This window comes from Streptomyces lunalinharesii, assembly GCF_039532155.1.
Taxonomy (GTDB): Bacteria; Actinomycetota; Actinomycetes; order Streptomycetales; family Streptomycetaceae; genus Streptomyces; species Streptomyces lunalinharesii.
Map to the genome: position 1 here is coordinate 344109 of NZ_BAAARK010000003.1, position 99122 is coordinate 443230.

Here is a 99122-nt window from a genome sequence, read left to right on the forward strand (position 1 = left end):
GGCGAGGCCGGCTGGACGGACTACTGGAAGAAGCTCAAGGCCAACGGCGTCGAGGTCGTCGACAGCTGGGAGCAGGCGTACAACGAGCGGTTCTCGGGCTCCGCGGCCGGCAAGGGGAAGGGGGACAAGCCGCTGGTCGTCTCCTACGCCTCCAGCCCGCCCGCCGAAGTGATGGGCAAGAACCCCGCCCCGAAGGAGGCGCCGACCGGCGTCGCGACCGGCACCTGCTTCCAGCAGGTCGAATTCGGTGGTCTGCTCAAGGGCGCCAAGAACGAGAAGGGCGGCAAGGCGCTGCTCGACTTCCTCCTGTCGAAGACGTTCCAGGAGGACATGCCGCTGCAGATGTTCGTCAACCCGGCACGCAAGGACGCCAAGGAGCCGGAGCTGTTCACCCGCTACGGCGCCAGGATCGACAAGCCGGCGACCCTCGCACCCGAGACGATCGCCAAGAACCGTGACCAGTGGGTCAAGCAGTGGTCCTCGCTCGTTCTGAAGTAGCCCGCACCCGGCGCCGGGGGACCGCGCGGGCCACGGCGGTGCGGCTCGGCCTGATGGCCGTGCCGTTCGTCTTCTTCGCGGTGTTCTTCGCCTACCCGGTCGCCGTGATCGTCGGCCGGGGGCTGAAGGACGGCGGGCAGTGGCAACTCGGTCGCTTCGGTGCCGTGCTCGGTGATCCGGACGTCCTCCACGTGCTGTGGTTCACGGTGTGGCAGGCCGCTGCTTCGACCGCCTTGACGCTGCTGATCGCGCTGCCCGGTGCCTACGTCTTCGCGCGATTCGCCTTCCCCGGCAAGCAACTGCTGCGGGCGGTGGTGGCGGTGCCGTTCGTGCTGCCCACCGTCGTCGTCGGCTCCGCCTTCCTGGCACTGGTCGGCAGGGGCGGGCTGCTGGACGACCTGTGGGGCGTCCGGCTGGACACCTCGGTGTGGGCGATCCTGCTGGCGCACGTCTTCTTCAACTACGCGGTCGTCGTCCGCACCGTCGGCGGCCTCTGGGCCCAGCTCGACCCGCGTCAGGAGGAGGCGGCCCGGGTCCTGGGCGCCGGACGGTTCGCGGCCTGGCGGAAGGTGACGCTGCCCGCGCTGGGGCCGGCGGTGGCCGCCGCGGCCCTGATGGTGTTCCTCTTCACCTTCACTTCCTTCGGAGTGGTGCAGATCCTGGGCGGACCCACCTTCTCCACGTTGGAGGTGGAGATCTACCGGCAGACCGCCGACTTCCTGGACCTGCCGACGGCCGCCGTGCTCACCCTGATCCAGTTCGCGGCCGTACTGGGACTGTTGGCGCTGCACGCCTGGACCGTGCGGCGCCGCGAATCCACCCTGCGGCTCGTCGACGCCTCCCGGACCGCCCGTCGTCCGCACGGAGCAGGCCAGTGGGCGCTGCTCTGGGGCACCCTCACCGTCATCGCGGTGCTGCTCGTCCTGCCGCTCGCCGTGCTCGTCGAGCGATCCTTCGCCGGCCCGGACGGCTTCGGGCTGGTCTTCTACAAGACGCTGCGTGACGCGGCGTCCGCCGACAGCACCTTCGCCGTCGCCCCCCTCGACGCCCTCTGGAACTCCCTCGCCTACGGGGCGGCGGCCACCGCGATCGCCCTTCTGGTCGGCGGCCTGGCCGCGGCCGCACTCACCCGCTCCCGGCCGGCAGCAGGTCCCTCCGGGCGGACGCCGATGATCACCCGGCTCCTGCGCGGCTTCGACGGGCTGCTGATGTTGCCCCTCGGGGTGTCCGCCGTGACCGTCGGCTTCGGATTCCTGATCACCCTCGACAAGCCGCCGCTGGACCTGCGGGCCTCGTGGTGGCTGGTCCCGCTCGCCCAGGCCCTGGTGGGCGTGCCGTTCGTGGTCCGCACGATGCTGCCCGTCCTGCGGGCGGTGGACGGCCGGCTGCGGGAAGCGGCGGCAGTGCTCGGCGCCTCGCCCTGGCAGGTCTGGCGCGAGGTGGACCTGCCGATGGTGCGGCGGGCGCTGCTCGTTGCGGCGGGTTTCGCCTTCGCGGTGTCGCTCGGTGAGTTCGGCGCGACCGTCTTCATCGCACGGCCGGACCAGCCGACGCTGCCGGTGGCCGTCACCCGACTGCTGGGTCGTGCGGGCGAGTTCAACTACGGCCAGGCGATGGCCCTGTCGACGATTTTGATGGTGGTGTGCGCCGGCGCCCTGCTGGCCCTGGAGCGCATCCGCACCGACCACTCCGGGGAGTTCTAGATGACGGCACAGGCCCGGACCGCAGCAACGGAAATGCTGCGACTGGACGGCGTCACGGTCAGTTTCGGCATGCCCGGCACGCATCCCGCACTCGACGGGGTGGACCTGGACGTCGCCGCACACGAGATCGTCTGCGTCCTCGGCCCCAGCGGCAGCGGCAAGTCCACCCTCCTGCGGGTCGTCGCCGGGCTGCAGCACGCCGACGCGGGGGCCGTGCTGCTGGAGGGGCGCGACCAGGTGGGGGTGCCCACGCACCGGCGCGGCGTCGGGTTGATGTTCCAGGACCACCAGTTGTTCCCGCAGCGTGATGTCGCGGGGAACGTGGCCTTCGGACTGCGGATGCGGGGTTCCTCCCGCGGCGAGCAGCAACGCACGGTCACCGAACTGCTCGACCTCGTCGGGCTCCCGGGCGCCGCGGGTCGGGCGGTGGCGTCGCTGTCCGGCGGCGAGCAACAGCGGGTCGCCCTGGCCCGGGCCCTCGCCCCGCGCCCGCGGCTGTTGATGCTGGACGAGCCGCTCGGGCAACTGGACCGGGGGCTGCGCGAGCGTCTCGTCGTCGAACTGCGCCGACTCTTCCGCGAGTTGGGCACGACGGTGCTCGCCGTCACCCACGACCAGGGGGAGGCGTTCGCCCTCGCCGACCGCGTCGTGGTGATGCGGGACGGCCGGATCGCTCAGAGCGGCAGCCCGCTGGAGGTCTGGCAGCGCCCCGCCTCCGCCTTCGTCGCCCGCTTCCTCGGCTTCGACAACGTGGTGGAGGCGAGCGTGCAGGGCGAATCCGCCGCTACCCCTTGGGGCAAGGTGCCCGTACCGGACGGCACTCCGGACGGCGCCTGCCGCCTGCTCGTGCGCCCGGCTGGTGTCCGGCTGACGTCCGCGGCGGACGGCCTGCCGTGCACGGTCGTCGCCCGGACCTTCCGTGGCACGCACGTCGCGCTGTTGCTCCAACCGGCGAGCGGACCGCAGGTGGAAGCGGCGTGCCCCCTCCACGAGGCGCCGGAGACCGGAGACCGGGTCGGTATTTCGTTCGCCGCCGAAGACGTGGTGGTGTTGGGCGACGCGGAAGAATGAGCGTGTCGCCTGCCGGTGCTGGGCCATGATCCGCTCCTGGAGAGGTGGTGCCGCTAGGTGCGCGCGGGAGGGGTGGGGCGCCGGCCCTGCGGGACGACCAGCCCCAACTCGTAGGCGAGGATCACCGCCTGGGCACGGTCCCGGAGCCCCATCTTTGTGAAGAGCCGGTTGATGTGGGTCTTGACGGTGTGATCGGTGATCGTCAGGCGTGCGGAGATCTCCGCGTTGGACAGCCCCTGGGCGATGTGGAGGAGTACCTCCACCTCACGGCCGGTCAGTTCCTCGACCGTGCGCACGGGAGCCGGTGCCGACCGCTGTTTGACGAACTGCGCGATCAACCGCTTGGTCAATTCGGGCGCCAACAGCGCATTGCCTTCTGCCACCACCCGCACGGCGTGCAGGAGTTCCGGGAAGGTGGTGTCCTTCAGGAGGAAGCCGCTGGCGCCGGCCGCGAGCGCGTCGTACACGTACTCGTCGAGCCCGAACGTCGTCAGCATCAACGCCTTCGTCGCGCCACCCGACGCCCGAGTGATCTCCCGGGCGGCCTCGATGCCGTTCTTGTGCGGCATCCGGATGTCCAGCAGCGCGAGGTCGGGGCGCTGCTCCGCGGCCACCCGTACCGCCTGTACGCCGTCCTCGGCCTCACCCACCACCTCGATGTCGTCCTGCGTGGCCAGGAGGTTGATGAAGCCGGTGCGGACGATGGCCTGGTCGTCGGCCACGATTGTTTTGATCACCACGGGATTTCCGCCTCTACGAGAAAGCCGCCGTCCGGACCTGGGCTGGCGGTGAGCCTGCCTCCGAGCAATACCGCCCGCTCCTCCATACCGGCCAAGCCATGGCCGGAGTGCACCACACCCAGTGGCCCCGGGCCGTCGTCGGCGATCCGCACCGCCAGCCGGTCGGGCCGATAGTCGATCTCCACCACCGCATGGGCACCCGGAGCGTGCCGGCGCACGTTGGTCAGCCCTTCCTGGACGATGCGGTAGGCCGACAGCTCGCAGGACGTGGGCAGCGCGACCCGGTCGCCGCTGATCCGCAGCTCGACCTCGCCGCCTACGGAGCGGTGCTGCGCTATCAGTTCGCCCAACGCGTCCAGGGTCGGTTGCGGCGTCGTTCCCGTGCGGTCCTCGGGGCTCGTTCGCAGCACACCCAGCAGCCGACGCAACTCCGCCATCGACGCGCGGGCGGACGTGGCGATCTGTTGAAAGCCCTCACGTCCCTGCGGAGACAGGTCCGGTGTGGTGTAGGTGGCGCTCTCCGCCTGCACGGCGATCATCGAGACGGAGTGCGAAACGACGTCGTGCAGCTCCCGGGCGATCGCTGCCCGCTCGGCCGCGGCGGCCTGCCGGCGCTCCATCGCGAGGAGCCGGACCTGCGCGGCCGCCCGCTCACGCCGTGTTTCCTCGCGCGCGCGAACCGCGTCCCCCACCGCTACCGCGGCCACGATCGCCACGGTCAGGACGAACCACTCGGCGAGCAGATCGAGGGTGTAGGACCTCGGGCGCCAGGACGTGATGTGCCAGGCGTTCACCGCGAGGGAGAGCGCCGAGCCGATGCCGGCAAGCAACGTCGGATGCGCCACGCGGTGTCGTCCGAGCGTGTAACACGCCATGAGTCCGCTGACGGCTGCTGCGATATAGAGGTCGGATCCGGCGGCGAAACTCAACAGGACTGCTGCGGCGGAGAGGGCTGCGACGCCCGGGCGCACGCGACGCCACGCCAGCGTCGCCGCGGAGAGCAGCACGCCCAGCGCGATCACCAGCGAGTGGCGCGGGACGACCACGAGCTCCACGGCCGCGAACGCTGTGAGGGCCCCGCCGGAGACCCAGGGATAGGACGGCGACGCGACCCACACGCGGAGCCGCTGCCGGAGAGAAGTGCTCATGCCGATATTTTTTCGGCTTCGCGACCGCCGCCGCGTCGCCGCACGGGTTGATCCACGGCTGACATGTCATGCCACGGGTTGACGTCGAGGTTCGGTTCCTCGTTTGACGCTCCGTGCCCCGCCCGTCCATAGCCTCGTGATCACGGCGAGGACGGGAGCGACATGATGAATCAACTGACTTGTAAATCAATGCACTTGATGGAACTCGGCAGGCTGAGATGGGTTCTGTGCGCGCCGCGACGTACGGACGGTGGACCGCGCGGAAGCAGGTGTCGCGAAGTGTGGGGATGGGGCGCGTGCGCGATCGCCGCGCTCGGCCTCGGGCTCTTCACCACCCTTCGCCCGCACCAGGTATGGGGCCTCTCCGCGGCAGTCGGATACGGCTGTGCGGCGATGGCCGTGGCTCTGTTGGCGAGGAGGCGACGCCCGCCACGCAGCGCCCTGTTGCCCCGCGAACTACCTCTGATCCTGGCCGTGATGGGGGCGGTGATCGTTCCGCTGGTCCTTCTGGTGTGGGACAGCAGCGCGCAGCTGGAAGTCGCTGTCGTTGAGCGCTCCGGTGACTTGCTGCTGCACTCGGGCAGCCCTTACATACCGGCACCTGCCACGGTCGGGGACTACAACCCGTACCTGCCCGGCATGACGGTCTTCGGCCTCCCGCGCGCGATGTTCGGCGGTGGGCCGCTGACCGATGCGCGGTGGTGGATGGCGGGCGCGTTCTTCGTGACCATGGCCGCTGCGACGAGCACGCTCGTCCGCCGTGCTCAGGTCGGGGCCGCCGACCGGTCCGGAACTCGTACCGCGTCCCGCTGCGCCAACGCACCGGTGCTGCTGTGGCTCGCCGCCTGCCCGCTGGTGGCCCTGCCTCTGACGGTCGGAGGGATCGACCTCCCGGTGATCGGTCTGATGTGCTGGGGCCTGGCTGCGGCCGCAAATGGTGCGCCGAGGCGTGCGGGGCTACTGGTGGGTGCTGCTGCGGCGCTCAAGTGGACGGCCTGGCCCGCTGTGCCCGTCGTGCTCGCGCTGGTGGCAGCCAGACACGGCCGGCGTTCAGTCCTTGCCGTTGCCGCTGCGACCGCTCTGGCGGTATCGACAGCCGTCCTTCCGTTCGTGCTCACAGCCCCCACGGCATTCGTCGACAACGTTCTGGAGTTTCCCTTGGGGCTGAGCGAAACGACGTCTCCTGCCGCCAGTCCGCTGCCCGGGTGGGTCCTGGCCACGTACGTTCCCGGCGGGGCGATCATCGCCATGGTGCTGCTGATCGTCGCCGCCATCAGCGTTGCCAGCTCCCTGGCGATACGGCCGCCGGGGACGGTGCGGGCCGCGGCGGACCGCCTGGCGATCGGCCTTGCGCTCGCCATGGCACTGATGCCGGCCACGCGCTTCGGCTACCTCGTCTATCCCTTGGTGCTCACGGCGTGGCCCCGACTGATGCGTGGTCCAGCGACCGCGACCGAACCACGCAGCGTGATCTGTCGCCGGTCGCTGGACCAAGCCTCATTGGGCGATGCGGTGCGGGGCGGTCTGTCGCAGAAATCCGGGCCAGGTGTTGTTCCCGGCCCTGACCAGAGGCAGGTGGACGGCCTCGGGCAGGGCCGCGGCACGGGCCACGTGGGCGTTCCGTTGCGGGTGGCAGAACAGGCGGGCTGTGAGAGACGCGGCCCCGGAGGGAGAAAGGAGACGTTGCCGTGAACCGCAGGCAGGTCAACGCCAAGGGTGAGGAGGATCGTGGCCACGGCGCCGTGGCATCGGCCTCGGCAGCGGCCGCTACACCGCCGCGTTGCGTGAACTCCCCTCAGGCAGAGTTTCCGACGTCGGTTCCGTCCCGCTGCCCGTGGTTGGCGTGGAGCCATGCCCGACGGGTACCGCACACTCCGAGCCCGGGTCCTGATCACCGTCCGGTGAGGCCGACTCCGGCTCGCCGAACCAGGCGACCGCGACGGCTCCGGCCACGGCGACGACGAAGCCGAGGATCGCCATCCACGCGAAGCCAGGACGAGAGGAGTCGCCCAGCCACAACACTCCGAGGATGCCGGGCACCACGGTTTCGCCCACCACGAGCGCCGCCGTGGCACCGTTCACCGAACCGATCTGCAGGGCGACGGTGTGCAGGTACATTCCGCCGATGCCTGCCACCAAGATCGCGTACAACGCGGGATCACCGAGGAGGGACGGCAGGTGGAACGGGTCCACGCCGTTCAGGACGCGCACGCCCACTCCCAGGGCACCGAAACCCAAGCCGGACAAGAGACCCGCGAGGATCGCGGCCCGCCCGCCGAGCCAACGCACGAGCAGGGTGCCACCACCGATGATCACGACCGAGGCGACCAGCAACCACCAATGGGTGTCGATCGGCGTGTGACCACTACCCTCCGGGCCGGCGGCGGTGGCCAGCAGCACCAGTGCCGAGCAGACCACGCCGATGGAGGCCCATTCGGGACGGGTGAGGCGAATGTTGAGGAGCTTGACGCTCAACACGGCCGTGACCACGAGGTTCGCGCTGATCACGGTCTGCGAGAGGAACAGCGGCAACAGCCGGGCTGCTAGTGCACCCAGCCCGAAACCTATGAAGTCCAGGACCGTGCCGACCATGAACTCCCAGGTCACGGCGGCTTTGGCGGTGGACGAGAGGCTGGGGCCGCCGTGCTGGGTGACGGTGCCGCCGGATGCCTTCGCCGCCTCCCGGCGAGCGGACTTCCGTGATCCCACCGCCTGAAGGACCGAACCTGTGCCGTAGCAGGCGGACGCCGCTATGGCCGTCACAAGGCCGATGATCACCGAAGGCTCCGTTCACACGCCGCATTACCTGTTCATTACCTGGATTGGCAGACGTGCATTTCGGTACGTGAGTTGCCTCCGAGGGCAAAAAGATCTCTCGCTGCGAGGAAATGGGGGAGGGGTGGGGCCGGGGCGGGCTGTGAGGGGCTCTCGATCGGCTCGAGGAGCCAACAGGGGAGGCTCCCGTGCGCGGCTCGACTTATGGGAGTGGGTCGGCACGTCGCCTTGCGGGCTTGCCGGCCTGCCCTGCGTAGGCCGCAGCTCGTTCGCCATCCAGTGCTTGTAAGCCAGCGCTGCCCGGCGAGCACCAACGAGGCGCACCCGGAGCGGCCGAGACGGTCGTCCTGAGGGCTTCGTGGCGGGTTGGCGACCATGACGATCTGCAGGGCTAGCGGCGGGACCTGCTGCTACCGGTCGGGCGGTGAGTGTCTGGGCGCTGTCGCTGCCGGCGTCGAGGCCGAATGGGTCGGGGCGAACCGAGGTCAGGAGGGTTGGTTGGTGGTGTTGCAACGCTGGGCGCGTGCCGACGGCCCGATCGCGCTTGCACGGCTCACGGGTGCGGGGGGGGGCTGACGCCCCGCTGTACGTGCCCCTCGTTACGGGCGCAAGGACTTCACCAGGGGGCCGAGTGAGCCGTCTTCGGCGACCGAGTCGAGCGCCGCGCGCAGTGCGTCGTCGTACGTTGGACGTGCCCTGCTCTGCATTTCACGGCCTTCATCGGTGATCACGCTGTAGACACCGCGACGGTCGCCGGGGCACAAGTCGCGACGGGCCAGGCCGGACGACTCCAGTCGGGAAGCCAACCGGCTGACGGAACTCTGGTTGAGGCCGATGAGGTCCGCCAGCTCCTGCATTCGCAGCTCACCGTCGTCCGACGCCGCGAGACGGGCCAGCGCGCGGTACTCGGAGAGGCCGAGCTTGTGGTGCTGTTGCAGCGCCTTCGCGAGTTCTTGCTCGACGCGCGTGTGCAGTGCTCCGAACCGGTCCCAGTGCTCCGCGTCCATCGATTCTGCTCTCTTCCGTCGCTCGTCCGCCGTGTCCGGCGTAGTGCTCCGCCCTCTTTCGAGGGGTTCCCCAGTAAGCTCTTGACATCAGCGTACATGCACTCGAAACTTATGTATGTGCATGCAAGGGATGTGTGCACATGGAACTTCGAGGGGGAGCGTTATGGTGCCGACGAGCGTCGCGGAAGAAGGAAATGCCCGAGGTGTCCAGCGGATCGCGACCACGCCGGACTGGTACGAGCCGTACAAGATTTCGCAGGCCATCAAGGCAGGCGGCCTGATCCACGTGTCCGGGCAGGCGGGGATCGATGAGCAGGGGCGGACCGTCGCGGATGACTTCCTGACTCAGGGGCGCCAGGCGTTCGCGAACGTCGAGCGAGTGCTCGCCGAGGCCGGTGCGTCGCTCGCAGACGTGGTGAAGGTCGGCATCTTCGTGACGGACATGGCCGCGGACCTGAGCCATGTGATCGCCCTGCGCGAGGAGTTCCTGTCCGAGCCCTATCCCGCGGACACCTTGCTGGAAGTCTCGTCGCTGGCACAACCGGAGTGGCGGATAGAGGTCGAGGTGACCGCGCTCGCCCGCTGACGGCTCCGCAGCCGATGGGGCACGACTGGTCTGGGGAGGGCTGGGTCCGAAGGCTCCACGCTCGGCAGGTGGAATGCCGTGTGGGAAGTCGTAACGTCGCGCTCCAGTCCGGTGTGCTCGAGTCAGCCTGGACTTTGCATGTGCCTTGGCCCGCGACCGGGTGTCTGACGGCCCTCGTGTCCGAGACGTTCCGACCGACCGAGCGCCGTTGGCCCGGAGAGGTTGGTGGCCTTATCAACATCAAGCGCGTTGCGGCGTGTTCCGGATCCCTGCGGGCCCTTCGAGTAGTCGCCCCCTGCAGCCGGACGACGTGCCGTGCCTCCCCACCTATGCCCGCGCGTCGAAGAGGCAGAGCGGTGTGCGCATACAAGCAAAAGCCCCTACTGGAGCTTCCCCTTGATCGTGGACACCTGGAGACTGGGACATTGAGGTTCCAGAGGAAGTAGCACCAGGTGGGAAGTAACTACACGAAGCGGTACACCGCGGAGTTCAAGCGGGATGCCATTGCGCTCGTCGACTCCACGGGCCGGACGGTCACCGAGGTCGCCCGGGAGCTCGGGGTCAGCCCGGAGTCCCTGCGTAACTGGTACCGCCAGGCCAAGGCAGACCGCGGCGAAGGCCGGCCGGGCGACCTCAGCTCCGCTGAGCGCGAAGAACTGAGGCGTCTGCGGAAGCAGAATGCTGAGCAGGCAAAGACGATCGAGGTCCTGCGAAAAGCCGCGGTCTTCTTCGCGAAGGAGAGCGATCGATGAGCGAGATATTCGCGTTCATCGAGGCGGAGAAGACCACCCACGGCGTCGCTTTCCTGTGCCGACTGTTGAACGTGGCCCGCTCCTCCTTCTATGCCTGGCTCGCATCGGCGAAAAACCGCGACGCACGGAAGGCGGCTGACGAGGCTCTGGCCCACGAGATCATCGTCATCCACGCCGCGTCCCGTCACACGTACGGTGTTCCGCGGATCCACGCCGAACTACGTGGCCTGGGGCGGCGCGTGAACCGCAAACGTGTCGCCCGCCTGATGCGCGAACACGATGTCCAGGGCGCCCATCGCCGCCGGCGCCGTTCGCTGACCCGGCCGGACAAGAAGGCCCGCCCGGCTCCGGATCTGATCGGCCGCGACTTCACCGCGAGCGTGCCGGGCACGAAGCTGGTCGGGGACATCACCTTCCTCCCGACGGCCGAAGGCTGGCTCTACCTCTACCTCGCCTGCTGGCTCGACCTGGCCACCCGGGAGGTCGTCGGCTATGCGATGGCCGACCACCATCGCGCATCCCTGGTCGTCGACGCGCTGAAGATGGCCCACGGCCGCGGTGACCTGCAGCCTGGATGCATCACACATTCGGATCGCGGCAGCGAATACACGTCAGCTGAATTCCGATGCCAGGTAGGCGAGTTGGGCCTACAGCAGAGCTGCGGGCGCACCGGGTCATGCTTTGATAACGCGGCCGCGGAGAGTTTCTGGGCCCTGCTCAAAGAAGAAATCGGCACCCGCACCTGGCCCGACCGGGCCGCCGCCCGCACCGAGGGTTTCACCTTCATCGAGACCTTCTATAACCGCCGACGCCTACGCAAGCACAACGTCTTCGGCTACCTCACGCCGGCCGAGACCAGGCAACGGCACCAGCACACCCCCGCGGCATAGGCATCACGTGTCCAGCATCACGGGGAAACTTCACTCGCCCCTGTCCCAGGTCGCCTCCGCACGGGAGAGTCGCATCCCGTGATCTCTCACGATCTCTCAGTGGACCAAGGGAAGAGTGGCCATCTCCGCGACCGTCCAGGTCAGGGGGCCGAGGACGAGCAGCACGGCCAAGGCGCGGAGGGCGGTGGCGCGGTGGAGGGTGGAGGCGGAGGCGCCGAGTCGGCGTAGGGCGGCGGTGGTGCGGGCGCGGGCGGCTCGCGATTCCAGGCTGGCCGAGAGTGCGCTGATGGAGACGCAGGCAAGGATGATCGCCGCGCCGATGGCTGTGAAAGGACCGAGGGGCCGAGCGGGCGCAGCCTGGTACACGGTGACGGCGGCGTAGATGCCGGAGGCGACCGCGCACAGGACGCCGAGCGGGCGGCCCAGGCGGTGTGACTCCTCCTGGAGGACGCGTCCGGACAACAGCCGCAGCGCGCCGGGGCGGCCCGCGCCCAGCAGTTGGCCCGACAGGTACACCAGGCCGGGGCCGGCCAGGACGAGACCGAAGGCCGCCAGGGCCCAGCCGGCCAGGACGCCCGGCGGGCTGCCGATCAGGTGGCCGGGGAGGGGCAACAGGCCACCGGGGGTGCCGCCGGCGGGGGCCGTGTAGGACTCGAGGGCCAAGCCGGCCGCGGTCAGGGCGACGCCCCAGGGGAGGCCGGAGGGAGCCTTGGCGATCGAGGCGGGCTCGGTGTCGACGGCGCCCGCTTCGACACGGGGGCGGAGCGAAAAGGCGGTGGCTGCGGCGACCGTCAACGGGACGAGGGACAGCAGCATGAGCGCGCCGATCAGCGGCAGCGGGTGGCCGGCGCCGAGCAGGCCGGCGTCGACGGCGCGGGGGGCGGCGGTGCGGGCGGTGGTGCCGAGGTCGCCGCGGAGGGTGAGGAAGGCGATGAGGGCGAGGAGGACGCCCAGGGCGCAGGTCAGGGCGGTGGAGGCCGTGGCGAGCAGGGTGAGTCGGAAAGGTCCCAGGCCGGCGGCGGTCATGCCGCGTTGGAGGCGGGCGGCCGGGTCGGTGCGGGCCACGGACACCGCGAGTTGGGCGGTGGCCGCGAGCGGGGCGGCGCACCACAGGAGGCGGCTCAGGGAGGCGCCGGCCGCGGTGGGGTGGGCGGCGGCGTGGGCGAGGGCGATCAGCACCAGGAAGCCGGTGCCGGCCGCGGCGGTGGCGACGAGGAGACGACGCAGCAGGACGAGGGGGTGAGCGCGGAAGGTCAGACGGAGAGCGAGCACGCTGCCCTGCTTTCCTCGTCGGAGGCGCCGGTGTCCTCGGGGACGGCGCCGGAGAGGCGGCCGTCGAGGAGGCTGACGGTCCGGTCGGCCTGGGCGGCGACCTGGGGGTCGTAGGTCGCCAGGACCACGGTGATGTGGTGGGAGCGGGCCGCGGTGGTCAGGGTGCGCAGCACCTGGATGCCGTCGGCGCTGTGGAGGGGGGCGGTCGGTTCGTCGGCGAAGAGCACCTGGGGGGTGGAGACCAGGGCGCGGGCGATGGCGACACGCTGACGCTGGGACTGCTCCAGCCGGGCGGGTCGGCGGCGGGCGCACATGCCCACGTCGAGGCGTTCCAGCCACTCGATGGCGGTGTGCTTGGCCGCGCGGTGGCCGGTGCCGCGCAGCAGGAGCGGGAGGGCGGTGTTCTCCCAGACGGTGAGTTCCGGGACGAGGTGGGGTTCGGTGTCGATCCAGCCGAACCGTTCGAGACGCAGCCGTTCGCGGCTGGGGGAGGAGAGGGTGTGGACGGGAGCGCGGTCGAAGAGGACCTCGCCCTCGGTCGGTACGAGCTGGCCGGAAAGGCACTTGAGGAGCGTGGTCTTGCCACTGCCGCGGGGACCGGTGACGGCGAGGATCTCGCCCTCCCGCACACCGAGTGAGACTCCGGTGAGGGCGACGGTGGCGCCGTGCGCGTGGTGTAGGCCGCGTGCCCAGAGAACGTCGTTGTCAGGCGGGGCCACCATCTGCACACCTCTCGCTCGTACGCTGCTCGTTCCCCCGGTCGGGGGAACGACCACGGAGGGTATCGGTCACCAGCACGGTAAGGAATCGGGTCCCCGGTCAAATGTGGCTCGGCAGCCACAACGGCCCAGATTCACCCGTATGGAAGGGAACGAGTGAATCCGGGCCGTGAGGTGTGCAGTTGTCTTCCGGCGCGTCGGGGAGTGGCCAGTGCACCAGGGGAGTGACTAGCGCAGGTCTCCGCGTGCGTCGGGAGGTGACGCGATGATCAGAGCTTGGTCCATGCCTCGGTGAGGACGGAGCGCAGGATCTGCTCGATCTCGTCGAAGACCGTCTGGTCGGCGATCAGCGGCGGGGCCAGCTGGATGACCGGGTCGCCACGGTCGTCGGCGCGGCAGTAGAGGCCGTTGTCGTACAGCGCCTTGGAGAGGAAGCCGTAGAGGACGCGCTCGGTCTCCTCGTCGTTGAAGGACTCCTTGGTGGCCTTGTCCTTCACGAGCTCGATGCCGTAGAAGAAGCCGTTGCCGCGGACGTCGCCGACGATCGGCAGGTCGTGCAGCTTCTGCAGCGTGCTGAGGAAGTTGCCCTCGTTGTCGAGCACGTGCTGGTTGAGGCCCTCGCGCTCGAAGATGTCGAAGTTCGACAGCGCCACGGCCGAGGAGACCGGGTGACCACCGAAGGTGTAGCCGTGCAGGAAGGTGTTGTCACCCTTGTAGAACGGCTCGGCGAGGCGGTCGGAGATGATGCAGGCACCGATGGGGGAGTAGCCCGAGGTCATGCCCTTGGCGCAGGTGATCATGTCCGGGATGTAGTCGAACTTGTCACAGGCGAACATCGTGCCGAGGCGACCGAAGGCGCAGATGACCTCGTCGGAGACGAGCAGCACGTCGTACTGGTCGCAGATCTCGCGGACCCGCTGGAAGTAGCCGGGGGGCGGCGGGAAGCAGCCACCGGCGTTCTGCACCGGCTCCAGGAAGACCGCGGCGACGGTCTCCGGGCCCTCGAAGAGGATCTGCTGCTCGATCTGGTCGGCGGCCCAGCGGCCGAAGGCCTCGGGGTCGTCGCCGTGGATCGGGGCGCGGTAGATGTTGGTGTTCGGCACCTTGTGCGCGCCGGGGACCAGCGGCTCGAAGGGGGCCTTCAGGGCCGGCAGACCGGTGATCGACAGGGCGCCCTGCGGGGTGCCGTGGTAGGCCACCGCGCGGGATATGACCTTGTGCTTCATCGGCTTGCCGGTGAGCTTGAAGTACTGCTTGGCAAGCTTCCAGGCGGTCTCGACGGCCTCGCCACCACCGGTGGTGAAGAAGACCTTGTTGAGGTCGCCCGGGGCGTAGTGCGCCAGGCGCTCGGCCAGCTCCACGGCCTTGGGGTGCGCGTAGGACCACACCGGGAAGAAGGCCAGTTCCTGGGCCTGCTTGGAGGCGGTCTCGGCGAGCTCGACGCGGCCGTGGCCGGCGTTGACCACGAAGAGGCCGGCGAGGCCGTCGATGTAGCGCTTGCCCTTGTCGTCGTAGATGTTGGTGCCTTCGCCGCGCACGATCGTGGGCACGGGGGCGTTTTCGTACGACGACATGCGGGTGAAGTGCATCCACAGGTGGTCGTACGCCGTCTTGGAGAGGTCGGCGCTCATTGCTATCTCGTTCCCCAGGTGTAGGTCTGCTTCCGGAGCTTGAGGTACACGAAGCTCTCGGTGGATCGGACGCCGGGAAGCGTGCGGATCCGCTTGTTGATCATTTGCAGAAGGTGGTCGTCGTCCTCGCAGACGATCTCGATGAGGAGATCGAACGAGCCTGCCGTCATGACGACGTACTCGACTTCTTCCATGGTCGTCAGGGCGTCGGCCACGGGATCGAGGTCACCCTCGACGTTGATGCCGACCATTGCCTGTCGACGGAAACCGACCGTGAGGGGGTCGGTGACCGCGACGATCTGCATCACGCCTTGGTCGAGCAGCTTCTGTACGCGCTGGCGTACCGCCGCCTCGGACAGGCCCACGGCCTTGCCGATCGCGGCGTAGGGACGGCGCCCATCTTCCTGGAGCTGCTCGATGATCGCCAGGGAGACGGAGTCGATCAATGGAGTGCCGTTTCTGTCACGAGTGGCCACGTCCCTCACTGTGCACGAGGTTCAGCAGTATGGCAACCCCGATTCAATGAAATCAGTTGTTGATCGAGGAGAATTTCACTGATTCCGTTGTTTGAGGCATGTGGGTGTGTTGAAAACGTGGCTTCCACGGCTAGTGTGGGATCCCAACCACCGGACATCTGACACTGAAGGGGGCGCACAGTGACCACCGCACTGCGTCGTCTGCGCAACTACATCGACGGGGAGTTCCGGGACGCCGCCGACGGGCGGACCACAGAGGTGGTCAACCCGGCCACCGGTGAGCCGTACGCCACTGCCCCTCTCTCCGGCTCCGAGGACGTGGACGCGGCCATGGCGGCGGCCGAGGCCGCCTTCCCCGCCTGGCGCGACCTGATCCCGGCCGAGCGCCAGAAGGTCCTCCTCAAGGTCGCCGACCGCTTCGAGGAGCGCGCCGAGGAGCTGATCGCCGCCGAGTCCGAGAACTGCGGCAAGCCGATCGCCCTGGTCCGCTCCGAGGAGATCCCGCCGATGGTGGACCAGATCCGCTTCTTCGCGGGTGCCGCCCGGATGCTCGAGGGCCGCTCGGCCGGCGAGTACATGGACGGCTTCACCTCCATCATCCGCCGCGAGCCGGTGGGCGTCTGCGCCCAGGTCGCGCCGTGGAACTACCCGATGATGATGGCCGTGTGGAAGTTCGCCCCGGCGCTCGCCGCGGGCAACACCGTGGTCATCAAGCCCTCCGACACCACGCCCGCCTCGACGGTGCTGATCGCCGACATCATCGGCAGCGTCCTCGACGAACTCGGCCACCCCCGCGGCGTGTTCAACGTGGTCTGCGGCGACCGGGAGACCGGCCGCCTGATGGTCGAGCACAAGGTCCCGGCGATGGCCTCGATCACCGGCTCGGTGCGCGCCGGCATGCAGGTCGCCGAGTCCGCGTCCAAGGACCTCAAGCGGGTCCACCTGGAGCTCGGCGGCAAGGCGCCGGTCGTGGTCTTCGAGGACACCGACATCGCCAAGGCCGTCGAGGACATCGCCACTGCCGGCTACTTCAACGCCGGCCAGGACTGTACGGCCGCCACCCGCGTGCTCGTCCAGGAGTCCATCCACGACGAGTTCGTCGCCGCGCTGGCCAAGGCCGCCGCGGAGACCAAGACCGGTGCGGTCGACGACGAGGACGTGCTCTACGGCCCGCTGAACAACGCCAACCAGCTCAAGCAGGTCAAGGGCTTCATCGAGCGGCTGCCCGCGCACGCCAAGATCGAGGCGGGCGGCGAGCAGGTCGGCGAGAAGGGCTACTTCTTCGCCCCGACCGTCGTCTCGGGCCTGAAGCAGGACGACGAGATCGTCCAGCACGAGGTCTTCGGTCCGGTGATCACCGTCCAGTCCTTCACCGACGAGAAGCAGGCGGTGGAGTGGGCCAACGGCGTCGAGTACGCCCTGGCCTCCTCGGTGTGGACCAAGGACCACGCCCGCGCCATGCGGATGTCCAAGGTCCTGGACTTCGGCTGCGTGTGGATCAACACCCACATCCCGCTGGTCGCCGAGATGCCGCACGGCGGCTTCAAGAAGTCCGGCTACGGCAAGGACCTGTCCGCCTACGGCTTCGACGACTACACCCGGATCAAGCACGTGATGACCTCGCTGGACGGCTGAACCGGCCGGCCCTGAAGGGGGATCCCCACCGTCGAGCGCCACGGAACGCTCGACACACCGTCGCGGGCGGAGGCCCGGCAATTGACGCTCTGTCTCTTGCCGCCTCCGCCCGCGGCACGTGAGAGTGCTCGCCATGGCTGATCTTTCGCGGCGTTCGCTGCTCAGGGGCATGGGCGGAATCGGTGTGACCGGGGCGCTGGCCGCCGTCACGGGATGCGGGGTGCCGCCGGCGTACGTCGAGGCCGCGGACCGCGAGGCCCCGGACCGCTCCGCCCGGGAGCACGAGCTGGTCTTCGCCAACTGGCCGCTCTACATCGACGTCGACGACCACGACAAGCAGCGGCGCCCCACGCTGGACGCGTTCCAGAAGCGCACCGGGATCTCCGTGACGTACACCGAGGAGATCAACGACAACGACGAGTTCTTCGGCAAGATCAGTCCGGCGTTGATGAACCACCAGGCCACCGGGCGCGACCTGATCGTCATCAGCGACTGGATGTGCGCCCGGTTCGTCCGGCTCGGCTGGGTCGAGACCATGGACCGCAAGGCCCAGCCGAACGTCGCCGAGAACCTCGACCCGCTGCTGCGCACCCCGCACTTCGACCCCGGGCGCCTGCACTCGGTGCCCTGGCAGTCCGGCATCACCGGCATCGCCTACAACCGCAAGAAGCTCGGTCGGCAGATCAAGCACACCTCCGACTTGTGGAAGCCGGACCTGCGGGGCCGGGTGACGCTGCTGTCCGGGCTCGACGAGGCGTTCGCCCTGCTGCTCCAGGGCAACGGCGTCGACATCACCCGTTGGACCGCCGACGACTTCCACCGGATGATCGACCAGGTGGGCGGCCTGGTCCGCAAGGGCCAGATCCGTCGGTTCACCGGCAACGACTACATCAAGGACCTGGACTCCGGCGACGTGCTCGCCGCGCAGGCGTACTCCGGCGACGTGATCCAGTTGCAGGCGGACAACCCCGACATCGAGTTCGTGGTTCCCGAGGAGGGCGCGGAGCTGTGGGCGGAGAGCATGATGATCCCCAACCTCGCGGCCCACAAGCGGAACGCCGAGCGGCTGATCGACTACTACTACCAGCCGGAGGTCGCGGCCGAGCTGGCCGCGTGGGTCAACTACGTCTGCCCGGTGCCGGCCGCGCGTGAGGTGCTCGCCTCCTCCAAGGACAAGGAGCGGGCCCAGCTGGCCGAGGACCCGCTGATCTTCCCCGACACGGAGATGCGCAAGCGGTTGGCCATCGCGCGGGACATCACCGCGAAGGAGCGGACCGAGTTCGCCAAGGCGTGGAACGGGATCGTGGGGTTGTAGGGGCGAGCGGGGCGCGGCCGGGGCCGGTGGCGGTGCCTCGGTGGTCAACTCGCTTGCCGGGATGGGTGGTTGATCTGATCCCTGTGGTGGAGTTGATGGCTCTCGGGGTGTCCGGGGCGGGTGCGTCGGCCGGGGTTTCCGGGGTGGCCGAGTCCCGCGGGGCGTCGCCCGCCCCGTGCCCGGCGTCGTCTGTGGGCGGGACCTGGACGGCCGGTCCGGGGCTGAGGGCCCCGGACCGGCCGCCGGCGAGCGCTAGCCGCGCCAGGCCGCCGCGTACGCGTCGATCTCGGCGGACAGCCGGGCCTTGGCCGCGTCGTCCATGAACGCGGCGGTGACCGCGTTCTTGGCGAGGGCGGCCAGGCCGGTGGTGTCCAGGCCCAACAGGCGGGCGGCGACGCCGTATTCGGTGTTGAGGTCGGTGCCGAACATCGGCGGGTCGTCGCTGTTGATGGTGACCAGGACGCCGGCGTCGACCATCTCCTTCACCGGGTGCTCCGCGAGCGTGCGGACGGCCCGGGTGGCGATGTTGGAGGTCGGGCAGACCTCCAGCGGGATGCGGTGCTCGGCGAGGTGGGCCAACAGCTCCGGGTCCTGGGTGGCGCTGGTGCCGTGGCCGATCCGCTCGGCGCGCAGGTCGGTCAGGGCGTCCCAGATGGTGCCGGGGCCGGTGGTCTCGCCGGCGTGCGGCACGGAGTGCAGCCCGGCGGCGATGGCCCGATCGAAGTACGGCTTGAACTGGGGCCGGGGCACGCCGATCTCGGGGCCGCCCAGGCCGAACGAGACCAGGCCCTCGGGCTGCAGCTCGCAGGCGATCCGGGCGGTCTCCTCGGCGGCCGCCAGACCCGCCTCGCCGGGGATGTCGAAGCACCAGCGCAGCACCACGCCCAGCTCGGCCTCGGCGGCCTTGCGGGCGTCCTCGATGGCCTCGACGAAGGCGGCGTCCGGGATGCCGCGGCTGGTCGAGCTGAAGGGCGTGACGGTCAGCTCGGCGTAGCGGATCTGCTGCCGGGCCATGTCGCGCGCGACCTCGTACGTCAGCAGGCGGACGTCCTCGGCGTCGCGGATCAGGTCCACGACGGAGAGGTAGACCTCGATGAAGTGGGCGAAGTCGCGGAAGGTGAAGTAGTCGGCGAGCGCCTCGGGGTCGCTGGGCACGGCGGAGTCCGGGTGCCGGGCGGCCAGTTCGGCGACGATCCGGGGGGAGGCCGAGCCGACGTGGTGGACGTGCAGCTCCGCCTTGGGCAGGCCCGCGATGAAGGCGTCGAGGTCGGACAACGGGTCCTCCTGGGAGAGTGCGCGGGGGAAGGGCGCGCGGCGGACGGTCGGTGCGGTCCGGTCATCGTATGGGGGAGGGCGGACGGTCGACGCGGCCGGTCGGGCCCGGTGCGGCCGCGCGGCACCGGACCGGGCCCGACCGGACCCCGGTGCCTAGGCGGCGTCCTGTGCGGCCAGCTCCTGTCGGGCCGCCATGAGGGCGAAACCGAGGAGGTTCAGCCCGCGCCAGCGGGTCGGGTCGGCGGCGCGGTCGTCGTCGGCGGCCAGCCCGATGCCCCACATCCGGTCCACCGGACTGGCCTCCACCAGGACCCGGGAGCCGGTGCCCAGCAGGAACTCCCGCAGCTGCGGGTGCTGGCCGAACTTGTGCCGGCTGCCCTCGACGACCAAGGCGAAGCGGTGCCGCCGCCAGACCTCCTCGGCGAAGCCGCGCACCGTCCGCCCGGCGTCCTTGGCCTGCTGGGGACGGGCCGCCGCGAGCGCCCGCCGCTCGGCTTCGGCGTCCCCGAAGAGCCGGGCCTTGCCGGCCATCATCCAGTGCTCGGCGGTGGCGTACCGGACGCCGTCGACGGTGAAGGGGGCGGGCCACCACTGGCTGAAACAGCTCGCCCCGACGCCGCCGCCGCGGGGCGGGCGGTGGCCCCAGAAGGGGACGTACTCCACCCGCTCGCCGGCGGCGGTCAGCGCGACCACCTCCTCGACCGAGCGCGGGCCGTCCGCGGCGCGGGGAGCGGGCGGGCTCGGGGTGGCTGCCGGGCTGTCGTGCATCATGCCGGGATTCTGTCAGCGAGCACTGACAACGTGTCGGGGTTTTCCGCCACCGAATTCGCAGAATTCGTCGCGTAACCAAAAGGCAACAACGGAATCACTTGTTGGTCGCCTTCCGCTCTGTCAGGATCGGCCATCGATTCCGGAAATAGCTACGCCTGGCAGTGCCGCTGAGCGGCCCCGGCGCCCGGCGGAGGAGAGCACCATGGACCAGCGATTCGAAGTGACCGAGCGATTCGCCGCAGGGGCGCAATTCATCGCCGGGAGCCTGCGGAGCGGCACCTCCGGCCGTACCCAGGACGTCGTCGACCCGGCCACCGGCGAGACCGTCCTGCGGTACGAACTCGCAGGTGTCGACGACGTGGACGCCGCGGTGGCGGCGGCCGCGCGGGCCCTGTCGGGATGGGCGGGCGCCACGCCCGGCGAGCGGTCCGACACCCTGCACCGCTTCGCCGCGGCACTCACCGAGGACGCCGCGGACCTCGCCGCCGCCGAATCGCTGAACTGCGGAAAGCCAATCAAGCTCAGCAAAGAGTTCGACATTCCCGGCAGCATCGACAACGCCGCGTTCTTCGCCGGTGCCGCCCGCCACCTGGAGGGCAAGGCGGCCGGGGAATACAGCGGCGACCACACCTCCGTCGTCCGCCGCGAACCGGTCGGCGTGGTCGGCTCGATCGCGCCCTGGAACTATCCGCTCCAGATGGCCGCCTGGAAGGTCCTGCCGGCCATCGCCGCGGGCAACACCATCGTGCTGAAGCCCGCCGAGATCACCCCGCTGACCTCCCTGCTGTTCGCGCAGGCCGCCCAGCGCGCCGGGCTCCCCGACGGCGTCCTCAACGTCGTCTGCGGCGCCGGCCGGGACGCCGGCGAGCACCTGGTCGGCCACCCCGACGTCGCCATGACCTCGTTCACCGGCTCCACCGCCGTCGGCAAGCGGGTCGCCGAGATCGCCACCGGCACCGTCAAGCGGCTCCACCTGGAACTCGGCGGCAAGGCCCCGTTCGTGGTCTTCGACGACGCCGACCTGGAAGCCGCCGTCCACGGTGCGGTCGCCGGCGCCCTGATCAACACCGGCCAGGACTGCACCGCCGCCACCCGCGCCTACGTCCAGCGGCCGCTCTACGACGCGTTCGTCAGCGGCGTCGCGGACCTGATGGCGACCGTGCGGCTGGGCGACCCGTTCGATGCGTCCACCGACCTCGGACCGCTGATCTCGCACGCCCAGCGGGACCGGGTGGCCGGGTTCGTCGAGCGGGCCCGCGGCTACGCCACCGTCGTCACCGGCGGCGAGGCGCCCCAGGGCGAGCTGGCCAAGGGGGCGTACTACCGGCCGACGCTGATCACCGGGGCCGCGCAGGACAGCGAGATCGTGCAGTCCGAGATCTTCGGCCCGGTGCTGGTCGTGCTGCCCTTCGACAGCGACGACGAGGGCCTCGCGCTCGCCAACGACACCCCCTACGGGCTGGCCGCGTCCGCCTGGAGCCGGGACGTCTACCGCACCGGTCGGGCCACCCGCGAGATCAACGCCGGCTGCGTCTGGATCAACGACCACATCCCGATCATCAGCGAGATGCCGCACGGCGGCGCCAAGGCGTCCGGTTTCGGCAAGGACATGTCGGCGTACTCCTTCGAGGAGTACACGCAGGTCAAGCACGTCATGTACGACATCACCGGGGTGGCCAGGAAGGACTGGCACCGGACGATCTTCGGGGACCGCGGCTGACCCGGTCCGCCTGACCCGGTCCGACCGGACGTCCCGGCCGCGGGTGCCGCACCACCCGCGGCCGGGGCCGCGCACCACCGCCACACCGGCCGCCCGCCGGGCACGACCCCCTCGAAAGGCCACCGCGCATGGAGCACCCCGAGCAGTCGGCACCCCCGGTCCCCGCGGACCCCCTGTCGGCGGACGAACTCAGCGCCCTGCGCCGCAGCCTGACCACCGGCCGGCTCGCCATGACCCGCCGCTCGCTGCTGCGCGCCGGCGGCGCCCTGGCGGCCGTGGTGGGCGGCGGCGCGGCCCTGTCGGCCTGCGGCATCGCCCCCGCCGGCCGCACCGACGCCGCCCTGACCGTGGACCACTCCCCGGCGGAGAAGCGCCTGAACTTCTCCAACTGGACCGAGTACATGGACGTCAGCGACGACGGCAAGCGCCACCCCACGCTGGACGCCTTCCAGCGGCGCACCGGCATCGCCGTGACCTACACCGAGGACATCAACGACAACGACGAGTTCTTCGGCAAGATCCAGGCCCAGCTCGCCAACGGACAGGACACCGGCCGCGACCTGATCGTGCTCACCGACTGGATGTGCGCCCGGATGATCTCCCTGGGCTGGATCCAGCCGCTCGACGCCCAACGCCTGCCGCACGCCCGCGCCAACCTCGCGGCCCAGTTCCGCGACCCCGCCTGGGACCCGGGCCGCACGCACTCCTACGTCTGGCAGGGCATCCCCGCGATCATCGCGTACAACGTCAAGGCCACCGGCGGCCGGACCGTCGACTCGATCAGCCAGCTGCTGGAGGACCCGCGGCTCAAGGGCCGGGTCGGCTTCCTGTCCGAGATGCGCGACACCGTCGGGCTGACCCTCCTCGACATGGGCAAACGGCCCGAGGACGTCACCGCGGACGCGTACGACGCCGCGCTGGCCCGGCTCCAGAGGGGCGTCGACACCAAGCAGATCCGCCGCTTCACCGGCAACGACTACACCAACGACCTGGACAAGGGCGACCTCGCCGCGTGCGTCGCCTGGGCCGGCGACGTCGTCCAACTGCAGAGCGACAACCCCGACATCCGCTACGCCGTGCCCAAGGCCGGCTACATGACCTCCACCGACAACCTGATGGTGCCCAGCAAAGCCCGCCACAAGGGGAACGCCGAACGGCTCATCGACTACTACTACGAGCCGAAGGTCGCGGCCCGGCTCGCCGCGTACATCAACTACGCCTGCCCCGTCGACGGGGTGCGCGAGGAACTCGCCAAGATCGACCGGACGTTGGCGGAGAACCCGCTGATCCTGCCGGACGAGGAGATGGCCGCCCGGTCCCACTCCTTCCGCGCCCTGACCCCCCGGGAGAACCGGGTGTTCAACCAGAAGTTCGCCGACCTCACCGGCGCCTGAGCCGGTCTGCACGGCGCCTGGCCCGCACACCAGGCCCGCCCGAGCCGCTTCGCCCTTCGACCCACGGGACGACCCACATGACCCACACCGCGACCCCCAGCAGCGGCGGCGACGTCCGTCTGCACCGGATCAGCAAAACGTACGGCTCCTTCACCGCCGTCCAGCCGCTCGACCTCACCATTCCGGCCGGGTCCTTCTTCGCGCTGCTGGGCGCCTCCGGCTGCGGCAAGACCACCACCCTGCGCATGATCGCCGGTCTGGAGGAGCCCACCACCGGGACGGTCGAACTCTCCGGCCAGGACGTCACCGCCCTGCCGCCCTACAAGCGGCAGGTCAACACCGTCTTCCAGAACTACGCGCTCTTCCCGCACCTGGACGTCTACGAGAACGTCGCCTTCGGCCTGCGCCGCCGCGGCGTCAAGTCCGTCAAGAAGCAGGTCGAGGAGATGCTCGACCTGGTCCAGCTCGGCCCGATGGCGCGCCGCAAGCCGCAGCAGCTCTCCGGCGGCCAGCAGCAGCGGGTCGCGGTCGCCCGGGCGCTGATCAACCACCCCGAGGTGCTGCTGCTGGACGAGCCGCTCGGCGCCCTCGACCTCAAGCTGCGCCGCCAGATGCAGCTGGAGCTCAAGCGCATCCAGACCGAGGTCGGCATCACCTTCGTGCACGTCACCCACGACCAGGAGGAGGCCATGACGATGGCCGACACCGTGGCCGTGATGAACGGCGGCCGGGTCGAACAGCTCGGCGCCCCCGCCGAGTTGTACGAGAACCCCGCCACCACCTTCGTCGCCAACTTCCTGGGCACCTCCAACCTCGTCCCGGCCGAGGTCGTCGAGGCCGGCGGCACCGAACTCGTCCTGAGCGCCGGCGGCACCACGCTCCGGCTGCCCACCCGGCGCTGTAGCACCCCGGCCCGCAAGGGCGAGCAGGTGCTGGCCGGCTTCCGCCCGGAGAAGGTCGCACTGGCGCACGCCGACGACGCCGCGGCCATCCCCGAGGGCCACAACCGGATCGCCGGCCGCGTGAAGATCGCCAGCTTCATCGGCGTCTCCACCCAGTACGTCGTCGACGTCCCCGGCGTCGGCGAACTCTCCGTCTACGAGCAGAACATCGGCCGGGACGGCCGCCTGGTCCCCGGCGCGGACACCGTCCTGCACTGGGAGCCGGAGCACACCTTCGGGCTCGACGCGGCGCAGGACATCCAAGCGGGCGCGGACCTCGACGAGGAGGCCGCATGACCGCCACCGCCACCCCCGCACCACCGGACGAGCAGACCGACGACGAGGCGCTGCCGCTGCGCAAGACCCCGGCCCGCAAGCGCCTGGTGCCCTACTGGCTGCTGCTCCCCGGCATCCTCTGGCTGGTCGTCTTCTTCGCCGCCCCGCTCGTCTACCAGGCGTCGACCTCCCTGCAGACCGGCTCCCTCGAAGAGGGCTTCAAGCTCACCTGGCACTTCGCCACCTACTGGGACGCGCTGGCCGAGTACTGGCCGCAGTTCGTGCGCTCGGTCAGCTACGCCGCCGTCGCCACCGTGCTCTGCCTGGTGCTCGGCTACCCCCTGGCGTACCTCATCGCCTTCAAGGCCGGCCGGTGGCGCAACATCGTGATGATCCTCGTCATCGCCCCGTTCTTCACCAGCTTCCTGATCCGCACCCTGGCCTGGAAGACGATCCTGGCCGACGGCGGCCCGGTGGTCGGCGCGCTCAACGCGCTGCACCTACTGGACGTCACCAGCGCCCTGGGCATCACCGAGGGGCACCGGGTGCTGGCCACCCCGCTGGCCGTGGTCTGCGGTCTGACCTACAACTTCCTGCCGTTCATGGTCCTGCCGCTCTACACCTCGCTGGAGCGGATCGACCCGCGGCTGCACGAGGCCGCCGGCGACCTCTACGCCCGCCCGGCCACCACCTTCCGCCGGGTCACCTTCCCGCTCTCCATGCCCGGCGTCGTCGCCGGCACCCTGCTGACCTTCATCCCGGCCGCCGGCGACTACATCAACGCCGAACTGCTGGGCTCCACCGACCAGAAGATGATCGGCAACGTCATCCAGTCGCAGTTCCTGCGGGTCCTGGACTACCCGACCGCCGCCGCGCTCTCGTTCCTCCTCATGGCGGCCATCCTCGCCATGGTCACGCTCTACATCCGCAAGTCCGGGACGGAGGATCTGGTCTGATGGCGGCAACCGACACCCCCGCGCAGGACCCGACCGCGACCACGGCCCCGGCCGGTGCACCGGCCCGGCGGCCCGGCCGCGGCAGGGGCCTGCGCTGGCTGCGCCGCAACCTCGTCACCCTGGCGGGACTGGCCACGCTGGCCTACCTGATCCTGCCGAACGTCGTGGTGATGGTCTTCTCCTTCAACAAGCCCAACGGGCGCTTCAACTACCAGTGGACGCGGTTCTCCACCGACGCCTGGACCGACCCGTGCGGCGTCGCCGACATGTGCGGCTCGCTCGGGCTGAGCCTGGAGATAGCCGTCTGGGCCACGGTCGGCGCGACCGTCCTCGGCACCATGATCGCGTTCGCGCTGGCCCGCTACCGCTTCCGCGCCCGCGCGGCCGTCAACACCCTGATCTTCCTGCCGATGGCGATGCCCGAGGTGGTCATGGCCGCCTCGCTGGCGACCCTGTTCCTCAACATGGGCATCCAGTTCGGCTTCTGGACGATCCTGATCGCGCACATCATGTTCTGCCTGAGCTTCGTCGTCACGGCCGTCAAGGCCCGCGTGATGAGCATGGACCCGCGGCTGGAACAGGCCGCCCAGGACCTCTACGCCACCCCGGTGCAGACCTTCCTGCGGGTGACGCTGCCGATCGCCGCCCCCGGCATCGCGGCCGGCGCCCTGCTCTCCTTCGCGCTCTCCTTCGACGACTTCATCATCACCAACTTCAACGCCGGCTCCACCGTGACCTTCCCCATGTTCGTCTGGGGATCGGCACAACGGGGCACACCCGTTCAAATCAATGTCATCGGTACGGCGATGTTCCTGGTCGCCGTCCTGTGCGTGCTCGCCGGCCAGCTGGCCGGAGCCCGACGCAAGCACAGCAAGCGCAGCAAACGCAGCTAGAGGAGCTGAGAACCATGGCACGAGCTGCCATGCAGACCTCGGGGGCCGCCCCCGTCCACGCACTGGCCGACGCCGCCCGCACACCGTTCTGGCTGGAGGATCCGGCCCGGCCGGCCGCCGAACCGGCCCTCGTCGGAGACGAACGCTGCGACCTGCTGGTCGTCGGCGGGGGGTACTCCGGACTGTGGACCGCGCTGCTGGCCAAGGAGCGCGACCCGCAACGCGACGTCGTCCTCATCGAGGGCCAGGAGATCGGCTGGGCCGCCTCCGGGCGCAACGGCGGCTTCTGCGCCGCCTCCCTCACGCACGGCCTGGGCAACGGGCTGTCCCGCTGGCCCGGCGAACTGGACAAGCTGGAGGAACTGGGCGCCCGCAACCTCGACGCCATCGAGGACGCCGTCGCCCGCTACGGCATCGACTGCGACTTCGAGCGCACCGGCGAGATCGACGTCGCCACCGCCCCGCACCAGGTCGCCGAACTCCGCGAGATGGCCGACGAGGCCACCGAACTGGGCCTGACCGGACAGGAGTTCCTCGACCGCGACGCGGTCCGCGCCGAGGTCGACTCGCCGACCTTCCTCGCCGGCCTGTGGGACCGCACCGGCGTCGCCATGGTGCACCCGGCCAAGCTGGCCTGGGGCCTGAAGCGGGCCTGCCTGTCGCTGGGCGTGCGCGTCTACGAGCACACCCCCGGCACCGAGCTGTCCTCGCGCGGCCCGGGCATCGCGGTCCGCACCCCCTACGGCCGGGTCTTCGCCCAGCACGCGGCGCTGGCCACCAACGCCTTCCCGTCACTGGTCAAGCGGGTCCGCCCGTTCATCGCGCCGGTCTACGACTACGCCCTGATGACCGAGCCGCTCAGCGCCGAGCAGCTCGCCGCCATCGGCTGGAAGAACCGGCCGGGCCTGAGCGACAGCGCCAACCACTTCCACTACTTCCGCATCACCGCGGACAACCGGATCCTGTGGGGCGGCTACGACATCATCTACCGCTACGGCGGCGGCGTCCGGGCCGAGTACGACCACCACCCCGACACCTACCGCAAGCTCGCCCAGCACTTCTTCACCTGCTTCCCGCAGTTGGAGGGGATCCGCTTCACCCACACCTGGGGCGGCGCGATCGACACCTGCTCCCGCTTCTCGGCGTTCTTCGGCACCGCCCACGGCGGCCGGGCCGCGTACGCGCTCGGCTACACCGGGCTCGGCGTCGGCGCCACCCGCTTCGGCGCCGAGGTGATGCTGGACCTGCTGGCCGGGGAGCGCACCGAGCGGACCGAACTGGAGATGGTGCGCAGCAAGCCGCTGCCGTTCCCGCCCGAGCCGGTGCGCTCGCTCGGCATCGGCATCACGCAGTGGTCGATGACCCGCGCCGACGAGAACGGCGGCCGGCGCAACCTGTGGCTGAAGGCCATGGACAAGGTCGGGCTCGGCTTCGACAGCTGACCGACCGACCTCCCGACGCACGTCCGGGGCGGCCCACCGGCCGCCCCGGACGTGCGCGTTCTCGCCAGCGGGGCGCAGATTCCTTCCCGGACCCGTGTAAGGATCACCGGGCGCGCCCCTCTCCCCTGGTGACACGGCCCGCCCGGGCCGGAAACGGGAGGGGACGAGATGACCGCAACGGGGACGAACGCCGCGGTGGACTGGCTGGTGTCGGCCGCACCGGACCCCGACGCCTGCCGCCGTGCCTGGGAGCGCAACCCGCTCGGGGTGACGCTGCTGGAGGCCGGCCGGTGCTGGGACGTCCTGATCGTCGGGGGCGCCCTCGGCCGTCCCGCGCTGGAGGTGCTGGCCCGGGGCCGGGACCGCCCCGGACCCGTCCTGTCGGACTTCCGGGACGCCCGCACCGGCTTCTTCGTGCCGCCCGGCACCGCCGCCCGCTGGCTGGGCACCGGCGTCCGCGGCGCCGGCCCCGGCACCTGGATCGTGGTGCCGTACCCCGGCCGGGCCACCGGCGGCGTCCGCTGGCTGGTCCCGCCGGACGGCGCCGGGACGCTCACCGACCCGGCGGCGCTGGAAGGGGCGCTGCACGCGGCGGTGGCGGCCCGCGCCCGGGGCGCGTGAAGGCGCCGGACCGGACCGCATCGGACCGGACCGGACCCGTCAGTCCATTCCGGCACGGCGTTAGCGACGAGTTAGTGGATCATCAGCCGTCCCCGGCACCGTGGTGGGTGCGGGGCGAACGCCGCCCCGCACAACGGACTTCGAGGGGGACACCATGTCGCACCGCACCGCGCTCCGCAGGGGCCGCACCGTCGCCGCCGCCGGCCTGATCGCCGCCGCCGCTTTCGGCCTCACCGCCTGCAACGGCACCGGTGGCTCCACCGCCGCCCCGGCCGCGTCCGCCGCCGCCGACGACGGCTCCGGGAGCAGCACCGGTTCCGGGAGCAGCACCGGTTCCGGGAGCAGCACCGGTTCCGGCGGCGCGACGGGCGATTCCGGTCGCCCCGGCACCCCGTCCGCGCACGCCGGGGACGGTGCGGCCGCCGCGCCGGCCGGCGACGGCGCGGGGCGGGGCGGCGACCAGGTGGCCCGCTGCACCACCGACGGGCTGCAGGCCGGCTGGGGCTCGGAGGGCGGCGGCGTGCCGGACATGAAGAGCGACCAGCAGCAGACCGTCGCGGTGTGGCTGAAGAACATCAGCGGCTCCCCCTGCCGCATCTCCGGCTTCCCCGGCGTCCAGATCAAGGGCACCGACGGCACCACCTGGGACCTGCGCCGCTCGGAGAAGGCGCCGCAGCCGAAGGTGCTGAAGCCGAACGCGCACACCTCGTTCACCTTCTCCCTGCTGACCAGCACCCGCGGGGACGACCGCAAGGTCGAGCCCGGCCAGGTCCTGATCACCCCGCCGAACGAGAAGAAGCACTTCCTGCTCCAGTGGCCCTACGGCGGCGCCATCCTGGACCAGTCCGGCGCCACCCACCCCGGCACCTTCGTCAACCCCGTCAACGTGCCGTAACCGCGCCGACCGGGCCCCAGGGCACTCCTGACGGCTCTCCGCACCGCGTCCGTCCACGGAGATCCACGGAGATCGGTGGAGATCAGTGGAGATCGGTGGAGATCGGTGGAGATCCGTCAGGAGCGCCCCGACTCATCGATGGTGCGGCCGGTGGCGCGGACCCGTCCGCCCCACCGGCCGCACACCACGCACCACAGCGGCAACAGCACCCCCGCCAGGCACCAGCCACCGAGCACGTCCAGCGGCCAGTGGTAGCCCTGCCGCACCAGCCCCAGCCCGACCCCCGCATTGAGCAGCACGGTCCCCGCCGCGCCCAGCCAGGCGCCGGGGGACGCGGCCGCCTTCCGGCCGTCGGCCCGCCGCTCTAGCCGGTGCGTCCGCCGCGCCGCGCCCGCCCGGAGCAGCAACAGCGCCACCAACCCGTAGGCGACGGCCGCCGTCGCCCCGTGCCCCGACGGGAAGAACCCCTCGTGCGACCCGGCCATCTCAGGCGGCCCCGGCCGGTCCAACCACACTTTGAAGGGCACGACGAGCGCCGGCACGGCGGCCAGGGTCACCAACGCGGCGACCGGCGGCAACCACGCCCGCCGGCGGGCGCCCGCCGCACCCCCCGCTCCCCGGTGCAACCGGCACCCGGCCCACACCGCCACCAGCAGCAACACCGGTAGCGCCACCGAGGTGTTGCCGAGGTCGGCGAGGAACTGCGCGGGCGGCCGGGGCACGGCGCTCGTGGCCACCGCGCGACCGAGCCGCTCGTCGAGCCCGCGCACCGCGCCCCGGGCCGCCACCTGCCAGGTGACCAGCGCGAACAACAGCGCACTGCACAACGTGACCAGCCCGTACCGCCGCGCCGCCACCCCTTCCGCACTCCCCACGCCACCCAGCTCCCCGGCACCACCGGTACCACTAAGACGACCAGACCCACCGGAGCCGAACGACCCACCGGAGCCGTACGCCCCATCAGAGCTGTACGACCCACCAGAGCCGTACGCCCCACCAGACTCACCAGAACCACCGGAGCCGGCCGACCCGCCAACGCGGCACCGCCACGGCTGCCACCCACGCCACCGCATCACGCGGAACACCCCCCACACCGCATCACGCGCCCCACTCCAACACACCGCACGTCCACGCCCCGCACCCGCACCGCGCTGCACACCGAACGAGGAGCCCGGAGCGCCGGTTCCCGGAGCCCCGGCCGCCGGAACGCAGGAATCCGGACACGAAAATGCGGCCGCTCCGGAACAGGGGGGTGGTTCCGGAGCGGCCGCGCGGACCGGTGCCGCGCGCCCCGGGGGGTCTGGGGCGGGCGGACATCCGATCGGTGAGGATTCCCGGGATCCCCGTGACAGGGGTCCGGTGGTGTGCGCGAGGGCACGGCCAGGTCGAAGCCAGGCAAGCGCCGACCGGGCATCACCCGCAGTCCCCTACGGGTGGGTGTTTCTCTCATCTGCAGAAACCGTACGGCACCCGGAGCGCGCCCCGTAAGCCGCATCACGCGCCCGCCATTGCCCCCGCACATCTTCTTCACGCGCCCCGCGGCCGGCTCCGTTCCGCCCCGCCGCGACCGCTTCCCGCCCCTGCGCGAGCGGCGCCGACGGACGGGGCGCGGCCCGGGACGCGGTCCGCACCGCGCCCCGGGCCGCGCCCGGAAGATCCTGCTCGCGTGCGCCCTGGGACGCGGACGCTCAGAGCGTGCCGAAGGCCGTCTCCAGGATGTCCAGGCCCTCGTTCAGCAGGTCCTCACCGATCACCAGCGGCGGCAGGAACCGCAGCACGTTGCCGAACGTGCCGGTCGTCAGGACCAGCAGGCCCTCCTGGTGGCACGCCTTGGCGAGCGCCGCGGTGACCTCCGGGTTGGGGTCCTTGGAACCCGACTTGACCAGCTCGATCGCGATCATCGCGCCGCGACCGCGGACCTCGCCGATGACGTCGAACTTCTCCTGCATCGCGGTCAGGCGGCCCTTCATGACCTCCTCGATGCGCTTGGCCTTGGCGTTCAGGTCCAGCTCGCGCATGGTCTCGATCGAACCGAGCGCGGCGGCGCAGGCCACCGGGTTGCCGCCGTAGGTGCCGCCCAGGCCGCCCGCGTGCGCGGCGTCCATCATCTCGGCGCGGCCGGTGACGGCCGCCAGCGGCAGACCGCCCGCGATGCCCTTGGCGGTCGTGATGAGGTCCGGCACGATGCCCTCGTCCTCACACGCGAACCACTGGCCGGTGCGGCAGAAGCCGGACTGGATCTCGTCGGCGACGAAGACGATGCCGTTTTCCTTCGCGAAGTTCGCGATGGCCGGGAGGAAGCCCTTGGCCGGCTCGATGAAGCCACCCTCACCGAGCACCGGCTCGATGATGATCGCCGCGACGTTCTCGGCGCCGATCTGCTTGGTGATCTGCGTGATCGCCTGGTCGGCGGCCTCCTGCGCGCAGTTCTCCGGACCGGTCAGCCAGCGGTAGGGGTAGGCCAGCGGCACGCGGTAGACCTCGGGCGCGAACGGGCCGAAGCCGTGCTTGTACGGCATGTTCTTCGCGGTCAGCGCCATCGTCAGGTTGGTCCGGCCGTGGTAGCCGTGGTCGAACACGACGACCGCCTGGCGCTTGGTGTACGCCCGGGCGATCTTGACGGCGTTCTCGACCGCCTCCGCACCGGAGTTGAACAGCGCCGACTTCTTGGCGTGGTCGCCCGGCGTCAGCTCGGCCAGCTGCTCACAGACCTCGACGTACGTCTCGTACGGCGTGACCATGGCACAGGTGTGGGTGAAGTCGGCGAGCTGCGCGACGGCCCGGCGCACCACGGCCTCCGCGCTGTTGCCGACCGAGGTCACCGCGATGCCGGAGCCGAAGTCGATCAGGGAGTTGCCGTCCACGTCCTCCAGGACACCGCCGCCCGCGCGCTTGACGAAGACGGGCAGCACCGCGCCGACACCGGCGGCCACGGTCTCCTGCTTGCGGGCCCACAGCTCCTGCGACTTGGGGCCGGGGATCGCGGTGACGACGCGACGCTCCTGGGGGAGGGCGGGGCCTCCGGACAGTTCGGTCATGGCAGTCTCCTGGGGGTGGAACACGGACGTACAGAGGTCTTGTTCTCGCAGGTTAGGGGCGGTGGGCCGGGTCTGGCATGTTCCGTTCGGGAGAAGTGTGCGTGTTGCGTTGTCCGCACCGGACATAGCCACGGGCCGCGGCCAGTAAATTGAGCGGCGGCGCGCCCGGCATGGGCACGCCCACCCGGGCATGACAACGACAGGCCGGCGAACCAACGCGGCAGGCCACGTCTCAAGGGGGACAAGGGGCACCGGATGGACACCGAGGGCACGCAGGACGCACAGCACACCGCCGCACCTCCGCCGTCCGCGGAGTGGCGCCCCGACCCCGCGGTGCCGCGGCCGGCCGCGCCGCACACCCCGCCGCGGCCCACCGCGCCGCCGGCCATGCCGACCGCTCCCGCCGCCGGGCCCGCCGGGGCGCCGCCGGCGCTGCTGACCTGGCTGCGCACGCCACGGCCGGCCGCGGCCCCGGGAATCTGGTCGTACGGGCACCGCCCGCGCGCGGTGAAGGAGCCGGAACGGATCCCCTTGCGGCAGCTGATCAGCGGAGCGGTGATCGCGGCGCTGTGCGGGTGGCTGCTGTGGTCGCTGTTGTGGAACGGCTATCTCGGCCCCTACTGGTACTGGCCGCTCCGGCTTCTGCGGCCGGATTCCTGGGCCGCGGCCCGGACGTCGGCGGACCGCACCGCGTTCATGGTGGTCACCAATGCCTACTACGGGCTGTGGATCCTCGGGATCGCTTTCTTCTTCGGCCGCCTGGGCCGCTGGCCCGAGCTGCTGCGCCGCGTTCTGGGGCCGGTGCTCCGCCGTCTTCGCGACCGCGCCCCCGCCGCGAAGCCCGAACCGGCCACCGACCCCGCGCAGTGGCCCGAACTCCGTGCCCACGGCGCCCCGGACGCCGCCGACAAGCTCGCCGCCGAGGCCCGGACGGGGGCGATGAACGACGTCGACGTGGCCCGCATCCGGCGTGCCTGGCGTTCGGTGCGCGCCGGCCGGAACTCCCTGGCCTCCTTCACCGACACCGTCCTGCGGCACGGCGCAGCGGCCTGCGCCCACCCCTCCGGCGCGCGCGACCTGGCCCACCGCACCGCCCAGCACGACCTGCTCGCCCACCAGGTCCGGATCGGCACCGCCGCCGACCACCCGCGCAATCCGTACCAGCACCGGGGCAGCGGCTGTGCGTTGGATCCCCGGGTGCTGGGCACCTCGCTGCTGGCCGTCGGGCCGGCCGGGAGCGGCAAGACCACCCGGTTGGTGCGCCCGGTGGTGGAGGCGATGTGCCTCCAGGCGCTGGCCGGGCAGTGCGCGGTCGTCGCCGTCGGCCCGGCCGGTTCGTCCCTCGGCCCCGACGGCGCCTTCGATGTGGTGGTGCGGATCGGCCGCCCGGATCCGGACTGCGACCTCGACCTCTACGGGGGCACCACCGATCCCGACGAGGCCGCCGGCGTCCTGGCGGAGGCCCTGGTCGGTGACCTTGCCGAGCAGCTCCCCGGGGGCGACAGCCGGCGCGCGGCGACCGCCCTGGCCCAGTTGCTCGGACCGTTCCGCGCCGCCCACGCGCGCTTCCCGACCGTGCCCGAGCTGCGCGAACTCCTGGACGGTGCGCCGCCGGCGATGGCCGCCCTGCGCACGGCCCTGGAGGCGGCCGGCGGACACCCGCTGCTGCGGGAACTCGACGCCCGCGCCCGCCAGTCGCAGCGCCCCGGTGACGTCGCCCTGCTGCTCGCCGACCGCATCGCGCTCCTCGACCGTCCCGCCTTCGCCGGCTTCTTCGACCCGACGGGAGCCACCCGGCAGGTGTCGCTGCGGTCCCTGGACCACCCCCTGCGGGTCCGCATCGAGCTGCCCGAACGCGGTCACGCCGAGGCGTCCCGGATCCTCGCCCGGTTGGTGCTGGCGCAGTTCACGGAGTGCGCGGTGGCGCGTGCCGACCGTTCCCTGTTCGCCTGCCTGGTGCTGGACGAGGCCGCGCACACCATCACTGCGGAGGCGTTGCGCGGTCTGCAGCGCCTCCGCTCCGCCCACGCTGGTGCGGTGCTGACCCTGCGTTCGCTGGACGACGTCCCCGAGACGTTGCGCAGCGCCCTGCTCGGCTCGGTGGGCTGTCGGATGGCGTTCGCGGGCGTCACGCCGTGGGACGGGGCGCCGTTCGCCGAGGTGTGGGGCAAGGAATGGGTGGAGACCCGCGATGTGACGGACCGTCAAATCATTGCCCACGGTGCGGGGATGAAGGCGTTCCACCTCGTCCGTCAGCTGGTCACCGGGAAGGCCGCCACCTCGAAGGCGATCACCGTCCGCACCGTCGAGCGCGAGCGCTGGTCCGCCTCGGACCTGGCGAACGCGCTTCCGGCCGGCCACGCCGTCCTCTCCGTCACCACGGTCGAGGGCGAGCACGCGCCTCCGGTGTTGATCGACCTCCGGCCCTGACCCGCCGTTCCGCTGCCCTTCGTGCGCGCCCTCGTCCCGCCCGCTCCACCGTCGCGGTCATGATCCGTCCGGGCGGTGGTGACGGGGCCGGGGAGGGGGCGCGTGCTCTGTGGGGACGGGGTCGGGTGGTGTGGGGGAGCGTCCCGTCCCCGAATGCGCTGCCCGGGAGTGTTCCCGAAACCGTCCGTTGAGGCAGAATCGGCATCAGCCGTTCATACGGGACGGCGTACGTGCCAGCCGTTCACACGGGCGGTGCAGACGATCGGCGGGAGTCGGCAGGGGGCCGGCAGGGTGACTCGGCCGCCGGTCGCGGTCCTGCCGTCCGCCGGAGCCTTCGAAGGTCTCATGCCGCACACCCTCGCCTCCCTGGTCAACCACACCGCGCTCAAGCTGACCGTGCTCGCGGGCGAGGACCGGCTGGACGCCCCGGTGCGGTGGGCGCACGCCAGCGAGCTGATCGACCCGGTGCCCTACATGGAGGGCGGTGAGCTGTTGCTGATCACCGCCCTGAAACTCGACGCGGAGGATCCGGACACCGCGGACCGGTACGTGCGGCGGGTCGCCGAGGCCGGTGTGGTCGGGCTGGGCTTCGCGGTCGGGGTGAACTACGAGGGGGTGCCGGAGGCGCTGGTCGAGGCGGCGCGCCGGCACCACCTGCCGCTGCTCGGGGTGCCCCGCCGGACGCCGTTCATCGCGATCAGCAAGGCGGTGTCGGCGTCCGTGGCGGCCGACCAGTACCGCGCGGTGACCGCCGGTTTCGAGGCGCAGCGCGAGCTGACCCGAGCGGCGCTCGGCGCCGAGGGACCGGCCGAGCTGCTGGCCCGGCTCGCGGCGCACCTGGACGGCTGGGCGGCGCTCTACGACGCCTCGGGCGCGGTGGTGGCGGCCGCCCCGGAGTGGGCGGCGCGCCGGGCGGCCCGGCTCGCGGAGGACGTGGCGCGGCTGCGGGAACGGCCGGCGCCGGCCAGTTCGGTCGTCAGCGACACCGACGGCGACGACCGGGTGGAGCTCCAGACGCTGGGCACCGGACGGCGGGCCCGCGGGGTGCTCGCCGTGGGGACCGGCGCGCCGCTCGGCACCGCCGAGCGGTACGCGGTGCACTCCGCGGTCGCCCTGCTGACACTGACCACCGAACGCTCCCGCGCGCTCCAGGACGCCGAGCAGCGGCTGGGCGCCGCGGTGCTGAAGATGCTGCTGGCGGGCGAGCCGGACCACGCCCGGGCCGTGGCGGGCCGGCTCTACGGAGGGCTGCTGGACGCCCCGTTCCGGGTGGTGGTGGCCGAGCCGGTGCCCGCCGACGACCAACCGTCCGCCGCCGGCAAACTCCCGCCCGCTCTCGAACCGGGCGGATCCCCGTCGTCGGGCGCCGGCGCCGGGCCCGTCCTGGACGCGCTCGCCGACGTCATGGAGTCGGCCGCCGCCCGTAGTGGCGAAGCGGTCCTCGCGGTACCGGACGCCGGCCGGCTGATCGTGCTGGTCACGGACGGCGGTGCGGCGGCGGACGCCTGCACCGCGTTCGCCGCCGCGGCCGAGGCGCGGCTCGGCGCCGGCGCGGGGGCCCGTCCGCGCGGCCGCAACGGCCGGGTCGGCGCCGGCCGCGAGACCGAGGGGCTGGCGGTGGGGCTCTCCGCGCCCACCGGGCCGATGGCCGCCGCCAACGCCTACCGCCAGGCCGAACAGGCGCTCTCCGTCGCCCGCCGCCGCGGCCGCGCCCTTGTGGAGCACGAGGACGTGGCGGCCGGCTCGGTGCTGCCGCTGCTCGCGGACGACGCGGTGCGGGCGTTCGCCGACGGGCTGCTGCGGGCGCTGCGCGAACACGACGCGACCGGACGCGGCGACCTGGTGGCCTCCCTGCGCGCCTGGCTGGCCCGGCACGGCCAGTGGGACGCGGCCGCCGCCGACCTGGGCGTCCACCGCCACACCCTGCGCTACCGGATGCGGCGGGTGGAGGAGATCCTCGGCCGCTCGCTGGATGATCCGGACGTCCGGATGGAGCTGTGGCTGGCGTTGAAGGCCACGTCGTCCCCGGCGGGGGAGTAGACGACACGCCCGGGCGGGGAGCGCCGCAGCCGACCGCGGTCGGCTGCCCCGACGGACCCTCCGCGCACGGCGTCCGGCTCCCTCGCAGCCCCCTCGCAGCCCCCGCGCGGCCCTCCCGCGGACCGATCCGGGCCCCGTGGACTCCACCGCGGAGAGGCGGCCCCGCGGATTACGCCGCTTCGGACAAGCGCCACGAGGCCGCCGCGCCCCTACGGTGGGCTGCAGAGTCCTACGCCAAGCCGCTCCCAGAGCCGCGCGTGCACCACCCACCATCATGAAGGGCCGGGATCCACTGTGCCGAACACTGCTGCAGCCCCCACCGCCTTCTGGCTCGCCGGCCGCGAGGCCACCGGCGAGACCACCTTCGACGTCACCTCCCCCTGGGACGGACGTCACGTCGGCACGGTGAGCGTTCCCACCGAAGCTCAGGTCGAGGAGGCCGTCGCCGCCTCCGTCGCGGTCCAGGACGAACTGGCCGTGACCCCCGCCCACGTGCGGGCCGCCGCCCTGGACCACGTGGTGCGCGGGCTCGTGGAGCGCACCGAGGAGATCGCCCAGCTGATCTCCGCCGAGAACGGCAAGCCCATCAAGTGGGCCCGCGGCGAGGTCGGCCGCGCCATCTCGGTGTTCCGCTTCGCGGCCGAGGAGGCCCGCCGCTTCAACGGCGGCGAGGCGCAGCGCCTGGACACCGACGCGGGCGGCGCCGGCCGCCTCGCCCTGACCCGCCGCTTCCCGCGCGGCACGGTCCTGGGCATCGCGCCGTTCAACTTCCCGCTGAACCTCTGCGCCCACAAGATCGCCCCGGCCATCGCCGCCGGCGTCCCGATCATCCTCAAGCCGGCCCCGGCCACCCCGCTCTCCGGTCTCATCATCGGTGAGCTGCTCGCCGGCACCGACCTGCCCGCCGGCTCCTGGTCGATCCTCCCGGTCCCCAACGACCGCATGGAGGCGCTGGTCCAGGACGAGCGGCTGCCGGTCATCTCCTTCACCGGCTCCGACACGGTCGGCTACGCGATCCTCGACTCGGTGCCGCGCAAGCACTGCACCCTGGAGCTGGGCGGCAACGGCGCGGCCGTCGTCCTGCCCGACTGGTCCTCCGAGCAGGACCTGGACTGGGCGGCGCAGCGCATCGCCACCTTCTCCAACTACCAGGGCGGCCAGTCCTGCATCTCGGTGCAGCGGGTCATCGCCGACGCCTCGGTCTACGACCGGCTGGTCGCCAAGGTCGTGGAGCGGGTCGAGGCCCAGGTGACCGGCGACCCGACCGACCCGGAGACCGAGGTCGGCCCGCTGGTCAGCGAGGCCGCCGCGCAGCGCGTGGAGTCCTGGGTGAACGACGCGGTCGAGCGCGGCGCCACGCTCCTCACCGGCGGCAAGCGCGACGGCGCCTCCTACGCGCCGACCGTGCTGGAGGACGTGCCGGCCGGCGCGACCCTCGCCACCGAAGAGGTCTTCGGCCCGGTGCTCACCCTCAAGAAGGTCGACGGCGTCGACGCGGCGTTCGCAGCCGTCAACGACTCCAAGTTCGGCCTCCAGGCCGGCGTGTTCACCCACGACGCCAGGACCGCCTTCCGTGCCCACCGTGCCCTGGAGGTCGGCGGCGTGGTGATCGGCGACGTGCCGTCCTACCGCGCCGACCAGATGCCCTACGGCGGCGTCAAGCAGTCCGGCGTGGGTCGCGAGGGCGTCCGCTACGCGATGGACGACTACACCTACGAGCGGGTCCTGGTCCTCACCGGACTGGACCTGTAGGCCGCCGGGAATTCCCGCGGCCGGGCGGGCCGGGTCCGTCGGCCCGCCCCGCACCCTCCGATCCGGCCTGGCTTGGTGGACAGCGACGGCCATCCCTCGGGCCGTACCGCCCGCCAGGTCCGGGCCGGCGCACCCCCCGGCGCCGGCCCCGTGCGCGGCGCGCTCCGGCACCCTGTTTCCGGAGCGCGCCGCGTCCCCCCGTCCGGCACTGGCCCCCCGCCGGACCGGACCTCCGACGCTACGGCCCCGCTCCGCCCCGGTTCCTCCTGACCGAGGCGGATGCGGGGCCTTGCCGTTGGGGGGAAGACCGCCGGCGCACGTACAACCAGCGCGGTATGCGGCCCCCCCCGCAGGGCCGGTACGGGGGTGCCGTGCGCACCCCGTCGGCCGGGCGGCCGGAGCCGCGACCGAACGCCTTCGCGGCCGCCCGTTCCCCCGCGCGCCGGGACGCGTCGGCGGGCGCCGCTCCGCTGGTGCAACCGGTGCAGATCGGGTACTTGTCACAAGTAGCACTGCCCGGCGGCCGACCGGTCCGTCGGCAGCACTCCCGATCCGCGGCGAGGTGAGTTCCCGATGACCGCTCCGTCCATCCGCAACGTTTCCGAACGCGAAGCACGTCAGGTCGCCGAGGCGGCCCGTGAGCAGGACTGGCACAAGCCCAGCTTCGCCAAGGAGCTGTTCCTGGGGCGCTTCCGGCTCGACCTCATCCATCCGCACCCGACCCCGGCCGTGGACGACGTCCGGCGCGGCGAGAAGTTCCTCGCCACGCTGCGGGAGTTCTGCGAGACGCAGGTCGACGGCGCCCGGATCGAACGGGACGGCCGGATCCCGGACGAGACCGTGCGGGGCCTGAAGGCACTGGGCGCCCTGGGCATGAAGATCGACCCCAAGTACGGCGGCCTCGGCCTCACCCAGGTCTACTACAACCGCGCGCTCGCCCTGGCCGGCTCGGCCAGCCCGGCGATCGGCGCGCTGCTCTCCGCGCATCAGTCGATCGGCGTACCGCAGCCGTTGAAGCTCTTCGGCACCCAGGAGCAGAAGGAGGCGTTCCTGCCGCGGCTGGCCCGCACGGACATCTCGGCGTTCCTGCTCACCGAGCCCGACGTGGGCTCCGACCCGGCCCGGCTGGCCACCGCCGCGGTGCCCGACGGCGACGACTACGTCCTCGACGGCGTGAAGCTGTGGACCACCAACGGCGTCGTCGCCGACCTGCTGGTGGTGATGGCCCGGGTGCCCGCCTCGGAAGGGCACAAGGGCGGCATCACCGCCTTCGTCGTCGAGGCCGACTCGCCCGGCATCACCGTCGAGAACCGCAACGCCTTCATGGGCCTGCGCGGGCTGGAGAACGGCGTCACCCGCTTCCACCAGGTGCGGGTGCCGGCCGCCCACCGCATCGGCCCCGAGGGCGCCGGCCTGAAGATCGCCCTGACCACGCTCAACACCGGCCGGCTCTCGCTGCCCGCGATGTGCGCCGGCACCGGCAAGTGGTGCCTGAAGATCGCCCGCGAGTGGTCCGGCGCCCGGGAGCAGTGGGGCCGCCCGATCGCCCAGCACGAGGCGGTCGGCGCCAAGATCTCCTTCATCGCGGCGACCACCTTCGCCCTGGAGGCGGTCGTCGACCTCGCGTCCCAGATGGCCGACGAGAACCGCAACGACATCCGCATCGAGGCCGCCCTCGCCAAGCTCTACGGCTCCGAGATGGGCTGGCAGATGGTCGACGAACTGGTCCAGATCCGCGGCGGCCGCGGCTTCGAGACCGCCGACTCCCTCGCGGCCCGGGGCGAACGCGCGGTCCCCACCGAGCAGATGCTGCGCGACATGCGGATCAACCGGATCTTCGAGGGCTCCACGGAGATCATGCACCTGCTGATCGCCCGCGAGGCGGTGGACGCCCACCTGTCCGTCGCCGGCGACCTGATCGACCCCGACAAGACCCTGGCCGACAAGGGCAAGGCCGCCGCCAAGGCCGGCGGCTTCTACGCCCGCTGGCTGCCCAAGCTCGTCGCCGGACCTGGCCAACTCCCGCGCACCTACGCGGAGTTCGGTGAACTCGCGGGCCACCTGCGGTACGTCGAGCGGACCTCGCGCAAGCTCGCCCGGTCGACGTTCTACGCGATGTCCCGGTGGCAGGGGAAGATGGAGACCAAACAGGGCTTCCTGGGCCGGATCGTCGACATCGGCGCGGAGCTGTTCGCGATGAGCGCGGCCTGCGTCAGGGCCGAGCACCTGCGGCTCACCGGCAGCCACGGCCAGGAGGCGCACCAACTCGCCGACGCCTTCTGCCGGCAGGCCCGGATCCGCGTCGAGGAACTCTTCCACCGACTGTGGACCAACACCGACGAACTCGACCGCAAGGTCGTCTCCGGCGTCCTCGGCGGCCGCTACACCTGGCTGGAAGAGGGCGTCGTCGACCCCAGCGGGGACGGCCCCTGGATCGCCGACGCCACCCCCGGCCGCACCACCAAGGACAACGTCCGCCGCCCTTACCAGTAGGGCGCGGCCACCTCGTACGGGCGGCCCGCGGGTCGCCCGTACGAGGTGCGGGCGCCCTCGGTGGCCGGGGCACCGCGCCGAGCGGCCACAATGGACCACATGACGGACACCCTCGCCCACCCGCACCTGCGCTTCGAGCCGGCCACCGGCGACCCGGCAAGCCCCCGGGAGATCGTGATCCTCGGCTCGACCGGTTCGATCGGCACCCAGGCCATCGACATCGTGCGGCGCAACCCCGACCGGTTCCGGGTCACCGCGCTCGCCGCGTCCGGCGGCCGGATCGAGCTGCTCGCCGAGCAGGCGCACCAGCTGCGGGTCGCCGCGGTGGCGGTGGCGCGCGAGGAAACCGCACCCGCGCTGCGCGAGGCGCTGACCGCCCACTACGGCGCGGGGGAGCCGCTGCCGGAGATCCTCGCCGGCCCCGAGGCGGCCACCGAGCTTGCCGCGTCGCCCTGCCACACCGTCCTCAACGGCATCACCGGCTCCATCGGTCTGGCCCCCACCCTCGCCGCCCTGAAGGCCGGCCGGGTGCTGGCGCTGGCCAACAAGGAGTCGCTGATCGTCGGCGGCCCCCTGGTCAAGGCCGTCGCCCGGCCCGGCCAGATCATCCCCGTCGACTCCGAGCACTCCGCGCTCTTCCAGGCGCTGACCGGCGGCACCCGCGCCGAGGTCCGCAAGCTGGTGGTCACCGCCTCCGGCGGCCCGTTCCGCGGCCGCACCCGGCGGGAACTCGCCGGCGTCACCCCCGAACAGGCGCTGGCCCACCCCACCTGGTCCATGGGCCCGGTCGTCACCATCAACTCCGCGACCCTGGTCAACAAGGGCCTGGAGGTCATCGAGGCGCACCTGCTCTTCGACGTCCCCTTCGACCGCATCGAGGTCGTCGTCCACCCGCAGTCCTACGTCCACTCGATGGTGGAATTCACCGACGGCTCCACGCTGGCCCAGGCCAGCCCGCCCGACATGCGGATGCCGATCGCGATGGGCCTGGGCTGGCCCGAGCGGGTCCCCGACGCGGCGCCCGGCATCGACTGGAAGAACGCGCGGACCTGGGAGTTCTTCCCGCTCGACCAGGACGCCTTCCCCTCCGTGCCGCTGGCCTGCCGGGTCGGCGAACTGGGCGGTACCGCCCCGGCCGTCTTCAACGCCGCCAACGAGGAGTGCGTCGAGGCGTTCCTCACCGGCGGGCTGCCGTTCACAGGGATTGTGGATACGGTCGCGGCAGTGGTCGACGAAGGACTGGCATCCGGAGTGGTGATGAAGCAGAGCCAGGACGGCACCCGCCCCGGCAGCGCGCCCGGTGACGGAACCTCCCTGACCGTCTCGGACGTCCTGCAGGCCGAGACCTGGGCGCGCGCCCGCGCCCGCGAACTGGCCGCCGCGGCGGCACGCACCCCCTCGGAGGTTCGCGCATGACGACCTGGATGACCATCCTCGGCATAGTCGTCTTCGTCGTCGGCCTGCTGTTCTCCATCGCCTGGCACGAACTCGGCCACCTCAGCACGGCCAAGATGTTCGGCATCCGTGTGCCGCAGTACATGGTGGGCTTCGGGCCGACGATCTTCTCCCGCAAGAAGGGCGACACCGAGTACGGCATCAAGGCGGTCCCGCTCGGCGGCTACATCCGGATGATCGGCATGTTCCCGCCCGGCGACGACGGGAAGCTCCAAGCCCGCTCCACGTCCCCGTTCCGCGGCATGATCGAGGACGCCCGCTCGGCGGCCTTCGAGGAACTCCAGCCCGGCGACGAGCACCGGCTCTTCTACACGCGCAAGCCCTGGAAGCGCGTGATCGTGATGTTCGCCGGCCCGTTCATGAACCTGGTCCTGGCCGTGGTGATCTTCATGAGCGTGCTGATGGGCTTCGGGATCAACACCCAGACCACGCAGGTCGGCTCGGTCTCGGACTGCGTCATCGCGGCCTCCGCCCAGTCCGACAAGTGCCCGAAGACCGCCAAGGACTCCCCGGCCAAGGCCGCGGGCCTGCGCGCCGGCGACAAGATCGTCTCCTTCAACGGCCACGCCGTCCCCGACTGGGGCACCCTCCAGGACCAGATCCGCCGGACCACCGGCCCGGCGACCCTCGTCGTCGAGCGGCACGGCGCCCGCCAGACGCTGCACGCCGACCTCATCGAGAACAAGGTCGCGAAGACCGACGGCCACGGCGGCTACGTCCCCGGCCAGTTCGTGAGCGCCGGCTTCCTCGGCTTCACCCCGGCCAGCGGCATCGTCCAGCAGTCCTTCGGCCAGTCCGTCGACCGCATGGGCACCATGGTCCAGCAGGGCGCCCAGTCGCTGATAAGCCTCCCCGGCAAGATCCCGGACCTGTGGAACGCGGCCTTCAACGGCGCCGAGCGCAAGCAGGACTCCCCGATGGGCGTGGTCGGCGCGGCCCGGGTCGGCGGCGAGGTCTTCTCCCTGCACATCCCGCCGGAGCAGCGGGTGGCCACCATGCTCTTCCTGGTCGCCGGCTTCAACCTCTCGCTGTTCCTGTTCAACATGCTGCCGCTGCTGCCGCTGGACGGCGGTCACATCGCCGGCGCCCTGTGGGAGTCGCTGCGGCGCGCCTTCGCCAGGGTCGTCCGGCGCCCCGACCCGGGCCCCTTCGACGTGGCCAAGCTGATGCCGATCGCCTACGTCGTCGCGGGGATCTTCGTCTGCTTCACCCTGCTGGTACTCGTGGCCGACGTGGTGAATCCGGTGAAGCTGACCTAGGCCGCGAACCCCGGCCGGGCCGCCGCGACCGTATGGGCGTGCCCGGCCACCCCCTTTCGTGGGGCATAAGGGTTCGATGTGCCTCCGGCAACCCCGGTGCCGTAGGCTCGATGACCGGAAGCCCGCCGAATCCGGGCCTCGATCCATACCTTGGGGTTGCTCGCCAGATGACTGCCATCGCACTGGGAATGCCGGACGTGCCGACCAAGCTTGCCGACCGCCGGGTCAGCCGCAAGATCCAGGTCGGTACGGTCGCCGTGGGCGGAGACGCACCGGTTTCGGTGCAGTCGATGACGACCACCCGGACCTCCGACATCGGCGCGACGCTCCAGCAGATCGCCGAGCTGACCGCCTCCGGCTGCCAGATCGTCCGGGTCGCCTGCCCCACCCAGGACGACGCCGACGCGCTCTCGGTGATCGCGAGGAAGTCGCAGATCCCGGTGATCGCCGACATCCACTTCCAGCCGAAGTACGTCTTCGCCGCCATCGACGCCGGCTGCGCCGCGGTCCGCGTCAACCCCGGCAACATCAAGCAGTTCGACGACAAGGTCAAGGAGATCGCCAAGGCGGCCTCCGACGCCGGCACCCCCATCCGGATCGGCGTCAACGCCGGCTCGCTGGACCGGCGCCTGCTCCAGAAGTACGGCAAGGCCACCCCCGAGGCCCTGGTCGAGTCGGCCCTGTGGGAGGCGTCCCTCTTCGAGGAGCACGGCTTCCGCGACATCAAGATCTCGGTCAAGCACAACGACCCGGTCGTGATGGTCAACGCCTACCGCCAGCTCGCCGCCCAGAGCGACTACCCCCTCCACCTCGGCGTCACCGAGGCCGGCCCGGCGTTCCAGGGCACCATCAAGTCCGCGGTCGCCTTCGGCGCGCTGCTCAGCGAGGGCATCGGCGACACCATCCGGGTCTCGCTCTCCGCCCCGCCGGTGGAGGAGGTCAAGGTCGGCATCCAGATCCTGGAGTCGCTGAACCTCCGCCCCCGCCGCCTGGAGATCGTCTCCTGCCCGTCCTGCGGCCGCGCCCAGGTCGACGTCTACAAGCTCGCCGACGAGGTCACCGCGGGCCTGGAGGGCATGGAGGTGCCGCTCCGCGTCGCCGTCATGGGCTGTGTCGTCAACGGCCCCGGCGAGGCCCGCGAGGCCGACCTCGGCGTCGCCTCCGGCAACGGCAAGGGCCAGATCTTCGTCAAGGGCGAGGTCATCAAGACCGTCCCCGAGTCGAAGATCGTCGAGACCCTCATCGAAGAGGCCCTGAAGATCGCCGCCCAGATGGAGGCCGACGGCGTCGCCTCCGGCGAGCCGGTCGTCACCGCCGCCGGCTGACCGCCGCCGCACCGCGCGCGCCCGCATCCCGCGCCTTACGAGCCCCGCCGCCCGCCCCGGGCAGCGGGGCTCGTGCCCGTCGTTCCAGGAGCCCGGGTGGTTCCCGGCCGGTGGAGGTACAGTGCCAGGACCCGCTCCGCCTGGCCTCCCAGGCCCCGTAACGGTGAGGCTTTCCGACACGTGCTGACGACCACCACCATCAAGGTCCTCGAACCGGGAGAGCTCGACGCGGCACTCACGGTCCTGGACCGCGACCCGGTCGCCAACGCCTTCGTCGCCGCCCGGGTGCAGGTGGCCGGGCTCGACCCCTGGCGGCTCGGCGGCGAGATGTGGGGCTGGTACGTCGGCGGCCGGCTGGAGTCCCTGTGCTACGCCGGCGCGAACCTCGTCCCCGTCTGCGCCACCCCCGAAGCCGTCCGCGGCTTCGCCGAACGCGCCCGCCGCCAGGGCCGCCGCTGCTCCTCCATCGTCGGCCCCGCCGGCCCCACCGCCGCGCTCTGGTCGCTGCTGGAACCCCACTGGGGCCCGGCCCGCGAGATCCGAGCGAACCAGCCGCTGATGGTCACCCGCGCCCCGTCCGCCGACGTCGCCCCCGACCCGTACGTCCGGCGGATCCGCAAGGACGAACTCGACCTGATCATGCCCGCGTGCGTGGCCATGTTCACCGAGGAGGTCGGCATCTCGCCGCTCGCCGGCGACGGCGGACTGCTCTACCAGGCGCGGGTCGCCGAACTCGTCGGCGCCGGCCGCTCGTTCGCCCGCATCGAGGACGGCACGGTGCTCTTCAAGGCCGAGATCGGCGCCGCCACCCCGCTGGCCTGCCAGATCCAGGGGGTCTGGGTCGACCCCGCGCACCGCGGCAAGGGGTTCTCCGAGACCGGCATGGCCGCCGTCCTGCGCTACGCCCTGAACGACGTCGCCCCGGCCGTCAGCCTCTACGTCAACGACTACAACGCCGCCGCCCGCGCCGCCTACCGCCGGGTGGGCTTCGCGGAAGTCGGCGCGTTCATGAGCGTACTTTTCTGAGCCGCCGCCTTGTACCCTCCGAGCATGGATGACGTCGCGGTCGGCCCCTTGGACCTCGCTGCCCGCGTGGACGACGCGCTCGCCGTCCAAGCCCTCGCCTTCGGGCTCAACGACGACGAGATCGCCGTCCGCCGCCACATCGTGCTGCGCCACCTGGGCTGCCTCGGCGCCCGCGCCCTCGGCGCCACCACCCCCGCCGGCCGGCTCGTCGGCTTCGTCTACGGCATGCCCAACGACCGCGCCCACTGGTGGTCCACCGTCGTCGAGCCGTACCTGCGCTGCCAGGGCCTGGACAAGTGGCTCGACGACTCCTTCGTCATCACCGAACTGCACGTCCACCCCGCGTACCAGAACCACGGCATCGGCCGCACCCTGATCACCCGGATCACCGACGGGGCCACCGAACCCCGCAGCATCCTCTCCGCCATCGACACCGACAGCCCGGCCCGCGGCCTGTACCGCTCCCTCGGCTACCAGGACATCGCCCGCCGGGTCCTCTTCCCCAGCGCCCCCACCCCCTACGCCGTCATGGGCGCCCCCCTCCCGCTGAAGCGCACCTGACCGCACGGCGGAAAACCCGACGACGTGGGCCGCGGTCCCGCGCAGCGGATACGCATTTCCGTGCTGGACGCCCCGGCGGCTAACCTCCAGGGAGTCACCTTTCTTACGCAGGAGAAACTCCCATGGCCAACGCCGCACAGGTCCAGCGCATGTCCCGGTTGATGTTCAAGACACTGCGCGACGACCCGGCCGACGCCGAGGTGCTCAGCCACAAGCTCCTGGTGCGCGCCGGTTTCGTGCGGCGCACCGCCGCCGGTGTCTGGTCCTGGCTGCCGCTCGGCAAGAAGGTCCTCGCCAACGTCGAGCGGGTCGTGCGCGAGGAGATGGACGCCATCGGCGGCCAGGAGGTCCTGCTGCCCGCCCTCCTGCCGAAGGAGCCCTTCGAGGCGACCGGCCGCTGGGAGGAGTACGGCGCCGAGCTGTTCCGCCTCAAGGACCGCAGGGGCGGCGACTACCTCCTCGGCCCCACCCACGAGGAGATCTTCACCCAGCTGGTCAAGGACCAGTGCACGTCCTACAAGGACCTGCCGGTGATCCTCTACCAGATCCAGACCAAGTACCGCGACGAGGCCCGCCCGCGCGCCGGCATCCTGCGCGGCCGCGAGTTCCAGATGAAGGACTCGTACTCCTTCGACACCGCCGACGAGGGCCTGGCCGAGTCCTACGCGCTGCACCGCGCCGCCTACCAGCGGATCTTCGAGCGCCTGGGCCTCGACTACCGCATCTGCGCCGCCACCGCCGGCGCCATGGGCGGCTCCAAGTCCGAGGAGTTCCTCGCCCCGGCCGCGGCCGGCGAGGACACCTTCGCCGACTGCCCCCAGTGCGACTACGCGGCCAACACCGAGGCGATCACCTACGCCCTGACGCCGGTGGACGCCGCCGACGTGCCCGCGCTGGAAGAGGTCCCCACCCCGGACACCCCGACCATCGAGACGCTCGCCGCGCACCTCGACGTGCCGGCCTCCGCCACCCTCAAGAACCTCCTGGTCAAGGTGGACGGCGAGATCGTGGCCGTGGGCGTGCCCGGCGACCGCGAGGTCGACCTGGCCAAGGTCGAGGCGCACTTCGCCCCGGCCGCCGTCGAACTGGTCACCGCCGAGGACTTCGTCGGCCGCGACGACCTCGTGCGCGGCTACGTCGGCCCGCAGGGCCTGGAGAAGGTCACCTACCTCGCCGACCCCCGCGTCGCCCCCGGCACCTCCTGGATCACCGGCGCCAACAAGGAAGGCGTGCACGCCAAGAACGTCGTCGCCGGCCGCGACTTCGAGGTCGACGCCTACGTCGACGTCGTCGTGGTGCAGGAGGGCGACCCCTGCCCCAACTGCGGCACCGGCCTCAAGCTGGACCGTGCCATCGAGATCGGCCACATCTTCCAGCTGGGCCGCAAGTACGCCGACGCCCTCCACCTCGACGTGCTCGGCCAGAACGGCAAGCCGGTCCGCGTCACCATGGGCTCGTACGGCATCGGCGTCTCGCGCGCCGTCGCCGCGCTGGCCGAGCAGCACGCCGACGACAAGGGCCTGTGCTGGCCGGACGAGGTCGCCCCGGCCGACGTCCACGTCGTCGCGGCCGGCAAGGCCAAGCAGACCGAACTCGCCCTGGAGGTCAGCGACCAGCTCGCCGCCGCCGGCCTGCGGGTCCTGGTCGACGACCGGCCCGGCGTCTCGCCCGGCGTGAAGTTCACCGACGCGGAGCTGATCGGCGTGCCGACCATCGTCGTCGCCGGCCGCCGCGCCGGCGAGGGCGTCGTCGAGGTCAAGGACCGCCGCACCGGCGAGCGCGAAGAGCTGACGGTCGAGGAGGCCGTCGCCCGCCTCGGCGCCTGAGCGCACACGGCGACGGGCCGGCCGGGGCACCCGCCCCGCCGGCCCGTCGCCGCACCACCCGACCCGCTACACGTAGGTCGCGAACTCCAACAGCGACTCGCCGCGCCGCCGGTCGCCCGCCGCCGACTCCCGCAGTCCCGCGCGCACCGCCCGGTACAGCGTCCAGCCGCGCAGCCGCTCGCGGTCCACGTCCAGCGAGTCGGCCAGCTTCGCCACCCGCCGCCGGGCCGCCGCGGCCGCGCCCGAGCCGGCCAGCAGGTCCTCGAACCGGTCCAGCACCAGCCGCGCCAGGTCGTAGGCCCGCTCGCCGACCAGCGGCGACGGGCCCACCGTCAGCCACGGCACCCGCTCCCCGGCCAGCACCTTCCCCTGCCGGAACGCGCCGTGCAGCACGAACTCCTCGGCCGCGCCGGCCGGTAGCGACCCGCCCAACTCCAGCGCCTCGTCGACCAGCGGCCCGGCACCCACCGGCTCCCCGGCCGCCCGCAGCCCCGGCGCGTCCGCCGCGGTCCGCTCCGCCACCGTCGCGAACGGATGCTCCGCCGGCGGCGCCACCCACAGCCGGCGCACCGTGCCGGCCGCCTCCAACAGGGCCTTGGCCTCCGGCAGCGACCGCAGCGACACCGACCCCTGCAACCGCTCCAGCAGCAGCGCACCGCCCGCCTCGTCGGCCCGCAGCAGCCGCACCGCACCCCAGCCGTCCCAGACGCGCAGCGCCGCTGCCTCCTGTACGGCGGCCCGGCCCGGCACCGGGAACTTCAGCGCCGCCGGCGTCCCGTCCTGCTGCCGCACGAACGCCACGAGGCTGCTGCGGCCGCCCGGAGCGTGCACCCGCTCCAGCGTCAACTCCCAGGCTTCCAGGCGCTGTTGGACCAGCTCCGGCAGCGCCGCCAGCCAGTCCCGTGCGGGGCCCTCCGGATCGCCGCCGAGCGCGTTCACCAATCGTTGCGGCGGTTGGATGGGTCCCGTTGCCATGCTGGAGCTGTCCTTTTCGTGGGGGAGTGGCCGTCGTGCCGGCCGGTCGTTCAGAGCGCGTCGGAATCGGCGCCCGCGGTACCCGACGGGGCGGGTGCCGCGGCCCGCTCCACGAGCCCAGGGAAGGCTACGCCGCTCCCTCGCCAGCGCACCGCCCGCACTGCCGCCTCGCGCAGCGCGGCCGCCGCCTCCGTACGGTGCGCACCGCCGGTGGCCCGGACCAGATCCGCGTAGACAGCCGCCACCCGGTCCTCCAACTCCGCCGCCAGCCGCGCCGCGGCGGCCGCGTCCGGCACCGGGAACGGCAGTGCGTAGGCGGCGGCCGCGGCCTGCGGCCTGCCGCCGAGGTCCCGCACGGCACGGTCCAGCGCGTCCCGCCGCGCCCGGTGCGCGTCGTATGCGCTCCGGGCCTCCGTGCGCCGGCCGGCGCCGATCCGCCCGCCGACCACGCCGTACCCGTACACCGCGGCGTGCTCGGCGGCCAGCGCGGCCTGCGTCGCGGTCAACGCGTCGCGGTCGCGAGCCTCCTCGCGCGGTGCGCCCGTCGTCGTCATACCCCGTTCCTTCTCCTTCTGCTGGGGCGCCCCGGCGAGGGCCGCGCGCCGTAGGTCGTCGCCGTGCCCGCCGCGGGGCACGGGCGCGGGGGAGTCCCCGTCACCCGGCCTCCGTCAGGAGGTACGCATGGGCCGCGCCGGCCGCCGCGACCGAGGCGAGCAGCCGGGCCAGTTCGGCCGGCGCGGACACCAGCGCCTTCGTCCGGGCGTCCGCGAGGGCGCGCTCCGCGTCGGCGAGCGCCGTACGGGCGGCCCGCTCGTCGGTCGGCACGTCGGGTGCGCCGGACCTGCGCGCCGCGCCGGCCGGTGGCGCGGAGGCGGGTGCGGAGGGCGCGGTGGACGGGGCGTCGGAGGTGAACGCCTGGGCGTGCCGGGCGACTTCGGCCCGCAGCGGGCGCAGCGCCGCTCCCAGCGTCGGGTGCGCGGTGAGCGTCGCGTCGTACCGCGCGAGCAGCGCCACGCTGTCCCGGGCGGCGTTCTTCCGCAACCGTTCCGCGGCCGCCGAGAGCTCGGCCGCCTCGGGGGCCGGACGGGCGTCGTCGGCGCACCCGGTGAGCAGTGCCGCACCTCCCAGGGCGGCGCCGGCCAACAGGGTCGTTCTGCGCGTGAGCGCCAGTTTCGGCACGTTGCACTTCCCGGGGTCTTCCGTAGTGATCACCGCAGGCGAGCGTATCCGTGACGACCCACCGAATCGTCAGTACCCCGCCGGAACCGATAGGCTTTGACCCGACACGCGACCTACCCACAACAGCACACGCGGCCGAGGAGTCACCCGGATGAGCACCACCCAGAGCGAGAGGCTGCGCGGGCTGCTTGAACCGCTCGTCGCCGCACGAGACCTGGATCTGGAAGAGATCGAGGTGACCCCGGCCGGCAAGAGCCGGGTGCTGAGGATCGTGGTCGACTCCGACGCGGGCGTCCAGCTGGACGAGTGTGCCGAACTGAGCCGTGAGGCGTCCCAGGTGCTGGACGACACCGACGCGATGGGCGGCGCCCCGTACACCCTTGAGGTGACCTCGCCGGGCGCCGACCGGCCGCTGACCGAGCTGCGGCACTACCGCCGCGCCGTCGGCCGCCTGATCAAGGCCCGCCTGCACGAGGGCGACGAGGTGGTGGCGCGGATCGTCGCCGCCGACGACGCCGGACTGGACCTGGAGGTCCCGGGCGTCAAGGGCCGCAAGCCGACCGCCCGCCGGGTCGCGTTCGACGAGATCGCCAAGGCGCGGGTCGAGCTGGAGTTCAACCCCAAGCCGTCCCGCGCCACAGCGCCGCAGGACGCGAAGAGCACCGAGCACGACGAAACCGACGAGCACGACGCGCACGACGCGCACGACGAGAACAAGGAGGAGGCGTAGCCGTGGACATCGACATGAGCGCCCTGCGGGGTCTGGTGCGGGAGAAGGAGATCTCGTTCGACCTGCTGGTCGAGGCGATCGAGTCGGCCCTCCTCATCGCGTACCACCGCACCGAGGGCAGCCGCCGCCGCGCGCGGGTGGAGCTGGACCGCAGCACCGGCCACGTGACGGTGTGGGCGAAGGAGGACCCGGACGACCTGGAGGAGGGTGCCGAGCCGCGCGAGTTCGACGACACCCCGTCCGGCTTCGGGCGGATCGCGGCGACCACCGCCAAGCAGGTCATCCTGCAGCGGCTGCGGGACGCCGAGGAGGAGATCACGTTCGGCGAGTACGCCGGACGCGAGGGCGACGTGGTCACCGGCGTCGTCCAGCAGGGCAAGGACCCCAAGAACGTCCTGGTCGACATCGGTCGGCTGGAGGCCATCCTGCCGGTGCAGGAGCAGGTCCCGGGCGAGGAGTACACGCACGGCACGCGGCTGCGGTCGTACGTCGTCCGCGTCGTCAAGGGCGTCCGGGGGCCCTCGGTCACCCTCTCGCGCACCCACCCCAATCTGGTGAAGAAGCTGTTCGCCATGGAGGTGCCGGAGATCGCCGACGGGTCGGTGGAGATCGCCGCCATCGCGCGTGAGGCCGGCCACCGGACGAAGATCGCGGTGCGGTCGATGCGTTCCGGCCTGAACGCCAAGGGCGCGTGCATCGGCCCGATGGGCGGCCGGGTGCGGGCCGTGATGGCCGAACTCAACGGCGAGAAGATCGACATCGTGGACTGGTCGGACGACCCGGCCGAGCTGGTGGCGAACGCGCTGTCCCCGGCCCGGGTCAACAAGGTCGAGGTCGTGGACCTGTCGGCGCGCTCGGCCCGGGTGACCGTGCCGGACTACCAGTTGTCGCTGGCCATCGGCAAGGAAGGCCAGAACGCCCGGCTCGCGGCGCGGCTGACCGGCTGGCGGATCGACATCCGTCCCGACACCGAGCAGGTCCCGGCGCAGGGCTGAGCCGGGACGGGCGGAGCCGCGGCGCCCGAAAAGAAGTGGTGCCGCGGCGCCGGGCGGGGAATTCTGAGCAACGGATCGGCTTTACCCCATCGGGGTGGACCGGCCGTAGGGAGGTAGACTTAAGCGGTGTCTGGCCGGACGCATGCCCGCGCATGCCCTGAGCGCACTTGTCTGGGGTGCCGGGAGCGAGCGGCCAAGGGCGATTTGCTGCGCATCGTGGCGATCGAGGGTGAGTGTGTCCCCGATCCTCGCGGTACGCTGCCCGGCCGGGGTGCTTACGTGCACCGGACACTGGTCTGCCTCGACCTGGCGGTTCGCCGCCGGGCGTTTCCCCGGGCCTACCGGGGTCGCGGCCCGTTCGACACGGCGGATTTGCGCCGGTTCATCGAAGGGGGCGCGGGTTGAGCAGCCGCCATGGCAATAACGCACAGCAAGACACGCACAGCGCACGGAAAACCGTGCGGTCAGGTACCTCGCGAGTCGGAAGTAGGTCGAGATTGCGATGAGCACTCGATGAGTACGCGATGAGTACGCCCATGAAGTAGCGACGGTCCGGTGGACACCCGGACCTAGAAGGAGCGAAGTGGCTAAGGTCCGGGTATACGAACTCGCCAAGGAGTTCGGTGTTGAGAGCAAGGTCGTCATGGCCAAGCTCCAAGAACTTGGTGAATTCGTCCGTTCGGCGTCCTCGACGATCGAGGCGCCGGTTGTTCGCAAGTTGACCGACGCTTTCCAGGCGGGCAGCGGCGGCGGCCGTTCCGCCGGCAAGCCCGCGGCGCCGCGCAAGTCGGCCCCCGCGAAGCCGTCCGCGCCCACTCCGGCGCAGGCGGCGCGTCCGGCTGCCCCGAAGCCGGGCGCCCCCAAGCCGGGCCCCGCGGCTCCGGCCGCCCCGGAGGCACCCGTTGCCCCGGAGGCACCCGTTGCCCCCGCGGAGCCCGCCGCCTCCAAGCCTGCTGCCGGGCCCACTCCGGGTCCGCGGCCGGCTCCGGCCCGCCCCGCGGCGCCCAAGTCCGCCCCGGCCGCGCCCGCGCAGCCGGAGTTCCAGGCCCCGCCGTCCGCGCCGGCTCCCGCCGCGCAGTCGGGGCCCCGTCCCGGTGCCACCCCCGGCCCGCGTCCGGGCGGCCGCCCGGCAGGCGGCCAGGGTCAGGGCCAGGGCCAGGGTCGTGGCAACGCCCCGCGTCCCGGTGGCGAGCGCGCCCCGCGTCCCGGTGGTGCCCGTCCGAGCGGTCCCCGTCCGGGCAACAACCCCTTCACCTCCGGTGGCTCCACGGGCATGGCCCGTCCGCAGGCCCCGCGGCCCGGTGGCGCCCCGCGTCCCGGCCAGCCCGGTCCGCGCCCGCAGGGCGGCGGCCAGGGTGGTCCCCGTCCGCAGGGCCAGGGCGGCGCGCGTCCGACCCCCGGTGGCATGCCCCGTCCGCAGGGTGCGGCGCCCGGTGGCGCCCCGCGTCCCGGCGGCGGTAACCGTCCGAACCCGGGCATGATGCCGCAGCGTCCGGCTGCCGGCCCGCGTCCGGGTCCCGGCGGTGGCGGCGGTCGTCCGGGCGGCGCTGGTCGTCCCGGTGGCGGCGGCGGTGGCGGTCGTCCCGGTGGCGGTGGCGGCTTCGCCGGTCGTCCCGGTGGTGGCGGCGGTGGCGGTCGTCCGGGTGGCGGCGGCGGTTTCGCCGGTCGTCCCGGTGGCGGCGGTCCCGGTGGTGGCGGCGGCTTCGGCGGTCGTCCCGGCTTCGCCGGTCGTCCGGGTGGTCCCGGCGGCCGTGGTGGCACGCAGGGTGCGTTCGGCCGTCCCGGCGGTCCGGCGCGTCGTGGTCGCAAGTCGAAGCGGCAGCGCCGTCAGGAGTACGAGGCGATGCAGGCCCCGTCCGTGGGCGGCATCATGCTGCCGCGCGGCAACGGCCAGACCGTTCGCCTCTCGCGCGGTGCCTCGCTGACCGACTTCGCGGAGAAGATCAACGCCAACCCGGCGTCGCTGGTCCAGGTCATGCTGAACCTGGGCGAGATGGTCACCGCGACCCAGTCGGTCTCCGACGAGACGCTGCAGCTGCTCGCCGGCGAGATGAACTACAACATCGAGATCGTCAGCCCGGAGGAGGAGGACCGCGAGCTTCTCGAGTCCTTCGACATCGAGTTCGGCGAGAACGAGGGCGGCGAGGAGATGCTGGCGGCCCGTCCGCCGGTGGTGACCGTCATGGGTCACGTCGACCACGGTAAGACCCGCCTGCTGGACGCGATCCGCAAGACGAACGTGGTCGCGGGCGAGGCCGGTGGCATCACCCAGCACATCGGTGCCTACCAGGTCACGACCGAGGTCAACGAAGAAGAGCGTCGCATCACCTTCATCGACACCCCGGGTCACGAGGCGTTCACCGCCATGCGTGCCCGCGGTGCGAAGTCGACCGACATCGCGATCCTCGTGGTGGCGGCCAACGACGGTGTCATGCCGCAGACGATCGAGGCCCTGAACCACGCCAAGGCGGCCGACGTGCCGATCGTGGTCGCGGTCAACAAGATCGACGTCGAGGGTGCCGACCCGACCAAGGTGCGCGGTCAGCTGACCGAGTTCGGTCTGGTGGCCGAGGAGTACGGCGGCGACACCATGTTCGTCGACATCTCCGCCCGTCAGGGGACCAACATCGAGCAGCTGCTCGAGGCCGTCGTCCTCACCGCGGACGCCGCCCTCGACCTGCGGGCCAACCCCGACCAGGACGCCCAGGGCATCGCGATCGAGGCCCACCTCGACCGCGGCCGTGGCGCCGTGGCGACGGTCCTGGTCCAGCGCGGTACCCTCCGCGTCGGCGAGACGATGGTCGTGGGCGACGCCTACGGTCGCGTCCGGGCGATGCTCGACGACAAGGGCAACCACGTCGAGGAAGCGGGTCCGTCGACCCCCGTCCTGGTCCTGGGTCTGACCAACGTCCCGGGCGCCGGCGACAACTTCCTGGTTGTCGACGAGGACCGCACGGCCCGCCAGATCGCCGAGAAGCGCGCGGCGCGCGAGCGCAACGCCGCGTTCGCCAAGCGCACCCGCCGGGTGTCCCTCGAGGACCTCGACAAGGTGCTCAAGGCGGGCGAGGTCCAGCAGCTCAACCTCATCATCAAGGGCGACGCGTCCGGTTCGGTCGAGGCCCTGGAGTCCTCGCTGCTCCAGCTCGACGTCGGCGAAGAGGTCGACATCCGGGTGCTGCACCGCGGCGTCGGTGCGGTCACGGAGTCCGACATCAACCTGGCGTCCGGCTCCGACGCGATCGTCATCGGCTTCAACGTGCGGGCCGAGGGCCGCGCCACGCAGATGGCCGAGCGCGAGGGCGTCGACGTCCGGTACTACTCGGTCATCTACCAGGCGATCGAGGAGATCGAGGCGGCCCTCAAGGGCATGCTCAAGCCGGAGTACGAGGAGGTCGAGCTCGGTACGGCGGAGATCCGCGAGGTCTTCAAGTCGTCCAAGCTGGGCAACATCGCCGGTGTGCTCATCCGCTCCGGCGAGGTCAAGCGGAACACCAAGGCGCGCCTCATCCGCGACGGCAAGGTGGTCGCGGAGAACCTCAACATCGACGGTCTGCGCCGCTTCAAGGACGACGTCACCGAGATCCGCGAAGGCTTCGAGGGCGGTATCAACCTCGGCAACTTCAACGACATCAAGGTCGACGACGTCATTGCGACGTACGAGATGCGGGAGAAGCCGCGCGGCTGATCTTGCAGTAGTCCGCCCGGCGTGCGGTCCACCGGCAACGGTGGCCGGGCGGCGGGCGGGCCGGGGCCGGTCGGCGGGAATCTCCGTCGATCGGCCCCGCTCGTTCCGTGTACGGTTCGAAATGACACGCACGCCCCCGGCCGACGCCGGGAGGCACCCCGAAGGCCCCGCGGGTGGCTTGACCCGTCTTGCATGTACGTAGGGACGTTGTCCTTCGACCTGCTTCTCGGCGACGTACGGTCGCTGAAGGAGAAGCGCTCCGTCGTCCGCCCGATCGTCGCCGAGCTGCACCGCAAGTACGCGGTGAGCGTCGCGGAGGTGGGAGACCAGGACCTCCATCGCAGGGCCCGCATCGGGCTGGCGGTGGTGTCCGGGGACGTCGGACACCTGACGGATGTCATGGACCGCTGCGAGCGCCTGGTCGCCGCACGGCCCGAAGTGGAGCTGCTGTCGGTACGCCGACGGCTGCACGGCGACGACGAGTGACCCGCGAGACCGGGCGGGTCGTCGCCGGTGGAAGCACAATCGTGAAAGACAAGAAGGAGACGGACCAGTGGCCGACAATGCGCGGGCGAAGAAGCTGGCGGACCTCATCCGGGAGGTGGTCGCCCAGAAGTTGCAGCGCGGCGTCAAGGATCCGCGGCTCGGCACGCACGTGACCATCACCGACACCCGGGTCACCGGCGACCTGCGGGAGGCGACGGTCTTCTACACGGTGTACGGCGACGACGAGGACCGGGCGAGCGCCGCCGCCGGACTGGAGAGCGCCAAGGGCGTGCTCCGCTCCGCGGTGGGTGCGGCGGCCGGGACCAAGTTCACGCCGACGCTGACGTTCGTCGCGGACGCCCTGCCGGAGAACGCCCAGACGATCGAGGACCTGCTCGACCGGGCCCGGGCCTCGGACGCCCAGGTGCGCGAGGCGTCCTCGGGCGCCAAGTACGCCGGTGAAGCGGACCCGTACCGCAAGCCGGGCGCCGACGAGGACGACGAGGACGCAGCGGCAGAATGAAGCGGCAGAGCAACACGCCGGGCGGCCTGGTCATCGTCGACAAGCCGTCCGGTTTCACGTCGCACGACGTGGTGGCGAAGATGCGCGGGATGGCCCGCACCCGCCGGGTCGGGCACGCCGGCACCCTCGACCCGATGGCGACCGGTGTCCTGGTCCTCGGCCTGGAGCGGGCCACCAAGCTGCTCGGGCACCTCGCGCTGACGGAGAAGGAGTACGTCGGCACGGTGCGGCTCGGGCAGAGCACGCTCACCGACGACGCCGAGGGCGAGGTCCTGGCGGCGAAGGCGGCGCACGGCATCGCCCGCGAGGACATCGACGCCGGCGTCGCCGAGCTGTCCGGCGCGATCATGCAGGTCCCGTCCAAGGTCAGCGCGATCAAGATCGACGGCAAGCGCTCCTACAAGCGGATCCGGGACGGCGAGGACGTGGAGATCCCGGCCCGGCCGGTGACCGTCTCCTCGTTCGTCGTGCACTCCGCGCACGAGACCGAGGCCGCCGACGGCACCCCGGTGACCGACGTGCTGGTCTCCGTGGTCTGCTCCTCCGGCACCTACATCCGCGCCCTCGCCCGTGACCTGGGCGCCGGGCTCGGCGTGGGCGGCCACCTGACCGCGCTGCGGCGCACCCGGGTCGGACCGTACAAGCTCGACCGGGCGCGGACACTGGAGCAGCTCCAGGCGGCGGTGGACGACCCCGAGGGCGGCGGCCTGCCGGTCATGCCGCTCGGGGACGCCGCGGCCGCCGCGTTCACCCGCTGGGACGTCACCGAGGCACAGGCCCGGTTGCTGCTCAACGGCGCGCGGGTGCCGATGCCGCTCTTCGAGGGCGGCGGCACGGTGGCGGCCTTCGGACCGGACGGCACGTTCCTCGCGCTGGTGGAGAACCAGGGCGGGCGGGCCAAGAGCCTGGCGGTCTTCGCCTAGCGAACGGCAGCCGAGGGGGAGGTGGTGGAACGCGGGCCGTGCCGACGGGCGCGGAGCGTTCGGCCCGCGCTCCACCATCCCCCTCGCTGAGTCTCTGTCCAGCGCCTCGCGGTGATTCACCCCCGTGAGCAGGCGCTCGGAGTGAACCACGGCGCGGACGGGGGCGCGTTCGCCGTGCACCCTGTCGCGAAGATCACTGTCTGTCTACCGTCGTCGCCGATGAGCACGGACGGTAACGGGCGGGGAGGTTCGCGCATGGTGGTGCTGGACGTCGACAGGGACGTGTGCGGGGATGCGTACGGGGTGGTCGACGGGGGCGCGTTCGGGAGGCCGCACGCAGGGGTGCACCGAGTGGCGCACGGACGACCCGGCGGGGCAGCGCGCGGTGCGGCCAGTGGGGGCGTCGAGGGCGGCACGGTTGAGGAACTGGCGCTGGAATGGCGGGAGTTGGTGGGCGCCGCAACCGCTCCCGGGGTGGGCTCCGGGACGGCGGCCGGTCGACTGTGCGGCGTGCTGCTGGGGGTGCCGGACGCCACGCCTTACCTGGGCGTGCTGCGGCTGCTCGCCGACCGGATCACCGAACTGTCGGTCGCGGCCGGCGGCTTCGCGGACGCCGGACTGGCCACGTTCGGCCCGGTGTTCTGGCGGTGCCTGGCGCTGGCGCCGGCGGACCGGCTGGAACTGCTGCGCCGGCTGCTGCCGGCCGACGGGCCGCCGCCGACCGCGCGCGGCGGACGAGCGTCACGTCCCTTCGCCCGGCCGCCGCGGGTCCGGGTCCACCCCGCCGACGGGGAGGCGGGCCGCCGGGCGGGCGCCGGGTGGGTCGACGGCCCCGTAGCGGGCCGTGCGGGGGGCGTGGAGGCGTGCGGTCCCGAGGGCGGGCCCCTGCGCCCCGGACGCTTCCTCGACCTCGTGGCCGAGCTGCTGAAGGCCGCGCCGGAACGGACCCAGCCGGTGCTGTGCGGCTGGTTCGACGACGTCCGTCCGCTGCTGGCCGCGCCCGCCGCGCCCGGCCCGGTCACCGTCGCGCACGCCGCGCAGGCGCTGCTGCACACCCATCGCACCCGGGCGCTGGACGCCCTCGTGCAGACGCTGATCGGAGTGCCGCACCCCCGTGCGACCGAACTGCTGGACGCGCTCGCCGAGGACGAGCCGGTGGCGCTGCGGCGGGTCGCGGCGTCGTGGGGGAGCGGTCCCGGGCGTGTGGGGCGGGCCCCGTCGGCCGCCCCTCGGGACGGGGCGGCGGTGACCGGCCGGTGGTCGGCGGGCGCCGCGGGGTGTCCGATGCAACAGCGGCCAGTCGACCCTTCGCGCGAAGCCGCGCTCGCGGCATGGCAGTCTTAGACCTGCGCCATGCCGAAATGGCGCAGTGGACGGTCAAGAGTTCGGGCGAGGAGCGGGCAGAGTGCAGCGCTGGCGTGGCTTGGAGGACATCCCCGAGGGTTGGGGACGCAGCGTCGTCACCATCGGCTCGTACGACGGAGTGCACCGCGGCCACCAATTGATCATCGGTCGCGCGGTGGCGCGCGCCCGCGAGCTGGGGGTCCCGGCCGTGGTCGTCACCTTCGACCCGCACCCGAGCGAGGTGGTCCGCCCCGGCACCCATCCGCCGCTGCTGGCCCCGCACCACCGCCGGGCCGAGCTGATGGCGGAGCTGGGGGTGGACGCGGTGCTGGTGCTGCCGTTCACCAAGGAGTTCTCGCAGCTGGCGCCCGCCGACTTCGTGGTGAAGGTGCTGGTCGACAAGTTGCACGCGCAGCTCGTCGTGGAGGGGCCGAACTTCCGTTTCGGCCACAAGGCCAAGGGCACCGTCGAGAGCCTCGCCGAGCTGGGCCGCACCTACGACTACACGGTCGAGGTCATCGACCTCTTCGAGCGCGGCACCGCGGGCGGCGGCGTGCCGTTCTCGTCCACGCTGGTCCGCCGGCTGGTCGCCGAGGGCGACGTGGCGGGGGCCAGGGAGGTCCTGGGGCGGCCGCACCGGGTCGAGGGCGTGGTCGTCCGCGGCGCGCAGCGCGGTCGTGAACTGGGCTTCCCCACGGCCAACGTGGAGACCTTGCCGCACACCGCGATCCCGGCCGACGGGGTCTACGCGGGGCTGCTGCACGTCGAGGGCGAGGCGATGCCGGCGGCCGTCTCGGTGGGCACCAACCCGCAGTTCGACGGCAAGGTGCGGACGGTGGAGGCGTACGCCATCGACCGGATCGGGCTCGACCTGTACGGGCTGCACGTCGCGGTGGACTTCCTCGCCTACATCCGGGGCCAGGAGAAGTTCGACACCCTGGACGCGCTGCTGGAGCGGATGGCGGTCGACGTGAAGCAGGCCCGCGGGCTGATCGCCGAATCCGGTCTGGCGTAGGGCACTTCGCGCCCGTTGAGGGCGCACGAAAGGGGCGGGGCCCGGCAGTCGACTGCCGGGCCCCGCCCCTTTCGTGCACGCCTGGCCGCTCACTGCGGGGGCGGCTGCTGGGTCCAGCCGCCCTGCTCCGGCAACGGAGCGTCCGGGGCGGGCTGTTGCTGCCAACCGGCCGGCGGCTGGGCGGCGGGCTGCTGGGTCCAACCGCCCTGCTGCGGCGGGTAGCCGGCCGGCGGCTGGCCCTGCTGGGGGACCTGCTGCTGGGCCTGCTGCGCCTGTTGGGCGTACTGCTGTTGGGCGTACGGGTCCTGCTGCTGGGCGTACGGGTCGCCGCCCATCTGCTGCTGCCCCATCTGCGCCTGTGCGTACATCCCCTGGGCCTGCTGCTGGCGCGCGAAGTCCTCGGCGACCAGGGCGGAGAGGTTGAAGTACGCCTCGCGGGTCTTCGGTCGCATCATGTCGAGGTCGACCTCGGCGCCGGCGGCGAGGTGCTCGTCGAACGGCACCACGACGACCCCGCGGCAGCGGGTCTCGAAGTGCGACACGATGTCCTCGATCTTGATCATCTTGCCGGTCTCGCGGACCCCGGAGATGACCGTGAGGCCGCGCTGCACCAGGTCGGCGTAGCCGTGCGCGGAGAGCCAGTCCAAGGTGGTGCTGGCGCTGCTGGCACCGTCGACCGACGGGGTGGAGATGATGATCAACTGGTCGGCGAGGTCGAGCACACCGCGCATCGCGCTGTAGAGCAGACCGGTGCCCGAGTCGGTGAGGATGACCGGGTACTGCTTGCCGAGGATGTCGATCGCGCGCCGGTAGTCCTCGTCGTTGAACGTCGTCGAGACGGCCGGGTCGACGTCGTTGGCGAGGATCTCCAGGCCCGAGGGGGCCTGCGAGGTGAACCGGCGGATGTCCATGTAGCTGTGCAGGTGGGGGATCGCCTGCACCAGGTCACGGATGGTCGCCCCGGTCTCGCGGCGGACCCGTCGACCGAGCGTGCCGGCGTCCGGGTTGGCGTCGATCGCGAGGATCTTGTCCTGCCGCTCGGAGGCCAGGGTGGCGCCCAGCGCGGTGGTGGTGGTGGTCTTGCCGACGCCGCCCTTGAGGCTGATCACCGCGATCCGGTAGCAGGACAGCACCGGCGTGCGGATCAGCTCCAGCTTGCGCTGGCGCTCCTCCAGCTCCTTCTTCGCACCCAGCTTGAACTTGGACGGCTGGGCGTTGGCACCCGGCTTCCGCTTCTTCGGCTGGTTGCGCAGCAGGCGGTCGGAGGTCAGCTCGACCGCGGCGCTGTAGCCGAGCGGTGCACCGGGGGTGGCGCGCTGCGGCTGCTGCTGGCCCGGCTGGGAGTACTGGGCGTAGTTGGCCGCCGCGTTGGGGTCGCCGAACTGCTGGCCGGGGAGCGGCTGTTGACCCTGTTGACCCGGCTGCGGCTGTTGCTGGGCCTGCTGCGGCTGTTGGGCCTGCTGCGGCTGCTGGGGGTAGCCGGGCTGGGCCTGCTGCTGTGGCTGTTGCTGGGCGTGCTGCTGGGCCTGCTGTTGGCCCTGCTGGGGGTAGCCCTGCTGCGGGTAGCCGTAGGCGGGCTGCTGCGGCTGGGCGGTGGGCTGCTGCTGGGCCTGCTGCTGCGGGTGCTGACCCTGCTGCTGCACCTGCTGCGGATAGCCGTACGCGGGCTGCGGGTAGCCGTAGCCACCCTGCTGCGCCGGGGCGGCCTGCTGCTGCGGGTAGCCGCCCTGCTGGGGCTGCTGCGGCTGCTGGGCCTGCTGCGGGTAGGGCTGCTGGGGTGCCTGGGGATGGGCCTGCTGCGGCTGTGCCTGCTGCGGCTGGGCCGGCTGCTGCTGGGCCTGCTGGGGTGCGACCGGCTGCTGCTGGCCGGCCTGCGCCATCCGCGGGTCGGCCGGCTGGAACTCCGGCGGCAGCGGCGGGAGTCCGCCCTGCGCCGGCGCGCCCTGCTGCTGACCGTCCGCGCCGGGCCACGGCGCACCCGCCGCCGGAGCGCCCTGCTGCGGCGGCATGCCCTGCGGAGCGACGCCCTGCTGGGGCACGCCCTGGCCGGGCGCCAGCTGCTGCGGAGGCTGCTGGGCCGGCTGCTGGCCCTGGACGGGCTGGGCTGGCTGGGCGGCGGGCTGGGCGCCCGCGGCGGCCGTCGCTGCGGCTGCGGTGGCGGCGTCCGGCCCGGGAGCCGGTGCGGGCTGTCCCTCGGGCGCGGGCGCGGCCTCCGGCTGCGGCGCCGCGGCGGACCGCGGCTCGGGCGTCGGATCCGCCGCCGCCGGCCCCGCGTCGTCCTCGTCGTCGTCCCAGAGGGAGGCCGAGGGGTCCGGACCGCTGCCCGCGTGGACGTTGGCGCCGGCCGCGTCGTCGGCGGCGGCCGGAGCCGACGCACCGCCGGCCGCGGCGGCCGCGTCGTCCCCGCCCGCGCCGTGCGGGCGCAGCGTCGGGAAGCCGGGAGGCGCGGCCGGACCGGGAGCCCCCTGCTGCGGAACGCCGGGGGTCGCGGAGCCCTGGGCGGGCCCGGACGGCGACTGGCCGGTTGACGACGGGCCCGGGGTCGAGGCGCCGGCGGGCGGCGTCGCGGAGGAGGCCGCGGCGCCCGCGCCACCACTGGTGTCGTTGCTGCCGTACCAGGCCGGAGCCGCGAAATCGATCTTGAACTCGCCGGTCAGGTCGAACTCGGACTGGTCGTCGTCAGGATCGTTCCCGTCCGGGCGGAAAGCCTCCTGGTCTTTCACTGTGCCTCCTGGTCTACTGCAACGCACCTGAACGGCAGGACCGGATACAGGCGGATCGATCGGATGTAACGGAAGTCGGAGCACGTCACCCGAGGTTGCGCCACCACTGCTAAGTCTCCATCCCCGTGTCGACTGCCGTCGCGCGCTGCCGAGGTGATGTGCTCCTGCGGCTCTCCCCACAGCCTAATCAACAGTCGGCCCATAACGGCAGTCGATGCCATGTCGTCTTCAAGCCCGGTCGGCACGCCTACGGGCGCACCCCGTGGATGCGCCCGTAGCTCGTGCCGGCGGCCGGTCGCGTCGTACGGCGCACGAGACGCCCTCGGACAACCGGCCGGTGCGCGCGGTCAGTCCATGCGGCGCGGCCCGCCCAGCAGGTTGATCTCCGGCTCGGTGGGCTGGGTCATGACGAACTGGTGGTCGCCGTCCCGCCGGCACCACAGCATGGCGTTGTCGCTCAACGTCGGCAGCACCGCACCGACGTTGTCCGGCAGGCGCATGATCCGCGTCACAACCTCGGCCTCCTCGGGCGACAGTCGCTGCAGGCCGACCAGGTCCGCCCGGCCGAGCATCTGCGGCGAACGCGGCCCGAGGAACGGCAGCACCGTCAGCACGGTCTGCCAGGGGCTCGGCGCGAGCTGGTTGCGCGGCGGGCGGGCACCCATGTCGCGGACGACGAGGACGGGGCTGGAAACCGACGGTCCCTGCGGCGCGATCTGGCGCACGTCGAAGACCGAGACGCACTGCTGACCGCCACCGGCGGCCTGCGCCATCTGGCCCCAGGCCGGCGGCCGGGCGGTCTCCACCGCGACCCGGGCGCCGGTGGCGACCGTGCGCAGCGCCAGCACCTGCGCCATCCACATGCTGCCGACCAGCGCGATCTCCATCGGCGCGGGGCGCAGCAGGCTCAGCACCGCCGGCTGGTTCTGCGGGTCGATGCCGATGATGACGCCGTCGTCGCCGACCGGCAGGGTGAGTTCGGCGAGCGACTCGGCCGGCAGGACGTGCGGGTTGCGCCGCGGGCCGCGCAGGCCGAAACCGGGGCGCGGCTTCGGCCCCGTCGGCCCGGACTGCTCCTCGTCGGGGCGCGGCTGGTGCGAGAGCCGACCACCGGAGACGCCCTGGTTCGTGGGGGTGCGCCAGCCGTCGCTGCTGACGTTGACGCGGGGCTGGTACGTGGGAGTGCCCATCAGCGGGTACCTCCGAGGGGAAGCGTGGCCAGCAGGCCGGGCAGCTGCTCGCGGTCGAGCCGGACGAGTCCGACCTTGACGGAGCCGGAGCGGCGCTCCAACTCGGTCTGTGCGTCGGAGAGTTCGTTGTCGCTACGGGTCGACAGCCGGATGTAGCCGGAGATGGCCGGCAGTCGGCCGCTGCCGTGCGACGCGGTCAGCGCGAAGGTGCTGGCCATCGCCCGGGTGCTGGTCAACAGCTGGGTGACGGCCGCCAACGGAGCGCCGCCGCGGCCGAGTTGGGGCCAGCGACCGATCCAGTACGTGGTGTGCCAGCGGTCGTCGCAGCGCATCGCCCGGGTGGTCTCCTGGGTGCGGCGGGCGGCCCGGCCGTCCCGGCCCATCGCGCCGTTCGCGGCCCGCGGGCTGACGCACACCGCGGTGCCGACCGCGGCCACCACCTCGCGCTCGTCGAGGACCTTGGCGCGCACGCCGTGCGCGGTGAGCCGGCTGACGAGCTGGTCGGCGGCGCGGAGCAGGGAGCGCTGGGCGCCGTTCATGCCGCCGCCGCGGGCCTCGATCGCCTCGGCGCACAGCTCCGGGTCCAGCTTCAGCGCGATCCAGGTCAGCTGCACCGCGGGGGTCTGCGACTGGGCCTGGAGCGGCGCGTAGGAGCGGGCGGCGACGGCCTGCTCGGGCAGGTGCGGCGCCGGCGCGGGCTGGGTGTACTGGACGAACTGCGCGGACTCCAGGTGGATGTCCTCGATGTCCAGCGCGGTGTGCAGCAGCTCCAGCGGGACCATGTGGCTGCCGCGCTGCGGCCGCAGCGGTTCGTCGCGGGCGTCCACCTGGACGAGGGCGGTCAGGAACGTGCCGTCCCCGACGAAGCCGATGGTGCGCTGCTCGGCGTCGGTGTACTCGTAGGTGCGCAGGGCCGGGTCGCACTCCACCACCGGGGCGAAGGCGGGGTCGACGCCCTGGGTGGCGGCGAGGTTCTCGCCCGCGGTCTTCCCGCGGCGGTTCATCGCGCGCACGGTGATGATCCACTCGGGCAGCGGGATCTTCCGGCGCCGGCCGAGCGCGAAGATGACCAGGACGACCGCCACCACCACGGCCACGGTCAGCGCCACCGGGTGATGCATCGACAGGCCCACCAGGACCAGCGCCGCGGCGAGTTCGATGATGGCCAGCTGCTGGACGCGGACGCCGCCGATGGTGCCGGCCTGTTGGCGCAGCCGGGGCGAAACCGGTCCGGCCGCGGCCCGACCCCCGTTTCCTCTACTGCCCGGCGCTGTGCCGTTTTGGCCCTCATTTCCCGCGTTCTGCGGTGCAGCGGAAGGCTGTTGCTGCTGTTGCCGCCCATTGCGGCGTCGAGCCCTGGTGGCGCTGGACATCCCCCGGCCTGCTCCTCTACTGGTGGTGGTGGCTCTAGACGTATCGGCCGTTGTTGAGACTGGTGCGTTGGAAGGTGGCACCCGTACCGTACGGCTCGATCGATACACGGCATAGTAGAGGGCGCTACGGCGTGAGTGCCGGGGGCGGTCGATGTGGATCCAACAGGCGGGGAGAGAAAGCAACAATGGCATCACGTCGGGACGAGCTGAATGCGTATTCGTTCGCTCGAAAGCGCACGAATGCGGCATTTCTGAAGCCGCTGCCGAACGGTTCCATCGAAAGCGCGCCGAGACCGCTGAAGGCCGTGTTGCCCAGTGTGGTGATGGGCGTCCTGGTGCTCGTGGGGTTCGGGGCCTGCGGCATTCTCAAGCCGGTCGCCCCGGCGGGATGGGACACCGTGGGGACAAACGTCCTCGTCGGGGATGAATCCACCACTCGCTATGTCGTACTGGAAAGCAAGGACGCCAACGGCAAAAAGCAGAAGCTGCTGCACCCCGTTCTGAATCTCGCCTCCGCCAAGCTCCTTCTCGACCCGAAGAAGTTCCAGGTCGTGAAGGTCAAGGAATCCGAGTTGGACAGCGGGAAGATCTCGCGCGGCGCCGCGATCGGGATTCCCTACGCCCCGGACCGGCTGCCCACCGCCGCCGACGTCGACAAGCCCAAGACCTGGGCGGTGTGCGACCGCCCCGGCAGCGGCGAGAACAGCAAGACGCAGCAGGCGGTGTTCGTCCTCGCGGGCAAGGAACGCGACAAGATCGACGACACCCGGCAGGGCAAGCTCGACCTCCACCAGGCGCTGTACGTCGAAGACCCGGACGGCGTGCGGTGGTTGATCGACCACAACGGCTTCGCGTTCCAGATGATCGCCAACCAGCAGCAGGGGCTCCTGGAGCAGAAGACCAACGCCAAGCACACCGACACCGAGGCCGACCGCTCCCTGCGCCGTGTCATCTTCGGTTCCCAGGCGGAACCCCAGAAGGTGTCCGCCGAGTTCATGAACACGCTGATCAAGAGCCCGTACCCGATCAGCATGCCGGAGGTGCCGGGCGCCGGCACCTCGGTCTCCAACAGCGCGCTCCCGGCCGAGGCGCAGAAGGTCGGCTCGATCCTCCAGGCCGGCGACGGCCAGAAGTACGTGGTCGTGCAGGACGGCGTCGAGCAGGTCTCGAACTTCGTCGCCAACCTCCTGGAGCAGGGCGAGAACGCCACCAAGGTGAACGGCGGCAGCGGCAAGGCGCTCACCCCGGTGAGCGTCGCCACCGGCCGGGTGAGCCCCAAGCTGGACGCCACCAACCACCCGGTCACCTTCTACGGCAAGGTCCCGTACACCGACGTCGACAGCCCGTGGCCCAGCGAGATCGTCAGCGCGGCCAACGACTTCGCGCACGGCTCGCAGACCAGCGGCCTGTCCACCCCCACCCAGAACGGCGTCTCCTGCAGCGTCTACAAGGGGACCAACACCAAGTACCCGGGCGTCGAGAAGCTCGGCTACCCCAACGGCCTGCCGGACATGACCACCTGGGTCGGCAAGGACTACCCGGCCAAGATCGCCCCCGGCTCCAGCGCCTACGTCAGCCCCGGCAGCGGCCTGCTCTACCAGCAGGTCGCCACCCCCAAGGCGAACTCCGGCAGCCTCTTCCTGGTCACCGACACCGGTCTGCGCTACTCGATCCCGCGGAACAACGACTCCGCGACCAAGGCGGGCAGCGACAAGCAGGAGCTGGACCAGGCCCAGATCCACCTCGGCTACGGCGACGCGCACCCGCCGCTGATGCTGGAGTCGTGGTCCAAGCTGCTCTCCGCGGGCCCGTCGCTGGACGTGGCGAGCGCGTCCAAGCCGCAGGCGTCCTGACGTACCAGGAGGCCGCTCGCAGCGGCGCTCGCGTCACCTGAGCACGCGCCGCACGAGGCCGTGCCGGGCACCCACTCCAGGGGCCCGGCACGGCCTCGTCGGCGTCCGGGGCCGAGGCTCGCCCGCCGTCCGACGGGACGGACCCCGCACCGCCGTCAAGACCGCCGAATCGGCCAGTCGCCCGGGCCCCCGCGGGCCGCCACTTCTCCCCGGAACCTTCACTACCGGTTGACCGAAACCGCCCCATCTGCCCGATTCCATTGAACGGCGGTTTCCCGAGGCGTAGTTGACATTGTTGTGATCCCGTCACAACGGCCGTCCCCCTGTTGGGAACAGGCGTGTGGAGTAGGTAATGTGGCAGAAGGCGTCAGCAGGAGATGCCTCCCGCGCACTGCCCTTGCCGGAGCCGCGCGGCCGACGTACAAGTCTCATGGGGGACGTTGACCATGGCTGGTCAGTTCACAACCACGCACGAGGAGATGGTCGCGTTCAGCGGCAAAATCGACTCGGTCAACCAGGCGATCCAGGGGGAGATCCAGCGTCTGCAGACGGTCGTCGACTCCATCACCTCGGGATGGAAGGGCCAGGCGGCCTCCTCGTACCACCAGCTGCAGTCGCAGGTGAACGAGGACGGCAACCGGATCAACCAGCTGCTGGCGGAGATCAAGGAAGCGATCGACCAGACCACGCAGAACTACACCTCCTCCGAAGAGGAGCAGGCTCAGTCGATCTCGCACGTCACCGCCCAGGCCTCCCCCTTCGGATGAGGGGGCCGCGCCACTGACCCGGCGCGCTCGCCAACCCGTCGTGGTCCGGTAGGCCGTCCCTTCCGGTGCGGCTCCTCTACCACGGCACGTGAATCGACTCAGCAGCAACAACTCCCGAGGAGACCCCATGTCCGGCCAGATCCTGGTCAATTTCCAAACGATCAGCCAGGCAAGTTCCGACGTGCGTCAGACGGCCAACAACATTCGCCAGCAGCTCGACGACCTCGAGGCCGGCGTCAAGAAGATCGCCGCGAGCTGGGAAGGTGCCGCGCAGGAGGGCTACCAGGCCCGCCAGCGCGAGTGGGACCAGCGCGCCGCCCACCTGCAGCAGACGCTCGAGGCCATCGCCAAGGCCCTGGACACCGCCGCTCAGAACTACCAGAGCACCGAGCACAAGAACGCCGGCATCTGGGGCGGCTGATCCCGCACACGCGAGAGCGGAAGGCACACGGCTGAGCAGCCTGCAACGGCTCGCACAGTGGTCAACGAGGGCGAGCGCGCTGCAACGGTGCGCTCGCCCTTCTGCCGTCCGACCGTGCGCCATGGCGAAGTCTTCACCGGCCCTCCCCCCACCGTCACCGATTCCTCACCCGTGACGCCCCGAACTCGCCGCCACCGCCCTCTCGCCCCGCCCCTCATCCGCCCCCTCTCAAACGCTACGGAGAGCAGAAAACCCGTGGGATCTCGCGCCATTGGTCTACGAACCGGGCACCGCCGCCGCGCGACGGGTGCTCTGGTCACGGCGGCCTGCGTCGCCGGCCTGTCGAGCGTCACCGTCGCGCCGGCGGTCGCGGACGAGAACGTGCCGCTGCAGAACGGCGAGTGCAAGTTCGGCACCGACGACATCAAAGAGACCCCCTGGTCCCTCCAGCGCCTGCTCACCAACCAGATGTGGGCGAGCGGCGAGGGGCAGGGCATCCGGGTCGCGGTCATCGACACCGGCGTGGACGCGGGCAACAAGCAGCTCCAGGACGCCATCGAAGGCTCCGGCAAGTCGTACGTCGGCGGCAAGGCCACCCAGGACAAGGTGGGCCACGGCACCAAGGTCGCCGGCATCATCGCGGCCCGCCCCAGCGCGACGTCCGGCTTCTACGGCCTTGCGCCCAAGGCCGAGATCATCCCGTTCCAGCAGACCAGCGACGAGAAGGCCGGCACCGCCGACACCCTCGCCAAGGCCATCAACGACGCGGTCTCCGCCAACGTCGACATCATCAACATCTCGCAGGGCACGGCGGCCAGCAAGCAACTGCTGCCGACCCTTGAGGCCGCGGTCAAGAACGCCAGGGACCACAACGTCCTGATCGTCGCCGCCGCCGGCAACAGCGGCGCGAGCGGCGAGGAGAAGAACATCTACCCCGCCGCGTTCAGCGACTCCTACGACAACGTCCTGGCCGTCGCCGCCTCCGACCGCAACGACGAACGGGCTCCCTTCTCCCAGCCCGGACCCTTCGTCGGCATCGCCGCACCCGGTGTCGACATGGTCTCGACGGTCCCGCTCGGCGGCAACTGCGTCGACCAGGGCACCAGCTTCGCCGCCCCGTACGCCGCCGGAGCCGCGGCCCTCCTGGTCGCCAAGCACAAGGACGACAAGGAGAAGTGGGGCCCCCGCGAGGTCATCTGGCACCTCGAGCAGACCGCCGACCGGGTCCGCAGGGGGCGTGACGACAACATCGGTTGGGGCGTGGTCGACCCCGTTGCCGCCCTCAAGGACGACACCCGTCCGACTGCCGCACCCACGCCGGATAAGTTCTCCGGAGTGTCCGACGGCACCAACATCCAGCCGGCCGTCCTCACCCTCGGCGAATCGCCCGAGGAGCGGCAGGCCCGCATCGGCATCTACATCGTCGGCGGCGGACTCCTCGCCGTCGGCGCGGTCGTGGGCTCGTCCGTCGCCCTGCGCGACTGGCGCCGTAAGACCGGAACGACATCACACGGGGAGGCCAAGCATGGCTAGCAAGGAATACGGCGTTGATCTCGACGCTCTTGATCAACTCGTGAAGGAGCTCAACCAGGTCCTCAAGGACATGGGCGGGCCGAAGGACAAGGCCAAGAACCAGACGTACCTTCCTGAGGGTGCGCTGGGTAAGGGCTTCGACGAGCGCGGCAAGCTGCACAACGCGCACAACGAGATGAAGGACTTCATCCAGAACCAGATCGTCGACAAGATTGAGGGCTTGGTCGACGATTTCGGTAAGAAGTCCCAGAAGACGAAGGACGCCTACGCGGACGCTGAGCACGACAACACGATGAAGTGACCTTGCTGCAAGGCGCATGACCGGTAGGTGTAAGGAGAAGGGGGCCCACTGATGGGTGGAGACGCGGGCAGTGCGCCCACGGGTGGCAACTCGTGGGAGACGTTCACAACGAAGTTCAACAGCCATGACCTGGACGGCCTGAAGGGCATGCTGGACGGTGCCAACGTTCAGCAGGTCCGGGACGTGGCCCAAAACTGGCAGGACCTCCACGACCAGCTGGTCGGATCGGGCGATGGTGGAGGCGGAATCCAGAAGCGGTTCAACGACGCCGTGACGAAGGTGATGGAGTCCTGGCACGGCGACACGGCGGAGAAGTTCTACAAGCGCGCCCAGGAGATCAGCCAGAACTTCAGCTCGGGTGCTCCCTACGCCTCGCACACCGCCCAGGTGATGGGGATGGCGGCGCAGGACCTGCAGAAGGCCGTCGACAAGGTCAAGCCCGTTGACGACGGCTGGAACTGGGGCGACGACGTCTGGGGCGAGATGCCCTGGTCCGACCAGATCGACGACGACGACCTGAACAAGGTCCTCAACCAGGGCGCCAGCACGCAGGGCGTCCTCGACGCCAACAAGGACAACCTGTCCGGCCACCAGACGAAGCGACTTGAGGCCGCGGTCGCGATGGAGAATCTGGGGACGGCTTATGTGGTGCGGGCGTCGGGGCTTAAGCCGCCGACGGCGGGTGGCAAGCCCGGTAACGGGAGGATCGACGATCAGATCCGTGACCATGATCCCAGCAACGGATTGTCCACGATGCCCATGCCCATGCCCATGCCCGGCATGGGTGGGCCGGGTGTCGGGGGCGGCGGGGGCGGCGTAAAGATCCCCACACGAGGCATGAAGGCCGCGCCCAAGATGCCCGAGACTCCCAAGATGCCGGACCAGCCCGGCATCAGCGGTGGGCTGGGTCAAATGAAGCCCAACACGCCCCCTGTGACGACAGGTCTGGAGGGTCTCCAGGGCGGTGGCCCCGGTGGCCCTGGTGGCCTCAAGATTCCAACTGCTGGCGGCCCTGGTGGCCTCGAGGGTGGTCCCGGCGTTCACGTGCCCAACGGAGGCGGCCCGAGCGGCGGCATGCCGGGCATTCCCGGTGGTGGCATGGGCACTCTGAAGTCCGGGCCGGGCGGATTGAAGGGCGTGTCCGGTGGCCCGGGCGGTGCGAAGGGCACCTCGGGTGGCCCGGGCGGTGCGAAGGGCACCTCGGGTGGCCCGGGTGCTCCTGGCGGTGCCCGTGCTGGCCGGCCGGGCATGCCGGGCATGGGCGGTGCTCACGCCGGTGGTGCCGGAAAGGGCGGAGGCGGCCGTGGTGGCGGCGCTGGCGGCGCCGGCGTCGGTGGTGCCCAGGCGCGACAGAAGGGCGGAATCATCGGCGCGTCCGGTGGTAAGGCCAGTGCTGGTGGTGGCGCTCAGGGTGGTTCGGGCCTGCACCGTAGCCGCGGTGGAACCGGTGCCGGCACCACGAACAACGCCAGCGGCGGACGCCGTCCGGCCGGCATGATGGGCGGCGCCCACGGTGCCCACGGAGGCAAGGGCGAGGGCAAGGGACAGAACGGCAACCGTCCCGACTACCTCGTGGAGGACGAGGAGACCTGGACGCCGGAGCGTAATGTGGCTCCCCGGGTCATCGAGTAAGAACGGCCGGACAAGCAATCGGCAGACACGCTTGGGGCCCGTAGCTCTCGGGCTGCGGGCCCCAGTTCTGTGAGGAAGGTGTAATGGCATGAGCTTCACGCGGACGCTGCGTGCGGTGGGCGGCGCGGCAGTGGCGGGGGCGCTGCTTTTTGGCACCGCGTCGGTTGCTTCGGCGGATCAGATGAGGAACGACCAGTGGCCACTGCAGAAGTTCGACGCTGAGTCGGTCTGGAAGGTTTCGACGGGCAAGGGCGTTACGGTCGCCGTCATAGACGATCCGGTTGACGGTAGCCATGCTGACCTCGTAGGAAACGTACTCCCGGGGAAAAGCTTCATTGATGGGGGTACAGCGGATCACGCATATCAGCAACGTGCCCACGGCACGGCCATGGCGTCGCTGATTGCTGGGCACGGGCATGGTCCCGGCGGGTCAGACGGGGTGAAGGGGCTAGCTCCCGACGCCAAGATCCTCCCGGTGGGAACCGATGAGGGGAGTTCCGACTTCTCGGAGCCTCTCCGATACGCCGTAGATCAGGGGGCGAAGGTCGTGAACATGTCCTTCGTCACCGGTAGCTCTGAACTGACGCCGCTGGAACAAAAGGCTGTCGAATACGCCCGACAGCATGATGTATTGCTCGTAGCAGGCACGGGTAATGACGGCGTCGGCACTCCAGCGTATCCAGCTGCGGCGCCCGGTGTGCTTGCGGTCGGCGCGGTAGATAGCCACGGATACGTGTGGGACAAGTCAAACTTTGGCCCGTACGTTAAGCTCCTTGCGCCTGGGGTGCGTATCAGGTCTGCGAGCCCAGTGGTGGACGTTAACGGCAAATACCGTTTGGCCAACGGCACTTCCGACTCCACTGCCTACGTCTCCGCCACCGCCGCACTCCTCCGTTCCAAGTTCCCGGATCTGACTGCTGGGCAGATCGCCAACCGGATGATCAAGACGGCGGGCATTCCGGTGGACATGCCGGACATGAAGCTTCCGGACCAGCACTACGGGTACGGCTTCATCAAGCCGTTGAGTGCCCTGACCAAGGACGTTCCCGCCGGTCCCAAGGACGGGCCGTTCCCGGCTCTGAGCGGTGGCGGTGCGTCGTCCGACCCGTCCAGCGCGGCCGGTAACAACGGCGTCGACCCGAAGATCCACAGCAGCAAGGGCCTGAGCCCCGTCGCCATCATCGGCATCGTCGGGGGCGTGCTCGTCGTCCTCGTCATCGTCCTCGTCGTGGTCCTGGTGGCCAAGAAGAAGCGGAACGGGCCGCCGCCCGGTGGCCCTGGGGGCTTCGGCGGGCCGGGTGGTCCTGGAGGGTTCGTACCGAATCCGCAGGGGCCGCAGGGGGCGTACCAGCAGCGGCCTGGTGGGCCCGGTTCGTACCCGCAGATGCCGCCCACGCAACCGCCGGGTCGCTGAACGTACGAGTGAGTCAGTGACGACGGAGTAGGCGTCGGGGCCCGCAGCCGGAAGGCTGCGGGCCCCGTTGTCTGTGGTGGACCGGGTCGGGCCGACTCTGCGCCGTGCCTCCGGTGCGGGAGGGCGAAGGCCACGCCGGATGCCCTCGCCTCCGTGGGACGGTGTGGAGACGAGGGCATCCGGCGTGGGTGTGAGTGAGCGGTGGTGCCCGTCACCCGAAGACGTTGCGGACCTGTTCGCGGACGGTGTCCTTGGCGCTGTCGGTGACCCCTTGGTGGCGGGTGGCGGCGCCGCCGGTGCGTTGGTCGACGTGCTTCTGGGTCTGGTCGAGGCCGCGGTTGGTGAGGTCGTCCCGGGCGTGGTCGATGTACGTCTTGGGGTTGGTGAGGTCGTCGGCGCCCTCTTTGAGCCCGTCGACGTATTCGCCGGCCTTGTCCTTGGCGATGTCCGCGGTTTCGTCCAGCTTGATGCCGTCGCGTTCGCCGAAGTGGGTCTCGATGCTCTGCTCGGCGACGTTCTGGGCCATTTCCTTGCCGGCCTCGGTCGCCTTCTCCTTGGCCGCGTCGACGACCTTTTCCTTGACGGTTTCCTTGACCGTTTCCTTGATCTGCTGCTTGGCGTAGTCGGTCGCCACCTTGCGGGCTTCCTTGGAGACCGCCTTCTTCGCCATCTTCTTGACGGCGTCCATGGTGGCGTGCTCCATGGCCTTGGTGGCGGCCTGCATGACCTCCTGCCGGATCTTGGCGAGGATCTGGCGGACGATCACGCGAGTCGCTTGGGTGGCGCCCGCCGCACCGACCTCGGACAGGCCGAAGGTGAAGGGCGCGGCGGCCTGGGCCGCGATGATTTCCGCGGCCAGCATGACGAGTTGGACGATGACCGCGATTTTGCCGGCCAGTACGGCGACGGCGGCCGCGTCGAAGGCCAGGGCGATCACGTCGGCGGCCGCGGCGGCGTCGCGGAGGTAGTTGTCACCGCCGTCGCCGGAGCCGTTGAACGCGCCCCATTCGTGGGAGAAGCCCTCGACGGCCTCGCCGGAGTTGGCGGAGAGCACCTGATTGGCTGCCGTGGCGCCCTGGGAATTCGTGTTGTTGACGGATTCGGCGAAGTTTCGCCAGGCCGACGCGCATTCGTGGAGCTTGTCCTCGTCCGCGTCGGGCCAGTCGTAGCCCAGAAGATTCAGAATCCAGACGAGCTCGCCAGGCAGCTGCAAAGACACAGTGTTCGTCCCCCGTGCGGGTGTGGCCGAAATCGGCGTAGTGGTAAGGCGAGGCGGTGGTGGGGAAGCAAGGAACCGGAGGCGGGCGGTGGGGCGGCCGGGGTGTCGGCGCAGGAGGGATCGACCGGAGCCGAGGTGGGCGCCCGGATGCTGCGGGGCCCCGCCTCGGCTGAAGGGTGGTCGGACCTGCGTCAGACCATCGGGCGGCCGACCGCGCTGATGACGTGGACGCCCTGCTCGTCGGATTCGGTGTACGAACGGGCCATGTCCTGGAGTTTGTCGCCGATGCCCTCGAGGCGTTCGCCGAGGGAGTCCATCGACTTGAACATGCCGTCCTTGATCGGGGTGTAGATCGTCTCGAAGGCGTCCCCGAAGTCACAGTTCTCCCAAGGGCTACCGAGCCCTTCAAGATCATCCTGGAGTTTCTTCGAAGCCTTGGAGAAATCGCTTCCGATGTGGACGAAGGCGTCGCCCTGCGTCTTCAGTACATCAGGATCGACATCAAATGCCTTGCCAGCCACCACTGCCCCCGTTTGACGATGTGTTCCGCGTCTTGCTCATCACGCCTAACGCTCCCAGGTTAGGCGATCTGAGTGCGGGCGTGTCAAGGCGAGTGGAGTCGCGGCGGTTGGCGCGGCCGGTCAACCGGGTTGGCTTTCGCGGGAATTGAGCAGGCGTCTGGAATCGGCGAAATCCTTGGAATTGGGAAAGGGTGGCGGAATTGTGAGAATTTGGGGGTGGTGGAGTGGGGGCGGGTTGCGGCTCCGGGGATACGGTCCGGGACGGCGGCGGGGTGCGTCAACGGTGGGCCGCGTCAAAAAAGCTGGTGGGGAGGGGTGGAGGGAGGCGGCTCGGTGCGGGGGACGGGCGCGGGTGGCCGCTCGGGCTCCCGTAGCATTCCCGCTCATGGACGCAGCGGGGAGTGAGCAGGCCGACGAATCCCTTTCCCAGCGGGTGGGGGAGGGGTCGGGGGGCGCCGCAAGGGTCAAGAGTGACGCCAAGGTTGACGCCGAGGCGCCGGCCGGGGGCGGAGTCGGGGGCGACGTTGAGGGCGAGGGTGAAGTCGAGGACGGCGCCGAGGGGGACGGGCGGGTCGGCGAGGAGGAGGGCGTCGAGGGTGAACGGGACCGCGTCGGCCTGACGCCTCGTCAGGCGCGGCGGGTGCGGGTCGTGCTGGCCTCGGTGATGATGGCCGCGATGGCCGTGCTCCTCGTGGTGCGGCTGGCGTCCCGTACGTCGGTGCTGGTCGTCGGGGTGTACGGGGCGGCGCTCATACTCTGCGGGATCGTCATCGAACTCGCCCGCAACGGGCGTACCCGGCTCGGTACTTGGCTGCTGGTGTGCGGGCTCGCGGCAGCGTTCGCCGCGGACTGGCTGCTGCCCTGACGCACGAGGGCCCGGGGGCTCGTCGCCAGGAGGCCCGTTCGTGCAGCGAGGGCGCCGTGGTGCGATGCGTCGCACCCACAGCGCCCTCGGGCGTATGGCGGGGGAAGCGTCCCCTGGAGCCGGGCGAGCCGGCCGAGTTGGTCGGCCGGCCGTTTCTGTTGGCTGCCGCCCTTGGGCCTAGAACAACCCGTGCCACATCTGCTCGGTCACCAGGGACCACCAGTTGTCGGGGTCGTCCAGGGACCACGCGTCGAGGGCCACGAGTTGTTCCTGGAAGGCGGCTACCGCGGTGCCCGCGGCGTACGGGTCCAGGCCCGCGAGCTGCCGGCGTGCGGTGACCAGGAGGGTCAACGAGCGCAGGTAGGCGGCGAGGGAGCGGTTGACGAAGCGGGCGCCGCCGGTGCTGGGCTGGACGGCCCACAGGGTGCCGAGCTGGTTCGGGTCGTCCTCCGGGGCGGTGCACTGCACGGCGAGGGCGTAGAGGCCGTCGGTGCCGATGCGGACGTACCCGGCGAGGATGTCGAGGACCTCCGGCCGGGCCTGCGTCCCGGCCCCCCGGAGGTGGGTGGAGACGTCCGCGAACAGTCCGCCGGTCGGCGGTGCGGCCGGGTCGTCGGCGGTGAAGAAGTACGGGACCCGGGCCGGCAGGCCGGCCTCGGTGAGGGTGGTCCGGGTGTCCTCGGGGAGTTGGGTGGCGGCGAGCGCTCCGGCGTCGGGGCGGCGCACGCCGTCGGCGCCGAAGACCTCGGTGAGATGGGCGCCGAGGTCCGCGGAGGGCAGCGCCGGCGCGGGGGCGACGACCCGCGGGGCGGGGGTGCGGTGCGGCTGGGGCGGCGCCTGGCGGCCCGCGAGCCGGTGCATGGTCTCGACCTGCTGGACCAGGCCGGCGATGCCCGCGGCGCGCTCCTCGGGGCTCGTGCCGTACTCGGTGGTGCAGGAGAACGCGGCGTTCGGGAAGGCCCGCAGGACGAAGTCGCCGGTGTAGCCGCCGGGGAGCATCGCCGGCCGCAGGTCGGTGTGGACCGCGCGGACCGCGGCGCCGTCCACGCCCAGCCGGCGCAACTCGTCGAACAGCTGGTACTCGGCGGGCGGCAGGCCGGGCCGGGAGACCTGGGCGAGGCTCGTCTCCTCGCCGGTGGAGGGGTCGAGGTAGGTCGCCACGGCGGTGTTGCCGGGGCCGGTGACCGGCGGCTGGGCGGGGGTGCCTGCCTGCGCCTGGGTGTTCACGAGTGGTCTCCTTCGGGGCCGTGGGGACGGCCGTGGGCGGCGGCGTCGGCGGAGGTGGTGCCGGCGGGCTCGGTGGCGGCCTGGGTGGGTGCGGCGGCCTGGGCGGGGACGGTGGGGGCCGCGGCCTCGGTGGTCGCCGCGGCCGGGGCCGGTGCCGGCGCGAGGATCTGACGCGCCGTCACGCCTCGTTCGGTGGCGACGACGAGGACGCCCTCGGGCGTGAGTTCGGCGTCGCGGAACGGGGAGTCGGAGAGCAGCGCGGTCACCACGTCGCCGCTCGCCCGGTCCCACACCCGGAGGTAGTCGGCGCCCCGGCTGAGGCCGTACGGGGCCGCGGCCCGCTCCTCCTCCGACGGGCGCAGCACCTGCGCGGGGTCGGCCTCGACGTAACCGGGGCGGAGCAGGTCGTGCAGGAGGAGGGCGGTGGCGGTGGACGGCGGCTCGGCGTCCGCCGACGCCTCGGGCTCCGGGCGGTCCGTGCCCGGCACCGCCTGGGAGCCGGGGGTGCCCGCCGGGACGACCAGCGCGGCGACGGGACGGCGGCCGGTGCCGGGGGCCGCCGGGTCCGACTCCTCCGTGGCCGGCAGGGTGCCGGCCGTCACCGAGGCCACGCCCGCCAGCGGCAGGCTCCACAGGGTGCGCCACGGCAGCTCCAGACCCAACCCGTGCAGGGCCTCGGCGTACGGCTGGAGGTCGTCCTCGACGAACGCGGTCTCCAGGAGCGCGGCGCGCATGTCGGCCGGGGCCCCGGAGCGGGTCAGCAGGGGCGCGGTGCGCAGGTACGTCCGGGCCGGAGCGCCCAACTGGTCGAGCGGCACGGCCTCGATGGCGGTGCGCAGCGTGATCGGGTCGGCGTACGTGAACAGGCCCGGATCGACGAGGAGTTGGGGGAGCAGGCCGGCGTCGAGGGTGTGTCCGGCGAGGTGGTCGCGGACGTAGCGGTCGGCGCGCGACCAGTCCTGTTGGGGCACCGCCTCCAGGAGCGCCATGGCGATCCTGGTCTGGGTGTCCCGGGGGTCCGGCAGGCCCGAGCGGATCTCGGCGGCGAGGGCCGGGTGCGTCAGGCGGATCAGCGTGCGGGTCGCGGGCTCGGCGTCCGCCGCGGGCCCGGAGGCCCCGTTGTTGTCCTCGTCGTCGTCCTCGTCCTCGTCCACGGGGGCTTCCACCGGCTCCACGAACGGCGCGGCCAGCAGCATCCCGTCGGCGATGACCCGCCCCATGTCGCGCCCCGCGACGGCGTCCGCCAGCGGGCGCCACAGCTCGACCGGCAGCCCGTCGCCCTCGGCGAACGCCAGCGGGGCCAGCATCTGCCGGAGCGTCTGCGGATCGGCGCCCAGGCGGCGGGCGTGCAGGTCGAGGACGTCGCCGACGGTGGCGGGCAACTGCGCCTCGTCCTCGGGGTCGAACCCCTCAGCGTGGGTGCACAGCGACTGGACCGCCAACTGGACCGTCAGCCGATTGCCGTCGGCGCGCCGGGCGAGCGCCTCGGCGAACTCCCGGCGGTCGGCCGGGTCGGTGGTGAACGGCAGGTCGGGGGCGCCGGCCTCCGGGTCGAGCGCCGTCTCGGCGTGCAGGACCAGGCCCTCGGGGTCGGCCCACTCGGCCTCGTCGAGGTCGATCACCTGGACCTGGCCGCTCGGCAGCGCGCCGGCCAACTCGGCGGCGAGCTCCCGGGGGACGTCGGCCAGCAGGTGCACCGTCGGCGTCGCGGCGAGCGGCGCGAGGAGCTCGCGCACCAGGCGGGCCGGCTCGCCCGCGGCGCGCACCGGGCCGGCCCGGTCCACATCCGGGACGACGATCGCCAACGGCTCCTCGCGGGCGCCGAGTTCGGCGAAGACGTCCGTCGCGCGCCCGGCGGCCAGGTCGAGGTGGTCGGCGAGCAGCCACAGCACCTGCGCCGCCGTCAGGCCCCGGACGTCCGGCACGACCGGCGCCGGGAGGTCCGGGGGGACCGTCGCCGGGTCCAGCTCGTCCACCGGGAGTTGCTTGCGGTACTCGGGGTCGCACAGCATCAGGAAGCCCGCGACCACGCGGGAACGTCCACTACCGGGGTTGCCGGTGAGGACGACGACCCGTGGTGCGCCCGGCCACCGCATGCGCCAGGCGGCCAGCGCCCGGAGGGCGGCGCTGCGGCCGCCGATGTACGGGTGCGGCGCGTATCCGGCCGCCGCGCCGGCTGCTTCGCCTGAGGCGCTCATGACTTCCTCGTCCCCCATCTATCCCGCCTCCACTTCCGTGGATCCTGCGTGTACGGGATAGATCCTATGATCCGGGCCGGGCGGGTGGGACGTTCGAGGGGCGGCTGTTCCGGAACTGGCACACAGGAGCGTGCTGCCCACGGGAGAAAAGAGAAGTGCGGCGCGGGGTGGACGGGGGCCCTGAGCCTCCCGGGGCGAGCGGTCCGGGGAACGACAAATCCGCTCCAACTGATCGACCTGCCCTCTTCGTCCTCTCCATCGCACCCTCCTTACCCGCTTATTTCCGTTTGGTGATTTCCGCGTGGTGTCGGGCTCTTGTCCGACCTGTTCTTTTACGGGATGTTCTTTCCCGGCCTGTGGTCGTCGGGCCCGTTGATCTCCGCACGGTTCTTGTCCGGACCGTTGTAATCCGAGGCACTCCGATGTGCTCCGAGGTACTCCGCCGTACTCCGACGCGTTCTCCGACGCGTTCTCCGACGCGTTCTCCGACGCGTTCTCCGACGCGTTCTCCGCCGGGGCGTCCGGGGCGTCCGGGGCGTCCGGGGCGTCCGGGGCGTCCGGGGCGTCCGGGGCGCCCGGCGGTGCCCGGCGGTGCCGTCCGGCTGTCATTCCCCGCACGCCTACGAACGCAACGATCCGCCCTCCCCGGCCGTCGCACCGGCCCGGGAGGGCGGATCGTCTTCCTGCTTCAGGACCTCCGGTCCCGGCCACCCGCTGCGCGGCCTCCGCGCGGGCCGGGGGCCGGGCACGGGCCCGGGCCGGTGGGGGCGCCGCGTCGCGCCGGAGGGTCAGCGGTGGCCGCGGCCGCTGCCACGGCGCGGGCCGGTGACGAGGTTGAGGCTCGGGCCGTCGCGCTCGGCGCGCTCGCGGTCCTCCTCGGCTTCCTGCTTCTTCTGCCACTCGGCGAACTTCGCGCGGGACTCCTCGCGCTCGTCCATGGTCTGGTTCTCGGCGTCCCGCCGGATCTTGTTCAGCCGGTCGCCCAGCGCGTCCATGTAACCGGGCGTCTCGATGGCCTCCTTCATGCCCATCCGACCGGAGAGCACTTCCTTGGCCATCTCCTGGAGCTTGCCACCCACATTCGGGTTGTCCGCGAGCACCTTCAGTGCCTTGCGCAGACGGTGCGCCTGCTCAGGATCCTGGGCGACGTCCATCAGGTCCTCGTCCTGGATCTGCCGCTCTTCGTTCATGTCTGCCCCCTCGTACGTGGTGGCACAGCAACCGCGCGTGCTGCACCGGCGTCCTGAGTGTAATGACGGAAGTGAACGGGTCGTCAAGGCGGGGTTGTCGGTATTGCCGCATATTGCTCCGCGTCCCTTACGCGCTGCACACGCAAGCCACTCCGCGAGGGGCTTCCGGGCTATTGCCGGTGTGCTAGACCTGGAGTGATGTTCAGCAGGTTGCTGTCATTCAATTCGGGGAGAAATGATGTCCGATGAAGTCCGGCTCAGTACCGAGGCGTTGCACAAGCTCGGTACGACCTTCGAGAATCGTGCGGAAGAACTGAGCCGGCAACTGAGCGCATTCAGACGGTGCGCGGACGCCGAGGCGCTCAGGGACGGTTTCGGCAGCGACGAGGCGGCCCGGCCCTACCGCGAACTCTTCGAGGAGGCCGAGCGCGCCCTGGCCCAGCTCCAGCAGCGGCTCGCCGCGGTCGGCGGCGGCATCAAGGAGACCGTCGCCAACACCCAGGCCGCCGAGGACGAACTCGTCGAGATCATGCGGAGCACCAGGTGACCGAGCCACGACGCAATCCCCACGCGCTGCACGAGGCGGCCGCCGGTTGGCGGGACATGGGCAAGCACCTGGACGGACTCGTCCGCGACCTGGACCGGCACGTCGGCACCGCCGCCGCGGCCGACTGGCACGGCCCGGCGGGGGAGGCGTTCGCCGGCGAGTGGCACCAGCTGAAGCGCTCCGTCGACGAGTCCCTGCCGGCCTTCGAGCTGGCCGCCGCCGACCTGGACGAGGCCGCCGCCGCGCACTCCACCGACAGCGCCGGCCAAGACCATGCCGCCTCCGCCGCCTCCGCCGCTCCCGCGGGCGGCGCGCAGAACGCCACCCAGTCGTCCGGCCGGGACATGGCCTACGGCTTCATGGCGCTGGGCCAGCTCGCCAACGGCCTCGGCGGCGCGTTCGGCAAGCAGGGCCGGGGCGGGGGCGGCCAGAGCCAGGCCCCGCAACTGCGGCACCAGTGGGACTCCTCCACGGCCGCCCACGGGCCCGACCCGTTCGACACGCCCCGGGACGGCGCGGCCGCCACCCGCGGCGGTGAGGGCATCGCCAAGGGCGTCCGGACCAACCCGGCCGAGGCCCAGCGCGCGGCGGACGAGCAGGAGGCGAAGGACGCCGCCCGGCAGAAGGCCGCCGCGCAGCAGACGGCGGCCGACAAGGACGCCGAGAAGGCGGCGGACGGGGCCGGGGACGAGGCGGCGGGGCACGCCCCCGGCGCCGGGGCCGACGCCGGCCCGGCCGACGGCGCGGACGCCCCGCCCGGTCCGAACGTCACCCAGCACGGCGCCTTCGGCTGACCGCACGGCGACGGCCACCACGGGCCGGCCGGCCCGGGACAACGGAAGACGGCGGTGGGGCGCCCCTCCTGAGAGGGACGCCCCACCGCCGTCGTTGCGGGTCGGCCGCTACTGGCTCTTCAGCGGCAGCAAGCCCGTCTGGACCAGCTGCGCCCCCCGCTTGCGGGTGATGAACATGCCTCGCCCGGGCGTCAGCTGCTGACCCTTGGTGTTGCCCATCAGCGGGCCCTCGGCCGGGTCGGCCGACAGGATCAGACCCTGCGCACCGAGCTCCTTGGCGCGCTGCATGACCGGCTCGAACGAGGACCGGCCGGCACCCGAGGAGCTGCGCGCCAGGATCAGGCGCAGACCCAGGTCACGGGCGAACGGCAGGTACTCCAGCAGCGGCTGGAGCGGGTTGCCGCTGCTGGTCGCCACCAGGTCGTAGTCGTCGACGATCACGAACGCGTCCGGCAGGTCGTACCAGCTGCGGTTGCGCAGCTGCTCCGGCGTGACGTCCGGACCCGGCATGCGCCGGCCCAGCGAACCGGCCAGTCCGGTGATGACCTCCTGGAGCTGCGGGCCCGCCGCACAGTACTTGTACACGTGCGAATCGGGGACCTCGCCGAGCAGCGCGCGCCGGTAGTCGGAGACCACGATGAGCGCCTTGTCCGCCGGGTACCGCTCCGCGATCTGCTGGCTCAGCAGGCGCAGCAGCGACGACTTGCCGGACTCGCTCTCGCCGTAGATGACCAGCAGCGGGTCGGTCTCGAAGTCGATGAACGCCGGGGACAGCGTGGTCTCGTCGACACCGATCGCGATGCCGTGCTCCGGGTAGTCGCCGCCCCGGGGCAGCTCGCTGGCGTGCAGCAGCGTCGGCAGCATCCGGACCTTGGGGGCCGGCTCGCCCTGCCAGTGCTCGTTGACCGTCTGCACCAGGTTCGCGACACCGTCGCTGAGCGTCTCGGGGTCGCTCATCCCGTCCAGGCGCGGCAGCGCCGCCAGGAAGTCGAGCTTGTCGGGGGACAGACCGCGGCCGGGCTTGCCCATCGGGACGTTCTCCGCGCGCTTGCGGTCGAACTCCGACTCCATCGGGTCGCCCAGGCGCAGCTCCACGCGGTTGAGGAGCTGGTCGCGCAGTGCGGGCCGCACCTCGGTGTAGCGCGAGCCGGCGATGATGAGGTGGATGCCGAAGCCGAGGCCCCGGCCGGCGATGTCCAGGACCACCGGGTCCATCTGCTCGTAGTCGGTCTTGAACGTGCCCCAGCCGTCGATGACCAGGAAGACGTCGCCCCACTTCTGGTCGGGGAAGGCCCCCGCGGCCCGCCGCTGGCGGTACGTCGCGATCGAGTCGATGCTGTTCGAGCGGAAGAACTCCTCGCGCTCGTTGAGGATGCCGACGACCTCGGAGACCGTACGGCGCACCTTCTCGGCGTCCAGACGCGAGGCGACGCCACCGACGTGCGGCAGCCCCTCCAGGCTCAGCATGCCGCCGCCACCGAAGTCGAGGCAGTAGAACTGCACTTCGGCCGGGGTGTGGGTGAGCGCGAACGAGGAGATGGCGGACCGGATCAGCGTCGACTTGCCGGACTGCGGACCACCCACGACCAGGCCGTGACCGGCACCGGCGGAGAAGTCCAGGTACATCACGTCACGCCGCTGCTCGAACGGCTTGTCCACCAGCGCGACCGGCACCACGAGCTTGCCCAGCGCGGTGTACTCCGGCGCGTGCACGCCCCGTTCGGGGGTGACCGCGAGGGCCGGCAGCAGCTGGTTGACCGTGGGCGGCTCCTCCAGCGGCGGCAGCCAGACCTGGTGGGCCGGCGGGCCCTGGCCCTGCATCCGCTGGACCATGACGTCCAGGACGGTGTCGGCCAGCGCGTCGTCGATCTCCGGCTCGGCCGCCTCGACGGCGACCGGCTCCTCGATGATCTGCTCGATGACCGGGGCCGCCGTGAACGGCACCGGCATCCGCATCGACCGGCCACCGCCGGTGCTGCGACCGCCGCCGCCCGGACCGCGGTAGGTGCCCGACACGTACGCGGCCTTGAACTGGACCATCGTCTCGGTGTCGTACTTCAGGATGCCGGAGCCCGGGACGTTCGGCAGGTGGTAGGCGTCCGGCACGCCGATCGCGGTCCGCGACTCGGCGGCGGAGAAGGTCCGCAGGCCCAGCCGGTAGGACAGGAAGGTGTCCAGACCGCGCAGCTTGCCCTCTTCCAGACGCTGCGAGGCGAGCAGCATGTGCACGCCCATCGACCGGCCGATGCGGCCGATCTGGATGAACATCTCGATGAAGTCGGGCTTGGCGGCGAGCAGCTCGGAGAACTCGTCGATGATCATCACCAGCGACGGCAGCGGGTCCAGCGGGGCGCCGGCGGCACGTGCCTTCTCGTAGTCGGTGATGTTGGCGTAGTTGCCCGCCGAGCGCAGCAGTTCCTGACGGCGCTGGAGCTCACCGGTGATCGAGTCGCGCATGCGGTCGATCAGGGTGACGTCCTCACCGAGGTTGGTGATGACCGCCGCGACGTGCGGCATCTCCGACATGCCGGTGAAGGTGGCGCCACCCTTGAAGTCGGCGAGGATGAAGTTGAGGGTCTCCGAGGAGTGCGTCACCGCGAGCGCGAGCACCAGGGTGCGCAGCACCTCGGACTTGCCGGAACCGGTCGCACCGACACACAGGCCGTGCGGGCCCATGCCCTGCTGCGAGGCTTCCTTGATGTCCAGCATGACCGGCTGGCCGTCGCGGTCGACGCCGATCGGCACCCGCAGCCGCTCGGACAGCGTCCGGGGCCGCCAGGTGCGCGAGACGTCCAGCGAACCGGCGTCACCGATGTTCAGCAGGTCGGTGAAGTCCAGTGCGGACAGCAGCGGTTCCTCGCCGTCCGCGCCCGAACCGGCGCGCAGCGGGGCCAGCTGGCGGGCCAGCGCCTCCGCCTCGGGGATCGACAGGGTGTCGCACGCGCCGTGGTAGACGGCGCCGCTCGCCGACTCCAGCACCAGCTTGCCCGGCGACACCTGGACGGCCAACCCGCCGCGGATCTCCTCCAGGTCGCCCGGCACGATCTCCAAGATGGTGACGCCCTGCAGGCCCTCGGCCCCGGCGATCACCGAGTCCATCGGGACGTCGCCGCCGTCCAGCACGACGACGACGTGCGGGGTGTCGGTCATCGGCTGGCCCTGCGGGTTGAACCGCGGGCGGCCGTCCAACTCGTCGGCGAGCAGCTCCTCGACCTCACCGAGGTCGCCGACGACCAGCCGGCGGGTGCCGGCACCGTCGGTGGACGCGTCCTGGACCTGCGGCAGCCACTTGGTCCACTCCCACTCGGCCTGCGCGCCCGGCGCGGCGACGACGGCCACCACCAGGTCCTCGGGCGAGTGCAGCGTGCACAGCTGGGCGACGAGGGCGCGCGAGGCGCCGTAGACGGTGTCCGGGTCACCGGAGACCGTCAGGTGGTAGAAGGCGCGCAGCGACACCGCCAGCGGGAGGTTCTCCAGGTGGCCGTGCTTGTCGAGGAACTCCTTCATCGCGTGCGCGGTCAGCGGCTCCAGCTCGTCGACCGGAGCGGTCTCCGGCGCCCGCAGCGGGGTGGCCAACTGCTGCGGCCCCAGTCCCAGGCGCACTTGCGCGAAGTCCGGGTCGTTCGCCCGGCGTTCCCACACCCGCTTGCCCTCGGCCACGACGGACCACAGTTGGCTCGGGTCGGGATGGGTGAACAGCTGCGCGTCCCGCTGCCGGCGCGCGGTGCGCCGCACCTCTTTCCGCTTCTGCGCGAGGTACTTGAGGTAGTCCTGGCGTTCCTGGACCATCTGCCCGGAAGGCCCCTGGCGGGCCTTGACGATCTGCATGATCGCCATCGCCAGTGTGGAGGCCACCATGAAGCCGCCCATGATCTTCATGAACGGCTGGTTCCCCATGAACAAGAAGCCCGCCGAGGACGCCATGCCCATCATGGGCATGAAAGTCATCAGCAAGTTCTCGGGCTCTCCCTCGCGGGGAAGCTCCGGAGGCGGCTCAAGTACCACCTCCTCCGAGGGAACTTCAGGTGGTAGCGCGCGGGGCGGGCGCTTGACGATGACAACGCTCACCGAGGCATCAGTCCTTCATGCATCTCGCAGTCTCGGACCGCCCCCGTTGGATTCGACGGTCCCCCGAGCCAAGTCCTTGGCCCGACGCAGGCGTTGATCCTACTGTTAGGCGTCAAGTCAAGGGGTGGGTGGGGCAAGGCCCCGATCGGACGGTACGCTGACGCCCCGCGAGCGCGCCACAGCCCTGTACGGGCGGCCCTATATATAGGGCGCGCGACGCGACAAAACGCCCAACGGATAGGGGGAACCGCCAGGTGAGCACGAGCACTGGCACCGGCTTTTGCCGGGTGACGGTCGCCGCGCCGGATGCACGGATCGACGTGGCACTGCCGGAGGACGTTGCCCTCGTCGATATCTATCCGGAGATCCTGCGGCTCTCCGGGCAGTCCCAGACAGAGGGCGCCCCGACCGGCTACCACCTCGTACGTCGCGACGGCACGGTGCTCGACGCCGGTCAGTCGCTGGCCCAGCAGCAGATCCTCGACGGCGACCTGCTCCTGTTGAAGCCGTTCGCCGAGTCGCTGCCGCTGCCGGTGTTCGACGACGTCTCGGACGCCATCGCCTCGGCGGTCAAGCAGAACCGCAGCCGCTGGAGCGACGACCTGATGCGCGTCGTCGGCCTCAGCGCCGGCGTGCTGCTCCTGGTGATGATGGCGTTCGCGCTGTGGTTCTCGAACCCGGTCAACCGCGACATGCACCGGCTCCCCGGCATCATCGCCGGCGTGGTCGGCGTCGTCCTGGTGGCGCTGTCCGGCGTCCGCGCCCGCGTCTACGACGACCACGCCTCCTCGATCGCCCTGGGGCTGGCGTCGCTGCCGCACCTGCTCATCGCAGGCTCCGGCATCTTCCCCGTCGACCCCGGCCACGGCCCGGGACGACTGCACCTGCTCGTCGGCTGCGTGACCGTCCTGATCGCCTCGGTGCTCCTGGTGGTCATGCTGCCCCGCGGTGACGCGCCCTTCGTCGCGGCCGCCTTCCTCTCCGCCATCGGCACCCTCGCGGTCTTCGCCGCGATCCTCACCGACGCCGCCCCGCGCGAGGTCGCCGCGGTCACCGCCGTCGTCTCCATCGCCTTCGTCGCCTGGCTGCCGAGCCTCTCCGCCCGGTTCGCCCGGCTGCCCATCGGCTACCGCTCGCCCGACCAGATCGCCAAGGGCGCCCTAGAGAGCGGCTCCGAGACCGAGTCGGTCGACTTCGTGAAGATCGGAAACCAGGCCAAGCGCGGCCACGAACTCCTGCTCGGCCTGGTCGCCGGCTGCTCCGCCCTGGTCGTCGGCTCCGCCGGCATCGTCCTCGGCTTCTCCGACAACGTCTGGGCCCAGGTCCTGGCCATGGCCGCCGGCATCGCGATCATGCTGCGCGCCCGGCTCTTCGACTACACCGCCCAGGTCGCCTGCCTGACCATCGCCGGCATCTTCACCATCGTGCTGCTCATCCTGGGCATCGCGCTGCACCCGCCGGTCGACATCTTCGTCACCCTGGAGCGCTTCCAGGACGCCGGCCCGCTGAACGTCCGCACCGTCTGGTTCTCCGCCAGCATCGCGGTGGGCGCGGCGATCCTCGTCGGCGTCGGCCTGGTCGTCCCGAAGAAGGGCGTCACCCCCTTCTGGGGCCGGATCTTCGACGTCTTCGACGGCCTGGTCCTGCTGTCCCTGGTGCCGCTGTGCCTGGCGGTGCTCGACGTGTACAACACCGTGCGCGGCCTCACCAGCAGCTAGCCCGGCGCCCTCCGCACGCGGGACGGCCCCCCGACCACCCGGTCGGGGGGCCGCCTTGCTGCTGGTACGCTGTCCGACGGTCCACTCGAGTCATCCAAGATTCCCTGTGCTGCAAATCCAGGGACGCTCACGGACCGCAACCCCAAGGAGTACGCGTGTCGCTCGACGCCGCTACGAAGAAGCAGATCATGGCCGAGTTCGGTACCAAGGAGGGCGACACCGGCTCCCCCGAGGTCCAGGTCGCCATGCTCTCGCGCCGCATCTCGGACCTGACCGAGCACCTCAAGATGCACAAGCACGACCACCACTCCCGCCGTGGTCTGCTGCTGCTCGTCGGCCAGCGCCGCCGCCTGCTGCAGTACCTGGCGAAGAAGGACATCACGCGCTTCCGCGCGCTGGTCGAGCGCCTGGGCATCCGCCGCGGCGCGGCGGGCGCCAAGTAAGACGCCGTAAAGGGAGCGGTTCCCACCGGGGGCCGCTCCCTTTGCCGTACGCACCGGACGGCCGTCCCACCGCGCGATGGACGGAAGCTTTGTAGTCTGGTGGCATATCGCAAAAGCGAACGCGGTAGAGCGCCCTCTGGCCGCCGGTCCTCGGTAGTGGCCCCCGGACGGCCCATGGGACACCCCATGCGGCAGGACTCCGGGTGCTTCGATCGAAGACCGGCCCGCACCGGCGCTCCACCGCAGACGGTCCGCTGCCACACGGGCAGCGGACGCAGACGAGGAGATATTCCTGGTGGAGAACGAGACCCACTACGCCGAGGCCGTCATCGACAACGGTTCCTTCGGCACCCGCACCATTCGCTTCGAGACGGGCCGCCTGGCCAAGCAGGCCGCCGGCTCCGCCGTGGCGTACCTGGACGACGACACCATGGTGCTGTCGGCCACCACCGCTTCCAAGAACCCGAAGGACCAGCTGGACTTCTTCCCGCTGACCGTCGACGTCGAGGAGCGGATGTACGCGGCCGGGAAGATCCCCGGCTCCTTCTTCCGCCGTGAGGGCCGCCCCAGCGAGGACGCGATCCTCACCTGCCGCCTGATCGACCGGCCGCTGCGCCCCTCCTTCAAGAAGGGCCTGCGCAACGAGATCCAGATCGTCGAGACGGTCATGGCGCTCAACCCCGACCACCTCTACGACGTGGTCGCGATCAACGCCGCCTCCTGCTCCACGCAGCTGGCCGGCCTGCCCTTCTCCGGCCCGATCGGCGGCACCCGCGTCGCCCTGATCAACGGCCAGTGGGTTGCCTTCCCGACCCACTCCGAGCTCGAGAACGCCGTCTTCGACATGGTCGTGGCCGGCCGGGTGCTGCCCGACGGCGACGTCGCCATCATGATGGTCGAGGCCGAGGCCACCGAGAAGACCATCGAGCTGGTCAAGGGTGGCGCCGAGGCCCCGACCGAAGAGGTCGTCGCCGCCGGCCTGGAGGCCGCCAAGCCCTTCATCAAGGTCCTGTGCAAGGCGCAGGCGGACCTCGCCGCGAAGGCCGCCAAGCCGACCGGCGAGTTCCCGGTCTTCCTCGAGTACCAGGACGACGTCCTGGAGGCGCTGACCAAGGCCGTCAAGGACGAGCTCACGCGGGCGCTCACCATCGCCGGCAAGCAGGACCGCGAGGCCGAGCTGGACCGCGTCAAGGGTCTGGCCGCCGAGAAGCTGCTCCCCGAGTTCGAGGGCCGCGAGAAGGAGATCTCCGCCGCGTACCGTTCGCTGACCAAGACCCTGGTCCGCGAGCGCGTCATCAAGGAGAAGAAGCGCATCGACGGCCGCGGCGTGACGGACATCCGCACGCTCGCCGCCGAGGTCGAGGCGATCCCGCGGGTGCACGGTTCCGCGCTGTTCGAGCGTGGCGAGACCCAGATCCTGGGCGTCACCACCCTCAACATGCTCCGCATGGAGCAGCAGCTGGACACCCTCTCCCCGGTGACCCGCAAGCGCTACATGCACAACTACAACTTCCCGCCGTACTCCGTCGGTGAGACCGGCCGCGTGGGCTCCCCCAAGCGCCGCGAGATCGGCCACGGTGCGCTCGCCGAGCGCGCCATCGCGCCGGTGCTGCCGACGCGCGAGGAGTTCCCCTACGCGATCCGTCAGGTCTCCGAGGCGCTGGGCTCCAACGGCTCGACGTCCATGGGCTCGGTCTGCGCCTCCACGATGTCGCTGCTCAACGCCGGTGTGCCGCTCAAGGCCCCGGTCGCCGGCATCGCCATGGGTCTGATCTCCCAGGAGATCGACGGCCAGACCCACTACGTCGCCCTCACCGACATCCTCGGTGCGGAGGACGCGTTCGGCGACATGGACTTCAAGGTCGCCGGCACCAAGCAGTTCGTCACCGCGCTCCAGCTCGACACCAAGCTCGACGGCATCCCCGCCTCGGTCCTGGCCGCCGCGCTGAAGCAGGCCCGCGACGCGCGGCTGCACATCCTCGACGTGATGAACGAGGCCATCGACGTCCCGGACGAGATGTCCCCGAACGCGCCGCGGATCATCACCGTCAAGATCCCGGTGGACAAGATCGGTGAGGTCATCGGCCCCAAGGGCAAGATGATCAACCAGATCCAGGAGGACACCGGCGCCGACATCACGATCGAGGACGACGGCACCATCTACATCGGTGCCGCCGACGGCCCGGCCGCCGAGGCCGCCCGCGCCACGATCAACGGCATCGCCAACCCGACCATGCCGGAGGTCGGCGAGCGCTACCTGGGCACCGTCGTCAAGACGACCACCTTCGGTGCGTTCGTGTCCCTGCTCCCGGGCAAGGACGGTCTGCTGCACATCTCGCAGATCCGCAAGCTGGCCGGCGGCAAGCGCGTCGAGAACGTCGAGGACGTGCTCGGCGTGGGCGCCAAGGTCCAGGTCGAGATCGCCGAGATCGACCAGCGCGGCAAGCTCTCCCTGATCCCCGTGATCGAGGGCGAGGACGCCGAGGACGACGACACGAAGGACGACGCCGCCAAGTGACGTCCCGCACGCACGCGACGACGGCCCGCACCTCCTCGGAGGGGCGGGCCGTCGCCCGTACCCAAACGCTTCTGCAGGGCGCCGCGGGCGCCGGCACGGTCCGCCGCACCACGCTCCCCGGCGGGCTGCGCGTGGTCACCGAGACGCTGCCCACCGTCCGCTCCGTCACCTTCGGGATCTGGGCGCACGTCGGCTCCCGCGACGAGACCCCGTCCCTGAACGGTGCCACCCACTACCTGGAACACCTGCTCTTCAAGGGCACCCAGCGACGCTCCGCGCTGGACATCTCCGCGGCCGTCGACGCCGTCGGCGGCGAGATGAACGCCTTCACGGCCAAGGAGTACACCTGCTACTACGCGCGGGTGCTCGACACCGACCTGCCGCTCGCCATCGACGTGGTGTGCGACATGCTCACGGGCTCGCTGATCGAGAGCGAGGACGTCGACGCCGAGCGCGGGGTGATCCTCGAAGAGATCGCGATGACCGAGGACGACCCGGGCGACTGCGTGCACGACCTGTTCGCGCACACCATGCTCGGCGACACCCCGTTGGGCCGCCCGGTCCTGGGCACCGTCGACACCGTCAACGCGCTCTCCGCCGACCGCATCCGCCGCTTCTACAAGAAGCACTACGACCCCACCCACCTGGTCGTCACCGCCGCCGGCAACGTCGACCACGCCAAGGTCGTCCGGCTGGTGCGCCGCGCCTTCGAGCAGGCCGGTGCGCTGGACCGCACGGATGCCGCCCCGATCGCGCCGCGCGCCGGCCGCCGCGCCATCCGCACCGCCGGCCAGGTCGAACTCCTGGGCCGCAAGACCGAGCAGGCGCACGTCGTCCTCGGCATGCCCGGCATGTCCCGCAACGACGACCGGCGCTGGGCGATGGGCGTGCTCAACACCGCCCTGGGCGGCGGGATGAGTTCGCGCCTGTTCCAGGAGGTCCGCGAGAAGCGTGGCCTGGCGTACAGCGTGTACTCCTTCACCTCGGGCTTCGCCGACTGCGGACTCTTCGGCGTCTACGCCGGCTGCCGGCCCAACCAGGTGCACGACGTCCTCAAGATCTGCCGCGACGAACTCGACACGGTGGCGGCCGAGGGCCTCACCGACGACGAGATCCGGCGCGCGATCGGCCAGTTGCGCGGTTCCACGGTCCTCGGCCTGGAGGACACCGGCGCGCTGATGCACCGGCTCGGCAAGAGCGAACTGTGCTGGGGCGAGCACATGTCGGTGGACGAGGTGCTGGCCCGGATATCGGCGGTGACCCCGGACGAGGTCCGCGCGGTGGCCCGTGATGTCCTGGGCGCACGCCCCTCGCTGTCCGTCATCGGCCCCCTGAAGGACCGGCAGGCGGCCCGCCTGGAGGACGTCGTCGCCTAGGCGACGGCATCAGCGGGCGTCCCACCACGAGAGAGAGCGGAAAACGATGAGCAAGCTGCGCGTGGCCGTCCTGGGAGCCAAGGGGCGCATCGGCTCCGAGGCCGTCCGGGCCGTCGAGGCCGCCGACGACATGGAGCTGGTCGCGGCCCTCGGCCGCGGCGACGAGCTGCAGACGCTGGTCGAGGCCGGCGCCCAGGTCGTGGTGGAACTCACCACCCCCGACGCGGTGATGGACAACCTCGACTTCTGCCTGCGGCACGGCATCCACGGTGTGGTCGGCACGACCGGCTGGACCGAGGACCGCCTCGCGCAGCTGCGTGGCTGGCTCGACGCCGCCCCCGGCGCGGGCGTGCTGATCGCCCCGAACTTCTCCCTCGGCGCGGTGCTGACCATGCGGTTCGCACAGCAGGCGGCCCGTTTCTTCGAGTCCGCCGAGATTGTCGAGCTGCACCACCCCAACAAGGCGGACGCCCCGTCCGGGACGGCCGCCCGCACCGCCCGGCTGATCGCCGAGGCCCGCGCGCAGGCCGGCTGCCCGCCGCAGCCGGACGCCACCACGACCGCACTGGACGGCGCCCGCGGCGCGGACGTGGACGGCGTCCCGGTGCACTCGGTGCGGCTGCGGGGCCTGCTGGCCCACCAGGAGGTGCTGCTCGGCGGGGTGGGCGAGACCCTCACCATCCGCCACGACTCGCTGCACCACAGCAGCTTCATGCCGGGCATCCTGCTCGGCGTGCGGCGCGTGGTGTCCGCCCCGGGCCTGACGGTGGGCCTGGAGAACTTCCTCGATCTGGACTGACGACCATGGGCGGAAAGATCACGTACTTCTTCCTCGCCACCGTGCTGGTGCTGGTCTTCGGCGTGGTGGCGATGGAGGGCGTACTGCTGCTGCTGACCGGGGAGCCGGCGGCGATGGGCATGGGCGCGGTGGCCTTCGTCCTGCCGTTCCTGGGCGGCTGGTTCCTGTGGGCCAACACCCGCTTCGCCCGCGACGCGAACCGGCTGGCCGGCGAGCTGGCGGCGGAGGGCGGCCTGCCGGTCGACGACCTCGCGCGCACCCCCGGCGGTCGCGTCGACCGGGAGGCGGCCGACGCCGTCTTCGCCCGGCGGCAGGCCGAGACCGAGGAGGCGCCCGGCGACTGGCGCACCTGGTTCCGGCTCGCCGTCGCCTACCGCGACGCCCGGGACACCCCGCGCGCCCGCAAGGCCATGCAGCGCGCCATCGCCCTGCACGACGGCAGGCCGGTCCCCGGCGAGCCGGCCCGCACCGGCTGACGACCCGCGAACGCCGAACGCCCGGTTCCGTACGGAAGCACCGTACGGAACCGGGCGTTCGGCCTTGTCAGGGGCGGTGGTACTCCGTCGCCCACGCCTCCAGCGCGTCGGCGGCCCGCTCGAACGTCTCGGAGCGGCCCAGGAAGTCCCCGTTGCGGTCGCTGAGCAGCGTCCGCAACGGTGCGCCCTGCACCCGTTCGACGCGCAGCGCCTGGCCCTGGACCGTCCGCGGCAGACCCAGCCAGCGCACCGGCTGCTGGACCGTGCGGACCGCGGCGACCGCGGACCACGGCAGGGTGGTGGTGCGGAGCAGGTTCACCTGCCGCAGGCCCCGGGCGCTCACCCAGACCCCCACCCGCACCAGGCGCAGCGCCAGCGCGATCACCAGCACCGCGACCACGGCGCAGATCACGGCCCCGACCGGCGACCCGGCCAGCGCGATGATCAGCGCGGAGAGCAGGACGAACGAGGCGAGCAGCAGCAACACCGCCGCCGCCCCCACCCGCCACGGTCCGGGGCGGTAGGGACGGCGCCAGTGTTCGGGGTCATGGTCCGGCGGGGGAAAGGGTTCCGCGCGGCCGTCGGCCTGGAGGGCGCGGTCGGCCGTCAGGAAGGGCAGGGGCACGGCTGGTCCTCACTCGGGGCTGGTCAGCACGGAATCGCATGCCGACGGAAGCTGTGAGCGGTGAGGCTATCGGGACCGGCGGAGCGGAACCACCCGGTGGCCCGCTCCGCCGCCGAATCAGCGGTGCGCAGCCTCGGACTGGTGCACCCCGGTCGAACCGGAGGTGTCCTGCTGGAGGGCCGGCAGGCCGAACAGCAGGGCGCCCGACAGGCCGCCCACCACGGTGAGTGTGATCAGCGACTGGCCGAAGAACTGCGCGCGCGAACGGCGCGGGCGCGGCGGGGGAGTGATATTGCTGCGGAACCGGTCTGCCTCGGCAACGAAGGCGAACGGGACGGGCTCTCGCCGGCGGAACATGAGGGGGCTCTCCTAGGAACCTCGTAGTGGGCACTGTCACAGGTAGAGACGACTGAGGCGTCCGTTTGGTGCCCGTTTTCCGTTACTTCTGTGAAAAATATCAACCGCCGCCCACTGGCGCGCAGGCGGGGTATGCCTTTTTCCGCTTTGTCCGCTAACGCCGCATCAGAAGGCATTTCCCTGGCTGTCAGTGGCGGGCCGTAGGCTGGACGCGCACGAGGAACGAACGGAAGGAACCGCCGGTGTCCCACACCCCCGACAGCGCCGAGAGCGCACCCGTCAGCTTTCGCAGCGAGGTGACGGTCGAGCTGGTCAAGCACAGCGCAGCGGACAGCGACGTGCTCTGGGCAGCCCGGGTCTCGACGGCCGGCGAGCAGTCACTGGAGGAGCTCCAGAAGGACCCGGAGCGCTCCAAGGGCCTGATCAACTACCTGATGCGGGACCGGCACGGCAGCCCGTTCGAGCACAACTCCATGACGTTCTTCGTCAGCGCGCCGATCTTCGTCTTCCGCGAGTTCATGCGGCACCGCGTCGGGTGGTCGTACAACGAGGAGTCCGGCCGCTACCGCCAGCTGGACCCGGTCTTCTACGTCCCCGGCGAGTCCCGCAAGCTCGTCCAGCAGGGCCGCCCCGGGAAGTACGAGTTCGTCGAGGGCAGCTCCGCGCAGCACGAACTCACCGGCCGCGTCATGGAGGACTCCTACCGCCAGGCGTACGCCGCCTACCAGGAGATGCTCGCCGCCGGCGTGGCCCGCGAGGTCGCCCGCTCGGTGCTCCCGGTCGGCCTCTTCTCCTCGATGTACGCCACCTGCAACGCCCGGTCCCTGATGCACTTCCTCGGCCTGCGCACGCAGCACGAGCAGGCGAAGGTCCCCTCCTTCCCGCAGCGCGAGATCGAGATGGTCGGCGAGCAGATGGAGGCCCACTGGGCCACCCTCATGCCCCTCACCCACGCCGCCTTCAACGCGAACGGCCGTATCGCCCCGTAGCGCGCCGGCTCCGCACGGTGCGGCCCGCCCGACGGGCCGCGCCCCGGGCAGCGGGATACCCGTCCGAACTGTCCGGATTGCGGCGCTTTGAGAAGTTCATCTACGCTGAACGAACGGACCCGGCACTGCTTGAACCCCCGAGCAGGCAGTGCCGGAGTCCACATCCCTACTCCCCAGAGGCACACCCGACGGCGCCCTACGAGTAGCGTGGGACCCATGGCTCCGACTTCCACACCGCAGACCCCCTTCGGGCGGGTACTGACCGCCATGGTCACGCCGTTCACGGCGGATGGCGCACTCGACCTCGACGGCGCGCAGCGGCTCGCCGCACACCTGGTGGACGCCGGCAACGACGGCCTTGTCGTCAACGGCACCACCGGCGAGTCCCCGACCACCAGTGATGCGGAGAAAGCCCAGCTGGTCCGCGCCGTGGTCGAAGCCGTCGGCGACCGTGCCTTCGTCGTCGCCGGAGCCGGCACCAACGACACCCGTCACAGCCTGGAACTGGCCCGCGCCGCGCAGGACGCCGGAGCGCACGGCCTGCTCGCGGTGACGCCGTACTACAGCAAGCCCCCGCAGGAGGGCCTGCTGCGTCACTTCACCGCCATCGCGGACGCCACCGACCTCCCGGTGATGCTCTACGACATCCCCGGTCGCAGCGGCGTCCCGATCAACACCGAGACCATGGTCCGGCTCGCCGAGCACCCGCGGATCGTGGCCAACAAGGACGCCAAGGGCGACCTCGGCCGTGCCAGCTGGGCCATCGCCCGCTCCGGCCTCGCCTGGTACAGCGGTGACGACATGCTCAACCTCCCGCTGCTCTCGGTCGGCGCGGTCGGCTTCGTCTCGGTCGTCGGCCATGTCGTCACCCCGGAGCTGCGCGCCCTCCTCGACGCCCACCTCACCGGTGACGTCGCCAAGGCGGCGGAGATCCACCAGAAGCTGCTGCCCGTCTTCACCGGCATGTTCCGCACTCAGGGCGTGATCACGACCAAGGCCGCCCTCGACCTCCAGGGCCTGCCCAGCGGCCCGCTGCGGCTGCCCCTGGTCGACCTCTCGCCCGAGGAGACCGAGCAGCTCAAGCGCGATCTCGCCGCCGGCGGGGTACAGCTGTAGAACACAGACTTCACAACTGCATATGGACCACACAACCGCCACATAGCAAGTGCACGAATGTCATGCGCGCCACGTGCCTCGACGGCAGCGTGGCGCGCATGGTGAGGAGAGTCTTTTGAGTCATCCGCATCCTGAACTCGGCGCCCCGCCGAAGCTGCCCAAGGGCGGCCTGCGCATCACCCCCCTCGGTGGCCTGGGTGAGATCGGCCGCAACATGACGGTCTTCGAGTACGGCGGCCGGTTGCTGATCGTCGACTGCGGAGTGCTCTTCCCCGAGGAGGAGCAGCCCGGAATCGACCTGATCCTGCCGGACTTCACGTCCATCAGGGATCGCCTAGACGACATCGACGGCATCGTGCTCACGCACGGCCACGAGGACCACATCGGCGGCGTCCCCTACCTCCTCCGGGAGAAGCCGGACATCCCGCTGATCGGCTCCAAGCTGACCTTGGCCCTCATCGAGGCCAAGCTCCAGGAGCACCGGATCCGCCCGTACACGCTGGAGGTCGCCGAGGGCGACCGCGAGCGCCTGGGCCCCTTCGAGTGCCAGTTCGTCGCCGTCAACCACTCCATCCCCGACGCCCTCGCGGTCGCCATCCGCACCCCGGCGGGCATGGTCGTGCACACCGGCGACTTCAAGATGGACCAGCTCCCGCTGGACCGCCGGCTGACCGACCTCCCGGCGTTCGCCAAGCTCGGCGAGGAGGGTATCGACCTCCTGCTGTCCGACTCCACGAACGCCGAGGTCCCGGGCTTCGTCCCGCCGGAGCGCGACATCTCCAACGTGCTGCGCCAGGTCTTCGCCAGCGCCGACAAGCGGATCATCGTCGCCAGCTTCGCCAGCCACGTGCACCGCATCCAGCAGATCCTCGACGCGGCCCACGAGTACGGCCGCCGGGTCGCCTTCGTCGGCCGCTCGATGGTCCGCAACATGGGCATCGCCCGTGAACTCGGCTACCTCAAGGTCCCCGCGGGCCTCGTCGTCGACGTCAAGACCCTCGACGACCTGCCGGACGACGAAGTGGTGCTGGTCTGCACGGGCTCCCAGGGCGAGCCGATGGCCGCCCTGTCCCGGATGGCCAACCGCGACCACCAGATCCGCATCGTCCAGGGCGACACGGTCATCCTGGCCTCGTCGCTCATCCCCGGTAACGAGAACGCGGTCTACCGAGTGATCAACGGCCTCAGCCGTTGGGGCGCGAACGTGGTCCACAAGGGCAACGCCAAGGTCCACGTCTCGGGCCACGCCTCGGCCGGCGAGCTGCTGTACTTCTACAACATCTGCAAGCCGAAGAACCTCATGCCGGTGCACGGCGAATGGCGCCACCTGCGCGCCAACGCCGAGCTGGGCGCGCTGACGGGCATCCCCAAGGACCGCATCGTCATCGCCGAGGACGGCGTCGTCGTCGACCTGGTCAACGGCATCGCCAGGATCGCCGGAAAGGTCCAGGCCGGCTACGTGTACGTCGACGGCCTCTCGGTCGGTGACGTCACCGAGGCACACCTCAAGGATCGCCGCATCCTGGGCGACGAAGGCATCATCTCGGTCTTCGTGGTCGTCGACAGCAGTACCGGCAAGACCGTCGGCGGACCCAACGTCCACGCCCGCGGCTCCGGCATCGACGACTCGGCGTTCGACGGCGTCATCCCCAAGATCGACGAGGCGCTGTCCAAGGCGGCCCAGGACGGTGTCGCCGAACCCCATCAGCTCCAGCAGCTGATCCGCCGCGCGGTCGGCAAGTGGGTGTCCGACCACTACCGTCGCCGCCCGATGATCCTCCCCGTGGTCGTCGAGGTCTGACGGACGGACCGTCCGACGGTCCTCAAGTAGGAGCGGGGCGCCAGGATTTGCATCCGGGCGCCCCGCTCCAGTACGTTTACGGCTCCGCCAGAACGGGAAGCACCGCGCACCATGTGCGCGCAAGGCTCCCCAGGGGTGCGGAATTCCGACTCAGATCACTCTGTTAAAGTCGGAACAGCCGAAAGGCAAACCATCCCGACAAGAATTCGGAACCGAATTCGAGCCGGTTGCGCCTCATCGAGGAGCAGGCCGGACACGAAAAAGGATCTGATAAAGTCGGAAAGGTCGAGGAGCGAAAGCGAATCGGCCGGACCCCGCTCCAGCAGGGGGCCAGAGACGGAAACGGATCTGGTAAGGTTGGAACCGCGAGAAAGCCGAAAGGCCGGATCGCACCGGCGAAAGTCAGGGCCGAAAGGATCTGATAGAGTCGGAAACGCAAGACCGAAGGGAAGCGCCCGGAGAGCCTGGTGAAACAGGCACAAAGGAAGCGTCCGTTCCTTGAGAACTCAACAGCGTGCCAAAAGTCAACGCCAGATATGTTGATACCCCGTCTCCATCATGGAGATGAGGTTCCTTTGAAAAGTCCTCCCAATAGCTTGGGAGGCG

General features: G+C 71.3%; 81 protein-coding genes (1 of these 81 only partly in view). 55 read left to right on the forward strand and 26 right to left on the reverse strand.

All coding sequences use genetic code 11. The annotated features are described in order from the left end of the window. The 3 genes in view from ABD385_RS07495 to ABD385_RS07505 are tightly spaced (at most 53 nt apart) and all read left to right on the forward strand, a layout consistent with a single transcriptional unit that may run on beyond the window. Positions 1-498, forward strand: partial view of a thiamine ABC transporter substrate-binding protein gene (locus ABD385_RS07495; RefSeq protein WP_344574203.1) — the 3' portion only. It extends 579 nt beyond the left edge of the window; the window shows 498 of its 1077 coding nt (coding positions 580-1077); its start codon lies off the left edge, out of view; its stop codon occupies positions 496-498. Between the two features lie 53 nt (positions 499-551). Beyond that, the gene (locus ABD385_RS07500; protein WP_344574204.1) at positions 552-2201 is read left to right on the forward strand and encodes an ABC transporter permease; all 1650 of its coding nucleotides are present in this window, start codon (positions 552-554) and stop codon (positions 2199-2201) included. After that, on the forward strand, positions 2202-3272 hold the full coding sequence (locus tag ABD385_RS07505; RefSeq protein WP_344574205.1) for an ABC transporter ATP-binding protein: 1071 nt from the start codon (positions 2202-2204) through the stop codon (positions 3270-3272). Positions 3273-3325: 53 nt separating this feature from the next. On the opposite strand, the gene ABD385_RS07510 is transcribed toward ABD385_RS07505, so the two are convergent. Further along, positions 3326-4012: a response regulator gene (locus ABD385_RS07510; protein WP_344574206.1), complete on the reverse strand. Its 687-nt coding sequence runs from the start codon at positions 4010-4012 to the stop codon at positions 3326-3328. After that, positions 4006-5160, reverse strand: a complete 1155-nt coding sequence (locus tag ABD385_RS07515) for a sensor histidine kinase (protein ID WP_344574207.1) — start codon at positions 5158-5160, stop codon at positions 4006-4008. The genes ABD385_RS07510 and ABD385_RS07515 overlap by 7 nt, the downstream gene beginning before the upstream one ends. A 477-nt stretch (positions 5161-5637) precedes the next feature. On the opposite strand from ABD385_RS07515, the gene ABD385_RS07520 reads away from it, so the two are divergent. After that, entirely contained in the window at positions 5638-6852 is a 1215-nt protein-coding gene (locus ABD385_RS07520; protein WP_344574208.1) for a glycosyltransferase 87 family protein, read from the forward strand. A 75-nt stretch (positions 6853-6927) separates the two neighbouring features. On the opposite strand, the gene ABD385_RS07525 is transcribed toward ABD385_RS07520, so the two are convergent. Together ABD385_RS07525 and ABD385_RS07530 are read right to left on the reverse strand one after the other, a co-directional pair. Beyond that, complete coding sequence (locus ABD385_RS07525) at positions 6928-7938, reverse strand: DMT family protein (RefSeq protein ID WP_344574209.1); 1011 nt, start codon at positions 7936-7938, stop codon at positions 6928-6930. Between the two features lie 596 nt (positions 7939-8534). Beyond that, positions 8535-8942: a MarR family winged helix-turn-helix transcriptional regulator gene (locus ABD385_RS07530; RefSeq protein WP_344574210.1), complete on the reverse strand. Its 408-nt coding sequence runs from the start codon at positions 8940-8942 to the stop codon at positions 8535-8537. 163 nt (positions 8943-9105) lie between these two features. On the opposite strand from ABD385_RS07530, the gene ABD385_RS07535 reads away from it, so the two are divergent. From ABD385_RS07535 to ABD385_RS07545, 3 genes are all read left to right on the forward strand, one after another. After that, entirely contained in the window at positions 9106-9528 is a 423-nt protein-coding gene (locus tag ABD385_RS07535) for a RidA family protein (protein ID WP_344574211.1), read from the forward strand. Positions 9529-9980: 452 nt separating this feature from the next. Further along, positions 9981-10280 (forward strand): transposase, encoded by a 300-nt coding sequence (locus tag ABD385_RS07540; RefSeq protein WP_344574212.1) that lies wholly within the window; start codon positions 9981-9983, stop codon positions 10278-10280. Next, positions 10277-11170 (forward strand): IS3 family transposase, encoded by an 894-nt coding sequence (locus ABD385_RS07545; RefSeq protein ID WP_344574213.1) that lies wholly within the window; start codon positions 10277-10279, stop codon positions 11168-11170. The genes ABD385_RS07540 and ABD385_RS07545 overlap by 4 nt, the downstream gene beginning before the upstream one ends. A gap of 96 nt (positions 11171-11266) precedes the next feature. Here ABD385_RS07545 and ABD385_RS07550 read toward each other — a convergent pair whose 3' ends face one another. The 4 genes from ABD385_RS07550 to ABD385_RS07565 all read right to left on the reverse strand — a co-directional run bounded on the left by ABD385_RS07550 (position 11267) and on the right by ABD385_RS07565 (position 15268). Further along, positions 11267-12442, reverse strand: coding sequence for a hypothetical protein (locus ABD385_RS07550; protein ID WP_344574214.1), 1176 nt, complete (start codon positions 12440-12442; stop codon positions 11267-11269). After that, positions 12424-13164 carry an ABC transporter ATP-binding protein gene (locus ABD385_RS07555; protein WP_344574215.1) on the reverse strand — a complete coding sequence of 247 codons (741 nt, stop codon included), beginning with the start codon at positions 13162-13164 and terminating at the stop codon, positions 12424-12426. The genes ABD385_RS07550 and ABD385_RS07555 overlap by 19 nt, the downstream gene beginning before the upstream one ends. A 266-nt stretch (positions 13165-13430) precedes the next feature. After that, complete coding sequence (locus tag ABD385_RS07560) at positions 13431-14792, reverse strand: aspartate aminotransferase family protein (RefSeq protein ID WP_344574216.1); 1362 nt, start codon at positions 14790-14792, stop codon at positions 13431-13433. A 2-nt stretch (positions 14793-14794) separates the two neighbouring features. Beyond that, positions 14795-15268 carry an Lrp/AsnC family transcriptional regulator gene (locus ABD385_RS07565; RefSeq protein WP_344574217.1) on the reverse strand — a complete coding sequence of 158 codons (474 nt, stop codon included), beginning with the start codon at positions 15266-15268 and terminating at the stop codon, positions 14795-14797. Between the two features lie 180 nt (positions 15269-15448). Here ABD385_RS07565 and ABD385_RS07570 point away from each other — a divergent pair, with 180 nt between their 5' ends. Both ABD385_RS07570 and ABD385_RS07575 read left to right on the forward strand, forming a co-directional pair. Further along, complete coding sequence (locus tag ABD385_RS07570) at positions 15449-16903, forward strand: gamma-aminobutyraldehyde dehydrogenase (RefSeq protein WP_344574218.1); 1455 nt, start codon at positions 15449-15451, stop codon at positions 16901-16903. A 133-nt stretch (positions 16904-17036) separates the two neighbouring features. Continuing rightward, complete coding sequence (locus ABD385_RS07575; protein ID WP_344574219.1) at positions 17037-18218, forward strand: polyamine ABC transporter substrate-binding protein; 1182 nt, start codon at positions 17037-17039, stop codon at positions 18216-18218. Positions 18219-18470: 252 nt separating this feature from the next. Here ABD385_RS07575 and ABD385_RS07580 read toward each other — a convergent pair whose 3' ends face one another. Both ABD385_RS07580 and ybiA read right to left on the reverse strand, forming a co-directional pair. Further along, on the reverse strand, positions 18471-19493 hold the full coding sequence (locus ABD385_RS07580; RefSeq protein WP_344574220.1) for an adenosine deaminase: 1023 nt from the start codon (positions 19491-19493) through the stop codon (positions 18471-18473). 153 nt (positions 19494-19646) lie between these two features. Beyond that, positions 19647-20264, reverse strand: coding sequence for a riboflavin biosynthesis intermediates N-glycosidase (ybiA, locus tag ABD385_RS07585; protein WP_344574221.1), 618 nt, complete (start codon positions 20262-20264; stop codon positions 19647-19649). A 202-nt stretch (positions 20265-20466) separates the two neighbouring features. Between ybiA and ABD385_RS07590 the strand changes: the two genes are divergently transcribed. From ABD385_RS07590 to ABD385_RS07625, 8 genes are all read left to right on the forward strand, one after another. Then, the gene (locus ABD385_RS07590; protein ID WP_344574222.1) at positions 20467-21984 is read left to right on the forward strand and encodes a gamma-aminobutyraldehyde dehydrogenase; all 1518 of its coding nucleotides are present in this window, start codon (positions 20467-20469) and stop codon (positions 21982-21984) included. Between the two features lie 128 nt (positions 21985-22112). Further along, positions 22113-23378 carry an ABC transporter substrate-binding protein gene (locus ABD385_RS07595; RefSeq protein ID WP_344574223.1) on the forward strand — a complete coding sequence of 422 codons (1266 nt, stop codon included), beginning with the start codon at positions 22113-22115 and terminating at the stop codon, positions 23376-23378. Positions 23379-23455: 77 nt separating this feature from the next. Further along, the gene (locus ABD385_RS07600) at positions 23456-24616 is read left to right on the forward strand and encodes an ABC transporter ATP-binding protein (RefSeq protein WP_344574224.1); all 1161 of its coding nucleotides are present in this window, start codon (positions 23456-23458) and stop codon (positions 24614-24616) included. Continuing rightward, positions 24613-25551 (forward strand): ABC transporter permease, encoded by a 939-nt coding sequence (locus ABD385_RS07605; protein ID WP_344574225.1) that lies wholly within the window; start codon positions 24613-24615, stop codon positions 25549-25551. Before ABD385_RS07600 ends, ABD385_RS07605 begins: the two co-directional genes overlap by 4 nt. After that, positions 25551-26444, forward strand: a complete 894-nt coding sequence (locus ABD385_RS07610; protein WP_344574226.1) for an ABC transporter permease — start codon at positions 25551-25553, stop codon at positions 26442-26444. The genes ABD385_RS07605 and ABD385_RS07610 overlap by 1 nt, the downstream gene beginning before the upstream one ends. Before the next feature lie 14 nt (positions 26445-26458). Then, positions 26459-27886, forward strand: a complete 1428-nt coding sequence (locus ABD385_RS07615; protein WP_344574227.1) for an NAD(P)/FAD-dependent oxidoreductase — start codon at positions 26459-26461, stop codon at positions 27884-27886. Positions 27887-28054: 168 nt separating this feature from the next. After that, entirely contained in the window at positions 28055-28507 is a 453-nt protein-coding gene (locus ABD385_RS07620; RefSeq protein ID WP_344574228.1) for a bifunctional DNA primase/polymerase, read from the forward strand. Between the two features lie 154 nt (positions 28508-28661). Next, positions 28662-29402, forward strand: a complete 741-nt coding sequence (locus ABD385_RS07625; protein ID WP_344574229.1) for a DUF4232 domain-containing protein — start codon at positions 28662-28664, stop codon at positions 29400-29402. A gap of 116 nt (positions 29403-29518) precedes the next feature. Here ABD385_RS07625 and ABD385_RS07630 read toward each other — a convergent pair whose 3' ends face one another. Both ABD385_RS07630 and gabT read right to left on the reverse strand, forming a co-directional pair. Then, entirely contained in the window at positions 29519-30277 is a 759-nt protein-coding gene (locus tag ABD385_RS07630; RefSeq protein ID WP_344574231.1) for a phosphatase PAP2 family protein, read from the reverse strand. 813 nt (positions 30278-31090) lie between these two features. Further along, complete coding sequence (gene gabT / locus ABD385_RS07635) at positions 31091-32440, reverse strand: 4-aminobutyrate--2-oxoglutarate transaminase (protein WP_344574232.1); 1350 nt, start codon at positions 32438-32440, stop codon at positions 31091-31093. 255 nt (positions 32441-32695) lie between these two features. Between gabT and ABD385_RS07640 the strand changes: the two genes are divergently transcribed. The 10 genes from ABD385_RS07640 to ABD385_RS07685 all read left to right on the forward strand — a co-directional run bounded on the left by ABD385_RS07640 (position 32696) and on the right by ABD385_RS07685 (position 48607). Continuing rightward, a complete protein-coding gene (locus ABD385_RS07640) occupies positions 32696-34870 on the forward strand; it encodes a type IV secretory system conjugative DNA transfer family protein (protein ID WP_344574233.1) in 2175 nt (724 codons plus the stop codon). A gap of 345 nt (positions 34871-35215) precedes the next feature. Next, positions 35216-36910, forward strand: coding sequence for a PucR family transcriptional regulator (locus tag ABD385_RS07645; RefSeq protein WP_344574305.1), 1695 nt, complete (start codon positions 35216-35218; stop codon positions 36908-36910). Positions 36911-37204: 294 nt separating this feature from the next. After that, a complete protein-coding gene (locus ABD385_RS07650) occupies positions 37205-38662 on the forward strand; it encodes an aldehyde dehydrogenase family protein (RefSeq protein ID WP_344574234.1) in 1458 nt (485 codons plus the stop codon). Between the two features lie 573 nt (positions 38663-39235). After that, complete coding sequence (locus ABD385_RS07655; protein ID WP_344574235.1) at positions 39236-41155, forward strand: acyl-CoA dehydrogenase family protein; 1920 nt, start codon at positions 39236-39238, stop codon at positions 41153-41155. 99 nt (positions 41156-41254) lie between these two features. Beyond that, a complete protein-coding gene (gene dxr / locus ABD385_RS07660; protein WP_344574236.1) occupies positions 41255-42571 on the forward strand; it encodes a 1-deoxy-D-xylulose-5-phosphate reductoisomerase in 1317 nt (438 codons plus the stop codon). Beyond that, complete coding sequence (locus tag ABD385_RS07665; protein WP_344574237.1) at positions 42568-43869, forward strand: M50 family metallopeptidase; 1302 nt, start codon at positions 42568-42570, stop codon at positions 43867-43869. The genes dxr and ABD385_RS07665 overlap by 4 nt, the downstream gene beginning before the upstream one ends. 167 nt (positions 43870-44036) lie before the next feature. Further along, positions 44037-45194 carry a flavodoxin-dependent (E)-4-hydroxy-3-methylbut-2-enyl-diphosphate synthase gene (gene ispG, locus ABD385_RS07670; protein ID WP_016570719.1) on the forward strand — a complete coding sequence of 386 codons (1158 nt, stop codon included), beginning with the start codon at positions 44037-44039 and terminating at the stop codon, positions 45192-45194. 180 nt (positions 45195-45374) lie between these two features. Next, positions 45375-46220: a GNAT family N-acetyltransferase gene (locus tag ABD385_RS07675; RefSeq protein WP_344574238.1), complete on the forward strand. Its 846-nt coding sequence runs from the start codon at positions 45375-45377 to the stop codon at positions 46218-46220. Positions 46221-46244: 24 nt separating this feature from the next. Beyond that, positions 46245-46781, forward strand: coding sequence for a GNAT family N-acetyltransferase (locus ABD385_RS07680; RefSeq protein WP_344574239.1), 537 nt, complete (start codon positions 46245-46247; stop codon positions 46779-46781). Positions 46782-46903: 122 nt separating this feature from the next. Further along, the gene (locus ABD385_RS07685) at positions 46904-48607 is read left to right on the forward strand and encodes a proline--tRNA ligase (protein WP_344574241.1); all 1704 of its coding nucleotides are present in this window, start codon (positions 46904-46906) and stop codon (positions 48605-48607) included. A 66-nt stretch (positions 48608-48673) separates the two neighbouring features. On the opposite strand, the gene ABD385_RS07690 is transcribed toward ABD385_RS07685, so the two are convergent. From ABD385_RS07690 to ABD385_RS07700, 3 genes are all read right to left on the reverse strand, one after another. Continuing rightward, complete coding sequence (locus ABD385_RS07690) at positions 48674-49582, reverse strand: aminoglycoside phosphotransferase family protein (protein ID WP_344574243.1); 909 nt, start codon at positions 49580-49582, stop codon at positions 48674-48676. A gap of 50 nt (positions 49583-49632) precedes the next feature. Beyond that, the gene (locus ABD385_RS07695; RefSeq protein WP_344574244.1) at positions 49633-50136 is read right to left on the reverse strand and encodes a ferritin-like domain-containing protein; all 504 of its coding nucleotides are present in this window, start codon (positions 50134-50136) and stop codon (positions 49633-49635) included. A 100-nt stretch (positions 50137-50236) separates the two neighbouring features. Beyond that, positions 50237-50752: a hypothetical protein gene (locus tag ABD385_RS07700; protein ID WP_344574306.1), complete on the reverse strand. Its 516-nt coding sequence runs from the start codon at positions 50750-50752 to the stop codon at positions 50237-50239. 160 nt (positions 50753-50912) lie between these two features. On the opposite strand from ABD385_RS07700, the gene rimP reads away from it, so the two are divergent. From rimP to ABD385_RS07745, 9 genes are all read left to right on the forward strand, one after another. Beyond that, on the forward strand, positions 50913-51491 hold the full coding sequence (rimP, locus tag ABD385_RS07705; protein ID WP_344574245.1) for a ribosome maturation factor RimP: 579 nt from the start codon (positions 50913-50915) through the stop codon (positions 51489-51491). Positions 51492-51493: 2 nt separating this feature from the next. Then, a complete protein-coding gene (gene nusA, locus ABD385_RS07710; protein WP_344574246.1) occupies positions 51494-52486 on the forward strand; it encodes a transcription termination factor NusA in 993 nt (330 codons plus the stop codon). Between the two features lie 126 nt (positions 52487-52612). Beyond that, complete coding sequence (locus tag ABD385_RS07715; protein WP_275462709.1) at positions 52613-52891, forward strand: YlxR family protein; 279 nt, start codon at positions 52613-52615, stop codon at positions 52889-52891. Between the two features lie 178 nt (positions 52892-53069). Beyond that, the gene (infB, locus tag ABD385_RS07720) at positions 53070-56171 is read left to right on the forward strand and encodes a translation initiation factor IF-2 (protein WP_344574249.1); all 3102 of its coding nucleotides are present in this window, start codon (positions 53070-53072) and stop codon (positions 56169-56171) included. 192 nt (positions 56172-56363) lie between these two features. Further along, the gene (locus ABD385_RS07725) at positions 56364-56657 is read left to right on the forward strand and encodes a DUF503 domain-containing protein (RefSeq protein WP_344574250.1); all 294 of its coding nucleotides are present in this window, start codon (positions 56364-56366) and stop codon (positions 56655-56657) included. Between the two features lie 67 nt (positions 56658-56724). After that, complete coding sequence (gene rbfA / locus ABD385_RS07730; RefSeq protein ID WP_275462707.1) at positions 56725-57180, forward strand: 30S ribosome-binding factor RbfA; 456 nt, start codon at positions 56725-56727, stop codon at positions 57178-57180. Continuing rightward, positions 57177-58103 (forward strand): tRNA pseudouridine(55) synthase TruB, encoded by a 927-nt coding sequence (gene truB, locus ABD385_RS07735; protein ID WP_344574252.1) that lies wholly within the window; start codon positions 57177-57179, stop codon positions 58101-58103. Before rbfA ends, truB begins: the two co-directional genes overlap by 4 nt. Before the next feature lie 219 nt (positions 58104-58322). After that, the gene (locus ABD385_RS41320; RefSeq protein WP_425585363.1) at positions 58323-59447 is read left to right on the forward strand and encodes a hypothetical protein; all 1125 of its coding nucleotides are present in this window, start codon (positions 58323-58325) and stop codon (positions 59445-59447) included. Between the two features lie 61 nt (positions 59448-59508). Next, complete coding sequence (locus tag ABD385_RS07745; RefSeq protein WP_344574253.1) at positions 59509-60462, forward strand: bifunctional riboflavin kinase/FAD synthetase; 954 nt, start codon at positions 59509-59511, stop codon at positions 60460-60462. Positions 60463-60551: 89 nt separating this feature from the next. On the opposite strand, the gene ABD385_RS07750 is transcribed toward ABD385_RS07745, so the two are convergent. From ABD385_RS07750 to eccE, 3 genes are all read right to left on the reverse strand, one after another. Continuing rightward, on the reverse strand, positions 60552-63185 hold the full coding sequence (locus tag ABD385_RS07750; protein WP_344574254.1) for an SCO5717 family growth-regulating ATPase: 2634 nt from the start codon (positions 63183-63185) through the stop codon (positions 60552-60554). A gap of 347 nt (positions 63186-63532) precedes the next feature. Next, positions 63533-64375: a hypothetical protein gene (locus ABD385_RS07755; RefSeq protein WP_344574255.1), complete on the reverse strand. Its 843-nt coding sequence runs from the start codon at positions 64373-64375 to the stop codon at positions 63533-63535. Then, positions 64375-65748, reverse strand: coding sequence for a type VII secretion protein EccE (eccE, locus tag ABD385_RS07760; RefSeq protein WP_344574256.1), 1374 nt, complete (start codon positions 65746-65748; stop codon positions 64375-64377). Before eccE ends, ABD385_RS07755 begins: the two co-directional genes overlap by 1 nt. A 185-nt stretch (positions 65749-65933) precedes the next feature. Here eccE and eccB point away from each other — a divergent pair, with 185 nt between their 5' ends. The 7 genes from eccB (at position 65934) to ABD385_RS07795 (ending at position 73669) form a co-directional block, all read left to right on the forward strand. Beyond that, positions 65934-67601 (forward strand): type VII secretion protein EccB, encoded by a 1668-nt coding sequence (gene eccB, locus ABD385_RS07765; RefSeq protein WP_344574258.1) that lies wholly within the window; start codon positions 65934-65936, stop codon positions 67599-67601. Between the two features lie 446 nt (positions 67602-68047). Next, complete coding sequence (locus ABD385_RS07770; protein WP_044379965.1) at positions 68048-68368, forward strand: WXG100 family type VII secretion target; 321 nt, start codon at positions 68048-68050, stop codon at positions 68366-68368. A 127-nt stretch (positions 68369-68495) separates the two neighbouring features. Next, positions 68496-68789: a WXG100 family type VII secretion target gene (locus ABD385_RS07775; RefSeq protein WP_044379964.1), complete on the forward strand. Its 294-nt coding sequence runs from the start codon at positions 68496-68498 to the stop codon at positions 68787-68789. A 255-nt stretch (positions 68790-69044) separates the two neighbouring features. Continuing rightward, positions 69045-70322, forward strand: a complete 1278-nt coding sequence (gene mycP, locus ABD385_RS07780; protein WP_344574259.1) for a type VII secretion-associated serine protease mycosin — start codon at positions 69045-69047, stop codon at positions 70320-70322. Continuing rightward, positions 70315-70623, forward strand: coding sequence for a hypothetical protein (locus ABD385_RS07785; RefSeq protein ID WP_044379961.1), 309 nt, complete (start codon positions 70315-70317; stop codon positions 70621-70623). The genes mycP and ABD385_RS07785 overlap by 8 nt, the downstream gene beginning before the upstream one ends. Before the next feature lie 51 nt (positions 70624-70674). After that, a complete protein-coding gene (locus ABD385_RS07790; protein ID WP_344574260.1) occupies positions 70675-72255 on the forward strand; it encodes a WXG100 family type VII secretion target in 1581 nt (526 codons plus the stop codon). An 88-nt stretch (positions 72256-72343) separates the two neighbouring features. After that, positions 72344-73669, forward strand: coding sequence for a S8 family peptidase (locus ABD385_RS07795; RefSeq protein WP_344574261.1), 1326 nt, complete (start codon positions 72344-72346; stop codon positions 73667-73669). A 211-nt stretch (positions 73670-73880) separates the two neighbouring features. On the opposite strand, the gene ABD385_RS07800 is transcribed toward ABD385_RS07795, so the two are convergent. Further along, complete coding sequence (locus ABD385_RS07800) at positions 73881-74888, reverse strand: WXG100-like domain-containing protein (protein WP_344574263.1); 1008 nt, start codon at positions 74886-74888, stop codon at positions 73881-73883. A 191-nt stretch (positions 74889-75079) separates the two neighbouring features. Next, positions 75080-75409, reverse strand: a complete 330-nt coding sequence (locus ABD385_RS07805; RefSeq protein WP_344574264.1) for a WXG100 family type VII secretion target — start codon at positions 75407-75409, stop codon at positions 75080-75082. 385 nt (positions 75410-75794) lie between these two features. Here ABD385_RS07805 and ABD385_RS07810 point away from each other — a divergent pair, with 385 nt between their 5' ends. Beyond that, on the forward strand, positions 75795-76274 hold the full coding sequence (locus ABD385_RS07810; RefSeq protein ID WP_344574266.1) for a hypothetical protein: 480 nt from the start codon (positions 75795-75797) through the stop codon (positions 76272-76274). Positions 76275-76451: 177 nt separating this feature from the next. Here the strand turns inward: ABD385_RS07810 and ABD385_RS07815 are convergent, their stop codons facing one another. The 3 genes from ABD385_RS07815 to ABD385_RS07825 form a co-directional block, all read right to left on the reverse strand. After that, the gene (locus ABD385_RS07815; protein WP_344574267.1) at positions 76452-77501 is read right to left on the reverse strand and encodes an SUKH-4 family immunity protein; all 1050 of its coding nucleotides are present in this window, start codon (positions 77499-77501) and stop codon (positions 76452-76454) included. After that, entirely contained in the window at positions 77498-79699 is a 2202-nt protein-coding gene (locus tag ABD385_RS07820; protein ID WP_344574269.1) for an ATP-binding protein, read from the reverse strand. The genes ABD385_RS07815 and ABD385_RS07820 overlap by 4 nt, the downstream gene beginning before the upstream one ends. 788 nt (positions 79700-80487) lie before the next feature. Continuing rightward, a complete protein-coding gene (locus tag ABD385_RS07825) occupies positions 80488-80889 on the reverse strand; it encodes a hypothetical protein (RefSeq protein ID WP_344574271.1) in 402 nt (133 codons plus the stop codon). Positions 80890-81127: 238 nt separating this feature from the next. Between ABD385_RS07825 and ABD385_RS07830 the strand changes: the two genes are divergently transcribed. Further along, positions 81128-81436 carry a hypothetical protein gene (locus tag ABD385_RS07830; protein ID WP_344574272.1) on the forward strand — a complete coding sequence of 103 codons (309 nt, stop codon included), beginning with the start codon at positions 81128-81130 and terminating at the stop codon, positions 81434-81436. After that, a complete protein-coding gene (locus tag ABD385_RS07835) occupies positions 81433-82230 on the forward strand; it encodes a WXG100 family type VII secretion target (protein ID WP_344574273.1) in 798 nt (265 codons plus the stop codon). Before ABD385_RS07830 ends, ABD385_RS07835 begins: the two co-directional genes overlap by 4 nt. Positions 82231-82338: 108 nt before the next feature. Here the strand turns inward: ABD385_RS07835 and eccCa are convergent, their stop codons facing one another. Next, positions 82339-86298 carry a type VII secretion protein EccCa gene (gene eccCa / locus ABD385_RS07840; protein ID WP_344574274.1) on the reverse strand — a complete coding sequence of 1320 codons (3960 nt, stop codon included), beginning with the start codon at positions 86296-86298 and terminating at the stop codon, positions 82339-82341. 254 nt (positions 86299-86552) lie between these two features. On the opposite strand from eccCa, the gene eccD reads away from it, so the two are divergent. The 6 genes from eccD to ABD385_RS07870 all read left to right on the forward strand — a co-directional run bounded on the left by eccD (position 86553) and on the right by ABD385_RS07870 (position 93628). After that, positions 86553-88016, forward strand: a complete 1464-nt coding sequence (gene eccD, locus ABD385_RS07845; protein WP_344574275.1) for a type VII secretion integral membrane protein EccD — start codon at positions 86553-86555, stop codon at positions 88014-88016. Positions 88017-88171: 155 nt separating this feature from the next. Beyond that, entirely contained in the window at positions 88172-88459 is a 288-nt protein-coding gene (rpsO, locus tag ABD385_RS07850) for a 30S ribosomal protein S15 (RefSeq protein ID WP_344574276.1), read from the forward strand. Positions 88460-88754: 295 nt separating this feature from the next. Beyond that, positions 88755-90977 carry a polyribonucleotide nucleotidyltransferase gene (locus tag ABD385_RS07855; protein ID WP_344574277.1) on the forward strand — a complete coding sequence of 741 codons (2223 nt, stop codon included), beginning with the start codon at positions 88755-88757 and terminating at the stop codon, positions 90975-90977. Beyond that, positions 90974-92353 carry a M16 family metallopeptidase gene (locus ABD385_RS07860; RefSeq protein WP_344574278.1) on the forward strand — a complete coding sequence of 460 codons (1380 nt, stop codon included), beginning with the start codon at positions 90974-90976 and terminating at the stop codon, positions 92351-92353. Before ABD385_RS07855 ends, ABD385_RS07860 begins: the two co-directional genes overlap by 4 nt. Positions 92354-92399: 46 nt before the next feature. After that, the gene (dapB, locus tag ABD385_RS07865; RefSeq protein ID WP_344574279.1) at positions 92400-93152 is read left to right on the forward strand and encodes a 4-hydroxy-tetrahydrodipicolinate reductase; all 753 of its coding nucleotides are present in this window, start codon (positions 92400-92402) and stop codon (positions 93150-93152) included. Between the two features lie 5 nt (positions 93153-93157). Further along, complete coding sequence (locus ABD385_RS07870; RefSeq protein WP_344574280.1) at positions 93158-93628, forward strand: tetratricopeptide repeat protein; 471 nt, start codon at positions 93158-93160, stop codon at positions 93626-93628. A gap of 67 nt (positions 93629-93695) precedes the next feature. Here the strand turns inward: ABD385_RS07870 and ABD385_RS07875 are convergent, their stop codons facing one another. Together ABD385_RS07875 and ABD385_RS07880 are read right to left on the reverse strand one after the other, a co-directional pair. Then, positions 93696-94253 (reverse strand): PH domain-containing protein, encoded by a 558-nt coding sequence (locus ABD385_RS07875; protein WP_344574281.1) that lies wholly within the window; start codon positions 94251-94253, stop codon positions 93696-93698. 117 nt (positions 94254-94370) lie between these two features. Continuing rightward, a complete protein-coding gene (locus ABD385_RS07880) occupies positions 94371-94610 on the reverse strand; it encodes a hypothetical protein (protein WP_344574282.1) in 240 nt (79 codons plus the stop codon). Positions 94611-94852: 242 nt separating this feature from the next. Between ABD385_RS07880 and thyX the strand changes: the two genes are divergently transcribed. From thyX to ABD385_RS07895, 3 genes are all read left to right on the forward strand, one after another. After that, positions 94853-95599, forward strand: a complete 747-nt coding sequence (thyX, locus tag ABD385_RS07885) for an FAD-dependent thymidylate synthase (RefSeq protein WP_344574283.1) — start codon at positions 94853-94855, stop codon at positions 95597-95599. A 216-nt stretch (positions 95600-95815) separates the two neighbouring features. Next, the gene (dapA, locus tag ABD385_RS07890) at positions 95816-96715 is read left to right on the forward strand and encodes a 4-hydroxy-tetrahydrodipicolinate synthase (protein WP_344574284.1); all 900 of its coding nucleotides are present in this window, start codon (positions 95816-95818) and stop codon (positions 96713-96715) included. A gap of 115 nt (positions 96716-96830) precedes the next feature. Continuing rightward, on the forward strand, positions 96831-98516 hold the full coding sequence (locus ABD385_RS07895) for a ribonuclease J (protein WP_344574285.1): 1686 nt from the start codon (positions 96831-96833) through the stop codon (positions 98514-98516). The last annotated feature ends 606 nt before the right edge of the window (positions 98517-99122 follow it).

What these genes read in the sequence shown, in the direction of transcription:
- ABD385_RS07795 (WP_344574261.1), top strand. Translation starts at nt 72,344, where the DNA reads ATGAGCTTCACGCGGACGCTGCGTGCGGTGGGCGGCGCGGCAGTGGCG.
- ABD385_RS07615 (WP_344574227.1), top strand. Translation starts at nt 26,459, where the DNA reads ATGGCACGAGCTGCCATGCAGACCTCGGGGGCCGCCCCCGTCCACGCA.
- ABD385_RS07500 (WP_344574204.1), top strand. Translation starts at nt 552, where the DNA reads ATGGCCGTGCCGTTCGTCTTCTTCGCGGTGTTCTTCGCCTACCCGGTC.
- ABD385_RS07790 (WP_344574260.1), top strand. Translation starts at nt 70,675, where the DNA reads ATGGGTGGAGACGCGGGCAGTGCGCCCACGGGTGGCAACTCGTGGGAG.
- ABD385_RS07560 (WP_344574216.1), bottom strand. Translation starts at nt 14,792, where the DNA reads ATGAGCGCCGACCTCTCCAAGACGGCGTACGACCACCTGTGGATGCAC.
- ABD385_RS07770 (WP_044379965.1), top strand. Translation starts at nt 68,048, where the DNA reads ATGGCTGGTCAGTTCACAACCACGCACGAGGAGATGGTCGCGTTCAGC.
- ABD385_RS07545 (WP_344574213.1), top strand. Translation starts at nt 10,277, where the DNA reads ATGAGCGAGATATTCGCGTTCATCGAGGCGGAGAAGACCACCCACGGC.
- ABD385_RS07785 (WP_044379961.1), top strand. Translation starts at nt 70,315, where the DNA reads ATGGCTAGCAAGGAATACGGCGTTGATCTCGACGCTCTTGATCAACTC.
- ABD385_RS07590 (WP_344574222.1), top strand. Translation starts at nt 20,467, where the DNA reads ATGGACCAGCGATTCGAAGTGACCGAGCGATTCGCCGCAGGGGCGCAA.
- ABD385_RS07755 (WP_344574255.1), bottom strand. Translation starts at nt 64,375, where the DNA reads ATGGGCACTCCCACGTACCAGCCCCGCGTCAACGTCAGCAGCGACGGC.
- ABD385_RS07515 (WP_344574207.1), bottom strand. Translation starts at nt 5,160, where the DNA reads ATGAGCACTTCTCTCCGGCAGCGGCTCCGCGTGTGGGTCGCGTCGCCG.
- ABD385_RS07530 (WP_344574210.1), bottom strand. Translation starts at nt 8,942, where the DNA reads ATGGACGCGGAGCACTGGGACCGGTTCGGAGCACTGCACACGCGCGTC.
- ABD385_RS07695 (WP_344574244.1), bottom strand. Translation starts at nt 50,136, where the DNA reads ATGACGACGACGGGCGCACCGCGCGAGGAGGCTCGCGACCGCGACGCG.
- rimP (WP_344574245.1), top strand. Translation starts at nt 50,913, where the DNA reads ATGAGCACCACCCAGAGCGAGAGGCTGCGCGGGCTGCTTGAACCGCTC.
- ABD385_RS07620 (WP_344574228.1), top strand. Translation starts at nt 28,055, where the DNA reads ATGACCGCAACGGGGACGAACGCCGCGGTGGACTGGCTGGTGTCGGCC.
- ABD385_RS07610 (WP_344574226.1), top strand. Translation starts at nt 25,551, where the DNA reads ATGGCGGCAACCGACACCCCCGCGCAGGACCCGACCGCGACCACGGCC.
- ABD385_RS07520 (WP_344574208.1), top strand. Translation starts at nt 5,638, where the DNA reads ATGGGGGCGGTGATCGTTCCGCTGGTCCTTCTGGTGTGGGACAGCAGC.
- ABD385_RS07645 (WP_344574305.1), top strand. Translation starts at nt 35,216, where the DNA reads ATGCCGCACACCCTCGCCTCCCTGGTCAACCACACCGCGCTCAAGCTG.
- ABD385_RS07655 (WP_344574235.1), top strand. Translation starts at nt 39,236, where the DNA reads ATGACCGCTCCGTCCATCCGCAACGTTTCCGAACGCGAAGCACGTCAG.
- ABD385_RS07575 (WP_344574219.1), top strand. Translation starts at nt 17,037, where the DNA reads ATGGCTGATCTTTCGCGGCGTTCGCTGCTCAGGGGCATGGGCGGAATC.
- ABD385_RS07555 (WP_344574215.1), bottom strand. Translation starts at nt 13,164, where the DNA reads ATGGTGGCCCCGCCTGACAACGACGTTCTCTGGGCACGCGGCCTACAC.
- ABD385_RS07625 (WP_344574229.1), top strand. Translation starts at nt 28,662, where the DNA reads ATGTCGCACCGCACCGCGCTCCGCAGGGGCCGCACCGTCGCCGCCGCC.
- ABD385_RS07605 (WP_344574225.1), top strand. Translation starts at nt 24,613, where the DNA reads ATGACCGCCACCGCCACCCCCGCACCACCGGACGAGCAGACCGACGAC.
- ABD385_RS07535 (WP_344574211.1), top strand. Translation starts at nt 9,106, where the DNA reads ATGGTGCCGACGAGCGTCGCGGAAGAAGGAAATGCCCGAGGTGTCCAG.
- gabT (WP_344574232.1), bottom strand. Translation starts at nt 32,440, where the DNA reads ATGACCGAACTGTCCGGAGGCCCCGCCCTCCCCCAGGAGCGTCGCGTC.
- ABD385_RS07825 (WP_344574271.1), bottom strand. Translation starts at nt 80,889, where the DNA reads ATGAACGAAGAGCGGCAGATCCAGGACGAGGACCTGATGGACGTCGCC.
- eccB (WP_344574258.1), top strand. Translation starts at nt 65,934, where the DNA reads ATGGCATCACGTCGGGACGAGCTGAATGCGTATTCGTTCGCTCGAAAG.
- ABD385_RS07880 (WP_344574282.1), bottom strand. Translation starts at nt 94,610, where the DNA reads ATGTTCCGCCGGCGAGAGCCCGTCCCGTTCGCCTTCGTTGCCGAGGCA.
- ispG (WP_016570719.1), top strand. Translation starts at nt 44,037, where the DNA reads ATGACTGCCATCGCACTGGGAATGCCGGACGTGCCGACCAAGCTTGCC.
- ABD385_RS07595 (WP_344574223.1), top strand. Translation starts at nt 22,113, where the DNA reads ATGGAGCACCCCGAGCAGTCGGCACCCCCGGTCCCCGCGGACCCCCTG.
- ABD385_RS41320 (WP_425585363.1), top strand. Translation starts at nt 58,323, where the DNA reads ATGAGCACGGACGGTAACGGGCGGGGAGGTTCGCGCATGGTGGTGCTG.
- ybiA (WP_344574221.1), bottom strand. Translation starts at nt 20,264, where the DNA reads ATGATGCACGACAGCCCGGCAGCCACCCCGAGCCCGCCCGCTCCCCGC.
- ABD385_RS07600 (WP_344574224.1), top strand. Translation starts at nt 23,456, where the DNA reads ATGACCCACACCGCGACCCCCAGCAGCGGCGGCGACGTCCGTCTGCAC.
- eccE (WP_344574256.1), bottom strand. Translation starts at nt 65,748, where the DNA reads ATGTCCAGCGCCACCAGGGCTCGACGCCGCAATGGGCGGCAACAGCAG.
- ABD385_RS07640 (WP_344574233.1), top strand. Translation starts at nt 32,696, where the DNA reads ATGGACACCGAGGGCACGCAGGACGCACAGCACACCGCCGCACCTCCG.
- ABD385_RS07685 (WP_344574241.1), top strand. Translation starts at nt 46,904, where the DNA reads ATGGCCAACGCCGCACAGGTCCAGCGCATGTCCCGGTTGATGTTCAAG.
- truB (WP_344574252.1), top strand. Translation starts at nt 57,177, where the DNA reads ATGAAGCGGCAGAGCAACACGCCGGGCGGCCTGGTCATCGTCGACAAG.
- dxr (WP_344574236.1), top strand. Translation starts at nt 41,255, where the DNA reads ATGACGGACACCCTCGCCCACCCGCACCTGCGCTTCGAGCCGGCCACC.
- ABD385_RS07505 (WP_344574205.1), top strand. Translation starts at nt 2,202, where the DNA reads ATGACGGCACAGGCCCGGACCGCAGCAACGGAAATGCTGCGACTGGAC.
- dapA (WP_344574284.1), top strand. Translation starts at nt 95,816, where the DNA reads ATGGCTCCGACTTCCACACCGCAGACCCCCTTCGGGCGGGTACTGACC.
- ABD385_RS07870 (WP_344574280.1), top strand. Translation starts at nt 93,158, where the DNA reads ATGGGCGGAAAGATCACGTACTTCTTCCTCGCCACCGTGCTGGTGCTG.
- ABD385_RS07680 (WP_344574239.1), top strand. Translation starts at nt 46,245, where the DNA reads ATGGATGACGTCGCGGTCGGCCCCTTGGACCTCGCTGCCCGCGTGGAC.
- ABD385_RS07690 (WP_344574243.1), bottom strand. Translation starts at nt 49,582, where the DNA reads ATGGCAACGGGACCCATCCAACCGCCGCAACGATTGGTGAACGCGCTC.
- ABD385_RS07725 (WP_344574250.1), top strand. Translation starts at nt 56,364, where the DNA reads ATGTACGTAGGGACGTTGTCCTTCGACCTGCTTCTCGGCGACGTACGG.
- ABD385_RS07830 (WP_344574272.1), top strand. Translation starts at nt 81,128, where the DNA reads ATGTCCGATGAAGTCCGGCTCAGTACCGAGGCGTTGCACAAGCTCGGT.
- ABD385_RS07665 (WP_344574237.1), top strand. Translation starts at nt 42,568, where the DNA reads ATGACGACCTGGATGACCATCCTCGGCATAGTCGTCTTCGTCGTCGGC.
- ABD385_RS07810 (WP_344574266.1), top strand. Translation starts at nt 75,795, where the DNA reads ATGGACGCAGCGGGGAGTGAGCAGGCCGACGAATCCCTTTCCCAGCGG.
- ABD385_RS07820 (WP_344574269.1), bottom strand. Translation starts at nt 79,699, where the DNA reads ATGAGCGCCTCAGGCGAAGCAGCCGGCGCGGCGGCCGGATACGCGCCG.
- ABD385_RS07775 (WP_044379964.1), top strand. Translation starts at nt 68,496, where the DNA reads ATGTCCGGCCAGATCCTGGTCAATTTCCAAACGATCAGCCAGGCAAGT.
- dapB (WP_344574279.1), top strand. Translation starts at nt 92,400, where the DNA reads ATGAGCAAGCTGCGCGTGGCCGTCCTGGGAGCCAAGGGGCGCATCGGC.